Here is a 115,343-nt window from a genome sequence, read left to right as displayed (position 1 = left end):
TCGCAGAGGGTGGGATTATGAAAATTCTCGTGACGGGAGCTTCTGGCTATGTGGGATCTCGGCTTATAGCCAGACTGCTACGTGACGGGCACGAAATTACTGCCGCGTTTCGTCAACCGGATAAAGCTAAAACATTTTCGTGGGCGGAACTCGTTTCGGTGGTAGAAATGGATGCCCAAGATGCATCGAGCGTTCGAGCAGCCGTGGAAGAAACTGAGGTTGCCTACTATCTGCTCCACTCGATGGATGGGGGTAAATTTGCCACAAAGGACCGTGAGCTTGCCAAACAGTTCTCTGAGATTTGCGCCGATTCCAAGGTACGCCGAGTCATCTACCTAGGCGGTTTGGCCCCGGAGAAAGCATCTGACAGCTCCGATCATTTAGGGTCCCGACTCGAGGTGGAAGAAATTTTCACTTCCTCGAAAATTCCCGAAGTCATAACTTTCCGTGCCGGAATTCTCCTGGGCGGAGGTTCAACGTCCTTCGAACTGATTCGACGCCTATCCGAACGGATGCCGGTAATCCCGCTGCCACACTTTATGGAGGCAAAAATACAACCAATATCGGTGCAAAATGCCTTAGAAGCCTTGGCCGCTGCGACAACGATGCCGCGTACCTCATCCACCATCGATTTGGTCGGGCCAGACGTGATGTCGTACAGGGAGCTGGTCCGCCAGTACGTATCGGTCGCACGTCTCAACCGGCAATTCCTCAACGTACCATCTGTACCCTACAAGCTGGTAAGCACCCCTGCCGCGTGGATTACCTCAATGCCTAAATCGACTGTTCATGCCTTGATACCCAGCCTCGGCGAAGACCTTATCGCACGGTCGGGGCAGACACAGTGCGATCTCATGGACTCGGTGTACCCGGATCAGCTTCTGAGCGTCACCCAGTCATTACGCCGATCGATACAAAGCGACGGGCCCAGCGATGAGCATGAGACCTTACGCTCAGATCCGGAGTGGGCTAGCGGAGACGTAGAAATCGTGGGCTCTAGGGCACGTCCAACGGGAACGAAGTGGTGGAATCGGTTGCTTGGAACTCATCGAGATTCAAAAGCTCACTAATGGGGGAAACACCCGGTAGCTTGTTATCGACCCTTTTTCTTGCCCGATACCCGGTAAAAACCGATCCCGAGGTTGGTCAACGAGTCAATCCCCCAATAGGCCGTGACAAGAATGGCAATCCATTGGGTGGCCCAGGGATCGTTCCAGTCTGTAAGTGTCAAAAACGCTACCGCGATCAAGGCTTGGATAGCGCCCCACATAATCTGGCTGCGCGGCCGCCAGGACAGTACATTGAAGAACTTGCGCCAACCGGTGGCGACGCGTGCGTCGGCGCTCATGGAAGTGGCAATGGTGCCGCCCAGTCCACGCGGTTCAACAAGCCGTGCGTCTGCCGGAAGCTCGGCAGCGTCAAGATAGTCGGCAAGCTCCGGAGCGTGACCCAGGATGGTAAGCACGTCGCGCACCTTATCCATGGATCCACTGCCGGAGAAGGCACTCACCAGATCATCAATGATTTCGGGGGCCAGGCCGTACTCGGATAGCTCACCAATGGATTCGGTATCCGGTGCCAGCCACTCACGGGTTAAAAATTCGGTAACGTCCGCGGCCGGTGTGCCGGGAAGCGTGGCAAGTACGGGCTCCGATGCAACAGACCAGCCGTGCCCAAACGCCGGGAAGCCGTGAAGCTTGCGGCCCTGGCTGGCAAACCAAAACACCATTGAATAGCGTGGGCCAATGTGTGAGAGCATGACGGCCGGGAAGACCGATTTGGAAAGCATGATCTCGGGCATATAGCCCTCATGGACGGCCACCGGACCGTGCTCGGTGGACAGATAGTTCCACGCTGTCGACGTGGCACCGGCAAAGAGCGATACTTCCGATTCTTTCAGCGCACCAATGAGTACCGAGCGGCCACCGCTTGGATGCTCGAGTGCCGGATCCTCAATCGGTTCGCCGCTTTCGGCATCAGCGCCATCAAAGTCCGCATATTTGGCTCCGGTGCCACGCTTCAAGGCAATGGCAAAGCCTTCGATTTGTTGCCCAAAGCTCGTGTTTCCGGCTGCATCGGCCATGATGATGTAGCCGTCGGGGTTCACCGCCAGGACCATCTCCACCACCGCATAGGCTCCCCAAGACACCGGGGCGGCAAGCAAGGAGATTGCCGCGCGCGCCTTGAGGGTTTCGCTAATGCGTTGGTGGGCGGTGGCGGCGTCCGCCTGATCAAAGATTAATGCCAAAGAGGCGATCAGCATGCTTGGCTGATCGCCTCCCTGAACATCAGTGGTATTACTTACCAAGGAACTTCTCAAAACCCTTCGGCAGGTTCATATCTGCTGGGTTGAAGTCCTTAGTGCCCGCACCAAATGCTGCACCGGTCGGCGCCGCCTTGGCCTTGGCTGCTTCCTCGGCCGCAAGCTGTGCTGCCTTGGCCGGGTTGCCGAACTTCGCGGGCTTCTTCTTGCCCTTGGCACCCTTCTTGGCTCCGGCGCGGCCGCCGGGCATCCCGGGGATGGCTCCGCCGGAGGCGAGCTTCTTCATCATTTTCTGGGCCTCACCGAAACGCTCAAGCATCGAGTTAACCTCGGAAACGTGAACGCCCGAACCCTTGGCAATACGAGCACGGCGCGAACCGTTAATGATTTTTGGTGCAACACGCTCATGCGGGGTCATGGAGCGCACGATGGCTTCGATGCGGTCCATCTGCGACTCGTCAAACTGCTCGAGCTGCTGACGGGAAATCTGTGATCCTGGCATCATGCCAAGGATCTTCTTCATGGAACCCATCTTGCGGATCTGGGCCATCTGCATCAGGAAGTCATCGAGGGTGAAGTCTTCCTGGTCGGCGAACTTCTTCGCCATCCGCTCGGCTTCGCCCTTATCCCAGTTGGCTTCCGCCTGCTCGATCAGGGTCATCACGTCACCCATGTCAAGGATGCGTGAAGCCATACGGTCCGGGTGGAAGATTTCGAAGTCGTCTAGGTTTTCGCCGGTGGAGGCGAACATGACGGGCTTGCCGGTGACCGAGGCAACGGAGAGCGCTGCGCCACCGCGGGCATCACCATCGAGCTTGGAGAGCACCACACCGGTGAAGTTCACACCGTCGTTGAACGCCTGGGCGGTGTTGACCGCGTCCTGGCCGATCATTGCATCAATGACGAAGAGGACTTCGTCCGGGTTGATGGCGGCACGAATATTCGCTGCCTGCTCCATCATTTCCGCATCCACACCCAGACGGCCGGCGGTATCAACGATGACAATGTCATGCAACTTGGCCTTGGCCTCTGCAACACCGTCACGGGCTACCGCTACCGGATCTCCGGTGGAAGCCTCAAACTCGGAAGAGACGCCCGGGTGCGGCGCGTAAACCGGAACACCGGCACGCTCGCCGTTGACCTGCAGCTGCTTGACGGCGTTAGGGCGCTGAAGGTCACAGGCCACCAGCAAGGGCGTGTGGCCCTGAGCCTTGAGGTGCTTGGCCAATTTACCGGCCAGCGTGGTCTTACCGGCACCCTGTAGACCGGCAAGCATAATGACGGTGGGGGCAACCTTTGCCAGGTTCAGGCGGCGAGTCTCGCCACCCAGAATGTTAACGAGTTCCTCGTTGACGATCTTAACGATCTGCTGCCCGGGGTTCAGGGAGGCGGAAACCTCTTCACCTAGGGCACGTTCCTTGATCTGTGCGGTAAAGGCACGCACCACGGGAACTGCAACGTCAGCGTCTAAAAGGGCACGGCGAATCTCACGTACTGTGCCGTCAATTTGGGCCTCGGTCAGCCTGCCTTTTCCGCGCAGGTTTTTGAAGGTGGATGTCAGGCGATCGGAGAGTGAATTGAACACGTGCCGTGCACTTCTTTCGTTGTGGGCTTTAGGCGCGGTCTAACCCGCTGGACTCAACATCCAAGATTACCAAGAAAGAGAAGCCTCTTTGCGCAACTCGTGGCAGTCTTGAAGGGTGAACCACGAATTTTCGACCCCCACGGGCACACATGTACGCACATTGCTGATTCTTGGAGCCTCCGGTGACCTCACCGGGAGACTACTTTTGCCAGGTCTTACACGGCTCATAGCTGCAGGCAGGGCCCCGGGAATTGCGTTGGCAGGTGCAGGTGCACCGGGCTATTCCCCCGAGCAATGGCTGGCGCGGGTCACCGAGGTTTGTTCAGCTGCCGAGGCAGAGGCAACGGATGCTGGCCGGGCAGAGTTACAGAAGATCCGTGCCACCACCAGCTACAGCGATATCGATGTCACGGTTCCCGGAGAACTTTCCAAACTGGTTGCCACGTTACAAGGCCCGGTAGCCCTGTACTTCGCTCTGCCTCCGGCAGTGAGCCAAAAGGCCTGCGAGGTTCTAGAACCCGGGGAACTGCCCGAAAGTACATTGCTGGTGATGGAAAAGCCCTTTGGTTCCGATGAGCGAAGCGCTCAGGAGTTGAACCGAACGCTGATCCGATTGGTGCCAGAGGAAAATATTCACCGCGTTGACCACTTCCTGGGCAAGGGAACCGTATTCAACATTATGGGCTTGCGCTTTGCTAATCGTTTGCTTGAGCCGCTCTTCACGGCCGAGCACGTGGAAAAGATTGAAATCATTTATGACGAGGAATTAGCCCTCGAGGGTCGTGCCGGATATTACGATCGGGCCGGCGCGTTGCGCGATATGATCCAATCCCATCTGCTCCAGGTGCTGGGCTTGTTGACAATGAATGCTCCGGCAACGCTGAAGGAACGCGATGTGCGCGATCATTTGGGTTCGGTACTGCGTGCCGCGGCGATTGCCGGCACCCCGGCAGAATCGACCCGGCGTGCCCGCTATACAGCCGGCACTTCTAAGGGTCGCCCGGTTCCCGACTACGCCAGTGAGCAGGGAGTGAACAGGGACGCAAATACCGAGACGCTCGCCGAGGTCACGCTGAACATTAACAATTCCCGTTGGGCCGGCGTGCCCTTTGTGTTACGTGCCGGTAAAGCCTTGGGAAGGATGCGTAAGGAAGCAATCATCACCTTCCGCCCGGTCTCACACCTACCCACAGGATTCAAGGGAACTGATGAGCCAACCCGACTACGCATTGGTTTTGGACCCGACACCCTAGAACTAGATCTTGATGTCAATGGTCCCGGGGATCTTTACACCCTAGATCGGGTCACCCTGGCAGCAGAACTGAACTCCCCCGATCTACTGCCCTACGGTGAAGTACTGCTCGGGGTGCTCTCCGGGGATCCAACACTCTCGGTACGTGGCGACACGGCCGAGGAATGTTGGAGGATCGTTGATCCGATTCTGGCCGCCTGGGCCAATAACGAGGTCCCCATTGAGGAATATGCGGCAGGTGGCAATGGTCCACTGGGTTGGGAGACCAACTGCACGCTACCTACAAGTTAAACAGCCGGTGCACGGCGGCGCTGCTGGCATCTCGTGATCCTCAGCGCCATCCCTTGCGCGCTTGGGCTTGCGGTACTTCCTCGTCCGGGCCCCATAATGGGGTCTCGGGCGAGCCTCCACGGCTGACCCACTCCTTGTGCCAACGCGGGGTCAAGGCAACTGGCCACCACCAACGAATACCCAACCCCACAGGGATGAAAACGGCCAAAAGGATGTTCCAGATCTCATCGACGAACGCCAACCGTTCCGCCGACGCATAAACGGCCACGGCCAGACCCAAAATCGCCAGCGCAGCCACACCAAAGTGCAGCGGAGCGTAGTTCCTCTGGGTGAAAATCAGTGGCCCCGGTCCCTGGATGGCCCACGAGCGCCACGCTCCGCTCCAGGCCCGGAAGAATGGTATTGCCAGGGCCGTGGCCGATACGACGATGACCGCTGTGAAGACCAGTAGTTCCGTTCTAGTCATGCTTTGCTTTCCGTTGGCTGGTGCAGGCGGCTGCCCACTACCCCAGGATTCAGGACTCAAGGAAAGCTCGGTTCCAGAGCTTGATCCGGCGCTGCTTGGAGACCACACTGCCCGATTCATTCATTTCAAGTACGGGATAGTTCAACGACACGGATTTAAGTGCATCCGTTGCAAAATTTTGGCCCGCGATTGTCCTGCGAAAATGGGGGTGTAGCCAGATCCACGCTAAGTGTGGCCGGGCTTCCGGTGTCTTGATTTCCATGCTGCCGATGGCGATCCGAGTGGTTTCGCGTTGAAGAAATGGGGCACAGATCAAATACAGATGACTATCTTCTGCCGGGAGACAATCTGGCGCCAAATCAGATGCCGTTTCAATTTTCCAGAACTGACCAAACTTGCGGGCCGCCGCAAAATGGCCGGTGCGTCTTGCCCTATGGATCAGGCCGCTACCAAGTTGATCTTCATCAATTTCAATGCGCATGGGATTGATGGCGGCTTTCTTGATAGCTCGATCAATCAGCCAGTCACCTGATTTGCTCATGGCGCCAGCCTACCCGAGTGCAATTTCTACTTGAAGCCTCACATTTCGCAAACGCACTAACCACACTGATATTCAACGAATAAGCTCCCTATTCCGGTGCTCTACGAACCTTGAATTGCAGATAGTGTCTTCGGTATGACTTTCATGTTTATTACCGGAGCTTTGCTAACTGTGGCGCTGTTAGTTGCTGCGTTGGTATTTCGGCTAGCTCGTCTCAAGAGGACTTTTCAGAACCCGCCACCACCGCTGAATTCTTGTGTGGAATGCGGTAAGAAGATCTCATTCGGGGCAATGGTTTGTTCGTCTTGCTTGGGTAGTTAAATCTGGGCCACTTTGTCTGCCAACCCGAACACGCGCTCCATTCTTCGGAGGGGTCTAAGCGGAGACCGCAGGAAATACAGTGAGCGACCCGTCGTTATCACGTTCAATTTCAATAGCGATGTCGGACTGCTGCGCTGGAAATTCAATGTGATCCCCGAGCGCACGAAGGCGATAAGAAACCCTTAGTAGTTCGTCAACTTCTCCCGGGGTAAACAATATGTTGCGGAATCCACCATTACGTTTGAGTTCAAGTGTCGAGAGTCGCAGCAGCACCGAATTTATGCCGGCTTCAAGTTCATCAATTTTCCTGTCATCTTCTCGCAGTGAACCGATAAAGCTCGTGAAAAGATTAGTCTCATCATCCAATTGAGCATGATCCACGGCCTGAAGCACAAGCACCCGCCGCTTGAGCGCAATAGCAAGCTTCGCTAGTTCCAGATGAGCTCTGAAAACCCCTCCCTCGGCTTCTATTCCCGGGAATGACTTTGTCAGTACGGCAATCTCCACTGGCCCCTCGGGAAGTGCGGCAATCGCGGTCTGCCATTTTCCAAGCCGACGTTTGGTACGTTCTATAGCGGAACTGATGGCGAACGATGAGGAATCCAGGCCCAACGAAAGGCCAATTTTTCCTTGGTCCAAAAGAACTGAGGTAGCTTTCTCGATAGCATCCCGACAACCGTCAAGGAGGCTGCGTTCATCGTCGAGCTTGTCCTCGTGTAGCTGCTCTAAAAGATCAGTGATTCGTTCTATGGCCTGCTGCCGTTGGTGCTCGGCGTGTGCGCTGATACTCACCGCGACGGCCATCAAGACCAAGGGAGCCGCCACAGTCAGGGCACTCGCACCAGCTATGGTGGCACCGGCCGTTACGGCAGTTCCACTAGCTGCACCGGCCGCGGCACTGCCAGTTACCGGTACGAATGTAGCCTTTGCGGCAATACCCGTTGAATTACGAAGTGCACTGTAGATTCCACCAGCTACAGCTTTCGAAGTCATAGGCTTGATCAGCCCTTGGCTCATTTGAGCTGCGACCTTTGCTGGCACTACCATGCGATATAAAACTTCCCCGGAGTTGCCTACATTCATAGTTTGGGGAGTTACTTTGCCCGTTTGCGAAACCAAAAATGTAAGTTGCTTGGCAAGTGGACTTGAAGCATGCAGGAGGATGCCGTTGCTTCGTTCGCTTTTCGTCAAGATGGGGTGAGCTTCAAGTGTCGCAATCGGAGATCCGGCCAGCGTTGCCAAAACAGTCCTTAATTCTGCCAACCGGTCTGCGCTCATGCCTTCGTTATCGAGAACACTTGAAACGGTTGTCACCTCAGTTGAAAGTGCCCAAACCGGCACGATCCCCTTTTCACTAGCGATCACTGTCGGATTCTCCTCTGTTCGGGTCCCACCATCGCTGGCAACGATGCAATTAATCGTATCGCTTTGAATCTGATGAATCATTCGCTTCCAACAAGCCTGTCTGAAACAACGGAATAGGCGACTTGGTACATAATTTTATGCGTTTTTGCCAGTCAGGAGATCAATAAGCCACGGCATTGACGTGGACGAATTCGGCCCTCGCCTGCCCGGTTTGAGTTCAGGGTCAGCTCGGTACGCTACGGCGCAGGCTTGCGGGTAATTTTCTACCGGAAATTTTGTTGACAAATGCTTTCCGTTCTCCAGAATTTTATTCTCAGTCATCATGCGATCCAATTGCTTTGAACCGAAAAAAGCTGTTCTTGAGCTCACATGCCAAAGTAACCAAACCTCAAATTTTAGATTCGAAACAACAATTTCGATGCCATGATTTTCGGCCAGTTTGATGGCTGAATTCAGCGTCGCGTGCTGATCCAAATCGATGAGACAGACCCCCATGTCAAAAGGATTTTTGGCGGTCTCCAATTTATGGACACATTTCTCAACGATTTTTAGAGGGTCTTTTCCTACTCCTACGGTACTAACAGATACCGATTCTCCAGAGGTTCCTAGCGCCTGGATCAGCGATTCAATATATTGTGGTTCAGTTTCGGTGCCTTCGGTACAAATGAGAATTCGCTTCTTCTCTGTCCGCTTCCGTCGTGCCACTAAGAAACACTCCCTTTGGCGCTGATTACCCTAGCTAAAAGGCTTGGCGCAGTACGAGGTACCGCGCCATACCGCCCTGCCAAATAGCGGCGCTCAATATTGGCATCCTTTGGATGCGGAAAATCAGCAAGGGAATACACTTCCGAAGCGCCATCAGCACCCTTGTCTGCAAACCAAACTTGTTCTGCTTCCAGCTCAAATCCCGATTCAGGAGAGAGGAGGTTCGTGTCGTGGCTTGTAAACAACAGCTGTGCTCCGCGACCGTTAATCTCCGGATCCAAAAAAAGTGAAATTACGAGTTCAACCAAATGTGAGTGGAGGCTATTATCAACTTCATCGACTACAAGAAGTCCTCCATAGCGCAAGGTTTCAATCGCAGGCGTAATGAGTGAGAGCCAAACAATGGTCCCCGCACTTTCCTCGTGAATTCCAAATGCACGAGGATCATTCTTCTTGCCTTTATGAACAAATTCTAAGGTACGCATGACAGCGTCGGATTCCAAAGGTTTGATTCTCAGTTGAGGCTTTTCGACTCCCGGTTCCTGAGATTCAGAATCCACAAGTTGTGCAAACAATTTCATTAATCGCAACGCTTCGGGTGGCGCATGATCTTCCTTCACTGCAACCGAGTGGACCCCAATATCCGCCACTTGTAGAAGTGTTGTTAGATCGTCAAAACTCATTTCTTGTTGCAACAGTGACTCGGTGATACTTGCTAGTCGCCGTTCTCGGTTTGTGTCACCAAATGGAGCTAACTCGATACCTTCAATAAGCGATTGGCCGATCTTCGTAAGCTCCGTATGCTCCAGCAGCAGAGCTCTCGATAGGATGAGCTCTCTTCGGGTGACAGCGGTCAGACCATCCTTGCTTTTGAAACGAATTTGGTTTGGCTCGTGCGAAACGGTGTCACGCTCAATAAGGGCTCTCCACCGCGAGCGCGGCAAATCAAATAGCCACTCTTTTTCAATTCCCTGAGGAGAAACCGCGAAGCCGTACTTATAACGAGTTCCGTCAAGTACCCAGTCAAATTCGTATGTACTATTTCCCTGCACTGTGTCATCGTCAAGTGCGAACGGAACATGGATCATGTCGGGTTGTTGTTGCCACGACGTTGACGAGTATTTGATGGCTGATCGCGCATAGTTGATTGCATCAATGATCGTGGACTTTCCGGATGCATTAGGTCCAAAAATTCCTAGTACTGGGTAGACAAGTTCATTCCAACTTTCATCACCAACCGGCTTGAGTCGTCGAAAGCTTGGGCGCGTGAACTCTAATACGCATTCATCACGAAGGCTCTTGTGGTTGGAAACGGTGAAGTTGAGCATCAACATGTTTGCATCTTATCCTAAGCGGTCCAATGTTGATGGAAATCGTATAATTCATACGTCTCGGTATAAAAATCATACTTGGCACCTTCCCTCCCATGTAAAACTTCACCTATCAGACTCTTCCGTTACTCGTTAAAAGCCCTCAAATAACGTCCCCTGCTTCACCGAGCCGTTGACTCTTACCAAGGGATTGCTAGCGTTGGCTCATGTCAGCTACTCCGAGAACCGGTGATGTAACCCGCCAACGCAAGATTCACTGGCTTTCTAGCGTGTCTCTTCTGCTAACTGCGGCTTTGTTTCTGGCTGCTTCGGTGTTGCAACAAGCGGCGTCGTTGCAGCGCTGGGTGACGCTTGTCGAATCGGAACCAGAGAATATAAGCTTTGCCGAAGACCACAGGTACGACTACTTCTTTCCCTCCGGGTCCTGGGTGAACTATGGGTCGGTGACCGAACAGTATTCTCTTGCCAAGTTTCTTCTGACACTTGGCATGATCAGTCTGACGTTTGGGGTATTAGCTCAAACAAAGGGTGCTCCAAGACAACGTATTCTCATCGAATATGTGTTGAGCGCTGTGGTTGTGGCCTGGTTTGGAATCAGTTCACTCCACGTCATTTTATCCGGAGCTATTGGATCTCCCAGCGTCCTGCAGTACTTGGGAATATTGGGAGCAATCGCGTCATTTGCTGGCCTGGCCTTGACCGTTCTTTGGTGGGGCCGGGCACCGGCAGCAGCCATCGGGTGCTTGCTATTGATGGGATCAACAACGGTTGGCTATGTGATTGCTTTTATACTGATCGCACCCATATTCGTCGGTTACACCTCGCACGATACGACACCATGGGCCGAAAGCGTTGTTGCCGCAACAACCGTAGCCGCTGCTCTTACTGCCCTTATTGCCTCGGCCATGGCACTACGCAAGCAGCGCGCTTGACTCAACGTATCTGGGATATAAGATCTCAGCCATGCTGATCACACCCATTTTCGCTGGGATACATCATGACGCTGCCTGGCGGTCGGAGTTAGTCGTTGCTTTAGCCACGCTAGTGATACGAATCTTTGCGATTGTGGGATTCTGGCTATTGAGGCAGTGCAAAGATGAAAACTCGGAATCCGCCTAGAGATTATCTAGCGAGGACTCTTCCTGACGCATTTTCAATGCTGGCCTAAGCGCCCCCGCCTTCCTTCTTATGATCTGCATCCCCCGAAGATCATGAACGCTGTGGCGACAACACATCATTTTCGTGTTGGCTCTTAGGGAAACCCCGCGAGAACTGAAGAGCCTAAAAATACTGTCAAAAAATTCAACGATCTTCTCGTTGACAAGGGATTATCAATAATTCAACGATAATTTCTGAGTGCTTCAATCGTTTCTTTAAATATGCTTTTGAAGGCATCAATGTGAGCTACACCGCCGGGAGGTAATACGGTAAGGGGAGGGATTCCTATCGGTTGACGAGTTTTTGTCTCGAATGATCGTTTCTCAGGGTGCCGGTACCGGCATGAAGCTCCGACACGAAGGCTAGATTTTGAACGGCAACGCAACGTTTAGGCACAATAATGCGGCTCTGATGGCAGTCACAAGCGTGCAAGCCCCCGTAGTGCTCACCTCAGCAGAGTTTGATCAGCGTTTAGCCCCGAGCCTGAAACGACTGAAGCTTTCGCGAAAGCTCCTTGAACGCGTGGCCGGAGTGGTGGAACGCCGATGGTGGAGCCAGGGCACAACCTTTGATGATGCAGCTATTGAAGCCGGTGGCAAGGCATTGGCCGAGGCCGGAATCGACGCCTCCCAAATTGGGTTGCTCATCAATACCTCTGTGACACGCAGAAACCTTGAACCTTCGGTTGCCTCGCGCGTTCACCATGAACTTGGGCTGCCCTCTTCGGCCATGAACTTCGATGTTGCAAATGCCTGCCTCGGGTTCGTCAATGGCATGACCTTGGCTGCAAATATGATCGATTCTGGCCAGATCAAATACGCCTTGGTGGTTGCCGGAGAAGATGCCCAACCGACTCAGGAAACAACATTTGCCAGGCTCAATGCCGAAGATTCAACGCGCGAAGATTACTTACGCGAATTTGCAACACTGACTTTGGGATCGGGTGCGGCCGCGGCGGTCATTGGTCCGGCCGACGCGCACCCCGGTGCACACAAAATTCTTGGCGGTGTCGCACGTGCAGGAACCGAACACCACGAACTGTGTGTTGGTGGCCCGGCAGGCATGTATACCGACACCAAGGGGTTGCTGGATAACGGCTTGGAATTAGTGGTTGATGCTTGGGATGAGGCACACCAAACCGGCTGGGACTGGAAGTCCATGGATAGGTACGTAACCCACCAAGTCTCCAATTCCTATACAAATGCCATTATCAAGGCCGTTGGCTTGGTTCGGGATCGAGTGCCCATTACGTTCCCCAAATGGGGAAACGTAGGCCCCGCTTCTCTACCCATGACGTTGGCTCAGGAAGCCAAGACCCTGAAACCCGGCGATCGTGTGCTCTGCATGGGCGTTGGCTCGGGACTGAACACAGCAATGATGGAGCTCATCTGGTGAGCGAGATTTACCCCGGCGTCAAAACCAACTATTCAAAGAATCTTCAGGTCTCTTCCACGTCCTCGGTGGATGAACCTAACACCAGCCACAACTGGCATTACCTAGATAATGCCGAAGAATTAGCCCAAGCAGGGATCACTGCACAAGGCACCTTGTTGTGCGTACACGGAAACCCCACCTGGTCTTACCTCTGGCGAAGCCTTTTCACGCATGTAGCCGAAAACAAACTCCCCTGGCGCGTGGTTGCGGTGGATCAGCTAGACATGGGTTTCTCCTCCCGCACCGGCAACTTCCGCCGTCTGGCAGACCGAGTCAACGACCTCAACGATTTCACCAACGCCCTGAAACTTTCCGGACCGGTCACCAGCGTGGGACATGACTGGGGCGGACTAATCTCCCTAGGCTGGGCCTTAGACCACCAAGACCAGCTGACAAACGTGGTGCTAACAAATACGGCGGTACATCCCGCCGGTTTTGAACTACCGGCAGCCCTCAAGCTAGCTACTCACCCCGCAGTACATTCTTGGGGCACCCAAGGGACCACAGCATTCCTGCGCACCACCCATGCTCTTGCCCAACCAGCCCTGAAACCAGAAGTCCGCACGGCCTACATGGCTCCCTACACCAGTGCCGGTCAGCGTAGCGGAGTGGCAAACTTTGTTGCGGATATCCCTTTCACCGAAGATCACCCGAGCCGCCCGACCCTAGAAAAGATAGCCGAGGGAATCACCTCCCTCAAGGTCCCAGCGCTCCTGCTCTGGGGACCCAAAGATCCGGTTTTCTCAGATCGGTACCTGCGCGACCTAGCCACCCGACTCCCCCAAGCAGATATTCACCGCTTCGAAGGCGCCAGTCACCTCGTCCAAGAAGATCGGGACGTGGCAACCCCCATCTTTGACTGGCTCACCCAAGACCACAAGAGCACCAAGAATGAGCGTGCCACACCACTTGCCGAGTACCGGCCAATGCTTGCAGAACTCGATGAACGCACCAACGATGACAGCACAGCCGTAGTTGATATCAATCCCCCACGTTCCTTGTCCTGGAAACAGCTAGGCACCCGGGTCAACGATTTAGCCCGAGGCCTCGCCGGAATCGGGGTCAAGTCCGGAGACCGGGTCAACCTATTGGTCCCTCCGGGAATCGAACTCACCTCACTGATCTATGCCTGCCTACGCTTGGGCGCAGTAATAGTCGTAGCAGATGCCGGGCTAGGCACCCAGGGACTGGGACGCGCAATTCGCGGCGCCGGACCCGCCTACCTCATAGGAATCGAACGAGCCCTCGTAGGTGCCAGATTCTTGGGCTGGCCAGGAACCAAAATCTCCGCCGAACCACTCTCCACGACCAAAGCCAAACTACTGGGCGTGGAACACACACTTGAAGGTTTACTCAAGGCCGGTAGCACCCCCAACGCACACGACCACGGATTCACCCCAGCCAACCCGGATGCCGATGCTGCAGTACTGTTCACCTCCGGCTCCACCGGACCGGCCAAGGGCGTTGTCTACACACACCGACAACTCGCAGCCATGCGAGATACCTTACGGGTTACCTACGATCTCAAGGCAGGCTCCGCGCTAGTTGCAGGATTTGCCCCATTCGCACTCTTGGGCCCCGCACTTGGCGCCACCTCCGTGACACCAGACATGGATGTCACGGCACCGCGCACACTTACAGCGGCAGCGCTCGCCGATGCAGCGGCAGCAGTGGAGGCCACTACCATTTTCGCCTCGCCTGCCGCGTTGGCCAATGTCCTCAAAACCCAAAATGCCTTGGACACTGCAAAACGCAAGGCCTTAGGGAACGTCTCACTTGTGCTTTCTGCCGGGGCACCCATTCCCGAACCACTTTTGGCAGAAGTTCAGTCTCTGGTTCCGCAAGCCCGGGTACACACCCCCTATGGAATGACCGAAGCACTTCCCGTCACCGATATTGACCTAGCTGGTATCCGGGCGGCGGGAACCGGCAATGGAGTCTGTGTGGGCAGCGCTGTAGCCGGAGCACAGGTAGCCATCGCGGCACTCGATGGTTCCGGACAGGCGGGATCCACGCCGATCACCACCGCAAATATCACCGGTGAGATCTTGGTGCGGGCCCCGCACGTCAAGGACCGCTACGACAAGCTCTGGATCACCGAAGAGGTCAGCACCTCAATCCCCGGGTGGCACCGCACCGGCGATGTTGGGCACCTCGATGACGCGGGAAGACTATGGGTCGAGGGACGCCTTGGACATGTGCTCAATACTGCATACGGACCCAAAACCCCTGTAGCCGGTGAGCAAGCAGCCGAATCAGTGCCCGGCGCCGGCCGTGCCGCCCTTGTAGGCGTGGGCCCGGCAGGCACCCAAGCTGCGGTAATCATCATGGAGACCATCCCTGCGGCACGCCGCGCGGCACCCGCCCCCACAGCGCTTGCAGCTGGTGTCCGTGAAGCAGTAGCCACAACAGGCATCACAATTGCAGCGGTGTTGGTGGTCCCGGACTTGCCCACAGATATCCGGCATAATTCCAAGATTGACAGGGCCGCCCTGGCCCAATGGGCTACCTTGGTCTTAGCCGGTGGAAAGATCAGCAATCCATGAGCAATCGTTCTCCAGCATTCAATCCACGTCGTGTCTTGGTCACCGGTGCCAGTGGCATGCTCGGCGGGGCAGTTGCTGAACTGCTGCGTGCCAAGGGGCATCAGGTACGTGCCTTTCAGCGCCGTTCAACGAATAACGGTACCGACGAGGTACTTGGCTCGCTAATCGATCCAGAGGCCGTGGCCCGCGCTACCCGCGACATGGATGCCGTCATCCATTTGGCAGCAAAGGTTTCCTTCACCGGGGCCTGGCACGATTTTGTTGCAACAAATATCACCGGTACAAATAATCTGCTGGCGGCGGCACAAGATGCAGGCGTTGCGGACTTCGTCTTTGTTTCTTCCCCTTCTGTTGCGCACCTGGGTGAGCCACTGGTTGGCGCGGGTGCCTGGCCGGCCAACCCACACCAGGCGCGAGGCAACTATGCCCGGTCTAAGGCTGCAGGGGAACTGAATGCGCTCGCCCAAGACTGTGAATCCTTCCGGGTCACCGCGATCCGGCCGCACGTGGTCTGGGGACCGGGTGATACCCAACTTGTTGAGCGTGTTATCGCGCGATCCAAAGCCGGGCGCTTGCCACTACTGGATCATGGCACAGCACTGATAGACACCACGTACATAGACAATGCTGCAGCAGCAATAGTTCGTGGGCTCGAACGCATGGATCAGGCCCATGGCCGAGCGCTGGTTGTCACAAACGCTGAACCACGCCCGGTAGGAGAACTTATCGGTGGGATCTGCCAAGCCGGCGGTGCACCTGTTCCAACACTGAATGTTCCGGGTTGGTTGGCCCGCGGTGCTGGTTCAGTTATTGAGAAAGTATGGCTTGCCGCAGGGGCTAAGAATCTTGTCCACGACGAGCCTCCCATGACCCGTTTCTTGGCCGAACAGCTCTCCACTGCGCATTGGTTTGACCAACGCGAAACCCAAGAGGTGTTGGACTGGGTACCGGAAGTTTCCATTGAAGAGGGACTTAATCGGCTTGCCGCACACTACGGTGGGAGCGGGCCGACTCCGATCAAGTAATCGGCTCCGCACCGTGGCTGGCCGGTACCCAGCTACCGAAACTTGTCACGTTTGTATTCCATTCGGTCTTTGCCCATGTCCCGACCGCAATTTTGCTGGAAGACTCGGGGTATGAGAAGCATTTGGAAACTTGGGATTTCAACGGCGTGTGGCCTGGGGTTGTTTATGGGGCTTGCCGCGTGCACCACGGCACCCGAACCTTTACCTTCGGCAAGCTCATTATCGACCAGCACCGAACAAACTCCGGCTGAAACAGCAAGTACGACGAGCGCTTCCGAAACACCGTCTGACTCCCCTGCCCCCACGGCAAGTGCACCAACTTCGGCAACGAGCCCGACAACGCCGGGTGTTGGCGGTCATGGCACAGCTGCCAATGGCGGCACCATGAAAATTGCAGTTGAGGGGTCGGCTCTTCCTGCGACTGCTCGGTGCGAGGGTTTTGCACAGAATCTAGGAACCGTTGAGTCAGGTGGTGGTGGCCTCAGCGGTGCAACTATCAAGCTGGGGACAATCCCCGTTGCTTCGACCAGCGAGATTCTGATGCTTCCAGGTTCCTACAATGTCCGGGCGCGTTGTTCTTCTGGAGAACTCCAATGGGAGGGAACCAGCAAGTCTGTGTTGGTGAAGCGGGAACAAGATACCGACATCATGATCTCATTAAGGCCCCTAAATTAGCCGTTTCGAGTATTTTCAAACCGCTCTGGCTTTCTAAAAATGTGTGGGCTGCGCTTCGGCACTGAGATGTGTCATTCGCTTAGAGATCGGGGCTGCCTAAGCGATGCGAGCCGCCTAAGAACTCTCGCTGGATGGATGCCAAGCACGATAAAGGTGTAACTTCGAGTTTCGTTCCTTAATCAAATTAGAGATCTGCTCAAAGAATTGGCTGGTAGAGTCGCCACGCCGTAAATCACCAAAATAGAGTTCTCGCGCTTTGACGCGCTCTTCCGCCATCTCATCTTCTTGAATCCACGTCGGTAACAAACTGCTGAGTGATGCTCGGGTTTGCATGTTGATGACGGGACAGGCCGCCGATACCGGAGCATCGAGTAACAACTGTTGTTCATCTTGTCGACGATCGGTCAAGATAAGTGGCTTCTCGGGGCAAAGGTACAAGAAGTCGAGCCCCACGCTAGAAACATCGGTAATGAGCGCATCAAGCGGATCAAACATCGCCAATATGTTCCCTGCTGGCACATACTGATGTTCGAATCCGCGGTCATACGACTTCTCTATCAACGCACAAATCGCTTCGTGAGCCTGCCGAATCTCTAGATTTCTAGAATCAATGACTCGCGGGTGCGGTTTATATATGACGCGCGTATCTTTCATGGTCAGCAACCCGCTAATGATATCGGCACCGTAATAATCTAGTGAGGTGTAGTTGTTGCCTTCGTTCTCACCCTCCCACGTGGGCGCATACATGATGGTCCGTTTGGAGCTGGGCTCAAGCATTGCCTCAAATTCGACATCTAACTGGGGTCTTCCCGTAACGACGAGCTTCTCGACTTCAAAATCAATAAGCCGTGCCTTATGACGCTCAATAGCGGCTGGTCCAGCAACAAACACTCTGTCGTAAGCTTTCGCTTTGTTTGAAACCATTGAGAGCTTGTCACTTTCACCATGGTTCACGTGTACATGAACTGGTCGTGGGTGCTCGAGCGATTGGAAGTTTGTACGACTATTATTTACATAAAGAACTAACTGATATTGATTATCTTCATATAGATCCATGAGACTAGAAAATCTGCGGACAAAGATCCTAGGTAGCTCCGTGTGCTTCCGTATTAGGCGAAATGTTTCCACTTTCCGGAACAGTAATACTACGTTGTGCTGCAAATGTAGCTTTTCAAGAATCGGGAGCCACTGTAATAGCTGATATACCTTGTCGGGTTCGTCGCCAAAATATACAACGACGCTTCCTGGAATCTGAATTCCTTCAATTTCATGATTAAAAGATTTACCATTTTCGATGCCAATCCACCCAAGGGCTTCCTGCAATTTAATGCTACGTCCGAGTGCCCCTGCCAACTGCCGACTTTCCGCCCTAAATGCATCAACACATTGCTGGATTATTCCTGACATGATGTGCGGTACCCCCTGTACGAAGTAATGGATCTTTTAGGGTAGATAATTGGCTAGGCTGTACCCAACAGCACATCGGCCGAATACCTTACTGGAAGTAGACGATAATGATCGACGATACCACTTTGGAGTCAGGGGTATACAGCATTAGTACCTCGGAAGAAGCTGCAACTAGCACCCGACCTGCACTGATGGTTACTTGGGCGATAAAACAGCCGTTTGGAGGCATGACGACCATGTGCCTCAAGCGTGCCAGCATGTTCCACGAACGCGGAATACCCAGTGCTGTCGTTACATTTGATCCGGAACCCGACTATCATTCGATACGCCAGTCTCTCGTTACTTCGGGTCAGCTGCATGCATCGGTTCCCATCGTCAACTTGCACGACTATTACTCGCAGATTCTTCCTGAGCATCCGGCCAGTGCAATCGAACCGACCGACACGCGAACCCATAATTGGATCCCCACTGGGGAAGTACGTCGCCCCAACGATAAGAGCCTCTTCTACAAGGACTACTCGGTATCCGAAAATAAGGAGCTGAAACGCAGGGAGTATTTTCGCGCCGACGGCACCTTGTATCTGGTGGATTGCACCTTACCGGCGACGGCGGATAGTTCGAAGCTCAGGCGCGTTCTACAGCTGTTTAGGAGAGGGCGGACACCCGTTGCCGAGTTCTCCAGCGCCGCCAAACTTTACCGACATTGGCTTTCGGTTATTGTCGGCAGCTCAGACACGGACGTGATAGTCGATAGCAAGTACTCTGCCGCCTTCCTAGGGTCGTGGAATCACCCCGGAGCGACCAAGGTGTTCAACTTCCACAGCACTCATGTGAGGGCCGGTCAGGACTCTCACACGGGAACCCTTTCCCGCGCGCACAAGGAAATCATCGATCAACGCACTTCGTGGGATGCCTTAGTATTCCTCACCGAATCACAGCGTAGCGCTTTCGTCAGGAGATTCGGCGATCAAGGCAACACTTTTGTGATTGGAAATCCGGCGGAAGGTCCGCCGGAACTGCCCAATCGCAATAAACGTGACCTTACGAAGGTTGTCTTTGTCGGTCGATTAACCCTAGGGAAAAATGTCGATCAGGTCATCGAAATTATGGATATTGTCTCTCGAACCGGACAACCAATCACCTTGGATATCATTGGTGATGGTGAACAACGTGGCGCTTTAGAACAGCAGGTCAAGGACCTAGGGCTTGAGAACGAAGTCAATTTCCTCGGCCACGTAGCTTCAGTTGATCAACACTTGTTAGCTGCCAACATTCTGCTTCTGTGCAGCAGTTTTGAGGGTCAGTCCCTTGCAATCTTGGAGGCGCAGGCTCATGGTTGCGTCCCTGTCGCCTATGATGTTGACTTTGGCCCCAGAGACGTTATAGAACATGGTGTCACTGGATATCTAGTGCCATACAAAGATATGTCCGCGGCCGCAGGCATTGTGATCAGGCTGCTGGGAGATGACAACTTAAGTTCAGCCATCTCAAGCAAGGCGTTTGAACGAGCCGAAATTTTTAACGAGGATTCTACGTTCGTTCGCTGGCAACAATCACTGACTACGGTCAGGGAGAACCGTCTCACGCTCGCGGTACTAAGCAGCATTAAACCAGTATTGAAAAGCCTTCATTTCCTCCCCGAGAATGAGCTGTCTATTGAGGTTCACTGGCCTAGCGATGATCTTGAATTCGATGGTATGGAGCTAATGGTCGTCCCGCGCGGGATAACTGCGCCCGGTAAAGTCGCAACTATACCTCCCAGCGAACTCGGCAAAGATCGAGCAACATTTATCATCCCGGACAGCATCCGAAGAGCGACAGATGAAGATGCTCCCTTAGATCTAAATATCCGCCTAATTTCGGGCGTCTCAACAGTCAGCGTCCGGCTTGGCGCACCTAACCGGCAGTCAATGACTCCTTACCTCACTGTTTACGGCAACCTCAGTATCAAGTAGGTTTTCGTCACTACGACAGACGGATGCCGTTTCTAGCCTTCCGTAAGAAGGTAGAAACGGCATCCGTTTTTGAAGGCCCCTGTCACCTAGTGATGAAGGACGGGGGAATCCTCCTTGCTAGGGTGCAGGGACAGGATTTTCTGGGCTTGGAACCATGTTGGTTGCATTGGAGTATGCAACTTCATCGGTGCCTTGGTCATCTGTGTAGCCGATGGCCAAGCGCACGTAGTGGTTCTGTTGTCCGGTAGTAACGGTGAAGCTGGCCATGTTCGATCCATCGCCGGTGGCTCCGGCGATGTCGCTCCAGTTTTCTCCGTCGGTGCTCTGTTGCCAGGTGTAAACGCCACCTGGCTCTTCGAGCACGGATTCGGCACCGTCTGCGTCGCTCATGTGGGTAGTGATGTGCAAGCTGTCGCCGACCTGTGGGGCCTGCGGTGCAATCACCGCCCCGACGGGTGCGTCATTGACATTTGCAACTGCCTCGGTTGGTGCAGAGGCAATCTGTTCGTGAGTCCCCGAACCATCGATGTAGGTGACCTGTACCCGGACCGGTGCGCCAACCTCGGCGTCGGTGAGGGTGAAGGTTCCGCTTTCGTTGGTCTGGGTGGTGACCCAGGCGTTGCTGAACGGATCGGTTCCCGCTTCAACGAAGGACTGCAGCGAGTACGTTAGCTTCGAATCGATTCCATCGGAATCGGTGACTGCCGAAGCGTCCGTGGTGATTTCGCCGTCCTCTGATATCGGTGCGGTGAAGCCAAGGACTACCTCGCCTGCGGCCTGTCCACAATTTGCCGTGGTTCCCAGTGGCAAGCAGACGACCTTATCGTTGAACTGAATACGCTCAATATTCCGTAGCACGTTGGACATTTCCTCACCTTCCAGCGTGTTCACTACCTTGAACACGTTGGCTTCGAGCTCGGTGATGGTGTAGTCCTCGGCGATACCTTCAAACACTGCGGTGTCGATGATGCCCGCTTGATTTTCCAGTTGGAGAACCTCGCGTACAACATGTAGCTCGCTGGGGTTGATGGTTCCGTTGAGCATCCGGGTGTTGAACTTAGCCATTGAATCCTGAGATTCAACTTCTCCACCTTCCGGACGGTACTCGATGCGTACGTTCAGCCATGCGTCCCCGTCGACGAAGTTGCGTCCGTCGCGCGGTTCAAGCAGGTCCGAGCCCTTGCCACCGAGCAGGATGTTGTTGTTGAAGTCCCCGTCAAAAGCGACGGGATCATCTAGTAGGAACGGGCGGGCGTAGGCAGGGATCTTTCCTCCGCCAAGCAAATCGCGTAGTCCATCAACCCTGTCCAGATGGGCTTGGGTCAATGCGTGGCCATAACCGATCTTGCCCCCGGAGGGATCGAAGGTCAGATCAATGCCGCCCTGGGAACCGCGAATGATGTCATTGCCGTCCCAGCCGCTAGTTGCCTCGGTTTGTAGGAACCTATCGCGAATTGCCGTGAGATCCTGTGGCATTCCAACGATGAAGCCCATGTCGGCATTGACGGGTGTGGTGTGACCCTTGTGGGTCACCCAGTCAAAGCCGAGAACACCGGAGTACCTATCGGTGCCCGGCCCGGCAACCATGATGTCGTCCCCACCTTCTGCGTCGAGGTCATTGTTGCCACCGTTGCCGATGAGCACGTCGTGACCGCCGTGGTAGAGGTTTGGATCGTTGAACATGGTATTGCCCATGTCTCCTTGGACCAGGTCGGCACCGCCTAGGCCTTCAAGCCAGTCGTCGCCTTCGTCGCCGTAGAGGATATCCGGTCCGGTAGAACCGATCAGGAAGTCATTACCCAGTCCACCGTGTGCGGTCACCCGATCTTGGCCTCCGAGCATCCAGTCAATTCCGGAACCACCAAAGGTTAGATCAGCGACACCCGGGCCGGGGTTCAGAACGTCGTTGCCGGCCTCACCCTGCAACCTATCCCCATCTCCGGCAATATCGGTGATGATGTCATCACCGTCGCCACCCATGAGGGAGTCGACTCCGTCATCACCTTCGATCCTGTCGTTTCCACCCTTGCCCCAGATCGAATCATCCCCAAGTCCGCCACGGATGGTGCTTGCGGCGTCGGTGTCCTGGATAACAATGTGTTCTGGTCCGGTGAAGCGCCAGCCCTTATCCGCAGATCCGGTAAGCCCTGCGGCGTTGAGTTCGGCTTGGGTGGAGTCCAAGTTGAACGTCAGTTGTGGTGCGGCAAACACATCATGCGGAACGCGGTCCGCCGTGGTATTGCGTAGCACGATCTGGGACAGCGAGTTCGCCTCCAAGGAGGAGAATAGCGTGTTGCCTAGGTTGCGTGTCAGGTAGTAGAAACGGTCACCATTCTGGAGGTCTTCGAGCTGCTGTTCAAAGATGTAGTTGAACGTGGAGCCCAACATTCCCCCGAAGATGTATGCCTTTTCCGCAAGTCCACCCATCCACAGATCGATGTCGTTGACTCCGGTGTCCGCTGCGGGTGCTGCCATGAAGGCTGCGTCCGCTGCAAGCACGGCGCCGGCTGCACGCTTAGCTTCAAGCGTTGTTGCATCCTTTACCGTTGCATGGTTTGCGTAGGCCGCTAGGAAGTTGACGATGGATTCAGGATTCTTCATAGAAAGCCTGAAATCCTCCCAACTGTCATAGGGCTCGAGTTGCGGATCGCCCGATTCTTCGAAGAACACTTCGCGTGCGGTCTGCATTGGTGGAACACCCGCATCCCTGGCACGGGCCAGGTTGATTGCCGGGAGATCCAGTGGCAAGCCCAGGAGCTTGTTCCGTAGCGTATCTGTAACAAACTCATCTATGCCGTTGGCCGTCTGGTTAGCCAAGCCCTTGAGGATTCCACCTGCAGATTCGCTGGCCGTCAACGGTGTACCGTCCGGGGCCGTAGCGAATGCCGTTGGATTCAAGAACGCATCAAGCAACGGAGTTTCAAGCATTGTTCCGTCAACCTCGCGTGGAACAGTCTCACGCAGCATTGAGTGTCCAAACCGGTAGACGGCGTGGGCAAACTCTGCGCTGATCGAGGAGTTCACGTTTGGCTGGTAGGAGTTCTCATTGAGAACTACCGGATCGATTGCCGGCTGGATACGCCGCGCAAATTCCTCGAATACCAGGTGCTGATACTGCATTTCTGTGAAGAAGCGTGCGGCTTGGAAGAGTCGCTCGCCGTAGTTCCAGAAGCCATCGGCCTTGTAACGGGCCAGCAGTTCTGCCGGCATGTTGTTTTCGAGTTCATCCTGGATCTGTTCTTGCATCCGGTTGTGTTCGGAGTGGAACACATGGTGAATCGAGGTCAGGCCAATATTTTCGTTGCCACGTCCATCACCGGTGATGTAGTGAGCCTCCAATGAATCGTTGTCATAACCGGGAATGGTTACCCCGTCAGCGCTAATTGATGGTGCCGCCGGAGTTGCCCCGTGGGCAATGTCATCAAGGAATGAGGCATTGGCGGTGAGCACTCCATCTGTTGACAATGGAGCCTCACGATTACCCGACTTTAATCCATCGGCAAAGGCGAGTTGTGCTTGGCCATTTGCATCAAGGATTAGTGCTCCGTAGGGATCTGTTGCGATCAGCGGGACATCCAATACGTCAAAGTCGTCCATGGCAATGCCAAGAATCGTGCGTGCCTGGTCCTTGACGTTCTTCCAAGTTGGAAGGCCATCCCCGTTTGCTCCATTGAGGATCTTTCCGGTGGGCGTCGGGCTCCCATTCACCAAGACGTATTCACGCATGAATGCCTGGTGGGATGCGTGGGAACCATAGGTCTGGTTCTGGTCCACGAAGGGAGTTGTCCGGTTCACGTGTTCGCGCTGTCCACCGGTGGTATCGATGGTGGCACGTGTCAGGGTCAGGAAGTTTGTCGCCGATCCTTCGACATAGAGCGGATCATCCGGCTTCAAAGGGATAACAACGGTTCCGTTGCCACCCTTGGAAACCAAATCCAAACCGTGATCAAAGAACTGCCCAAAAATTGTAAAGAGGCTGGTGGCCGAGGCCGACAGTCCTTCATCGGTGGCAATATCCGGGATGACGTAGTTGGAGCTTTTAGCCAATGGGTTTACCAAGTTGTCCAAGCTCGTAGCTACGGCGGAATTACCGCCAAGAATCACAATGCTTGCCGGTTGTAGCCGAGTCAGCTCAGCTTCAACGACGGCGGGCAGCGTTCCATTACGTGGAACCAGAAGTATTGGTCCGCCTTTGGTTCCTGCCACCGAGGCAATAGACAACGCGTCTGGGTAATTGGCGTTGGTAGTAAGATAGGCTACCGCGACCGGACGCGTGAAGCTCGCGGCAGAAATCAACGATGCAGTTTCAACAGAATTGGCTCCACCGATTCGTGAGGTGGGCCAGCCTGCTTCGAGTTGGGTCTGAACCGAGGCCGAGACGGCACTGGTACCGCCAAGTATTACCACCTTGGCCGGGGCCAAACGCTGGATCTCCGCAAAGACTGCTGGAGGTATTGCGTTCTTCTGTACTAGCAGGACAGGCGAATTGTCACGGGCTGCAGGTGCTGCAGCGGCCAATGCGTCCTGGAAATTCTGACCTGTTGCCACATAGACAGTATTTACGGGATTATCAGTGACCGGATCTGGATGAGCATACTTGCTGATCTCGATGGCGGTGTTATACGAAGTACTACCCGAAATCCGTGTAACGCCAGCCGTTGCGTATGCCTCAAGCTGCGTCGCAACAGACGCGCTAATTGCACTTGTGCCGCCGGCAATGATTATGTTCTCCGGGCTAAGCCTGGTCAACTCCGCAGCTGAAACCGCTGGAATACTGTTCGGGTTGATCAGCAGTACAGGTGCGCCTGCAGCCTTAGCAACTGCACTTACCGTCAGTGCGTCCGAGTAATGATTTACTCGAGCGATCACTACAGTATTCACATTCGCCGGGAAATTAGCGGCACTAATGGCAGCAGACGTCGCGACTGAGGATGGGCCAAAGAGTCGACTCGCTTCGCCTCCGACTTCCAGTCCGCCCCCCTCAACCCGATCAGCTACCGCGCCAGCCGCGGCATTCGCAGTGGTCTGATCCACGATCAGGTTACTGATAGTGCGCGGCTCCGAGTCATAAACAAACCCTTCGGTTTGCTCGTAGCTCGTTTGTGCGCCCGGTTGATCAGTATTGTTGCCCGGCGCGAACGGCGGAGTAACTTCCGCTTCGTTGTACTTAGCCGGCAACAGACGCGGGAACACTTCTTGTGCCGTACCAAATCCGGCCTGGTCCGGCATCAGGTTATTCCAACGACCGTCCACCGTGCGAAGCCCAAATGGCAAAAGTGGCGACCCCACACAGGGGTCGCCATCCAAGTCAAAGTGCGTCTGCTTTGCGATATCGAACGTTGAAGTTGGCTTGCACAATGGCGATGAGTTCGCGTCTGCAAGAGTATCTTCGGCATGGGCCTCGGAAATCTCGATCTGCTTGATGATGAACTCAAGATCTCCCTGGGAAACGTTGAAATCTTGGCCTGGCGGTGGTGCCGCCGTGGCAGCGGGAACGTAAACCAACGCCCCTGTAACCACCATTGCCGCAGCTGCGGCAAAGGATCCTAGCTTCCTGCCCGGCGAACCGGTCGTGCTTCTTTTACTTCGCACCGTATTCTCCCCAAGAAAATAGCGGTCCGGCGCTTTTCGCCATTGGACCAACAAGGCCCGGACGCATCCCCCCAAATTGCTACGTCGATCCTGAGGTCCCACCCCCGAGTTGGATTAACTATCTGCGTAGATTCCCGATAAGTAAATAGTGGTTGGAGAAAACTTGCATTTATCTTTCATTTTCACCCTACTTTAGGAAACGGCAATTTTTAGATGCGACTCAAAAAGATCGCATGATTCTCAGCAATAGAAACAAGCCCTACGGCAGCAGTCTCGCCGAAGATTTCAACAATTTACCTCCGGGTCCTGATTGACAAGCAATCCAGAGGACGCCATATCCCCCAGTCAATTCAGGAAAATGCGCTATGGTCTACCGAATGCGGCCATACGCATACGAAACGTGAGGTTACTTAATCCACCATAAAGTAATACGCGTTTTAGCCTCCACGAAAACACCATTGGTTGCTCGATTCAACTAAATTTTCATCCATTACTCCTCCGCGCACGCTATCCATGTCCAGCATGGGCTCACGGGCTACACGCCCCGATCAATCGCAGGAAAACCTCAGCCCGAAACTAGTCTTCGGAAATCCGACTGCAATTCCATGGCGTCCGACTCACACCAATCACCGGTATTCCAGCACCACATATTTCCAGCTTCTGGAAACTATTACTTTCAACTCCCACACGCGGCAGAACGAAGCGTGCCTGGCCCGATGAATGCTCTTGCTGGAAGATTCAGTCATTTCCCCGGCAACCACTCGCCCAACACTTCACAGAAGGTCTATAAATCCACCAAATAAGGAACCAATACAATAGGCCCAGTCCCCTATCTTTGCTAAGCAAAATACAGCAGTATTGATTCTAGATTTGAGCTGCGAAGCATGTATTGAGACCAGGGAATTAATCGGATTCAAACCATGGGACCAGATTGCAACTACGCATGCATCAAAGCACTACCTACCCGTTGAAGAAATCAGTTAAGGATTTGAATATGAAATTCAAGAACTGGGCTGGGGACCAAGTTCGAGCCGCAATAAGCTCTACTACAGGTGTCAAAACGCGCAAGTGGCTGGGACTGGGAACCGCTACGGTGGCCAACCACGAGATAGATCACATTCCAGTGGCCGGCGATGTTATTGTCTATTTCAGCGATCTACCCAACAAGGCATACCAGCTTGAGCAATGGCTACCCACCCTGGAAAAACTCAACGAAGTACACCCTGTGGTGTTAGTATTCCGGAAAGTCCCGACGATGCGGTACTTTCGCTCGCGCAGTCACTTGCCGAAAATTTTCGTTCGCCGCTACGACGATCTGGTAACTCTCTACAGGTTCAACGACTTCAAATTATGCCTCTACGTTAATAATGGAGTAGCGAACTTCCAATCGCTCAGTGCGCCTAAACCTTTGCACGTCCATATTAACCACGGAGAGAGCGACAAACTTTCTATGGTTTCCAATCAGGCCAAGGCATATGACAAGGTCTTTGTCGCCGGACCTGCCGCGGTGGAAAGACACAAGTCGGTGCTCTTAGACTTCGATGCGTCACGGTTACTGAGTGTTGGTCGGCCCCAACTGGACTCAACATTTCCTAGACAACTCCCTCCATTCGCTGGGCGAACCATCATGTATGCCCCAACTTGGGAGGGAGAAAATGATGCCAATAATTACACATCGATTGACATATTCGGCGTCCAGATCATCCGAGCCTTGGCGGCCCTCTCCGAGACGCGTATTATTTACAAGCCGCATCCCCGAATCGCGACGTCAACCAATAATGGGGTAGCCCGAGCACATGCGGAAATCATCGAAATACTCCTCGCACTCAACAAAGATGGAGCAAACCACGTGGCCTCCCCGGAGGGCAATATCATTGCTTTCTTCCAGCAAGTGGAGGGGTTGTTGACTGATGTATCCAGCGTCGGGTTAGATTTCCTGTACTTACATCCGGAAAAGCCTTTGCTGCTCACAGATCGCGCCGATGATTTAGCTAGACTCCACCGTGAGGCACCCGTGAGCAGGGTATGCCCAGTCATCAGTCGTTCCAGCATCGAGGGCATCCTTGCGACTTTTGATCAGACCGTTCGAGCGACTTCTGCCAAGGACCGCAGGGAAATGCGCAGATACTACTTCGGAGACCAAGAACCAGGCAGCTCGACTCCCGCGTTCATAACGGCCATCGATTCACTGATCAACGCGCGAACTAGGCAATTAGCTGATCATGAAAATCATGGAAGTGCTATGACTTCTGGAGAAACTGAATAATCCACGCTCTCGGGGATCGGCCTGAAACAGCGCTCATTACATGACATCAGTACAGAGATCCACGTTCTTCAAATACGTGAGCTCGGTCTCACAGATTCCGCCTGCACTTCTAAACCTAATCTACCCTTGCTGACAGTCAGCTATTTGCACCCTCCGAGGACAGCACTAGCTGAGTTTGGAATATTCAATAGAGGTCTCTGCCAATGATTGCATGGCCAGCTCGAAATAGAGCCATATTTTTTCGTCCACATGATGTGGCGTGTACCCCGTGGCCCAGACATCATGGACAAGAGACTGTCCCGTCGATTCATTGGCAATCATGAATCTTCTGGCAGCTGATAAATTCTACGTCGATGCCAAAAGAGTTCGTAATTACCAATATCCAACGACCGCATCTGTACATGAGGTGTCCTAGGAATGACACATACTCTATACAGCTGCCACGCCGCGCTCCCCGGTACGTACCCGGATGGCCTCTTCCACCTGTGTCACCCAAATCTTCCCGTCCCCAGCACTACCGGTATTTGCGGTGGCGATGAGAACGTTGAGGATATCGTCACAGGAAATATCATCTACGAGGATTTCCAGTCGAACTTTGGGGAGTAAATCAACTGTAAATTCAGCTCCCCGATACACCTGAGTATGCCCGCGTTGCCTGCCATAACCGCTAGCTTGGCTTATTGTCATTCCCTGAACGCCATAGGACTCAAGAGCTTCTCGGATGAGGTCCGTCTTCTCTGGCCGGATGATTGCCGTAACGAGTTTCACGCGCTTACCTCTTCTTTGGTCTGGTCTTTTTCATGCTCAGATACGTTTGTTGACGGCTTAATGTGTGATGACGTGGCGGGGTGCGGGACGAAGGTTCCGCCGGTTCCCAGTCCACCAAACTCATAACCAGTCTCCGCATGCTGCATCAGGTCAATTCCCGCAATTTCCTCATCGCTGCTAATGCGGAAACCAAGGGTTTTATGGATCACAAGGCCAATAATCGCGGTCATGATTGCGGTAAATGCCATAACCAAGATGCAGGCGGCAAGCTGTGCCCACAATTGTCTGAAGCCTCCACCGTAGAAAAGTCCGCCGTCTTGCCCCTCGACTGGCAGCGCGATGAAACCAAGCGCAAGGGTGCCGATGATTCCCGAAACTAAGTGAACGCCAACAACGTCAAGAGAATCGTCATAGCCCCAGCGGTATTTCAGACCAACGGCCAATGCCGAAACGGCTCCCGCAACAAGTCCCAGACCAAGTGCTGCAACGGGTGAAATATTGGCGCACGCAGGGGTAATCGCTACCAAACCGGCAACGATTCCCGAAGCAGCACCCAATGAGGTGCTGTGTCCATCGCGGATTCGTTCAACGGCGATCCAGCCCAGCAAAGCGGCCGACGGTGCGGCAAGCGTATTGATCCAAATAAGGCCCGCTTCTTCAACGGTGCTTGCGGCCCCTCCATTGAACCCAAACCAGCCAAACCACAAAAGTGCCGCCCCGAGCATCACCAAGGGGATGTTGTGCGGACGTTGACTTGGATCTTTTCCAAAGCCACGACGTTTTCCGAGGATTAGCGCTAGGACAAGACCTGCAACACCAGCATTGATATGTACTACTGTGCCACCAGCAAAATCAATGGCTTCCCCAACTACTGAACCAATAGCACCCTCGGAACCCAAGATTCCTCCGCCCCAGACCCAATACGCGATGGGAGCATAAACCAACGTCACCCAGATCGGGACGAAAAGTAGCCAGGCACCGAACTTAGCCCGATCGGCAATCGCCCCAGAAATCAACGCCACGGTAATGATCGCAAATGTTGCTCCGTAGCCAGCGGCAATCAAACCGTCTCCGCCAACCAGGCTTCCCATCCCAAACCCGTCTGCGGGGTTTCCAAATAGTCCCCCGATGTTTGCCCCTCCCCCGGCCATTGAGTTTCCCCACAGCACCCAAACCACGGTCACCAAGGAAATGGCCGAGAAACTCATCATCATCATGTTCAGGACACTTTTGGCTCGGGTCATACCGCCGTAGAAGAATGCCAATGCAGGACTCATAAGTAACACCAGTGCCGCACAGACCATCATCCACACATGCGTGGTTGTCAGCTCCATCTCTATAGCCTCCAAAATTCTTTGACGAGTACTTCTCGCCTTGATTCAAGAATCGCTGCGGGGTGTTTCAATCGTCTTGGCCTCCGGTTTCGCGGTAGTTACGAAAAGGCCTTCGACGTAAAGAGCTCGTGTCATATGCGTTGCGTGGATGTTTCCATTTACCTTTTGGGCATTAAAAAGGGCGGTCACAGAAATCAACTGTGACCGCCCTAAAGAACCTACTATTTCCGGAGAACCGGAAGTTCTATTTAGTCAAGAAGCGCGTCAACGAATACTTCTGCATCAAATGGCGCAAGGTCATCCGGGCCTTCACCCAGACCCACGAGTTTCACTGGCACACCGAGCTGACGCTGAATAGCAACAACAATGCCGCCCTTGGCTGTACCGTCCAGTTTGGTCAGCACAATACCGGTGACGTTGACTACCTCGGAGAAGACCTTGGCCTGATTCAGGCCGTTCTGACCGGTCGTTGCATCCAAAACCAGCAGGACTTCATCAACGGTTGCCTTCTTCTCAATGACGCGCTTAATCTTGCCAAGCTCATCCATGAGGCCAACCTTGTTCTGCAGACGCCCGGCTGTGTCGATCATGACAATATCGACTTCCTGATCGATACCGGCGCTCACTGCCTCGAAGGCAACCGATGCCGGGTCGGCCCCGTCAATGTCTGACTTGACCGTAGGAACTCCCACACGGTCCCCCCAAGTTGCAAGTTGCTCCGCGGCCGCTGCACGGAACGTATCTGCGGCACCCAGCAGGACATCCTTGTCTTCTGCAACGAACACGCGTGCCATCTTGCCTATGGTGGTGGTCTTACCGACACCGTTGACGCCAACAACCATGATCACGTTCGGGCGATCAGCATGACGAGTAGGAATGAAGTTACGATCCATTGTTGGATCAACTAGCTTGATAAGTTCTTCACGTAGCATGTCGTGGACGCGCTGCGGATCGCGGCTACCCTCGATCGTGACACGCTCACGCAATGCATCAACGAGTTCAAGTGTTGGTTCGGTGCCAAGGTCCGCGAGAAGAAGGGTTTCTTCAATTTCGTCCCAGACATCTTCATCAATCTTGTCTTGGCTCAAGAGTGCCAGTAGACCCTTACCCAGAGCATTGTTGGACTTGGTCAGTCGGGCACGCAGGCGTGCCAAACGTCCCTGAACAGGTTCTGGTACATCGGTAGGAACTACTACCTTGCCAACCTGCTCATCCTCTACCTCAAGGACTAGCTCTTCGACTACATCGCTCGGAGCGAGAGTTGTAGGAGCCTCCGTAGCAGCTTCCGGTGCAGTAATAGTTGGTGCTGGGTCGTTGGCATCACGCGGACCGGTGAACGTCCCCTTGGGGGCCTTGCGACCGCGAACCAAGAAGAAGGCAGCACCAATACCGATGACTGCAACCACTGCGACTAGGACAATGATTAGATAATTTTGATCTGACACTTCTCTAGCTTCTCACATACTGATTTCATGCCCATCTTCGTTGCTCACTAAACGGGCATCCCACGTCGCTACTCAGCTAAACTGGTGCCACCTATGTCTAAGAACCCTGTGACGCCAGATTCCTCTGATTCAATGCTTGGTGCATCGTCCGAGAAGCTTCCGTCAGTCCCCCGTGAAATCCGCGTATTGGTCGCGGCAGCCTTCGTTATTGCGCTTGGTTTTGGACTAATTGCACCCATTCTGCCGCAATTTGCCACGAGCTTTGACGTTGGAGCTGCCGCGGCAAGTGTCATTGTCAGTGTCTTTGCCTTTACCCGTTTGATTTTTGCTCCGGTCAGCGGAAAGCTCACCGATCGCTTGGGTGAGCCGGCCGTTTATGTCACCGGAGTATTGATAGTTGCGGCTTCCACAATCTTGTGTGGTTTCGCCCAGACGTATACACAGTTACTGATTTTCCGTGGTCTCGGTGGTCTCGGCTCAACGATGTTCACCGTCTCGGCCATGGCACTAATCGCACGAATGTCACCGAAGAAGATCCGGGGCCGGATCGCGGGCCTATATTCCGGAGCGTTCTTGCTGGGCAACGTCGCCGGCCCCGTCATGGGTTCCTTGATGGCTGGCTTAGGGTTCCGGTTGCCGTTCTTTATTTACGGTGGTTCACTCATAATTGCTGCAGCAATTGTCTACTTCTCTCTCTCACATTCAAGTAGAACCCAGCGTGGAGAAATCAAGGAAGCCGCGGTACCTATCGAACGTATCCAACTTTCGGAGGCATGGACGTTTGCCTCATTCCGCGCCGCTCTGGTATCCGGTTTCACCAATGGCTGGATGGCCTTTGGTGTGCGCATGTCATTGATTCCGCTCTTTGCAGTGGCAACCTTCGCCCAATATGGAACCCTCTTGGCTGGATTAGCATTGGCGATCTTTGCAGTTGGCAATGGTGCTGCACTCACCTTTGCCGGAAAGCTGACTGACACTTACGGACGCAAACGTCCGATCATTATTGGTCTTTCAATTGCTTCGCTCGCCACCGCCGTAATTGGGTGGGCGGACAACATCCCGCTCTTTATTGCTCTGTCGGTGATTGCTGGCATTGGCACCGGACTCATGGGTCCCGCTCAACAGGCGGCTATTGCCGACGTGGTTGGTCAGGGACGCAACGGCGGCAAAGTACTTGCCTCATTCCAAATGGCAACCGATTTTGGTTCCATTATTGGGCCAATTTTGGCTGGGCTCGTGGCCGACTACATCGGATACGGATGGGCGTTTAGCATGAGTGGCGTGCTAGGGCTCGTAGGTGTACTTGCCTGGATGTTTGTCAAAGAGAAACTAGTGCCGGAAAAAGAGGATGTCCAGCAACCAACATTTGGGAATCAAAAACCTCTCAAAGAATGACCCCTAGCTTGCACCTAACTGGACTCCCATAATCAACAATGTGTTGTTCTCTGGGTTCGAGATAAGCGTCGAACCCAGAGAACACTAACTAAATGAAGTTACTTCTAGCGGGGACGGACGCTAAGGTACCCGTTAGCCGTGACGTAAGGTTCCCGTCGTCCAGTTCCCTTCAGCATTGAGTCCGGAGACACCTCGAGCCGGCGAAGTTGCCCTTCTACGTCCTCAAGGCAAGCGCCTACCAAAAAGTCCATGATTTTGCCTTCCTGCGAAGACAAATCAAAATTAGCGCTAAAGCGACCGTCGAGCACGGGACACAGCAAGTCAACAAACGTGGTTGCTTGATCTCGTCTTGGGCGAACAACTATTCTCACTGCGCTAACTTTGGAAGCAACAATCAACCCTTCAAGCTCCACAGCTTTGCCGTTATCGACACAAGTATTTACCTGTATTGGCAATGCAAATTCCTCTTCGGTGTCACAAAGCTCAAGTAATTCTGCCTTCTGCTGAGCTCGGATCAGTTCAGTCTTTCGTCGATGAAGGTCATGTAATTCCTCTGTTGCCTGTACTGGTAGAAAGGCTTTCAAAAACAAAGAATGTGCGCTTATCCATTGGTCCTGTTTGGCAACTGCGTATCGTCTAAAGCGCGCCGGCTCGTAGATCTTCAGTCCCTTCCGACGCCACAACATCACGGTCATGTCACGAATCAAGGTTGGATCCGATCCCAACTCTGCAATGATTGTCGCGATTTTGGAAATAGAGTCAGTATAGCTTTGTGGGTCTATAGGCCTGAAGCTGATATTCGAGCCATCGGCGCGTGCCCGCAAGCTATAGTAATCGTAGTCTGCAGCGATTCCGATTCTTTTTGCCAGCAGGTAGCATGCAGCCATGAACATTCCATCTTCGAGCCGAACCGGCTCTTCAGCAAATTGCAGTCTGTTCTTTTCGATTAAAGAGCGCAAGACAAGTTTTTGGGGCGTCATGGTTTTCAAAGCAGTCACAGGAGAAACTGATAGCTGTGTCTTTGCGTAGATACCAGATGTCTGTTTACGACCACCAATACCGATAGTCTTCGGGAGAACAACATCTAGCTGGTTTTTAAGCGCGAATTCACACATGCGCCTAAGGCTCTCAGGAGAAACCAAATCATCGCCGTCGGCAAAGAACACAAAATGTCCTTTCGCCATGGAAAGCCCGACATTCCGTGGTTTCCCCGCCCAACCACTGTTCTCCTGATGAATTACCGTAATGTTTGAGTACTTCTCAGCGAAGCGATCGAGAATATTTCCGCTGTCATCAGTAGAACCATCATTGACGACAATAACCTCAAATCTATCGGACGGTAGATCCTGAGAAACTAGGCTCTCGAGAAAGGCTGGTAAGTACGGCTCCGTATTGAATACTGGAACAATAACGCTGACTAGTAGGCTGTTCTTTGCTGGCCGATAGTCACTACTGAACCTTGTTCGAATTCGACGAACAAGCGAACGAGTTTTCTTGGCAATGTACACGAATTCTCAATTCAAAAACGATAGATGACTTGCATAGTTACGGGTTTACATAGAACCGAATGTTGGCACGAGACACGAGTCTATTCCAAACAAACGTTGTATAGCGACTATGCAATACTTCATGGACGGAGTTTAGGCTTTTGATCCGACCTGCTCGAATTTGATGATCTGCGCGTATTTTCGAACTAGTGGCTGTGTTATTAGGGATTCGCACTTGTATTTAAGTCCCGATTGCGTTCGATACGTTGGCTGATGACCTTTGAGACACCGTCACCTTGCATAGTTACCCCATACAAAGCATCTGCAACTTCCATGGTGCGTTTCTGGTGCGTAATCACAATCAGTTGGCTTGATTCACGCAATTCCTCAAAGATTGTCACCAAGCGTCCAAGGTTACTGTCGTCAAGGGCAGCCTCAACCTCATCCATGACGTAGAAGGGCGAGGGCCGCGCTTTGAAGATGGCCACAAGGAAAGCAACCGCGGTTAGCGAGCGTTCACCACCCGATAGCAGGGAAAGACGCTTAATCTTCTTGCCAGCGGGTCTGGCCTCAACCTCAATTCCGGTAGTGAGCATGTTCTCTGGTTCGGTCAACACGAGTCTGCCCTCCCCACCTGGGAATAATCGAGCAAAAACTCGTTCAAATTGAACAGCAGTTTCCTGATATGCCTCGGTGAATACGCGTTCAACCCGATCATCAACGTCCTTGATGATGTCTTGTAGGTCCTTGCGGCTTTTCTTTAGATCTTCAAGTTGTGTGGCGAGGAATTGATGGCGTTCTTCTAGCGCCGCAAACTCTTCAAGGGCTAAGGGATTGACCCTACCCAGCGCGCTTAGGTCACGTTCGGCCTGTTTTAATCGCTTTTCTTGCTCAACTCTGTCAAAGGCAATTCCCATTGGTACGGGTTTGCCCTCTGCATCGACTTCGAGTTTCAGCTGTGCCCATTTGTCGGCAGATTCATTCTCCTGTGGAACTGGCATATGGGGGCCGAAGCTTTCAACCAGGTGATCGGCGGTCATCCCGAGTTCTTCAATGGACCGGTTTTCCAAAGCTTCGAGGCGTATTCGCTGCTCGGCATGAGCCATCTCTTCTTTGTGAACCACGATTGTCAGGTCCGCAAGTTCAAGATTTGCCTTCTCTGCGGTGATACGAACGGCTGCCACTTGTGTCTCAAGTTCTTCGCGACGTTCTTGAAGTACTTCACGCTCACGGTCAGCCAATTGAATTGAGAGATCCATAAATGAGATAGCTCGTTGCACGTTACTTGCCACAGTGCGTGCGGCCGTTGCTTGTTCTTGGCGAATTTCTGCCTTACGTTGCGCGTCTTCTCGAGCCTTACGTTCGGTCTGTGCCGCACGCAGTAGCGACTCAATGCGGTTGCGCAGGGCATTGGCACGTTCCTCAGCACCGCGCAATGCGAGCCGCGCATCGAGTTCTTTTTGGCGTGCGCTGGCTGCCGCCACCGCCAAGAGTTCATTATCTTGGCCGCGGTCTGGTTCATCCTCGGCGGTTTCGCTGGCAAGCTCGAGCCGTTCGTTGAACACCGCAAGTTTTTCCTGCTCTACTTCGAGTTTCTCTTGGGCCACGGTAATTTGCTGCCCAATGCGGTCCTTTTCCCCTTGGCTTTGGTTCAGCAACTCCCCTAAGTGGGCAAGCCGCTCGCTCACCGATTTCATATGCGCGTTGTGGTCATTGCGCCGTTGAAGAGCCTCGGTTGCTGCGGATTGTGCATCCGCAAGTTTATCGGCAGCTTTGCCCACTAACAAGCGTAAATTCCTAAGCTCAGTCTTGGTTGTAGCCTGGGTGCCTTCGGTTTCGGCGATTGCAGCGTTTTGTTCAATTAGCGATGGTGCTGCGGCGTTTCCGCCGTGTGAATGGCTAATACCCAATACATCACCATTACTAGTTACTGCAGTGGCACGCGGCTCTTGTTCCAGAAGCATGCGGGCCTCGGCAATATCACGAACGATAAACGTGGTTGCCAGTATTTTTTCCAAGGCATTGTGTAAGGCACCGGTGGAGGAAATCGCCGCGATGGCGGGTCTGCCGCAGGGTGCAACTAGAACTTGGTCCAAGGATTCTTGGGAGTCTCGCGAAACTAGGTGAACTCTTCCGCCCTCCTGCCCACCCAATTCCTCAATGATCTTCAAGGCGTTGTCTAGTTTTTCAACTGCCAGGGCTTCTGCTGCTGGCCCCAAGGCAGCCGCTATGGCGACTTCATACCCGGGTTCAACTGAAATGAATTCTGAAACCCTGCCAAGTAATCCCGCTGGCTTACTTTCCAACAGGTCTTCCGTGGCATCCTTGCGCATTGCACTCATCTTGAGTGCTTCGAGCCGTCCTTGTGCGGAGCTCAGCGCAGCAACGAGTTCCTGCTCGCGCTGGCGCAGTGAGCCAACTTCTGTACCTTGCGCTTCATGTTCGGCTAATGCGCGTTGATATTCAGCTTCCACGTCTTTTGCGGAATCCTGCACAGACTCAACTTCGTTTTCAAGCACGGAGTATTCGCGTTCAGTAGCTTCACGCCGGGTAGACCAGCCACCCAGCGATTCGCGCAAACGACCAAGTTCACCTTCAATGCTTTCAACACGGCTCCGAGCGGCTCCAACATTGCCAGCAAGACGGGCTAGACCTTCCCGGCGATCAGCGGCCAGCCGCAGTTGCTTCGTGTGCAGTTCTTGCTCAGCACGGACCGATTCTTCGGCTTCTGAACGAACAAGAAGCGCTTCCTCGAGGAGTTCTCGACGCATCTCAAGATTTTCTTCAAGCTCTTCGAATTCTTCTTGCAGCTTCCTGGCTTGGGCGTCCATGGCCTCCGGATTCCGGTTTTGATCAAATAAAGGAGCTTCCGATCCCAGAAGCCGGGAGCGTTCCCCGGCGATGGCACCCAGAGACCTAAAGCGTTCCCGTGTGGAAGTTAGACCGAACCATATCTCGCGGGCCTTGTTAAGCTGAGGGGTTGCGTGTGCTGCTGCAGTTTCTAGACGAGCGAGTTCGCTACGATTTTCCTCCACACGAATTTTTAGTACTTGCTGGTGTTCTCGCTGAGCAACTTCATCAGCCATTTCTTTTTCGAGCGCTTTTTGAAGCGTTACCAAATCATCAGCCATAAGTCGAGACTTTGCGTCTCGGAGATCGTATTGGACGCTTTGGGCCCTACGGGCGACCTTTGCTTGTTTGCCCAATGGAGTGAGCTGACGTCTGATCTCATTGGTGAGGTCTTCAAGCCGGTTGAGATTACCCTGCATTGCGTCGAGTTTACGCACGGTCTTTTCTTTGCGGCGCCGGTGCTTGAGCACTCCGGCTGCTTCTTCAATGAATCCACGGCGGTCTTCCGGGGTCGCATGGAGAATACGATCCAATTGGCCTTGGCCGACAATGACGTGCATTTCCCGGCCCAGCCCGGAATCAGAGAGAAGTTCTTGAATATCAAGTAAACGACAGGCATTGCCATTAATAGCGTATTCGGATCCACCGGCACGGAAGAGCGTGCGGGAAATGGTGACTTCAGCGTAATCAATTGGCAGTGCGCCATCTGCGTTGTCGATCGTCAGTGAAACATGGGCTCTGCCCAAGGCTCCCCGGCCGGAAGTACCAGCAAAGATCACGTCTTCCATCTTGCCGCCGCGTAGAGTTTTAACACCTTGCTCGCCCATCACCCAGGCTAGAGCGTCAACAACGTTCGATTTGCCCGAACCGTTTGGGCCAACAACAGCTGTCACACCCGGCTCAAATTCAAACGTCGTTGCTGAAGCAAACGACTTGAACCCACGAACTGTGAGTGATTTCAAATGCACGTGGGGGCGTCCTACGTTCTAGATGGCTAAAGTGGACAAGGAAGTCTGCTTCCATAATAGTCGGCGAACCGGCTCTCTTAGGGGAAGCCGTTCCAGTAACCGCTCGTTCCCAGCATTGATTCAAGGAGAACCAATCTAATGCAAAGCCTCAAGACCATCGATTCATGGCCTTCCGAGAACGCCGCCAGTGCGGTAATCGCCAAAGATGGTACGGTGTTGGGCTCTCATGGCGAACTAAACAGAAAATTTTCCTTGGCCTCTGTTACCAAACTTCTGAGCGCCTATGCTTTCCTGCTTGCAATCGAAGAGGAAGCGTTTGATTTGGACACCCCGGCAGGCCCAGAAGGATCAACAATTAAGCATCTTTTGGCTCATACCTCGGGTTATGATTTTGCCGACAAAACCGTCAGGTTTGCCCCCGGTGCCCGCCGTTTGTACTCAAACGTTGGATTTGATGTGCTGGCAGAAGCATTGGAGTCAGCAACCGAGATGAGCTTTTCCGAATACCTGACCGAAGCCGTGCTCGAACCGTTGGGCATGACTTCTACTTCGGTGGATGGCAGTGCTGCTGCAGACGGTATATCAACCGTTGCTGACCTGTTGAAGTTTGCTGCGGAGCTCCAGACGCCGAAGTTACTGGCGCCCGAAACCCACTACCTGGCAACTCATGTGGTGTTTCCTGATCTTACGGGTATTTTGCCAGGCTATGGCCGGCAAAAGAACAATGCGTGGGGTCTTGGCATGGAGATCCGTTCTGAAAAGTCTCCCCACTGGACTGGTTCACAAAACTCACCGGAGACCTTTGGCCATTTTGGCCAAGCCGGGACGTTCCTATGGGTTGATCCTGTCCTTGAAGCTGCCTGCGTAACTCTCACCGATAAGCCCTTTGGCCCTTGGGCGGTTGAAGCGTGGGCTCCGTTTAATGATGCTGTAGTCTCCGAGCTGCAGACGGCTCGCTAGAGGCTCTTCGGTGTGGGCGAAGCTCTAGCGAGGCTTTCGCTGACACCGTGGGCAGCTATAAGATGAGCGCCCCATGAAGGCGTCCCTACGGATCAACGTGACGAATCCTGCCCCGGCACAGCGGTGGCAGGCCTCGCCTTCGCGACCGTAGGCGTTCAACGATCTATCAAAGTAGCCGGAAGCTCCGTTGACGTTGACGTAGAGCGCGTCAAAGCTGGTGCCCCCGGCTTCCAACGCACGACTCATGACATCTACTAGTGCGGCATAAAGTCGCTCTACATCCGGGCGCCTGATTGTTTTGGTTGAGCGCAAGCCATGGAGTTTAGCTTGCCATAGCGCTTCATCCGCATAGATGTTTCCGACACCGGAGATCACTTCTTGATCCAGTAGCGCCCGTTTCAGTTGCGTATTGCGTTTGCGCAGCGCCTGGTAGAGGGAGTCCGCGTTGGAGACTGGGTCAAGAATATCTCGTGCAATATGCGCTGCGGCTTCTGGAATGAACGGTTTCCCGGAGCCTACTCCCCCGGCAAGGCCATCTTTGGTTGGCACCAAAGGCGATAGAAACATCCCGCCGAAGATCCGTTGATCAATAAAGCGCAGTTCGCGTGGTTTACCGGTTACAGGCGAAAGCGAAAATCTGACTTTGAGGTGCTTCTCGTCCGGTTCTACGGATTCTTCAATAAGCAACTGACCGCTCATCCCCAAATGCCCTACCAACGCCGTGGGTGTGGTGAGGTTATCTAGGAGCATCCAAAGGAACTTGCCACGGCGCACGGCGGCGGTGATTTGGGATCCGACCAGCTGATCCCCAAAGTCTTCGATTCCGGCTATATGCCGGCGGATGGATCGCGGATCAAGAATCTGTGTAGCTTCGACGGTGCGCCCAACGACCCAGTCGTCAAGCCCACGCCGAACTACCTCAACTTCAGGTAGTTCAGGCATGGTTACTTATCAGCGGTATTTCCAGCATTGACCATATTCCAAGAAATTGATGCCGACTCTTGTTCGGCTTCCTTTTTGGATGGTCCGGTACCTTGCCCATAGGGTTTTCCACCAATGTGAAGAACCGCTACATAGGTACGTGCATGATCTGGTCCGGAGCCCGTGACTTTGTATTCAATAGTGCCAAGCTTGCGGGCAGCTGCAACTTCTTGGATCGCTGTCTTCCAGTCGGTTCCGGCACCCAAAACTTCAACGTCTTGAAGGAGCGGAGCGACTAGTCGCATTACCAATTGACGGGCAATTTCAATTCCATGGTTAAGGAAGGTTGCACCAATCAATGACTCCATGGTGTCGGCAAGGATTGAAGATTTATCCTTGCCGTTAGTGAGCTTTTCACCCTGGCCTAGCAGGATAAATTCACCAATCCCGATGGAGCGGGCAATACCAGCAAGTGCACGCGTGCTGACCACTGCGGATCGGCGCTTAGCCAAATCGCCTTCGGGCAAATCTGGGTACTGTCGGTAGAGGTGATCCGTGACGGCAAAACCGAGCACCGAGTCACCTAAGAATTCGAGCCGTTCGTTGGTGGGGATACCACCGTGTTCGTAGGCGTAAGAACGATGTGTGAGGGCAAGACGAAGCGTCTCGGAGTCAATATTGACTCCGAGACGCTTCAAAAGCTCTTCTGTTGAAGGCATCAGACAGACTTACGCGTCTGCGACCTTGCGACCCTTGTATTCAAGGAACAGCTCGGTGCCTGCGGAATCCGTTACAACCTTTGCCTGGTGCGGCAGGCTGTAGGTGACGCGGCCATTTTCCATGGTCTTCACCAGGGTAGGCGCGGTTGCCTTCCACTGTGCGCGACGGGCGCGAGTGTTTGAGCGGGACATCTTCCTCTTAGGAACAGCCACGGCTACTTCTCTTCTCTCTCGACTGAATGTGTACTCTGTGTCGCGTCCTCTGCGACGATGTCGGACAGCCCGGCAAGCGCTGCCCAACGAGGATCCAAGACCTCATGGTGATGCTCAGGATCCTCATTCAGGCTTTTTCCACATTCGGAGCAAAGCCCTGCACAGTCTTCCCGGCACACCGGTTGGAATGGCAGCGCGGTCACCACTGCATTCCGCAGTACCGGCTCAAGATCAATACGATCATCGATAACCTGGTACTGGTCGGACTCTTCTTCTTCATCAGGCTCAAGTGAGTCTTCGTAGTAGAAGAGTTCTTGGATGTCGGCTTCGAAGTCATACGCGATGGCCTCCAAGCACCGGCCGCACTCACCGTCAATTTCGACAGTAGCGGTTCCGGAAACTAGAATGCCCTCGTGCACGGCTTCGAATCTCAGATCCAGATCAATTTCTGATCCTTCACGAACTCCAATAAGTGCAACACCCACTTCAGCGGGTGCAACGACCGTTTCTTCAAGGGTCGTCATGTTTCCCGGGCTGCGCCCGAGATCCTTAGTTAGAAAAACTAAGGGCGAACTGCGATCGATGTCGTGTGACGACGAACGATCTGAACGCTTTTCGCTAATGATGACTCCTGTAGAACATAGACCGACATTACATCTTAGCCTGATGCAAGATAAGAACCCAAACGGGACCCACCCCAGACTAGTCGGTAGACTTAAGCATATGTCACTGTCCCAAAGGCTCTCGCCGTTTACCGCTCGACTTGCTCACATTTTGACTGCAAAGCAGACAGTCAAGGCTCTAGCGACGCGGTCAAGTATTGAGAAAGCGCCACTGGCCATCTTCTTCGCGGGTCCAGTCGGTGACATCTATCAAGTTTCACAGTGGACCCCAGTGTTTGAAAAGATCAACACCGAGTTGCCATCCATTCTGCTCGTCAAGGACGCAAGATCTGCCTCCGTACTTGCTAAGCTCACGACTCTGCCAATTCGGCTGGCCGGTCATGCGGATGCTATCGAACCACTCGTTGATCGCCTTGGCATCAAAGCTATGTTCTATGTGAACAACAACTTAGCCAATTTTTCGGTTCTACGCCTGCCTACGGTGACTCATATCCATCTAAGCCATGGTGAGAGCGAAAAGGTCTCAATGGTTTCGAATCAGCTCAAGGCCTATGACTATTGTTTTGTGGCTGGAGAAGCATCCATCAAGAGAATCAGTTCTACTTTGCAACATTTCGATAAGTCTCGGCTGAAACTAGTTGGTCGCCCGCAGCTCGACCAGCTTTTCTCAGCAAAGTCATTCCCTCAGGTCCCGGGACGCAAAACAGTTCTTTACGCGCCGACATGGGAGGGAGACCGCCCTGCCATGGCCTACAGCTCGGTTGATTCAGTCGGGATCAAATGGGTTACGGATATCTTGCAGGAACCATCGCTACGACTGATTTACCGCCCCCATCCCAAGACTGGATCGCGGAGCAAATCAACTTTGGCGGCAAACCAAACTATAAAGAAGCTAATCGCCGAAAAAGTGTCCCAAGATCCTCAAACGGGACATCTTTTTGACATGCAACCCGACTATCACACTGCACTTGTATCGGCAGACGTTGCAATTTTTGACATTTCAGCGATGGCAATGGATTTTAGTGTCCTAGAGCGCGCTTTTCTGGTGACATGCCCGCAAAAACTTGAAGTCTCGATGTCTAGAAGTCTCCTGTGGGATGCGGCCAGAAAAATATACCCGGAGCAAGAAAAAGACATCGTCGCAATTATTCGGGAGATCTTGACCGGTGGCCCGATGCCAGGCGCATCCTCATTCGTCGTCGAACACTTCGGAAAAGTGGGTGCCGGATTCGGCCTCGAACGGTTCGCCGCTGCGATTAAGGCAGAAATTTAAATAGATTCCGTCAAGTTTCCGCGCCCCACCGCCATTCTTCCCGAAACCTTTCAGCTTTAACCCATAGTATTGTTTCTGGTCCTCAGGCATGGGGCCGAAAGGAAACCAATGAACCCCCTCAATGCAGCGAAGACGCTAAGCACTATCGTCGGCAATATCCGCCGGAAACGGAATGCTATCCAAGCAATCAATTCCTCTCCCTTAGCCTTTAGCTACCTTCCCAATGGGGATGATCGCTTTCAAGCTGCCTTGTACTTTGCAGATCAGATGGTCAATGCTTATCAACTTCGCCAATGGTACGAACCAATGCGGATGCTCGCCAAGCAAGCACCGGTCGTTGTGCTGGTCCGAAATCCAGAAACGGCCGTTGCCCTTCGCGATGAGTGTCCGTTACCTATCTTCTTTGCACCTGCTATTGCTGACATCGAGACGATGTTAGAAAGCCAAAGAATTGAAACTGTATTTTACGTCAACCAAAATATCCGCAACTTTCAAATGATGCGGTTCAATGGACCTGCCCATGTTTTCGTCAGTCATGGTGAAAGTGAAAAATCCTACATGTGGTCTAACCAACTCAAGGCCTACGACTATGTGTTTTCAGCAGGTCAAGCTGCTCGAGATCGTTTAGAAAAAAATCTAAGTAGATACAACGCGGCAGAACGCACCAAACTCATCGGCCGGCCCCAAATTGATGTGACGTACCCTGCACCGGTTCAGGTAAATCAAAATTTCAAAACGGTACTCTATGCTCCCACATGGGAAGGCGACCGCCCATCAATGAGCTATGGTTCGGCGCTTAGTCATGGCTTACCCATGCTTAAGGCTCTAGTCGCGGAAGGTAACTGTAATATTATTTTCCGTCCACATCCTCGTAGTGGAATCAATAACCGCGAATATAAGACGGCGTTGCATACCATTCGAGAGCTTTTTGAGAACTCGCAACGTGTCGGCTCCCCATCATATTTCTACGATGAGACAGATTCATGGGGCTGGCAGTGGACCGCAGCCGATGTTTGTGTGACTGATATTTCAGCAGTGGCATACGATTGGCTCGCTACTGGAAAACCAATAATTGTCACCAAGCCATCTAATCCACAGGCTGAAATTGACGAATCACCAGCTCTGATGAAAGTTCCAAACCTCACTGCGGCAGAGGCTAAAAACGCCGGCACAATAATTAGAGGCTTGATGGAAGCAACAAACCATGATTTTTACGAGCTAGTTGACTATTACTTTGGGGACACTGCACCTGGAGCAAGCATGCAACGTTTCATTAACGAATCAATGGCGATTATTTCTGAGCAAAGACAAACAACGTAAATACGCCAGATCACTTTTGGGTTCTTCCAACAGAGGAAGTCTTAAAATTTGTTTGTCAAAGTGCAGAAAAGTACGATTTAAGCATCCAAACAATTTGCGTTTCGCTTAGAAATTTGTTCTTTGCATCGCTCAGGCGCGCAATAGTACTGCGAGCTCGTTCAACTGCAACAGGACTAATCGCATGAGTACCCACCATGCCGCCCCGAGTCGCTACTGTTCATGATGCGAGAGCCACTTTTTGTCGAAGGCTACGCGCATTGAAGCGAAACAATCTGTATGCGGTGCCTTTTACATTCGTTGCTCGATCGTTCTGCTATTTAAACTATACGGGTCTATACCACGACCGGCTTTTAGCCTGATTCAACAAGTAGTCAAGTAGGGCTAGTAAATTTTAGTTTTTTCAAAGCTGCGAGTGAACAAATGGCAGATTCCGATTTTCTCTAATCTGCTTGCTAGTCTTAGAACGTATCTGGTGCAGCTACAAGGGGCTTATTTAGTGAGGTGCGTAGCCCAGCATTGTTCCCGATATTTAGAAACGTAGCCAACACTTTTTATGAATTTGAAGACTTGGCAGTTGCTCTAAGTTGCGCATCGGGTGTTCCAGAGTTCATTAACACAAAGAAGGTACGCTCAAGAATCAACGTAGGTCAGCTGCTTCCAACCAAACTAAACGCAATTAGCCCCTCCGAGCTTGTCAGGTATTGAAAACATCAATGAATAGTCCTCAGTCAACTAAACGAACGCCCAAAACGCAGCTTGTCCGACGAGGGCTGTCCAAGGCAAAGCGAATCGCCTATAACGCCGTCTATGGATTTCCAAATTCACACGTCAGGAATCAGGGGATAATTAGTGTAATCGTTCCTTGCTACAACGTAGAGCCGTACCTCGAAAAATGCTTGAGGTCGATTCTTGATCAAGATTACCCATATATCGAAGTGGTTGTTGTTGATGATGGTTCGCCCGACAATTCATATGAGATAGCCCGAAGGGTGGCAAAAAAGGATCGACGTGTCAAGATTGTTCGCCAACTAAACAAGGGGCTCGGTGGTGCACGCAACACCGGTGTTGCTTCTGCTAGGGGCTCATTCATAACGTTCGTCGACCCAGATGACACCATCTCTAAATCCGGATACTTGAAAATGGTGCAAACCCTGCACCGTACCAATTCGGATTTCGTCGTTGGCACTATGCAGCGGCAACTGGGCAGTAAGCGATGGATCCCCAAATGGGCACAAGCAGTACATGGTCAAACGCGTCTTCGAGCCGTCCTAGCAGATGATCCAAGCATTCTCCAAGATGTATTTGCATGCAACAAGCTATTCCGCAAGAGTTTCTGGGAATCAAATGTAGGGAAATTTCCAGAACGTATTCGTTACGAAGATCAGAAGCCCACAGCGATCGCTTACTCTACTTCCTCTTCATTCGACGTAATCCCAGATGTGGTATATACGTGGGTAATCCGTGAAGACGGCAGCTCCATCACTCAAGGAAAAGCCAATATAGAGGATCTGCAAGATCGCTTGAAGGTGAAGCAAAGTGTCAAGGAAGTTCTTGCTAACAAAGTTCACCCAGATATTTTTAACTATTGGCAAGCAAAAGCAATTGGTTTCGACCTTGAATCCTACTTTGAGCAGATTCCTCGCACCAATGAAACATACTGGCAAGAACTACAGGCTGGCGTTCGGGAACTTGCAACAGGAATGGATCTAAGTTCGTGGTCACAAGTTTCATTCCATAACCGGGCTAAAGCACAGGCAGCAATTCACGGAAATCGTGAAGACATCGCAATTATTCTTTCTGAGCTTCAAGAAAATGGTCGTACATTTGAGATTTCTCGTGTAAATGGGAAAACAATCTGCAGTGCTGACTACCTTGATCGTTTATCTTTCCGTTTAGCGGATGAGTACCGAGAAGCCTCCTCGATTGATCTGCTAGCAAAATTCAGGATTTCCTCAGCTACTTGGACTCCTTCCGGAGATCTCAAACTCTGCGGTTTAGCTTATGTGCCGGGATTCACTTCCTCTGAAGATAGGAGCCTGACTTTAAGTTTGACCTCTGATATCAATAAAGATGCTGCAGATCTCGATAGATTTCCTACGAAGCGCATTGACGTCATAGATGCAGATGTTGTTGTCGGTGATGCATATGCATCGCACATTAGTGACGGATTTGAATGTGTGATCCCTTACGATTGGTTTGTGCAGGCTGTTGGCTCAGGAAACAACAAATGGCAGGCTAAATTACATCTTGAGGCTTTGGGGCTCACGCTATCTGGTAATTTTGACTCCCGATCGAACTTTGGAAACGCATTTAAGTTCAATCATGCACCGCTAATCCAGGGTTCACGCTTAGCAATCACATACAACGCTGTATCAGGCATCGAAATCCGAGCCACCGCCGAGCGCCCAATCATCGCAGCGTTAAGTGTTACTGGCCGGGAAGCAAAAATCGCTCTCGAACCAGAGTACTTTGGCGATTCTGATAAATCAGCGGCAATCCTAGAATTATCGCATCCAGTAGCAAAAACGGTGATCATGGTACGACCCGACACGGAAGGTTCCTTTTCCTTCAGTGTTTCGTTTCCAGAACTAGACCAGCGCTATTTGCATGCAGATGATTGCTATTGGAACTTTAGGGCAGGCGTACGCGGAGGTCCCCTCAACCATTTGCAGATCGGTCAGACGACCGAAGAACTGCATTCGATGAAGAATGATTCGGATTCGCTAGTCCCGGTTCTTTCACCAAATGGCTATCTGAGAATGAGTGAAGTTGTCACTCCTGCTTTTGTCCAAGACCTCCAGATAGAAGAAGGAGGTCTTAAAGTAACAGTTTCAGCGAAACCCTCCGACGAGATAAACGGTGCGCATTGGGTTCTAGTTTCTACAAGCGGTCACCGTATCCAAGCAACAGTCACTCGTATTGATGACGAAACACTGTGCTTAATATTCTCAACCTCAATAGAGGTCAATGAGCAGACGTTATCTCAGCCTTCTGGTGGATACTCGCTCCGCCTTGTTAATGATGAGTTCTCGTATTGGCTGCCAGTCAGTCCTGGCCTGGCCGATTCGTTCCCAATTTATTCGACTTCTTCCCTGCATAACATTCGCGCAACTCGGACACCGAAAGCTGGTGCTCTCTGGATTTCGATTGATGCTCCATTAGGTTGGGAGGAACGCGGACGCTTTGCGAAGCGCAGCCTGATCCGGGAAGTGCGTGCGGCGAACTTGCCGATCGCTAACGCGACTCTTTTCGAAAGCTACGGCGGTAAGAACTGTAGTGATTCTCCTCTTGAAATTTCTAAGAAACTCTTAGAGCAAGGAGAAGGCGGCATACACTACTGGACGGTAAAGGATGGTTCTATTGCGGTACCGAACGGGACAGTCCCTGTAGTACTTGAATCTCGGCTTTATCACGAGGTACTTTCATCCGCTGCGTTTCTTGTGAATAACAATAACTTCCCATATTATTTTGCGAAGCGTCCTGGACAAACGTACATCCAGACTTGGCACGGTACGCCATTGAAGAAGATCGGTAATGACGTACCGGGTGCCAATTTATCGGTGTCTTACCGTGAGCTAATGAAACGTGAGGCCGCAAGCTGGGATCTACTCATCGCGCAGAACGATTTTTCAGCCGAGCAGCTTCCGAAATCCTTCGGATATGAGGGACGCACGATAACCTCTGGATATCCACGAAACGACGTCCTAAACAGTACTCAAAGTGCTGAAATTCGACTGAAAACTCGCTCACAACTAGGAATCCAAGACGACGAACTCGCTGTTCTTTACGCACCAACTTGGCGCGACAATCAGAAGACAGAGAGCAACCAATACAAGCTCGTTTCATATCTAAATGCAACAGAACTCCAAGGCAAGGTTGCTACACCAGTCAAAGTTCTACTCCGTGGGCATAGCAATACCGCTCAAGGCCGCTCCTCGACTGATCCGAACAGCATCATCGATGTTACGGACTACCCCGATGTCAATGATCTCTACCTAGCCTGCGACGTACTCATTACTGACTACTCATCAGTAATGTTCGATTATGTGAACACAGGCAAACCGATCCTGTACCTAGTTCCAGATCTCGAATCTTATGCTGGTGAGGTAAGAGGGTTCTATTTGGATTTCGAAGCAATCGCACCCGGTCCATTAGCACGGAGCACAAGCGAGCTCGCTACTTGGCTCTCGGACCTTCAGGCTCTAAACGCAGAGTTCTCCGAAAAGTATGAAGTATTTGCAAACGAGTTCACACGTCATGACGACGGAAACGCGTCCGAACGCATCTCAGATGAATGGGCTGCCAGTATCAGCGACGCAGAGTCTCAATAGATGAATAAACAGCAAGATTAAAGGTCGGGGGTATCCACATTTTTGTGGATACCCCCGACCTTTAATTGGCTCGGCGATTTTGATGTGCGGAAACCATCTACTTGACTCGCCGAGTCAAATCAATGACTAAACTATCAAACTCACCCTGGCAACCATGACTACATATACCGCTATTGAGACACTATCGGTTTAGCTGAAGTTCTTTAGCTTTGACCAGCGAGTAGCATATTCTTTATATCATGAGCAATGGTTGATCCTGAGACTGTACGCGGCCATGTTCGAACCTTCCAGTGACCGCTAGAAGATTGTTTGTTCGAAGCATCAGTCTTCAATGAATTCGTTAGGAGAGCCTTAGAGTGATCATCTCGTCCTATCATTTTCATTTGGAACCCAGTGTCAGAATTAGTCAAGTCTATACCTATTCTTAAACCGAAATAATTGAGCTCAAACACAAGGCACGAAGGCCTCCAGTACCAAGTCTTGACAACAAATCCTAGCTGATCTGACTCCGTCAAGAATGACGCTTCAATCTGCTGAAGAGTTGTGGAAACGCCAACAGATCTAGTCATCTCAGCAGCCGGAGGAGCTAAGAGTCTCTGAGGCGACGTTGCGTAAGCGTTACCAAGATATCCCTGGAGAATAACATCCACATTGTGGAACTGGTCGTCAAAAGTTGGGGGTGTCGTTCGTGGATACTTCCAGTCAGAATTGATCCCTTTGAAATGTCGATGTGCAATATCGGAAACCTCCAGCAAGTCTGCGCCCCTAATCTCATGGGTGCACCACTGCACAGCATCGGCCATCCTTAGCGGACTTGCTGTCCACTTTCTTGTACAAGGTTGAGATCGCTTATCGAAGTAGCGAAAGTCCTCGAAGCTCGGAATGCTCGAAGTTTGTTCTCGGATGGCTTCAATCCATCGCCCCGTATATGAAAGGGCTGCTGCACCTGAATTTGCTAACTTCTCAAAGACGTTGCCACCGTCATCTAGGACTACAAGTTCGTCAATATCCGCGTTAATGACACCCGCAGCATTGCTCAGGAATCGTCGACGAGCATGATTAATTGCCCCGTGCTGACAGAAATCAGAATCCCAAGGCGCAGGAACCGAACCTTCCCAGGTCCCCCCTTGAGGGCCATATTTATATGGCCAATGAACCACTACAACGACATCTAGATCTGGAATATCCGTCAACGCTTCAACAATATCTTCAGGCCTGTAATCAGTGGAATCATTGTCATAAAAAAGAACCGAGTTAACCCCATGGTTAATTACGTGAAATGACACCCACTCTTTAACCCAATTCAGAGAATTATTTTTTGACAAAGTGACAAGCGTATATTTGTTTTCAAATAGATGTGTATAGCTTTCCCCTACTGGAAAGCTATCGTCTATCAGCATATTCTCAAAACGAACGCTTTGTGCCGTCATATCACATTTGACGTAGGAATCTTGTGTCCGATCAATGTCAGCAAACACGGCATCAGCCACCTGACTTGGCTCAAGAAGAACTTGACCGTCAACCAAGTATTTCCGCAGGTTTAAGAGCGGTGGGCCAACTAGTTCGACACCACGTTCGGAATTAAAAATATCAAAGAATAGTGTTTCATCATCAAACTTTAACTCGTACTCAGGCTGACGTTTCTCTGGGGCACGGGGTGGAATTCTGCGGATTTCTGTTGAACCACCCAAGGTTACCACCGATGGTCTGACAATCATCCGAACTTGCTTATCGGGCATACTGCTCCTGGATCTCAAATATAGTAACGATTGAGTGGAATTTCTACAAGATCATAATGATCCATCTGTACCTGTTGTAACAGACCAGTTAAAGCTATCTACCTCACAAGAATGAGAAGCAGCAATCGATTAACCTATAGAAACTAACTCAGCTCCTTAACGATCTGGCTCAAACTATCAAGGGTGTCTTTGAGCTTGGCTACATGGCGCTCATCGAATGCACTCAACACTCGTTTGAGTTCCGTGGTAGATATTCCGGATGTACGCGGAAGATAAATAACCTCAACTTTGTCACCGAGGTCGTCAAACTTACCTTTCCAGTCCTCACCGATACCAAACACGTCAACATCGTATTTGGCGATGTCCAGACGTTTTTGTTCCCAGTTGTCTTCCGGAATTGCCTCATCGACGTACTGGATCGCCTGAACGATTTCTAGTCGCTGTTCGAACGGAACAATGGGTTTTTTACCCTTGAGCGCATTAAATTCGTCAGTAGACACGCCAACGATTAAGCGGTCGCCCTTTTCTTTTAGCCGCTTGAGAATATTCAAGTGTCCAATGTGAAAGAGGTCAAAGGTCCCATAGGTGAGAACCGTCTTCGCCATGTTCAACTCCATTTGTTGCTTCGGTGCTACCCCTTAGCCGGGGTGCAAAGGTCAAAGGACTTAGATTATTGGTGGCCGACCAGCCAGTAGCATCCGCCAATGTGTCGACCATCTAAGTTTAGGCCTCGGCAACTGGTACCAGGGGCTTTCACGCCAACCCGCGAGCCACCCACTTAGATATTGTTTGATGGCCCCAGGTTCTTTACGCAATCTCAGACATTCGAGCAGTCCCCAGCTTGAAACGTACAACCAGTTAAATGGCCAGCGTAGGTTTCTGCGTGCTAACCAAACTCTATTACGAGCGTTGAGTCGGTAGAATTCAACGTGTCGGCGAGGATCCACTACCGGATGACCAATGCGCATGTCTCCCGCATACCACACATGAAGTCCAGCATCCCAGACTCTCCAGGCAAGCTCGATTCCCTCGTGGGCATACCAGAACCCACCTGCCCATCCCCCAGTCTCTTCAAAAGTGAGGCGGGGCATTACTAGACAGGTCTCGCCGACATGGAAGACCTTGCTCGATTCGAATGCCGTCCGTTTGTTCAATCGTGGGATCCAACGAGTCGGATCATCATCACGATCCGGATCGGTGATTCGTGGTTGAAGCAGGCCCATCTTAGGAAACTTCTTAAAACGATCGATTGCTTGTTGAAGGAAGTCATCATCCAGGAACCATGAGTCGTCATCGAGGAAACACAGATACTCTCCTGTAACCAAGGGGACACCCGCATTTCTGCCGGCAGGTATGCCCAGATTATCCTCTAAGTAGTGTCCACGGACTTCCGGGGGGATCCCTATAGGATCCCATCCGTTCCCAACTACAACGACATCAAGTGTTACGTTCTTTTGGTGGATAAGGGTGTCTAGAGCCCGTGCCAATTCTTCCGGGCGGTTGCCCATAGTGAGAACCACGACACCCACCGAGGGGCAATCCTGCATTTCAGAATTCACTGGCTAAATCACCGCAACCGTGAGGAAGCCATTGAAGCAACAAAGTGACCAATGTTAACCATGAAAACTGCTGGTAGAAGTATCCAAATCATCCATTTTTCAGCGATGCCTGGTATCCCAATGATTTCGGAAACAATCGACATCAGTAGAATAACTAGACTAAGTTCAACGGCATGCAACATCTTGTGGAAGGGCAGGAATCTGGCGGCTAAGCGCAGTTTGCCAATGAGAGTCATGGGAGCAACTGCCCGCGCTTCTGCGGTATCCGGTAGCTTCCCAAGCCCAGCCATGCCGCGTGCAGCATGAACCATAAGGCTTTGCGAACGATTTAGAACCAGTAATACTGCAAGGACGGCGGCCACGAACAAGGTTGGCCACGCTTGGGAGACGTCAGCGCCCTGAGTTTGAAGCTCTCGGAAGACGCGGTAGCCAAGCGCAATCGGAATTAGGGCCTCGGTGGTGTGGTGGCCGACCATGTCTATAAAAATTCCACGCGGTGACTGGGTTCCGCGCCAGCGTGCTACTTCTCCGTCGCTGCAATCGAAGTACAGCTGCACCTGCGATAGAACTACGGCAAGCAGTGGACCCCAGATTCCTGGGATCAGCAATGCTACGGACATGAGCCACCCGGCAAGGATCATCAGGCCGGTTACCCCATTCGCGCTAATGCGCGTGCGCACCAAGACTGCGGTGAGGTAAATGGAAATGTGCCTTAAATAAAGCTCAGCAGTCCAGTGCTCAGCATTTCGACGAGCACGGACTTCCGGTGGTTGACACACTGCGCGAAGCTGATCCAAGGTCGGCTTTTGAGGACGGAAATTTTGGGAGGTCATGAGCGCACACGCCCTTTATCCAATGTTCCCTGTGCTCCTTTGATGCGACCCTTCACAAAGCCAATTGCCCAGGGAAAATGAATGGCAGGCAAGACACCTGCCATGGCAACCTTCTCTTTCAGATTTGTCTTTGAAGATTTGACGGAGGCGTACAGAACCAGCCCAAGATAGGCAACCGGAGCAAGTTTTGAAAGTCTGAAGAGCCTACGTATTAGTCCCCCACGGTGGGCTCCCAGCAACGGGTCCACTATCAAAGCGATACTTCCAATCGCTGTTCCGGCGACCATAAGTGGCGGCAGATCATGTCTGAGAGATTTCCCGTCGGGGTACCGGCGTGCAATTTCTCCACGCCAGACACCCGAAGCATAGGACTGCGCAGACAAAGACTTAAAGTCATCTCGTGGGTAGTAACCGGTGCGAAGTTCTGGATCAAACCAGACTTTATGGCCGGCCTGACGGATTCTCAAACATAGCTCCCAGTCTTGGGCACGCCATAGAGTTTCGTCGTAGAAGCCAACCTCGTCAAAGACTTCACGTCTGAAGATACCAAGATATGCCGACTCTGCTGGTCCCTCAGGAGCTCCACTGTGGTAGGCAGCACCACCTAGTCCAAAGGGTGAATGATACGCAGCGGCAACAGCTCTTTGAAGAGTATTTTTGCCACGTGCATCCATCAAACCACCGACATCATGAGCATTCACCCGGTAGAGGGTTTCGATCCCACGAGCAGTGTATTGGGGTTCTAATTCGCTGTGAGCATCGACTCGAATAATTATCGGGTGTTGAGAGGCCTTTATGGCCAGGTTTAGGCCGATGGGGGTGCGCCCTGCCGGATTGGAAACGATTCGTACTCGGTTATCTTCTTCGGCAATAGCTTGAGCTACTTCGAGAGTACGGTCAATACTGGGGCCCAGCGCTAGGACGATTTCCTTAGGACCTTCATAATTTTGGCCGAGGATACTCTGAACGGCTTCACGCAAGTAGTCTTCCTCGTTGAGCACCGGCATGATATATGAGACTCCGGGCTTGAACTCACCCGTCACGGTTTTGAAGCCTTGTATGCGTCGACGACCGTTTTGGCTTCGCCGTCCATGACCAGAACACCTTTATTGAGCCAGATAACTCGGTTGCAGGTATCTAGGATTGAATTCATTGAGTGCGAAACGTGGAAAATCGTTCCCGCATTCTCTCGAATTTCACGGATCTTGGCTTCACTGCGTTTGCGGAATCGAGCGTCACCGACAGCGAGTGCCTCATCAACGATGAGAATATCGTGTTGCTTGGACGCCGCAATTGCGAATTTCAGTCGAGCCGACATACCAGAGCTGTAGGTACGCATGGGCAGATCAATAAATTCTTCGAGTTCAGCGAACTTGATAATTTCTTCACGTAATTTTTCAACCTCGTCACGTGAATAACCCAATGCGAGTCCGCCCAAGGTGATGTTTTTGTCCCCCGAAAGATCGTTAATGAGCGCAGCGCCAACACCCAAGAGGTTCGGCCGCGATGAAGCATACACCGAACCCTCCGTTGGCGGGGTTAGCCCAGTGATGGCACGCATTAGAGTCGACTTTCCGGAACCGTTAGATCCCACGATACCGATTGACTCATTTTCATACGCCACGAAGGAAACGCCCTTGACTGCGTGTACTTCACGAATACCACGTGTAGAAGTTGCGAGAAGTCTTTTGGCGCCTGCAGCTCCGATCGATTTGCCGCTTGAATACACCTGATACTTGACGTGGAGATTGTCCACTATCACCGCAGGTTTACGCTTCGGGTCGATCTTCAGATCAACGACAGGAATTACACCAGTAGCCGTTGGTTCAAAAACAGGCTCCGGTTCGTATGCTTTGTGAAGTTTTGGATTGATTAGATCGTCGAAGCTAGTTAACTCGACCATATTGCTCCTCAGCCGACCAGAAGAAGAAGATCCCACTCACAAGAAGAACTAATGCCCAGCCAGAGACCACGATCCACGCGGAAGAAGAATAGACGGCCCCATCCATGATCACACCGCGTGCAATTTGCAAGGTTTGATAGATGGGATGGAAAGCGAATAGCGGTTCCGCTGCAGGTATGGCTTTCGTGACGCGTTCAATGCCAAAAAGTACACCCGAGGTGAAAAATAGAACGCGGATAATGATTGGGATGATCTGCGTGAAATCTCGAAGATGAACGGTAAGGCGCGCACAAATAAGTGCGATACCGAAGTTGAAAACTGAATAAATTGCGAGCAAGGGAATGATGAGCAACCAAGAAAGCTTTGGCATCGTGCCAAGAAGCATGCAGAAAACAAACATGACTCCTAAGACTGGCATCAGCGCAAGGAACTGCTGCAAAACTGCAGCGAAAGGCAGAGTAATTCGAGGGAACGCTAATGATTGAACGAGCGATCCATTTCCGGTGATTGCTTTAGCACCTTGGCCGACTGAAGCGCTGAAGAATTCGAAGAGGAAAACTCCGATTACTACATAAACAGGGAAGTCCGCTGGCTTGGAAGTCTGTAGTATGCCAAAAATGAAGCCATACATGACCGCGTTCATTGTTGGTTGAATAACCACCCACAACATACCAAGACGGTTTCGCTCATTGCCTGATTTGAGGCGTGCTCGCGCGAGCTCAAGTGCAAAGTCGCGTCGTTCCCAAGCTTGCTTGAGATAGCTCCCTAAGGCCGGTCGCGCACCTACCCTAGGCAGGTTATGCTGCGCCGCATATTCGGCAGCTGTCATAATGTTCAATACCTCGTAAATTACGGTTTGCGTCTGCGTTTGCCGACGGACCTATTGAAGTCTAATAGATTTGCGCGCAGACCACCGGATCTTCTCAGCAGTACTGTTCAAATGTGAGCTATGCATCACCGCTAATGGCTGAATGTAGTATTCGCTACGTAAGAACTAAAAGTATCTGATCTGAGCGCGGCGCCTATGTCTAGAATCGCTTGCTCATTGCGCAGAATAATCGATTGTCCATCAGGTGATGTTCCAGTACCATCTGTCGGCAACGTGAACATCTCTACGTTTCCGGCACGTAAGCTTTTCATTTGAAGAGCCAATCCGGCAGCACTGGCTGAATCAAAGCCGTTGTCGAAGGACAGGTATGGGGCTACCTTGTCTATGACTTCATAGACGGTAGCCGGATTAGTCAAAGTGTTCTTAGACAACAGTTCACTTATGGCAGCCTTTACGAATGTCTGCTGGTTTCTGACGCGCTGGTAATCGCCATCGATGAAGGGTTTGCGTTCTCTAACGAATCTAAGTGCCTTGTTTCCTTGGAGATTCAGTTCGCCAACGGGGTAATGATATTTCTTCTTATCCGTTGACCAGAATTCGATGTCGTTTTGTACGGTGACTCCACCAAGGGCCGTTGAGAGCTCCTTGAAGCCATCAAAATCAATCATTGCCACGTGATCGATCTTGGTGTCAAACATTCCCTCGATCGTTTGTACGGCAAGCGGAACACCGCCAAAGGCCATCGACGCGTTAATCTTGTGCTTTCCATATCCAGGAATCTCCGTCCAGAGGTCCCTCATGATGGACATGACATAAACACCTTGACGATTGGCCGGGATATGCATCAGCATCATGGAGTCTGAGCGTTGATCTGTGCCACCGCCGCTGAGCATGTCAGAGGCTTGAGTACCATCGGCACCGCTGTCTACACCGAGAAGCAGAAAATTAAGTGATCCGTCTTCGGGATTCTTTACCGGGCGAAGATTCTCGTCAGGAAATGCGGACTCAATGGTTTGAGTTTTCTTGTCAAAAGTATTTGCCAAACTCATGAGGTAACCGCCAGCACTCAGAACGGCAATGAGCACCACTGCAACGGCACTGAAGAGCACGATCATTCCCGTGCTCTTTTTGGGCGGCTGCAAGCGTCTGGGCGTATAGCCGCCGTGAAACTTCTTCTTACGTGTCAATCAACATCTCCATTAGGCAAAACGAAAAGCCCAAGTCGACGTGAGACTACGTCCGATCGGCAATATTCGCACAAACAAAACAAGGCTAACCAGCTCTCCTGTGAGAAAGCTGGATTAGCCCTGTTAGTAAATCACTATTAAAGACCTGCTACAAAGTCCTTGAGCCAAGGCACCAAGGCCGGTGCAATGTCATCGCGCTCGGAAGCGAGCGAAATAACTGCTTGTAGATAGCTGACTTTATCGCCAGTATCGTAGCGGCGCCCACGGAACACTACTGCGTGGACTCCAGCACCATCGCCTTCTGCACGGGCCAAGGTTTCAAGCGCATCGGTGAGCTGGATTTCGTTCCCGCGACCCGGGGCTGTCTCTTCAAGAACCGAGAACACACGCGGGTGAAGTACGTAGCGACCAATGACGGCCAGATTGGAAGGTGCATCCTCGACTGCTGGTTTCTCAACAAGGCCGTTAACTTTGACGAAGCCCTCACCTTCAACGGCAGATACATCAGCACAACCGTATGCACTGATCTGTGCAGGGTCTACCTCCATCAAGGCAATGACGGAGCCACCAGTTTTTTCCTGTACATCAATCATGATGGAGAGCAGTTCATCACGTTCGTCAATGAGGTCATCACCAAGTAGTACTGCAAATGGTTCGTTGCCAACGTGCTGTTTGGCGCAAAGCACTGCATGTCCGAGTCCCTTAGGATCGCCCTGACGAATATAGTGAATCTCCCCAAGTTCGGTGGCCTCTTGAACGCGTTTCAAACGCTCATGATCACCCTTTGCTTCAAGTGCTGCTTCAATTGAAGGAACACGGTCAAAGTGATCTTCAAGAGCGCGCTTATTACGACCAGTGATCATCAGGACATCGGACAGGCCCGCTTTAGAAGCTTCTGCTACAACGTATTGAATTGCTGGTTCATCCACCACAGGAAGCATTTCCTTGGGCATGGCTTTAGTCGCGGGCAAGAAACGCGTTCCAAGACCAGCTGCGGGAATTACTGCTTTTGTAACTCTGTGATTCATATTCATGAATATGAGGTTACTTCATCTCGGGTGGAGACACCCAACTTGCGAGATAGCTAACTCGACGAATTGAGTCGTTTAAGTACAGTTCGTGGCAAATAGTCAGAAACATCACCACCCAGAGCGTTCACTTCCTTCAGCAAGGAGGAAGACAAATGGGTGTATCTATTATCTGCGGCCAAAAATACCGTCTCCACGCCGGTAAGATGACGATTCATCACCGCCATTGGGGTCTCGTACTGATAGTCAACAGTTGAACGGAGCCCTTTAACTATCGCGTCAGCCCCATGCTGCTTGCAGAAATCCGCAAGCAGTCCTTCCCCCATGGGCACAACAGTTACGCCACGTAACCCACCAAGTGTTTCTTGAATCATTTCAAGACGTTCTTCGGAACTAAAACGATACTTCTTGGAATAATTAGTAGAGACAGCCACGATCACCTCATCAAAGAGGCTACTAGCACGGGCGATGATTTCAACATGGCCATTGTGAATGGGGTCAAAGGATCCTGGGCAGACGGCGCGACGCATACTGAGCAATCTACCAAAGTGCGGTGAATGCTGAATGCTCCGGAGTTCTACTGTCTCTTCGTGTCGTATACCGCTGGTGCCCATACTTTGAGAGATACCGGCGATAATGAACTCATGCCTTCTTCTGCTCTTCCGTGGCAGCGTACCGCTGCCGGTGCCAATCTACTCGCTTCAAATGGAGACCTAAGTGTCACCATTTTCGAAGAAATTACCACGCTCGCCGCCAAACACAATGCGATCAATCTCGGGCAAGGGTTCCCAGACACCGACGGTCCCGAGCATTTCAAACAACAGGCGGCTCAAGGCGTCCTAGGTGACAAGAACCAGTACGCACCCGGAAGTGGAATCTTTGCTCTGCGCGAATCAATTGCACGCCACCAAGCACGCTTTTACGGCCTGACTGTCGATCCGGTCCACGAGATTGTAGTTACAACTGGTGCAACTGAAGCTATCGCGGCTTCCATCCTTGCCTTCATCAAACCCGGTGACGAAGTGATCACCTTCGAACCGTTCTATGACTCCTACGGTGCAACTATTGGTTTGGCCGGCGGGATTCATAAGACAGTCATGCTCAATGCTCCAGACTTCCAACCAAACTTGAATGAACTTCGAAAAGCATTTACCGCCCGTACCAAAATGATTGTGCTCAATAATCCGCATAATCCGACGGGAGCTACGTTCGATAAGGATGTGCTAGCGGAGATCGTATCTCTGGCCAGAAAATTTAATTGCTTGATTCTTTCGGATGAAGTCTATGAGCATTTGACGTTTGGTGTGACTCATATCCCTATCGCAACGTTGCCAGGTGCATGGGAACGGACACTGACCTTGTCTTCGGTGGGCAAGACTTTTTCCTTCACTGGATGGAAGGTTGGGTGGGCCACCGGACCTGCACATTTAGTTGCCGCGGTACGAACGGTAAAGCAGTTCCTCAGCTATTCATCGGGTACGGCCTTCCAGCCCGCTATAGCGGAGGCGTTGGACTCCCCTACAGAATTCTTTAACAATTTTGCCCAAGATTTAGCCAAACGAAGCGAAGTATTGGCTTCAGGGTTGGAGGCCGCGGGCATGACCGTCTATAGGCCACAGGGTACCTATTTCATTGTTGCCGATGTTGCACCTCTTGGATTCACCGATGCTGTGGACCTGGCAAGGAAAATGCCAGAGGCAATCGGTGTTGCAGGCATTCCACTCTCCGTCTTTTGCCATGAAGAGGGGGCCAAACAAACCAAGACACTATTGCGTTTTGCTTTTTGTAAGAAACTTGATCTTCTAACTCAGGCGGCCGAACGGCTCGCACTTCTCTCGTCCAAGATCGGAAACTAATCATGGTCAGCAAGGCATCTCGTTGGATGAGTAATCTTGGTGCTCATGCAACGCTCGAGGAAGATATCTTTGTCCCCGGGGCATGGGTGCTTTCTCTTGGCGGGGCGGAGCAATCACATGTAAATATTGGGCAGCCAGAAGAAATATTCTATGAATATCTCCGTCGTCTCGCCAACTTTATTGATGAAATCGACGTACCGAAACAGCCTTTGCGCATATTACACCTAGGAGCCGGAGCACTGACGTTGGCCCGATATGTGGAAGCAGTTAGACCTAAGAGCACTCAGGTTGCGGTCGATCTTGAACGGGAACTATTAGATTTCGTTCTTGATGCGCTACCACTAAAGACCCCTGATCAGCTGACAACACTGATCGGTGATGCACGGGAAGTACTGACTCGCGAGCTGGCGTCCCAAGAATTTGATGTCATTGTCTTGGATATTTTTAGCGGCTTTGGCGCACCCGAACATCTGACGGTACCGGGGTTCTATGCCGAGATGGATGCGCTTTTGGCACCGCAAGGCATGGTTTTGGTCAACGTTGGAGATGATCCACCGTTTGCATTCGCCGACACACAGATCCAGGCCATGTCCGAGGTATTCCCAACTGTCATGGCAAGTGCCCCAACAGAAATATTCAGCCGAAAATATCCGGGGAACATGATCCTTGCCGGAAGCCATGCAAAAATTGATTCACATCTCATCGAAAGGCTTCGAGCTGCAGGGGCACATCCGGGGACAGTACTAGCCGGCAGTGATCTCGACGGGTTCGGCAAACCATAACCGGGTTTCCCCGTATTTCTTCTCGGCGATCAATCTGATCCCTTCGGGCCAGGATGGTTCCGCCGAGCGGGAGGAGCGTTCGACTACCAATGTTGCGTTCTCCTCAAGAATCAAAGAGACCTTGCTCAATGTCTTAGCAAGCTCAGCATCGGTAAGGGGGTATGGGGGATCCATGAAGACTAGATCCCAGCTCTTTCCGGCCGAAATACCACTAACAGGCGCGAATGAATCAAGCACCGAATCTACTGAACCTTTGCGAACCGAAACTATCTCAGTTCGTAGGGCCTTATTGATCAGCCCTGCATTTGTTTGGCACACAGAGGCTGCCTTCGGTGCAAGCTCAACTAAGAGTACCGATCTGGCGCCTCGGCTTGCCGCCTCAATGCCTAAGGTCCCCGCACCAGCATATAGATCAAGAACCCTAGCGCCGGATAGCACGTCATAGCTTTCCAGACGAGAAAATAGGGCTTCTTTAACGCGGTCCGTTGTTGGTCGTGTCGCGTCTCCGGGGACGCTCTTCAGAGGCAGTCCACCTGCGGCCCCGGCAACTATTCGGCTCATAGTGGTTATCCTCTTTCCAAAAATGCTTGCATGTCTTCATCAACCCAGTTTTCAACTGCCGTCCGCAGCAGCGGGTAGTTATCTAATCCCCCGGCAGATTCAACGACTTCTTCCGCTTCTGTGCGTGCACGCTCAATGAGCTTTGAATCCTTGATCACGCGCAGTACTCGCAACGTTGAACGAGATCCAGATTGACTGGCTCCCAGAATATCTCCCTCGCGACGCTCTTGAAGATCCGACTCCGCCAACAAGAACCCATCTGTTGTTGATTCAACCGCCCGGAGTCTAGCTATTGATGGGTGCTCCGCATCCAACCAAGTAGTCATTAAACACGTACCAGGATGTCCACCACGACCAATTCGTCCTCGTAACTGGTGAAGTTGCGAGATGCCAAAGTTTTCGGCATCAATGATCACCATGAGTGTCGCGTTATGGACGTCCACGCCAACCTCGATCACGGTTGTAGAAACCAGGATGGAAAGCCTGCCATGGTCAAAATCAGCCATCGTTGCGGATTTTTCTTCGCTCGGCATCCGCCCATGAAGCTCGCCGATATTTGTATGCGCAAATTCGGGCAAACCCGAGAAAAGTTCCATCATTTTCTCAACAGTCATCGACGGTGGCTTTGGGGCTATTGAGCCCTTCTCGCCTGGTTCTTCTTCGGGGTCGACCAATTGTGGTGCAGCATCATCTTCCAGTGCTTTCTCGCTGATGCGTGGACACACGACATACACTTGATGGCCCTTGGTGACTTCTTCGGCAATGCGAGCAAAAAGCCGTTCTTGCATTTGTGGAATTTGTAGCGGCACTAAGTGAGTCGAAATAGGAGCACGTCCCGGCGGCAATGATTTCATGAGGCTAACCTCGAGATCACCGAAGACGGTCATAGCCACGGTACGTGGAATTGGAGTAGCAGTCATCACGAGCATATGCGGAGGACTTATCGCCTTGGAACGTAAAAGGTCTCTTTGCTCAACACCAAATCTGTGCTGCTCGTCAACGACTACAAGCCCTAGATCCGCGAAACCTACAACATCCGATAACAAAGCATGAGTACCAACCAAAATTCCGGTTTCCCCAGACGCTGCCCCCAACAGCACACGTCGTTTGTCGTTGGTGGCCATTGAGCCCGTGAGAATATCGACTCGAGTAGCTCTTGGATCTGAACCTAATTCTCCAAGATTTCCCCATTCGCCGAGGAGCTTTCTAATTGATTGGTAGTGTTGCTGAGCTAAGACTTCGGTGGGTGCAAGTAGTGCACATTGCCCTCCGGAATCAATAACCTGAAGCATGGCTCGTAAGGCTACTAACGTTTTACCGGATCCAACTTCACCCTGTAAAAGTCTATTCATCGGATGCGCCCGAACGAGATCGTTTGATATTTCTATCCCTGAACGCTGCTGGCCTTCGGTCAGTGTGAAGGGAAGTGTCCTCTCAAATTCTGCTAGCAATCCATCGGTGCGCCCCCCGCGCGCGATTGCTGGTTGCAACCTGCGGTGTGCACGACGCTGAAGCAAAGCCGCCTGAAGTAAGAAAGCTTCTTCAAAGGCAAATCGTTTTCTTGCCGCATACCCGCGCCCCGCGGTGTCTGGTTCGTGAATTTCATGAAATGCCATGGCCTGTGAGGATAGCTTCATCTTCTTCAAGACCTGGGGCGGAAGAAACTCGGGAAATTCTTGATCCGTTACCCGTGGCAAGAGCAACGAGATTGCTTCTCTAATCTTCTTATTAGGAAATTTAGCGGTTGCCGGATAGATGGGGATCGGGCGGGGGTCTGCATCTTCAGCAGACTCAAGTAATGAATATGCGGGATGAGTCAGTTCAAGTCGGTTTTGATACTGACTCACCTTGCCGCTAAACATAGCGGTTACGCCAACTTGTAAATCCCGTTTAGCTTCAAAACCGTTGAAAAAGCTCATCCGCAATGTCGCTTGGGCGGGGCCCATCGCATCACGGACCACGGCTTGAAGCAGAAACCCCGAACGGGTTTGCATGCGCCGCTGAGTCACTGATTCAACCTCAGCAACAATTGTTACTTCTTCGCCCAGTGGAAGCTCAGAAATATTGGTGAGCTCACCAATTTCCATGTAACGCCTTGGAAAATGAGACAAGAGCTCACCAACTGTGAGATAGCCAAAAGCCTGTTCGAGCTTGCGGGCCGAAGCACTTCCTAAAACACTCGAAAGCTGCGCCTGTGAGTATGCCTCAATATCAGCCATCATGAGTACAGAGATTTGTCACTGCAACATTTACCGGTGAACCAACACCTCGGATAACGCCCAAAGCGTCTTCGGCTTCTGGAACGTGCACATGCACCCGCCATCTATAGCCGTCTTTAGTTTGATTTACGGGACTCATGATCACCGAATCCCCCACAGCATCCAGTTGGCCACGCAGTGTTGCCGCGCCTAGTGCGTCAAGGTTAATGGTGCACATGACTTCTACACCAGCGTCCGTCGTGACTGCCCCATGGATATGTGGGTCCTGAATGTCATAGCCATGAAACTGAGAATACTCATCAGGTTCGATGACATAACCCTGCAATGCTCCACGTAATTCATCAAGGATAATGAGCATGCCCACGGCACCAGCATCAACGATTTTTGCCTCGTGGAGTGCCCCAAGTTCTAATTCCGTGGCAACTACAGCGCTCTCGGCAGCAGCACAGACCTCTGTCAAAACTTCAACTAGCGCTGCCTTGCTCGCAGGCTCCAACGTACTGGTGCGGTGTGTTCTACGCGCGGTATCTGCAACAACTTCCATGACTGAGAGCATGGTTCCAGATACCGGATCGCTCAGCGCTGACCAGGCCCTCACCTTGCCTCTTTCAAGCGCTGTGGCAAGGAGAGAGGCGGTCAATCGTTCAGCACCGTATAGTGGCTCGGCAAGTCCCGCCATGAATACGGCAAATAGTGTTCCTGAATTGCCACGGGCCGATTCCATCGCTGCACGTGAGGCTATTGTCAGCAACTCACCAATATTATCTGTCTCAAATTTAGATATGGCATCATGAGCAGCCCGTGCGGTGAGATAAAGGTTGCTACCTGTATCCCCGTCCGCAACAGGAAAAATATTGATGGCGTTGAGTCGATCGCTATGATTGCCCAGACTCTTCACCACACGCTCAAGCCAATTTGCCATGGCTTGGGTGTTCGCATGGATCTTTGTATTCATGGAGTAGGTTTTTTCTCGATTACTAGAGATTGTTTTCCTCTACGAATTGGCCGACCTTATCGGCTTTCAAGGCCTTGGCGAATTCTCCGATGACGGTCATGTCAGGGATAACGATTGATTGTCCGTCTGCTGAGCGTCCTGTTCCCTTATTGGGGAGCGTGAAAAAGTTCAGCTCATTTGGTCGAACCCCGGACATTGAGGCTCCCAATTGGGCAACCTTGAGTGCGTCAAGCGTGTCGTCAACAGCAATGAATGGCGCCAGCTCTTTAACGCTCTCTGAAATCTTGGCCGGGTCGGTAAGAGTTTCCTTGGACATCATGGTGCTCAAGACTGCCTTGATGTAGAGCTGCTGATTTCGAACGCGTTGGTAGTCGCCGTCTTTGAAGGCGTAGCGCTCACGAACGAAGGCAAGCGCTTCTTCACCATTGAGAGTCTGGACTCCCTGAGGGAAGTGAATGTCCTTCTTGGTTCTGGGAGTGAAAGCAATCGGGTTGTTGATTTGAACTCCGCCCAGAGCATCTGTTAGTCCCTTGAAGCCTTCAAAATCGATTGCCGCAACATGATCAATTCTGGTATCGAAGAGACCCTCGAGGGTTTGGACAGCAAGCGAAACTCCACCATATGCAAACGCTGCGTTAATTTTTGCTTTGCCGTGACCCGGAATATCAAGCCATGTATCGCGCATGACCGATGTTACATAAATACCTTTTCGGTCTGCCGGGATATGCACCAACATCATGGTGTCGGACCTACCGCCGTTGGGAAGCGAAGCAAAATTCTCGTCCCCGTTGTCGGTGGCACGCGTGTCATTACCTAGAAGCAAGATATTGACGGCTCCCTTAGACTCTTCAGTCACCTTAGGGCGCAAGCTTTCTGCAGGGAAAACATTCTCTAGTTTTGTCGAATTCTTATCAAAGGTCCGAGCCAAGGAGAATAGGTAGCTACCTGCGACAAGTAGTGCGATCAACACCAAAGAAACGGCACCAATCAGGATCATCAATCCTGTACGCTTTTTCTTCCGTGGTCTCATACCGGTGGTGTCGTCGTAGGACTCGTTAAAATTTGTCATTTATGCCTCTCAAGCAAATACTCCACTACATCTTAGTCATGCAAAACGACAGGTAGGCTGTTTAGGTGTCCAGATTGATAGTTTCAAACGCCATTTCCCTTGATTCACAGGTGTCTTCCAGCCAAATGCCAGCACAATCGAAGTCTCGACCCCGCTGGATCTCAGCAATTGCGATCTCGGTAACCGGGATTGCATTACTTTCCGGGTGTGCACCGATCGCCAATGTTAAGCCCGCAGACGACGCGGGTAATCCTTTATGCGCAGAAATGATGGTGCTGCTTCCCGACGAAATCTCTGATCAGCGCAAGCGGCAAACCAATTCTCAAGCTACCGCAGTTTGGGGTGATCCATCACAGTTGGTGCTGCGTTGTGGAGTGACTCCCCCGCCACCTTCAACAGACCCGTGTGTCTCTGTGAATGGTGTCGATTGGCTTGCCAAGGAAGGTGAAGGATCATGGACGCTAACAACGTATGGCCGGGTGCCAGCAACCGAACTGATTTTTGACCCAAAAGTCATCGCGTCAAGTACCGTATTGGCAAGCCTTGCTGCAGCAGCAGAGAAAATTCCTGCCGAACGCCAATGCACTGATGTTACTAAATCTGAAGATATTCCATAGCATAAGGGCCAAAGAGAAGTTGGGGTGATGCTTTCATCCGCATAACTGAAAGCATCACCCCAACTTATTTTTTAACAACCATTGGCTAGCCCTGCGGCTTAGCGTAGGCCCTTCTTACGGTTGAGCCCCAGGTAGATCAGCTCATCAATAAGCTCGACATACCCAATGCCGGTTTGTGCCCACATATGCGGATACATGCTCGAAGGTGTGAAGCCAGGCATTGTATTAATTTCATTAATAATCCAAGCGCCGCCTTCGGTGTAGAAGAAGTCAACGCGGGAGAGCCCCTCGGCATTGACAGCGTCAAAGGCCTTGGCAGCAAGCTCACGGATCTCTGCCGTGGCTTCACTCGAAAGTACTGCCGGACAGCTTAGCTCGGCGGCTGCCCCGTTAACGTACTTTGCATCAAAGTCGTAAAAGGTGTGACCGTTGTGTTCGACTACGATTTCACCTGGAAGTGAAGAACGTGGGGCCGCGTGACCGCGACCTTCGAGAACACCGCACTCAATCTCTCTACCCGAGATCCCCTGCTCAATGACGATTTTAGGATCATGGATTCTAGCTGCCTCAATGGCCAGCACAAGATCCGCAGGCGTTTCCACCTTTGAGATCCCCACCGAGGAACCAGCTCGCGAAGGCTTCACGAACAGCGGGTATTGCAGATGTGTGAGGGTCTCGAGTGCGGCTTCGCGGTCACGTTCCCATTGCTTATCGGTAATTACCGCATAGGGGCCAACTTCAAATCCTGCCGCTTCGAAAACTACCTTCATGAAATGCTTGTCCATGCCAATGGCACTTGCGGCAATTCCCGAGCCAACATAAGGAACATCTGCCATCTCTAGCATTCCTTGTAAGGAGCCGTCTTCGCCAAAAGGTCCATGGAGCACTGGGAATACCAGATCAATATCCCCTAGGCTGCGCACCTGGTGTGCAGGATCCGATGCCAAAAGCTCGTGGCTTCCCGGTTCCCCGGTAAGTCGTAGTACCTCAGGACCTGCGGTAATCTCTGGCTTGGTACCACTGGTCAAGGACCAGGTTTTAATATCCTGGTCGACTAGCGTCCAGACCCCTTCCCGAGTAATCCCTACCGAAACCACATCATATTTATTACGATCAATGGCTTCAAGGACTCCAGCTGCCGTTACGCAGCTCACCGGGTGTTCAGATGAGCGGCCACCGAACAAAAGAAGAACCCGAGGCTTACGGGAATTTACATCGGTCATTTCAGCTCACCTTCGGATTTGAGCTCACGGCCAAGAAGCCGTGCCCCCATGTTTTCAACGCTTAGTGTTCCTTCAAGAACCATTACCACTGCCTCGGTGATGGGAACCTCCACCTGATGGCGCATAGCAAGATCTAATACCGCACGACCGGATTTAATGCCCTCGGCTGTTTGTGACATGCGGTCATTCACCTCTTCGAGGTACAACCCTTGACCAAGTAATCGGCCTGCGGTGTTATTACGTGAGAGTGACGACGAGCAGGTTGCCACTAGGTCGCCAAGCCCGGCAAGCCCCGAGAGAGTCTCATATTTGCCGCCCAAAGCTAATGCAAGACGAGTTGTCTCGGCAAGACCACGGGTAATAATTGAGGATTTGGTGTTGTCCCCCATACCCATGCCATCACAGATACCCACCGCAAGTGCAATCACGTTTTTTGCAATGCCACCAATTTCAACGCCTATGACGTCGGTGTTGGTATAAGGGCGGAAATAGTCTGTAGAGCATAGTGAAGCGATCCATGTCGCGGTGTCACTGTCTGCGCAGGCTACAACCGAGGCTGTTGGTTGCCTGCGGGCAATCTCCATGGCAAGGTTGGGCCCCGATAGGACTGCAATACGGTCGTCAGTAATACCTGTTTCCGCAAAAATTACTTCGCTCATGCGCTGATCAGTGCCCCGTTCGAGGCCCTTCATCAAGGACATAAGCACTGCGTGAGGTTCTATCGATTCCTTGAAGGAACGCAACTGTTCACGCAGGCTTTGTGCAGGAACCGCCAACACAACTAGATCGGCGCCAGCCAATACCTCTGTTGTTTCCGCCGAAGACCTTAGATTGTTCGGCAGGACGGTTTCACGCAGATAACGAGAGTTTGTGTGTTTGGTATTGATCTCTGTTGCAACTTCTGGGCGACGTGCCCAGACCATTACCTCAATACCTGCTTCAGTGCCGGAATCGGCTAGTACTTTGGCGAAGGTTGTTCCCCAGCTACCGGCTCCCATCACCGCGATTTTACGTGGCTGTGGCCTCATCTATTTATCCTTCGGTTCGGGTGGCTGCCCGCCACTCTCAAAATTTCTGCCCTTAGTACTTTGTCCATGTGCTGATGGATCCCACAGGATTTCCGGTGCAGGAACACCACGTAGCTTTGAGACGTCGTTGGCAATCGCACGCATGATACGTTCGGTGGCTTCATTCAGGATCGTGCGGGTTAGTGGCCCGCCCCGCAAATCGTCCAAATCAACCGGATCCCCGATCAACACTTTTACGTGCTTTCGAGGAAAGAGCCTTATTCCCTTGGCGTAGCGCGGGAATAGCTCTTGTGCGCCCCAATGGGCCATGGGAATCACCGGCGCGCCGGTTTGAAGGGCAAGCCTTGCTGCACCAGTATGCCCCCGCATAGGCCATAATTCTGGATCCCGGGTCAGTGTGCCTTCTGGATAAATAATGATTACACCGTTGGCATCAAGAACTTTGCGCGCTGTCAGTAAGGACTGGGAAGCCCCGGCGCTGGTGCGTGCAACCGGAACTTGTCCGGTCTTCTTCAAGACAAAACCAAGTACCGGAACTTTAAACAAAGATTCCTTGGCCAAGTATCTTGGATAGCGCTTATTGCTATATATGGCGTGGCCCACCACTAGCGGATCAATTTCCGTAACGTGGTTTGGGCATACGATAGCCCCGCCCTCAGGCAACTTATTAAAGTCCTGCCAAGTCCGTCCAATCAGAAGATTCATAATTGGACGGACTATGCCTGCAGTTATAGCGAACACGGTTTTAGTACCGCGTGATTCTTTCATGCAAATTAGCCTATGCGGACTAGGCGATTTCGTTTAGTTCGACTCGCGCACCCAAGCCAATGAGCTTATCCATGAACTTTTCATAGCCACGGTTAATTAGTTCGATACCGGTCACATGGCTGACACCATCTGCGGCTAAGGCAGCAATTAAGTGGGAGAACCCTCCGCGAAGATCCGGAATGTCAATGTCAGCGCCCTTAAGTTCCGCTGGCCCGGAAATAACTGCCGAGTGCTGGAAGTTACGCTGCCCAAAACGGCATGGAGTAGCACCGAGGCATTCGTTATGGACCTGAACCGTGGCGCCCATTTCAACCAGGGCATTGGTGAAACCAAAACGGTTCTCATACACGGTTTCGTGAACTATTGAAACGCCGCGGGCTTGGGTAAGTGCAACAACTAATGGTTGCTGCCAGTCGGTCATAAATCCTGGGTGAACATCCGTCTCGAGCATGAGCGGTTTGAGCTCCCCGCCCGGGTGGAAGAAACGTATGCCATCATCCGTGACTTCAAATTCGCCACCGATTTGGCGGTAGGTGTGAAGGAAGGCCGTGAGATCGCGTTGCGCGGCACCCTCCACGAATATATCACCCTTGGTAACAAGTGCTGCTGAGGCCCAGGAAGCGGATTCATTGCGGTCCGGCAGCGCCTTGTGGTTATAACCAGTGAGCCGTTCAACACCAACAATGCGGATCACCCGATCTCGCTGAACCTTGATGATTGCACCCATTTTTTGGAGCAATGAGATGAGATCCAGAATTTCAGGTTCAATTGCAGCATTTTCAAGTTCGGTGGTGCCCTTGGCACGTACTGCAGTCAGCAATACCTGTTCGGTGGCGCCGACGCTTGGGTACGGCAAAGTGATTTTCGCACCGGTCAACCCATGAGGTGCGCGAATGCTGGTTCCCAGCGGGCCAGCCTTGTCAATCTCGGCACCAAAGTCACGCAGGACATCAAGGTGGAAATCGATAGGGCGATCACCGATCTTGCATCCGCCAAGATTAGGGATCAGGGTCTCGCCTAGGCTATGAAGCAAAGGACCACAGAAAAGAATCGGAATACGTGAATCCCCAGCGTGAGCATCGATCTCGTTGCTGGTTGCAGTCTTGGTACCCGACGGATCCATGGTTAGATCTCCGGTCACCTCATCTTTAATGACACTGACGCCATGGATTTTCAATAAGCTCGTGACAACGGCAACGTCCTTAATCTCGGGTACATTGCGTAGAACCGAGGGGGAATCTGCCAAGAGAGCTGCGACCATGGCCTTGGGAACCAAGTTCTTAGCGCCGCGAACGGTCACCTTGCCCTTGAGCGGCACACCACCATGAATCGTTAGGACTTTCCCCATGAATATAAGAACCTCACCGAAATTGTTTGGCCTTCGAAAACGAAGGTAAGACTAAGCAAGCATACAGCCCTCGGCAATGCCGAGGGCCGTATGCTCACTGTGGTGCTCGTCGTGTTGGCCCTTTCACACACCGATACTTATCAATGATTCCGGGCTTTTTGGCCCAAGAGTGACAAGTCAGTCCGTAAACGGTTACGCGATCAGCTAAGTACCGCTAGGAGTACTTTGCAGGAAGAGTTGTTGGCTTAAATGATGGGCGTTGACCTTCAAAGTCCGTAATATCCTGTTCGTGCTGCAGGGTAAGGCCAATATCGTCAAGGCCCTCCATGAGACGCCAGCGTGTGTAGTCATCAATTTCAAACGGGGCAACGATCGATCCGCAGATTACCGTGCGTGAATCAAGGTCAACAGCGATCTCTGTTCCTGGATGGTTTTCAATCTCTTTCCAGATTAATTCGATATCACTTTGGGCAACTTCTGCCGCAATCAAACCTTGCTTTCCCGAGTTACCTCGGAAGATATCTGCGAATCTTGAGGAAAGTACTGCCTTGAAACCATAATCTTTCAAAGCCCAAACAGCATGTTCACGTGATGAACCGGTACCAAAATCTGGCCCTGCCACCAAAACCGAACCAGTTGAATACGGTTCCTGATTCAGGATAAAAGTTGAGTCTTTACGCCAACCAGCGAAAAGCGCATCCTCAAAGCCGGTACGGGTAATCCGCTTCAGATACACCGCCGGAATGATCTGGTCTGTATCGACGTTGCTCTGACGCAGCGGGACGCCAATACCTGTGTGAGTAGTAATTTTTTCCATTGTGTATTCCTTAGACGGCGTCTGATACTACGGATACGAGATCCGAAGGGGACGAGAGCGTGCCACGGATTGCTGTTGCAGCGGCAACTACTGGCGAAACAAGGTGGGTGCGTCCGCCCTTACCCTGACGACCCTCAAAGTTGCGGTTTGAGGTTGAGGCGCAACGCTCACCCTCGGCAAGCTGGTCCGGGTTCATGCCCAAGCACATGGAGCAACCAGCAAAACGCCATTCGGCACCGAACTCCTTGAAGATCTTGTCCAATCCTGCTGCTTCAGCTTCAAGACGTACGCGCGCAGAGCCTGGAACCACAATCATGCGGATATCTGGATCTTTTTCACGGCCCTGAATAATTTCTGCAGCTGCACGCAGATCTTCCATACGGCTATTGGTGCAGGAACCGAGGAATACCGTGTCAACACGAATTTCCTTCATGGGAGTACCGGCTGTTAGGTCCATGTATTCAAGTGCACGTTCACATGCTGCGCGAGCGTTCTCGTCTTCAAAGTCTTCGGGTGCCGGAACCCGCGCCGAAAGCGAAACACCCTGGCCTGGGTTGGTTCCCCAAGTGACAAATGGCTCAAGCTCATTTGCGTCAAGGAAAACTTCCGCGTCAAAGCTCGCGCCCTCATCGGTTGCGAGAGTTTCCCACTCGGCTACCGCGGCACCCCAGTCATCGCCCTGTGGTGCGTGTGGACGTCCCTTGATGTATTCGTAGGTAATTGCATCCGGCGCCACCATTCCAGCGCGAGCGCCGGCTTCGATGGACATATTACAGATGGTCATACGAGCGTCCATCGAAAGCGAACGAATAGCCGAACCACGGTATTCAAGAACGTAGCCTTGCCCGCCGCCGGTACCAATCTTGGCAATAACTGCCAAGATAATATCTTTGGCGGTAACACCAGGCTTCAAGGTTCCCTCAACATTGATAGCCATGGTCTTAAATGGCTTCAAGGACAGGGCCTGGGTTGCCATCACGTGTTCAACCTCGGAGGTACCAATACCGAAGGCCAGTGCCCCAAAGGCACCGTGAGTGGAAGTGTGTGAATCGCCACAAACCACCGTCATGCCGGGTTGAGTCAGACCCAGCTGCGGACCCACTACGTGAACAATTCCCTGTTCCTTATCGCCCAGCGAATGCAGTCGCACGCCGAACTCGGCACAGTTCTTGCGCAGAGTCTCGATCTGCGTGCGGCTAGTTAAATCCGCAATAGGCTTATCAATATCTATGGTTGGGGTGTTGTGGTCTTCGGTGGCGATCGTCAAATCTGGCCGGCGTAGCTTTCGTCCAGCAAGGCGCAGACCTTCAAAAGCCTGCGGTGAGGTCACCTCATGCACTAGGTGCAGGTCGATAAAGATCAGGTCGGGCTGGCGCGCAGCACCAGTTCCTTCACCCTTACGCACAACGTGTGCGTTCCATACTTTTTCTGCCAGCGTCTGTGCTGCCTGGTGTGCGGCCATAACCGACTCCCTCACTTGATCAAAATCTTATGAGACAACTCTTTCACCGGACACCATGTAATATCCACTACTCGGACTTGCATCTCAAATAGTGAGACGTCAATATCATAGTATGGACACTTCAAGTGGCGTTGGCGTCATCGATAAGGCAGCACTCATTCTCAATGCCCTTGAGGCGGGACCTACATCCTTGGCACAGTTAGTAACTGTCACCAAAATTTCCCGTCCCACGGTGCACCGACTGGCCCAAGCCTTGGTTCATCACCGTTTAGTGGGCAAAGATATCCACGGCCGATTTGTACTTGGCGGTCGGCTTGTCGAACTGGCTTCAGCCGCCGGCGAGGACAGGCTCATTGCTGCGGCAGGCCCTCTACTACTGCAATTACGCGACAGCACCGGTGAAAGCACTCAGGTCTTCCGCCGCCAGGGCGACTACCGTGTGTGCGTTGCTTCTGCCGAACGTCCCGTAGGTCTGCGCGATACAATTCCGGTTGGCACCCAGCTTTCCATGAAGGCAGGATCCGCTGCTCAAGTTTTGCTCGCTTGGGAAGATCACGAACGACTCCTCGATGGGCTGCAAGGAGCCCGGTTCACTCCAACTATCTTGGCGGGAGTGCGCCGTCGCGGGTGGGCTCAGAGCCTGGGCGAACGTGAACCAGGTGTTGCTTCTGTGTCGGCGCCCGTACGTGGCCCCTCCGGTCGCGTCATTGCTGCCGTTTCCATGTCTGGCCCAATTGAACGGCTTTCACGCCAGCCCGGTCGAGCACATCAGGAAGTCGTAGTTCAGACAGCAAACGCACTCAGTGAGGCACTGCGCAAGACCGGGGACTAAAACCAGCGGGTTGGCTGCTGACTGGAGATATTCCGCAGCCAACCCTCGAAACTACGGAGCGTAAACTACACTTCGAAATGATCAAACCCGGCCGAAACGTTCAAGCTATCGCCGTCGAGGCTAACCCGATTCTTCGTTTCGCTTGTTGCCGCGGCATGCACGGTACCAACTTTTCTAAATCCCTCCGGTAATTCGGTGCGAGGCGGGAAAGTGGCAAGAAGACCGTGGTCTTCTCCCCCGCTAATCACCCAAGCCAACGGCTCAGTCTCAAGCGTCTGGGCAATAGGAAGCAGACGTTCAAGATCTTTGATCAAAGATTCTTGGTTTATGTCTATTTCAACATCGCTTGCAAGAGCTAGCCGGTGGGCGTCTTTGAACAACCCATCTGAAATATCCATCATGGCGCTCGCACCGGATTTTGCGGCAAGAGGGCCAGCATCCAATGGTGGCTTCGGACGACGCTGCCCCAAGACTATTTCTTGCTGCTCCACCGTCCAATTTTCGGTTTGGATGCTTGAATCCAACAACGCTAATCCCGCCGCAGCAACGCCAAGTACTCCATGAACAGCGAGAATGTCGCCGGGTTGAGCTCCGGAGCGTAGCACTGGTGATTCGGTCACCAATGCTCCGGTCAAGGCAGCGGTAATTGACAGTTCGCTCCCCCGACCCAGATCCCCTCCGGCAATTGCGCAATGGGAAGCGCCTAGTTCACGCATGGCTGCGCTAAAACCTTCGGCAAGGTCTTCAACCCAATGCACCGGAGTTTCAGGTGGCAGCGTCAGCGAGATTACAGCGGCTGTTGCGCATGCGCCCATGGCGTTAACGTCAGAAAGGTTTTGAGCCGCCGACTTCCAGCCGACATCAAATCCGCTGCTCTCAAAACCACTGGGCCAGCGGAGTCGAAAATCTTGGTTTTCAACCAACGTATCAACAGTAAAAACAAACGCTCCGCCCGGAGCCGCAATCAGGGCCGCGTCGTCACCGGGCCCCACCAGTGCAGCGGCTCCTTGCAGCCTAGGAAGAATCCGCGCTAGCAGCCCGCTTTCCCCAAGGTTGCCTACGGTCAGGCTTCTAGTTTCTGGCACGTGCTAGGGCTCCAATGAATTGATTGTGTCGGTTGACTTCTTCACTCACGGGTTGAATCACAGAGGCGTCGACCACATCGTGTACGGCACCCAATAATACCTTCCTTGCCTTCCGTGCTCGGCCAGCGCCGCCTGCCCGGGCTGCAAAACTGGTGAGGATACCCAAGATAATTCCTAGCAATATACCTATGACAAGCATCAGCGTTGGAACGGGAATTCCTTCAACTTGAGGTGCTGGAGGAAGAGAAAACTGAAGGTACTGGACAACTGCCAAAGCTCCTAGCCACAGGGCACCGGTAAGCGCAGTAACCAGTGAAACCCATTGGATCACCGAAATTATTGGCCACCACCACGATCCTTTGGTCGCACCTACGTCAGCATTCGCGATTGCCTGATCTAATTTGTCAGGCAAAGCTGCCGCGTCTTGGCGCGCGGATCGGCGAATTGCAGCCTTCCAAGCATCAGTTGCTCCGGTGCTTGATTGGTCGGCAAACTCTCGAACAGCAGAATCGGCTTGTGCCTTTTCCGCTGCCCCAGCGACTGGTAGCGACGTTCGGTTCATCTGCGGATTGATATCTGTGCTTTTCAGATTAAGCCTGCGTAATGGATCGGGCCTGATTTTTGAGAGCCATCGAGTCAGTGGCCAGCCTGCTTTCTTGGTGGCATCCAACATGTAGGTCTTTCGCACTGCGTCAACAACTGTTTCGATTCCGGCGGCCTGCGCTAGCTTCCGGGTGACTTGGTTAGTTGCGCCCTGGGTTGGCATGTTCAAGGCAGTATTTGTTTGGCCCTGGCCTAGGTTTTCTGCCACGGTCACGACATCGGCGGCCAGTCGGCGTGTAGTTGCCCCGCGTTCGGTGACAATTTTTGCGATTCGGCCCCGTAGATCATCTATGCCTTCACCGGTAGTCGCCGAAACGCCCACGAGTTGAGGGTCTGTGAGCCCATCACGTTCAAGAATGGAACGCAAAGACGTTAGTACCGGCTCTCGCTGCGCTTCACGCAATGTGTCTATTTGGTTCAGAACCACCAAGGTCACGGCGCCATGAGCGGATAGCGGAGTAATGAAATCGTGGTGGACCGCTGCATCGGCATATTTTTGCGGATCCATTACCCAAATCAAGACATCCACCTGCCCGGAAAGACGTACAGCAACCTCCCTATTTTCAAGAGTTGTTGAGTCAAAGTCGGGTAGGTCTAAGAGGATCAGCCCATTAGCTTCCTTTTCCGAACCAAAGATCCCTTTCTTTGCTAGTCGCAGAGGAGTCGTCAACACATGGCGATCATGCACTTCGAGCCAATCTAAAAGCGACGTTGCTCCTTGGGTATTCCAGATTGCGGCAAGCGGCTTACTAGTTGTAGGTCTTGTTGCAGCGGTACGCGCGAGATTTTCGCCGACAACTGCATTGAACAGAGATGATTTTCCGCTACCCGTGGCACCAAAAAATCCGACTACAGTGTGCTCGGATGAGAGCGTGCGTCTGGTTGATGCTCGTTCCAGAAGTGCCCAGGCTTCCTCACTGGCCTGTGAACTGAGTCTTCCATCGCCTAACTCGGTAGCCTCCTTAAGCGCTTCCAGTCGTTTTTCGAGCGGGCTTATCGTTGCCTCTGAGCGCCGTCGACTCATGCGTCCTGCTCTCGGGCCAGACGACGAACTGCCGCCGCATACTCCTCAAGCTTTGTACTTTGCGCTTCGGTCGGCACTTCGGAAAGGATGAGCTCAAAACGCTTCTTTTCACCGTCCAGCAACTCGTTACAGCGAATTTCAAGTCCTTGCATTGCTTTCTTTGCTAAGCGTCTCACTGCGTCCTCTCCAAAGATTGCTTCGAGTAGCTTTTGCCCCACAACTGCAGAACCACCCGCAATACCAACTTCAAGACCGGTTAATCCCGCCGTTGATGCAAAAACCACAACCATCAAGGCAACCGCAACACCATTGATCCCAAATGAGACCATCCGGGCAGTCATGCGCTTACTTGCGCCCTCGCTACGGATAATATCCATAAGGTCCAACTGCCAGGCCCTGATCTGCTTGGCCACTTCAGCTGAAAAACCTGGGCTCACCTCACCTAGGTTTTTTCCCCCGAGCAACGCTATTCCGGCAGGATCCGCCCGCCAACGACTTTCTGCTGTTTCACATGCAGTTGCACCTTGGTCAACGACCACTGCATGAAGTCCACTCTCAATGGCTTTCTCTACATGATCGACAGGTTGTGGCTTGCCAGTAAAGAAAGCCCCGATCCTGTCACGAAGTCGACCGATGCCAGATTCTAGGGATCTGAAAAATTCGCCAGTTCCGACAAAGTCCTGCCAGCGTGCCAGTACTTCACCCCGTAGCAGTGTTCCATCCTTGGTCGCCTGAAGAATTCCTGTTTTTGCTTCTTCAAAAGCCTCATCAACATAAGAAGTCAACCGCCGAGCGCTTTCATCTTGGGTCTTGACTGCCGCTGCCATTGTTTCGGTGCGATCTCCCAATTGCTTGAGGACACCGGCAAGAGTCTGCCGAGCAATTGCCGCCCGAGATTCACTATTCACGGCTATCTGTTCTAACCAGCTTTTCAGCTCGGTTACGGCGGCCGCCGGCAGCATATCCAGTGCGTTAAGTTCCTGCTCTTCAATGACAAATACCCTGGCGGAACTTAATCCCTCCCGTTCAAGCATCCTGTGTAGATCGGCACTGATCTCTTCAGTAACACCTGCGGGCACACGGTCAAGAACAATTGAAACGGTAATGTTTCGGGTTGCAGCTTCGGAGAGAAGTTTCCACGGCACAGCATCTGCGTACCTATTTGCTGTAGTAACAAATATCCAAAGATCGGCAGCCGCCAAAAGCTGGCTTGCTAGGCGCCTATTTTCATCGGAAACAGAATCAATATCTGGTGCATCAAGCAATGCTAGACCGCGGGGAACTGCTCGGTCCTCCAAAAGGACAATCGAATCAATCAGTGCCGGGTCTGGATCCATACCAACTTTATCTGCGGACAGCACGGATGTGCCTGCCACCGGAGTACCAGTAATGCGTTTAAGGCCCGGAAGAATTCGATCGCTATCCAACCATTTCTTGTCCTCTTTATGGTGTAAGAGAATTGGTTGCCGGGTCGTGGGGCGGATTGCTCCGGCTCTTGTTACCGGATGACCTACCAACGCATTAACAAGAGTGGATTTCCCGGCTCCTGTGGAACCACCTACTACCGCTAGGAGCGGCGCATCTAAACTACGGTATCTAGGAAGAATATAGTCTTCGAGTTGCGCGACAGTTTCCCTAGCAGCTGTTCTAGAGTCGGCAGCGCCAGAAAGCTCCAAGGGAAATAGGTCTTGGCCAAGTTGGCCTCTGAGCGCCGTGAGTAAATCGATGGCCTCGGCATCGGCGGGCACTGCTAAAGAGGCAGATTCGCTGGCCGGTTCGGAGGCATTATTGGTGGTCACAACTACATCATGCCAAAGTGTTGGCGAATTTTCGGCAAGCCAGCCCAAATACTTGCTAATTAGATGCCCATATTTAGCTTAAAAACAATTGGTTCCAAACAAGTGTTTGGAACCAATTGAGCTGGTGACCCCAGCGGGATTCGAACCCGCGTTACCGCCGTGAGAGGGCAGCGTACTAGGCCGCTATACGATGGGGCCGCATAGCTGTAACGTTTATGGACTGTTACCGTCCGATTCTACTGAATCGTGACCCCAGCGGGATTCGAACCCGCGTTACCGCCGTGAGAGGGCAGCGTACTAGGCCGCTATACGATGGGGCCGTAGTGTTGCGTGAAAGATTTTCATCTTTCACGCAAACCGGTCCTCGCAAATGCGAAGACCGAAGCGCTGGGGTACCAGGACTCGAACCTAGAATGTTGGTACCAGAAACCAGTGTGTTGCCAATTACACCATACCCCACTGCATTGAGTCGCTTTCAAACTTTCTCTTGGAAAGCTTTTCTGCGCTTCAGCACGAGAAATAACTATACATAGGATTTGATGCTTGCACAAATCGAGAAACAGATGGCTCCCACTAACCGAAAAACCCTAAGTTTTCACTAATTATCGAGTTCAGAGAAGTATGACTTCCAAGTAATTCCGAAGAACTTGGCATGTGATTCGGGGCACGGTTAATTAGGACTGCTTGCAGTCCAGCGCTCTTCGCACCTTGCACGTCATTGATGGGGTTATCCCCCACGTATAGCGTTTCCCTTATTTTGGTTCCAAGTAATCTGCAACCTTCATGGAATGGGCGTGGATCCGGCTTGGGCGCACCTGCGGTGTCAGACCCAACCACTATTGCTATGCGCTCAAGTCCCGAAAGTACTAGCTTGTCACGCTGGTAGCTTTCGATGTTATTACTGACGGCGCCATAGGGAATACCCATGACGTCCAATGAATCAAGGCATGCGTGAACATCGGGGTACGGCTCCCACATGCTTCTGACGGTTCGCTCGTATTCAGCACTCCAAATGCCCAGCGCTTCGGCCTCGGGTGCTTGCAATTTTGCAAGTCCGTAGGCCCGCCTAATTCGTTCGGCGCGTTGGCCCAAAAATGTCAGCTCACCCGACATGTATCTTTCATACGCGCCGGCACCATCATCCGCATAGTCTTTGGCAATATGTTCGCGATCCTCGGGCGCTAAATCACCGAAATCTTGCTCCGTCATCCGATGAAAGCCGCGGATGGAAGCAGAGTTAAGGTCCACGAGGGTGTCATCAATATCGAAAAGAACGCCCCTAATCCGGGCAACAGCATTACTTCTGCTGCCCGGATTAGGGACGCTTGTGACGTTATTCAAGGGCAAACTTTTCTTTTCTACTGTGTTGCCCGGAATGCTCGAATTCGAGCCAAGGAGGAATCCTTGCCCAGAATGACCATAGATTCAAAAAGTGGCGGGGAAATACGCTTGCCAGAAACGGCCGTGCGGATTGGACCGAAGGCATGACGCGGCTTAATACCCATGTCTTCAACCAGCGCCGATTTCAATCCTTCCTGGATTGCCTCGGCATTCCACTCCGGCGCATTCTCTAACGCGAGAATGCCTGCATCCAAGATTTCTGCGGTGTTTTCCGGCATTCCCTTGAGGGCATCGGCTGCAGGGTCGATCTCAGAATCTTCGCGGAAGAGGAACTCAAGCATTTCCGGAGCTTCGCCCAGCAGCGTAATGCGCTCCTGAACCAGTGGTGCGGCTTCGGCAAGGATTTCGTTCTGGCGTTCGGTTAGCTGCTCCCCTACTAGACCTGCTGCCTGAAGGTACGGAATCAACCGGTTACGGAAATCCTCGGCTTCAAGCAGACGTACGTGAGTGCCGTTGATGGCCTCTGCCTTTTTCAAGTCAAAGCGTGCGGGATTTGAGAGCACATCATGGACGTCAAAGGCTTCGATGAGCTGCTCGCGCGTGAAAATATCTTCGTCTCCGCTGAGCGACCAACCCAGCAAGGACAGATAGTTCAACAGTCCTTCGGGGATGAAACCACGATCGCGGTGCAGGAAGAGGCTGGATTCCGGATCACGCTTGGAAAGCTTCTTATTACCCTGGCCCATCACATACGGTAGATGCCCGAAGAGCGGCATGTACTGCGCAACGTTTACGTCAATCAGTGCATGGTATAAAGCAATTTGGCGAGGGGTTGAGGAGAGGAGGTCTTCACCGCGCAATACGTGAGTGATACCCATGAGTGCATCATCAACCGGGTTGACCAGAGTGTAAAGCGGCTGACCGTTTGCACGCACAACCACAAAGTCCGGAACGCTTCCAGCCTTGAATGTTACTTCTCCACGCACTAGGTCGTTGAAGCTAATGTCTTCATCGGGCATGCGGACACGCAGCACGGGTTCGCGACCTTCTGCGCGGAATACAGCAATTTGTTCTGCTGACAGGTCACGGTCAAATCCGTCATAACCCAACTTGGGGTCGCGTCCTGCAGCCTTGTGACGCTCTTCAACTTCTTCCGGAGTTGAGAACGACTCGTAGAGGTGGCCCGCTTCGCGTAGCTTGGCAATCACGTCCTGGTAGATATCGCCACGCTGAGACTGGCGGTATGGCTCGTGTGGTCCACCAACGTTGACTCCTTCATCCCAGGTGATGCCGAGCCAATCCAGTGCGTCAAGCAACTGGTTGTAGCTTTCTTCGGAGTCGCGCTTGGCATCGGTGTCTTCAATGCGGAAGATCATCTTGCCACCGGTGTGGCGCGCGTAGGCCCAGTTAAACAGGGCGGTGCGGATCAGGCCAACGTGCGGGGTGCCGGTCGGAGACGGGCAGAAGCGTACGCGGACGGGAGTTTCATCGGTCACAGTGGGAATGAGGGCTACATCAGTCATGATGTATTCATTCTATGCCGGGAATGTTGATTGCTTGGCGGAGCCCCAACGCATCGGCCGTTCCGTGCAGTCATTAAGACGAGTTGGACCCGGAAAATCCGGGCCCAACTCTGTATGGTGTCGGTTTCGATGGCAAGAAAGAAACCAACCTAGATAGCTTAATAGTTCATTTAGCTCGGAACCAAATTGTTTGCAGCCGGGCTTCCTAAAGAAAGCTTATCTAGCGTCGAAACGGATTGCTTAGCGTACCAATTCCTTCAATTTCAATTTCAACGCGCTGCCCCTCACGGACGAGACCCACTCCCGCTGGTGTACCGGTGAGAATCACGTCTCCGGGCAGGAGGGTGAAAGCCTGTGACGCGTAGGCTACGAGGTCGTTGACACCCCACACCATTTGCGAGGTGTTTCCGTCTTGTACGACCTTGTCATCTAGACGTGTGGTCAGCTGTGTATCTTCATGATCCAGTTCTGTTTGGATCCATGGCCCTAGGGGGCAGGAACCGTCCCAGCCCTTAGCCCGCGCCCATTGCCCGTCGGTGCGCTGAGCATCGCGAGCAGTGAGGTCATTGGCAATGGTGTACCCGAAGATGACGTCCTGAGCCTTTTCTGCGGGGACATCTTTGCAAATACGTCCGATGACCACGGCGAGTTCACCTTCATAGGAAATCTCATCCGAGAAACTAGGCAGGGTAATAGGATCTCCGGAACCAACAACCGCAGTATTTGGTTTCAAGAACATCAGGGGTTCTGCAGGAACCTCATTACCCAACTCAGCCGCGTGCTCGGCATAAGTTCGCCCGAAACAGACGACCTTGGATCGCGGAATGATGGGAGCCAGTAAGCGGACGTCCTCGAGCTTGTGCTTAACTCCGGTGGGTTTGATGCCTTGGAAGAAGGGGTCACCGGCAATGACAAGGACGTCTTCCCCGTCAACCACACCGTACATTGGGTCATTGTCTACTACGAAACGAGCAATACGCATGAGTTATACCTTAGTGGTTTCGTCGGACTCGGGTTCCTCGTTCTCGTTTGCCGGTGGTGTCTCGAGATCTTCAACGAGTGGAAGGTCGACAGGCACCAGTGGGTCTTCATCCGGGTAGCCGGTCGGGTTGGTCGATTGCCAGCGCCACATGTCTTCAACCATTTGTTCGAGACCGCGTTCTGCTTTCCAGCCAATTTCTTCACGGGCTAGTGCAGGATCTGCATAGCTGGCGGCTACATCGCCTGGACGACGGTCCACGATGTCATAGGGAATCTCTCGCTCAGAGGTACGAGAGAACGCCTGGATTACCTCGAGTACGGACGATCCATGTCCTGTCCCAAGATTCCATGCGTGGAGACCGCCGTGTTCTTCCAAGTACTCGAGTGCAGCCAAGTGACCAGCGCCTAGGTCCAGCACGTGGATGTAGTCGCGCACCCCGGTACCATCCGGAGTCGGGTAGTCACCACCGAAGACATTCACTTTTTCCCGGATACCTACGGCAACTTGGGCAACGAATGGCATCAGATTATTTGGAATTCCCTGTGGGTCTTCACCAATGCGTCCCGATTCGTGGGACCCGACCGGGTTGAAATAGCGTAGTTTGGCGATAGACCAACGCGGATCCGAACGAGCTAAATCATCAAGCATGTACTCAATATGCAGCTTGGTTCGGCCGTAGGGATTGGTTGCCGAAAGCATTGTTGCTTCGGTGATCGGCAGTTCCAGTGTCTCACCATAAACGGTTGCCGAAGAGCTGAAGACAAACGTGAAGACACCGTGTGATTGCATTGTTTCCAGCAGGTTCAGGGTGCCAGTTACGTTGTTGCGGTAATAAGTAAGTGGTTTAGCTACTGATTCCCCCACGGCTTTGAGACCAGCAAAGTGAATGACGGCTTCTGGCTTGGTAGAAGCAAACACTTCTTCAAGGCGCACCTGATCAAGAAGGTCACCAATATGCAGTTCGGCATTCTTGCCGGTTAGTTCTGCAACGCGCCGGAGAGACTCCGGCGATGAGTTGCTGAGATTGTCAAAGACGTGGACTTCATGTCCTTCTTCAAGAAGAAGGAGGACAGTATGTGAGCCGATGTACCCGGCTCCCCCGGTAACCAATATGCGCATGGAATCCATTCTATGGATAATTCATGCAGAAACTGGCTTTTAACGCAGTGTGGGGAATAACCATTCAGGTTATTCCCCACACAAGTTACCTAAGCCTAAGCCAGCTGCTCCAACCAACCGTGGCGGTCAGCCACGGCACCGGTTTGAATTCCAAGCAGTTCGGTACGCAATGACATAGTAATTTCTCCGGCTGGAGCGTCCGGATCACCGATCAGCTCTTCACCGTTCTTGAGAACGCCAATTGGGGTGACGACTGCTGCGGTACCGCAAGCAAAGACTTCCTGGATGTCACCGTTAGCGATTCCTTCGCGCCATTCACCCAGAGTGATAGTGCGTTCTTCAACTTCTATGCCACGATCTCGTGCAAGCTGAATGATCGAGGAACGTGTGATTCCTTCAAGAATGGTTCCGGTCAGACGCGGAGTCACCAGCTTGCCATTCTTCATCACGAAGAAGACGTTCATGCCGCCAAGTTCTTCTACGGCCTCATCATTGAACGGGTCTAGGAATAGAACCTGCTTGCAACCGTTCTGTTCGGCTTCAAGTTGTGCAATGAGGGACGCGGCATAGTTACCTCCGCACTTTGCTGCACCGGTTCCACCACGGCCTGCACGTGCATAGTTATGGGACACCCAAATTCCAACGGGCTTGAGCTCCCCACCAAAGTAGTTACCGGCAGGAGAAGCAATGACACGGTAGGAAACCTCGCGTGCAGCTCGAACTCCCAAGAAAGCCTCGGTAGCAATCATGAACGGACGCAGGTAAAGGGCTTCCCCATCTCCGCTAGGTACCCACTCAACATCAGCCTTGACCAAACGACGCAACGATTCAACAAAGGCTTCTTCGTCGAGCTGAGGTAGAGCCAAACGTTCGGCAGAGCGATTCAGCCGTGCCGCATTGGCGTGAGGGCGGAATGTCCACACGGTACCGTCTGCATGACGGTACGCCTTGAGACCTTCAAAGATTTCTTGCCCATAGTGCAGGACCGAAGCTGCAGGATCCATTGCAATCGGACCGTAAGGTTCAATGCGGGCGTTCTTCCAGATTCCGGAACCACCCTCAGCATCCGCGCTCCAGTCAATGACCGCCGTGTGATCAGTGAAGAAGTCGCCAAACCCGGGATTCGCTAAGACTTCGGCGCGTTCCTTGTCACTTTTACGTTGCTGTGAGAGTTCTTCAATGAATTCCATGATGCCGTCAGGCTTCCTCTTCGAAAGGGTGTTGCGGTGGCAAGCATGTTACAGCTTGCCACCCTAAGATTTGGTTCCCAAGGAACCTAGAATCAAGACTATGCCAGAGCCGCTACGATTGCATCGCCGATTTCGGTTGTTGTGCGTGGATCTGTCATCTCGTCTCGGGATTCAATGTCGCTTTCCACCGCAGCTTCGACACGTCGAGCAGCTTCCGGCTGGCCCAGGTGGTCCAGAAGGAGCGCAACGGACAGGATCGCAGCTGTTGGATCTGCTTTCTGTTGGCCGGCAATATCTGGGGCAGAACCATGAACCGGTTCAAACATTGAAGGAGCTGTACGATCCATATTGATATTTCCGCTGGCCGCCAAACCAATGCCGCCGGTGACGGCTCCCGCCTGATCGGTGAGAATATCTCCAAAAAGATTGTCAGTGACAATCACGTCAAAGCGTGACGGGTTTGAAGTCATGAAGATCGTTGCTGCATCAATGTGCAGGTAATCGTGGGTGACATTCGGGAATTCGGCAGCGACAGCCTCAACGGTACGGCGCCATAGGTGACCCGCGTAGACCAGCACATTGTGCTTGTGGACGAGGGTTACGTGTTTGCGTTCGCGTTCTGAAGCGCGGCGGAAGGCATCACGGACCACACGCTCAACGCCATGCGCAGTATTAACCGAAACTTCGGTTGCGATTTCGTGTGGAGTGCCAACGCGTAGAGCTCCACCGTTGCCAACGTAGGGACCTTCCGTTCCCTCACGCACCACAATGAAATCAATTTCTCCTGGATCAGCCAATGGGCTTGGAACACCTGGGTAAAGCTTTGCCGGGCGCAGGTTTACATAATGATCAAGGGAAAAACGGAGCTTCAGTAGAAGTTCACGTTCAATAAGGCCAGAAGGGATCCGAGTATCCCCCGGCGCTGCGCCGACGGCACCAAAAAGAATTGCATCATGGCGCTTCAGCGCGTCCAAGGTCTCCTCGGGAAGGGTTTCCCCCGTTTCCAACCAATGCTCGGCGCCGAGCTTGTAGTCGGTCAAATCCAACGTGACGTCGGTCTGACCGATGACCTTTTTCAAGACCTTCACTGCTTCGGCGATTACTTCTGGACCAATACCGTCACCCGGAATGACGGCAATATTCAAGGATTCACTCATAAGAATAATCCTAACGATTTGTATCACTATGTGAGCAACCCGTCTCACATAGTGAGCTAGACGTTTCATCCCGGACTCCACCCGTGGCATGAGGTAAATGCAATGAAAGGAACATAGAGTTATTCATAAGATTCAGAACCCCTTTTAGATAACGCAGGACTTCATGACGCCCCACCGCACCATTGATCGCTGGATTCGAGAGAATCCATACAGAGTAGATCTAATTCTCGGCCTTGGTATGTGGTTGCTCTTCGGGCTCGGGAGCGCATTCCTGATGGGTTATGGAGGCAATGGCTTCACGCTTGTGGTGGTCGCTTCGGCACAAACCCTCCCCCTCATCTGGCGCCGGAAACACCCAGGCCTCGCGGCAGCTATTATCGTTGCAGCACACCTAATCCAGCTAGTTACGTATACAGACTTTTTGCCATCGCAGATTTCTGTGCCAATAGTTGTCTATACATTGGCCGCCTATGCCAAACGATGGCAGTCGATTGCTGGGATGATTTCAGGTTTTGTGGGAGCATTCCTGATGAGCAGTAAATTGCTCTTACTAGGCGGTAGCTGGTCGCTCGAAGGCTGGCTCATTTCATTCATGGGACTTGCCCTGACTGTCATGGTGTCTTGGACTTTTGGCGATCTGGCGCGTACACGTCGAATTGCCACACAAACACTCGAAGATCGCGCACGGCGCTTGGAAATTGAGCGCCAACAAGAACGAGATCTTGCCGCCGCGGATGAACGTAGCCACATTGCCCGAGAAATGCATGACATAGTTGCGCATTCACTGTCGGTAATCATCACTCAAGCGGACGGCGCAAGGTACGCAAGTGAGCACGATCCAGAAATAGCCAGAGAAACTTTAGCAACAATTTCAAATACCGGCCGTGGATCTCTAAGAGAGATGAGGCGTCTCTTAGGAGTGCTCCGCAATGATGAGGAAGCCTCCACGCGCCCCCTGCCAACACTTACTGATGTAGAAGACCTACTAGAATCGACGCGTAAAACAGGACTGGACATTGAGTACAACGCAAGTGGCCAACCTCGTCGCGAACTCCCTGCGGGTGCCGAACTAACCGCGTATCGCTCAGTTCAGGAAGCCCTAACGAATGTCGTCAAACACGCTGGCCCGTCCGCTAAAGCAGTTGTCAGTCTCTCTTGGGACAATCGTGGCCTAAAGATTGTTATTGCCGACAACGGTCGTGGTGCTGGCGCACTAGGCACTGCTGACTCCGGGCAAGGGCTGCGCGGTATGCATGAAAGGGTTTCTCTCTATGATGGCCAGGTAGAAGCTACACCTCAGCAAAGCGGTGGCTTTAGGGTTGCCGTATTCATTCCATACACAGAGGACTAGAAACCTTGCCTAAGGACAACCCCATCCGGGTAGCACTCGTTGATGACCAACTATTGGTGCGCAGCGGATTCAGAATGCTCATTAATTCACAGAAGGATTTAGAGGTAATTGCCGAGGCTTCCAATGGCAGGGAAGCTATTGCTTCTCCAACACTGAGCACCGCAGATGTGATCCTTATGGATGTGCGCATGCCGGAAATGAACGGTATTCAAACAACCGAGCACTTGCTTAGCAACAGGCCAAAGGGAATACCCGCACCAAAAGTCATCGTTCTAACAACCTTCGATCTCGATGAGTATGCGCTTTCCGCAATACAGGCAGGTGCTAGCGGCTTCCTCCTGAAGGATGCCCCTCCCGAGGAACTTCTGGACTCGATCCGCACCGTACATCGAGGAGACGCAGTTATCGCTCCTTCAACAACCCGGCGCCTACTGGACCACGTGGCACCAATACTGCGACGCTCAAGTATGCCCGATAGCGAACACGTCAAAGCTGTGGCATCCTTGACTCCACGTGAGCGAGAAGTATTTGAGCTCATCGCTAATGGCCAGTCGAACCCGGAGATTGCTTCGGGGCTTTTCCTCTCGGAAGCTACGGTAAAGACTCACGTTGGGCATATATTGTCCAAGCTCAACGCAAGGGATCGGGTTCAGGCAGTTGTTATCGCCTACGAAACCGGAATTGTCTCGCCTTAAATTGGTCACTAATGACCTTGGTCGATGGACTAAAATTATTTCCCTGTTTTCTCCACCGATGGTAGTATCTCACAGTACTTAAGCCAGATATTTAATTTGCTGATCTCATGATTCTGCATAAATTCGTATGACGGACGGAAAAACTGTGAGTGGTTGGAGAGGGCGCGTCGCGTCACACCTACCTTCTCCAGTATGGAAAATCGCACATTCAGCCTTCACGGTCGTAGACCAGCTACGAACCAAGGGGGCTAGAAAGAATCTACCGCCACTTGACAAATCCCTCACAATCGAAGGTATTCGACTAGAGACCCTAGCCCATATTGAATCAATCCTGGACAGCGCTGGTTTCAAGTACACAAGAGAAGCCCACCTTGGCCGCACTCAACTTCAGCTGGCCGACGCAACGCTACCTTCTGTTGCACCGCTATTTGTATCTACTGGACTATTCAGCAACACACACCCGTTAGCGAGTGGCAGACTTCGGCTATCTCCATTTGCGCATTCGCTTCGCAAAAATATTACCCGCGCGATTTGCACTCAAATCATGGACCACGCCAACACTCTTGCCGAGGCCCAGAACTATGCGCTCAATGAGCCCATAGACGTCGTGTACACCTGGGTAGACAGTGAAGACCCTCAATGGAAAAGAGAATACGCGGCCGCGCTCGAGCAATACGGCTCAGCTAGCCCTCGAACAGCTTCTGACATTGTCCGCTTTCAGGACAGAGAAGAGCTCAAGTATTCACTACGATCCTTAGAGATGTTCGCCCCTTGGGTAAATCACATTTACATAGTCACTAACGGACAAGTTCCGGGATGGCTGGACACCAGCAACACTCGAGTGACCGTAGTCACACATAAGCAAATATTCGAGAATCCCGAAGATCTACCAACATTCAATTCCCATGCGATAGAAGCAAACTTGCATCGGATCCCTGGCTTGAAAGAACATTTCCTCTACTTCAATGACGATGTATTTCTTGCAGATTGGTGCACCCCAAAGACTTTTTTCACCAATGAAGGCTTGAGCAAGTTTTTCGAGAGCGAAAATAAAGTCCCGGACGATCCTTCGGTTACTGATCTGCCAAGCAATTGGGCCGCCTACAACATCAAAAGAATGTTGCAGGACCGGTTTAATTATAAAGTTACCCATAAGTTTAAACACACGGCACACGCACAGCGATTGAGCACCCTCAAGCGTGCGGCTAAAGATTTCCGCACCAGCCTTAGCGAAACAAGTCGCCAAAAGTTCAGGCAGCGGACAGATGTTGCTTTACCCTCAAATCTTGCACACCACTTCGGCGCAATAGTAGGCACGGCCACGTCGGCTCAAATCAATTATCGGTACATCGACATCAGCTCACCCAGAGCTGAGATTGAATTATCAAGGCTACTACTGTGGGATCAGCCAACAATCTTCTGCCTCAACCAAGTGGCATCAAAAAAATCGCCAGCCGCAGATGATGAACTTATGATCAAGAATTTCTTGGAGAGGTACTTCCCCTGGAAATCGTCAGCCGAACTTTAATCATTTGAGACTTGCTTTTTGAAATATTGCAATTATTCAATAACAATAAATTGACGCAGAACAAGCCTTCGTAAAATGGTATCTTTACTGAAAGCCCAAGCAGCACTCAATCGTCACAAAAAGCATACTTCTGACTTCAGATCACTGCATTGAATACACTTTGGGAAAATCTATTCACGGAATGAAGATTGGCAAATAAAGAGCTTTTCGAACAGGTAATTTTGATTGCCTGGGGAACTGCAGCACCCAATTGAACCTTATGGCCGATCCCAAAGGTAACGTATTGAGTTAGTATCCGCCATTCTCTTTGTGCTTCACGATTAGGGCCAAATAGCCTCCGGAGGTCGTTCTGTTCCGACCTGCTGGTAGTGTCGTTCTGACTACGTGGTAATCTCCAGAGCTCTTCCTGACCACCCTGATCGGATCGCCACACAAGCTGGCCCGGCGATCAGTCCAGAGAAGGAACGCATTTGTGAATTCCCAGCCAACTTGCCGTTCGTGTTCAAGGCGGACCTACACGGAAGCCACGACGTCCGCATGGAGCTCGCCTCGCGATGCCGAAGGCCGCAACACGGTCCATCGCCGTCAGCATCACTGCCGACTGCTTTGTTTCGATGACGACTGAGGTTTTTTGAGCGGTTGTGCCCGGCAGACAGGCTTAATACCGAGACCGTGAAAGCTCGCATTTGGTCTAGGCTCCAGAGGAGATGATGCATATACGATTTCTCGCGTCACGACCGAGCGGATTCAGAGTTCAATGCACTAACACTTCCCCGGAATTCGATTACCACCTATACGGATGACTTACTACCGGGTCGCAAGAACACCACTACCGCCAGACGCTATTTGGCATAAGACACTCCCCTCTTACGAACCCATGGATGCACCTTTTTGACCGCATGATATCGTCATTCGACGGTCGAGTCCTCAGAGATGCAACGGGAGCTAGCAACGTTCTACTCTCCGTAGCCGATTGTCGGATCAGCTACCTCGCCTCATCGGGAAACTCTCGATAGGCGAGGTAGCTTCTCTCCGCATAGACACGGGAAATATGAATGCCCGCCAAGGCCAAAAACTTGCCAAATACACCGAAAATGCCAAAAAAGTTTAAGATGGTAGTCAAGGAGCTCCGTGCAAGGACTTGCAAATGCTTTTACCGGCTCTCGGACTTTGGGCGTGGTGTCATCAAATAAGTAAGGCTCGCAGCTCTACGGAAATATGGATGTTCTCTAAACAACATATTTCCAAGGACTACGAGCCATGTATAAGGATACTGGCGCAGTTGATGCTGCGTCGATTCTGTTGAATCTTGATGACTATGCGGTGCTCAGCAGTGAGCGGGTGGGGCCCTCGCGTTCGGTGCTGGTGGAACCAATCAACCGCGAAGCTGCCTGCCCTACCTGTGGGGTGTTTTCACGGCGGGTCCAGGCTCGCCCGGTGCACCGAGTCAAGGACATCGACACCGGCGGCAAAGACTTGGTCCTATGGGTGAAGAAACGTCGGCTGGTGTGCCTCGAAGAAACGTGCGCGAAGAAAACCTTCGTTCAAGTCACCGAGCAAATCCCCCTGACGCTCACGCCTGACTACCCGTTTGGTAGGCAAAATTGTTGAGGACTGTGTGACCGAGATCCGCACCATCACCGGGATTGCCCAAGCCAACCAGGTCGCTTGGCCCACCGTGCTGCGCAAGGCTTTTGCCACCGAACACATCTTGTTGGATGTTGATCAGTGCCTGGTGCGCCGGCTCGGGATCGATGAACACCGGTTCAGGAGGATCCGCTACGTGCTGGGAGCTTCGGGAAAAGCTATCCGGTTGGAGCCGTGGTCGATTGTTTTTACGGATCTGGAAACCGGCAGGATCCTTGATGTCATTGACGGACGCCACGGTGCAGCCGTGACTACTTGGATGGCTCAACGCCCCGAAGTATGGAAGCGAAACATTGGCCATGTTTCGTTTCCATTTGTCCGCCGAGTTCCGCAAGGCCATCCATGAGTCTTTGCCGGAGGCGAAGATTTCGGTGGATTGTTTTCATATCGTCCAACGTGCTCATCAGATGCTTACCGCGGTGCGGCAACGCCGCGCCCACGACTTGCATGGACGTCGTGGAAGGAACATCGATCCGGCCTACAAATACCGCAAACTCTTGACCTATAACCTGGAGAACCTCTTTCGTGAAGCAGACCGGGCGCCTGAAGGAAATCCTTGAATCAGATACCGAACTCGTGGTGGTCTATGCCATCAAGGAACACGTGCGGGACCTGCTGAAAAGCAATACACCCGAAGCCTTCGCCGCTGGCTGGGAAAAACTCTCAGCCTCGGTGAAAGCCTCCGGCCTGGACGAGGCCAAGTCGTTGCTGCGCACCTTCACCGCATGGAAGAAAGAACTCGAAACCTACTGCCTCACCTTAGCTGGCCAATGCCCGAAGTGAAGCGGCGAACTTGACGGCTAAGAACTTCAAACGGATGGGACGCGGATACATCAACCACGAGAACTACCGACTACGGATATTATTGTTTTCGGCACGCGACCTCAGACCGTGCTGAACATCCGGTCACCACGCCCAAAGCCGAAGAGCCCCTTTACCGAAGACCGCCTAACGCGTTAAATTAACATTGACCATGTAGGAAATCGATGGTTCACACGCCGCGCGCCGCATCCGCGACCAAGACTTCTTAGGCCGTGGATGCCTACCAAGCCTACGCGAATGCCGTATAAAGATATCATTTTGGTTAGTCATCATCCCCACGAATTGCAGGTGGGGATCCAAATTCCAGACGCAACCTATCTGATACATCGGAGAACCAGTCGCCTCAGAATTTCCCTGTAGGGATCTGAAATTGGCGACTCTTCCAAAGGCCAGACCAAGACAGATCATGCGGCAAAGCGATCCAAACCACGACTATTACTACATCGCAAGATTTAGAGTCGCTCGATCATTTCCGCAACACGTTTTGAGTTTTCGGTATCTTGGAATGCAAATGCGGCGGTCGTCCTTCTACGGTATTCCTCTAGGTATTCAGCACTATTAGAATCTAAAGACTCTTCCAGCGCAGCAATTGCATCTGCGGCTGTTGCGCACACTGGGCCAAAACCATCTGATGAATAGTCGAAATATCCACGCCTAAAGTTATGGCCACCACCGAACATCTGTTCCGGATCAAACTGGAAATAAACAACCGGAATACCGAGGTTTGCTGTATCGAACGCGACCGAAGAATAGTCGGTTATAAAAACTGCCGCGCGAGCTAATAGGTTCTGAAAACCGTGGACTTCAGGCTCGAGAACTTCGACATACGAAGGAACATCCAGGTACTCGATCATGCTAGCAAAAGCGGGATGAGCGATAAAACCAATTTTGAGTCCAGAGCGCTGAGCAATTTGGCTCAGCTCGGGAGCTCGCAGGAACTGCAGCCAATTTTCACCGAATTCAGAGTTCGAAAAGATATCTCGGGCTTCCTCCTCATTCGAAGCGCTCGCAATTTCGTCGCGAAGGTACTGCCGCCATGTCGGCATAATGAGGAGTAGATCCGGATCGTTTTCCAGAGACTGCTGCGCGCGGTGGAGTCCATCAAAGCGTGGGAACCCAGAAAGTAGTGCCTGATGTTTCCGAATTGTATAGGGAGAGTTTATCCCTACAAATGAATCATATTCAGCTTGGGTTGCGCAGATAACACCATCGAGCTTCTTCGGATTTAGCCAACGAGACAAGTCATCCTTAGTCACTCCATGCTGCAAGAAGATGAACTTTGATTTCGACAAATCATAGTATCTGCGGGAAATCGGGTACATTACCTCGGCAACTGCGTCGGAAGACATTCTAAATTTTGCATTCAGCAGTAGCGATACCGCTTCGTCTGAGGCATAATCGACGAGTCGGAAGCCCTCAGATTTAAGCCTCGACCAATCGGATGAGTTCTTACTCAGCAAGAAAAACGCATTTACATCCTCCCGCTCGGTCAGCAAATAACGATAAAGATGTTCACCGTTATCATCCGCACGCATTGGACGGTCCATGACAACCCAGGCATCCCTATAGCGTTCTCTGATCTCACTCTTTGCAGCAATTTTCTTGAGTTGTGTAGCGTGTTCTTGTTCCTTCAGCTCTCGGACTTTTGCTGCTCGTTTGTTAGCAACAGTCACGCCAGCGTTTCCAAGAACTTTAGCAACCGGCAGAGAAAGCGCTAGACTTTCGACTTCTAGACGTGTAGTCACGTATCTAAGCTTTGAGGATGCTTTTTTAGAGATGCCCTCAAATTTTTCAATTCTTCCAGTACCAATGACCCGCCCAGAAATCTTCGCCAGCACCGATTTCTGCCCTTGCGCATGAATTGGCGCGAGCCTGTACCGTGCGTTGGCCGGTTTTGGCGCCGGCGTGGAAGTTCCTGCTCTTTCAATTTGAGCTTTATTCCCATCAATCAAGATTCTGACGCTGCCGGGGTGACCAATAGTGATATTTCGCTCGACCATCATGGGAATACCAAAATAGGAGTGCGTCGTGTAATCGTCTTTGGTTGGTTGGATTTCAAGGCCATCGACAAAGATCTGAAGTTCGGGTTCGATACCGCTGTAAAGAATGCAGTACTGGTTTGATCCCGTTTGGGTATTGCTACCCCATTGAACAGTTCGCGCACTGTTCAAATAGTCGGCCTTGAAATAAGACAGTATCGTCTGGCGAAGGGACCACCAGATCGGATTTACGGAGAAATTTTCAATCGTTTCTTTATCAATATAAGAAAAAATCTCGTATAGGCTGTTGATGAAATTATCTCGCAACTCGCCCGAGATCCATGCAGTTCTCGAATGCTGTTGAGTGTCTTCCTTAAAATACCAAGCAATGTCATATAGAACGATTGTTTGTGCCCAAACCGGCGTCTCACCAAGCTTGTTGGTAACTTGACGCAGCATGTCTAGGTAACCTAGTTCTAATACAGTGCTGTAGCGGTCTTCAGTACTCCAGCTGCTCTGAACGAGAGAGGACTGGTCGAAGCGTTTCCGATAGTAATATTTCGCATCGGCAACAACACCAACAACTGGCTCTGCCGTAGTGGCCAGATAGCGTCCTAGCAAATGTGCGTCTTCGAATGTAGGCTCAATTCTTGGGTCGTATGTGAGGCCGGAGTCCCTCAATCGAGCAACTCTTAATACTGCTGTCGCACCGAGCTGAATGCAGCTAGGTTCATCCTTTAGGGAGACTAATCTGCTGCCGTTCTTGAAACGGTAGGCCAGTGGGTGCGTATCTTGTACGCGGCCCGTTGTACCGTTTAGTACAAGAATCCTCGTAATCAACATATCTGCAACGTTGGATTCGTCCCGTTTAATGAAACGGGCTATTGCAGAAAAATAATCACGGTCGAGAATGTCATCGGGGTCTACCACCGTGACCCAATCGCCTGTAACCAGCTCTAGCGCGGCTTTACGAGCCGCACCTGCACCTTGGTTCTCTTGCGATATAACTGTGACGTTTGACTTATCCTTCGCCCAACGAGTGACTTTCTCCAGGCTCATATCCGTTGAACCATCATTCACGATAATGAATTCAAGATTCTTCGATTCATATGTCTGCCTGTCCAACGAAGTCAACGTCGCTTCTACGTACTCTTCAACATCGTATACAGCAAGAATTACACTAATCAGGGGATCATTCATCAAACTACCTTTATTTGTCGTTTCAGTCCGTTCGCTAACCGATCAAGAGCAGGAAATGACCCATAGAAAGTGTCTTCATCGTCTGCGAAGTGTCAGGACTCGCGAATTCATTCTATACTTGGATGAAACCAAAGCCAGAGCAGGGAACACCTAGATACATGCCAATGAATGCTGTTGATCGCAATGAGCACCACCTAGTTACAGAAGCACGTTCGAGCACTCGGCGTCTTGGCGTCACATCGGATGAGGCTCTGCGCGCATGGCTTATTGCGGCAGATGCTTTGGTCCAGGATGGGCAGTACCAGGAAGCCATGGACCGCTTAGATAGCCTCTCACGGTCTATTGATCTTGGCTCAACACCGTATTTATTGACACTAAATTTGAAGCTACTTCGACTCACGAACCGTCTTGGTCAATACGGCGAAGTTGAAAAGTACCTTCATTGGTGTAAAGAATTCGCAAAACAAGCAGATTATACCACTGACATTGATGGTGAAGAATTACTCACGTTGGCTATATATTCGGGCACGCAATCGTGGTTAACGGAGCCATCGCATTTAGCTAATGAAACGGCGCCCGAGGCGTCAAATCAATCTGACTCAAGCAATCTCTTCGTAGCATCAAAAATTTCTGACCTTATTGAAGGCAAGCACTACCATTCAGAGCTCCTACGGGTAATTTCGTCTTGGCGTGGACATTCCTCCTCAACGCAGCTGTTTGAGGAGGCAATGACTTTGGCAGAAAACATGAGCCTTGTTTCTGACAAAGTTCTCCTAGCGCACATTCTAGCTTTAGAATTGGTTAGCTTTCCAAGTGGTGCTGAGTCCCTTGTCGCTGAAGACATACGGCAGCTAATCAATTTTTGGTCAATAGCTACCGCTGACATTATCGATCCCAGACTTTTCGCTGAACACGAGAACTTTGAAGACTTGGTTGCGGCACTCAGTAACTTTTACCAGAAGCTTCCGACTGCCGTCGCTAGTTCGCCCATTTGGACACCATTGCGGGCAATCACCTTTCTCCAGGGACTCTCGACGTGGTCCGTCGCAAACATTATGAAGTTTGCAAAATCCCAATTCGCAACTACGGATCCGCTCAGAATCGATGATGAGCTTCACAAATCTGTTTCGTTGTCGCTACATACTCTTCAAGAGATCTACAAGCCTGACGAGCACGGCAAAGAATCGGCCTTGAGTCATGACACATGCCACACCACCGTTGAACAGCACTTGAACTCAATGATCAGGCGAGGTTTGTATGAGGGAAGAATGGGCTTGGTGAAGTCAAGTCTCGAGTTACTTGCGGACCATCTTACTTCTCAAGATCTTTCCGACAAGCGAAGCTCGGAAATGCAGGTTCTGACAAATTGGTACCATCGCTTCAACCTCAGCAGGGACGTGAACAGCGAAGAGCTTCCGACGTCTCTTACCTCAGAGGAACGGTACGTAGTCTTCTCGGATTTGGTTCTCGCGCAGAGTAGTTTGATTCTCGGCCAGGCCAGCAAGATGTTAAGTTCCACCAACATTTCAGATTCCAACCCTGAATCAATGAAACTCTGGGTGCTCGATGTCGAACGGAAATACACAGCGGCGAGCTTTGAGTATGTAGCAGCAAACTACACTCTTTGTAGACTATTGGAAATCGTCGATCCCAAGACAGCAGTCAAGCGCCTGCGAAAGCAGCGTAATGTTTTGGTAAATGCCGGATTCTCGAATAACGAGCTCCTTGCGGACCTCACGTTGCGAGAAATCGATGCACTATATACTCTTGGGCGCGATCGCGAATGTGTGGAGTCCGCCGAATCTTTGTTAGTGAAACACTCTCCAGTTTCAGCAGAAACTGAATGCAGGCTGCGAATCGCTCAGCTTCGTTCCACCGCTAACATGCGCCAGAAGAACGATAGCGCGATGGAGCTCATTACAAGTGCAGAAAAGACTCTGCTTCTATCACGGCCGTCGATCAGCAAAAAGCTCGAAAAGTCATTGCGCATAGAACTGATGCGCAACACAGAGATTTTTAGTGAATATTCCCGTGCTCTCGAGTTTGCACTTCCGCTTTACGATTTCCAATCGACTTCTGAGTTGAAGCATGCAGACGTTTATCTTCTGACATCTATCGCACGTCTTGCTGCCCTTACGTCTAACAAAGAAATCGAAGAAGCTGCCTGGGTCGAACTATCGATTGTGGAGACACCGATGAGCCAATTCTACAAAATACGCTCAAAATCCACTGAAATGAATCAGCTTGCCTAACTTCTGAAACATCCCTTACAAGTGGAATAGCTAGACTTCACCAGCTAATTGGAATCTGGAGCTACACACAACAAACGTGTCCAGTCTTCCACCACAGGGTAGGTAAAATGAACTGTTCGGCACGAAATCCATGCCGGGACAAACATGCATATCCGTATTGCTGATACTCAGAATGTTTGCATTATAGAAACCGAAAGATGTGGAATAGATACGTGAACGAGAAAATATTTACGTCTAATGGCATTCCGATCACATATAAATTCCGTAAAGCAAAACAAGATCGAAAACATTTGACTGTTATCTTTTCGGGTTTCCGTAAGAAGCAAACATATGATTTTGATGGAGCTGCGATCCAAGGACTTCGCGGGGCCATCCTTTGGATTCAAGACTATTTTAACGATGACTTCTCGTACTATCTATACTCGAAGAATCAAGATTTAACCGACACAGTTTACTCTTTGATCGCTTCCAAAATGGAGTCCATGGGGTTGGAGAAAATTCACGTTACACTGGCTGGATTTTCCAAGGGTGGCAGTGCCGCACTGTATTACGGTGCGAAATACGGATTCAACAACATACTTTCGACCGTTCCGCAGTTCAAGATCGGCTCGTATCTTTCACAGAACATGCCGGCTGTCCTTGACAGCATGCTTGAAGCGCACTCAGAACGAATCTCGCAATTAGATGAGCTTCTTCCCTCGACCTTAGAATCTGATCGACAGCTCTCAAAGAATATCTACCTGTTCACTTCACCTGCGGATGATCAGTTTAAGACTGAGGTGCTGCCGCACCTACACCTGTTCGAAAAATATCACAACTTCAATTACATTGAAACTGACAGCCCCTTAGTCCGGCAACATGATCGGGTAACTTGGTACAACGTTCCCCTCATACTCTCGATATTCTATGCTTTAGCAGAAGGTGCTGCTCCACGTTTTGGCTCTGTGCGCAATGGTGTCAACAATTTCGGCTCAAGTAAGATCCAACCAAATTTAGAATCGGTAAGAATTCGTAAAGAACATGTTTTTGCAACCAAAACACCAAGAATGGTTCGGGACCGATTCCACATTGAAGGCCATTCCTTCGCGAAGGGTTTCCCTGCGCATAAACATGGTGAAGTCACTAGCAGATTAATGCTAAACGGAACAAGCGAAACTATTTCGGCCAAGCTTGGAACTGCTAAGGACGCAAGTCTTTCTGATTCGTATTTCGAAAACGAACCATGCGATTACAACTTTGCAAGCTTCACCACACTTGGCAACGAAGGCATCGATCTATCAGATATAGCGTACGGTACTTACGATATTCTTGTTCATTCCAAACATTCAGGACAAGAATTCGAAGCTGCAGTTAAAGCGCATCGTTCTACCTACCAAAGAACGATCTGTGGTACATCCGTTTATGAGATAAGCGTTAACGAAGCTGGCGCCCAGCTATCCAAACGAAGTCTGCTCAATAGGGCAGATTACGGCTCTTACCTTTCCCTCGAGAAATGTTGGGCGAAGGATTCTATGCTGCACGTCCAGGGTTACTTCATTATCCCGGGTCAGCCGACACCGGGATGGCGGGATATTTCCTATCATCTCATATTAAATAGTTCGACTCAGCTTGAGTCCCCAATAATAATTCCCTTGCCGAATGCAAATAGATCCAATGCCGGGAGTATTATTAATGATCAATGGAATGATTATTCCAAATCATACTTCGCAACCTCCAAATACGAAGGAATAGACCTTGATGGGCTGCGCCGTGGGAATTATAAGCTCTCCATTAGTGCTGTCACAAAAAATTTAGTCGTTACTAAAGACCTCAACTTAGAAATTGAAGTCCAGGAATCTTTCACAACCGACAAGAATCAGCTCACAGTTGGTGTTATTGGGTCGTGTGTGACGAGGGACTTGTTCAACAGCAAGCTTTCGCCCGGCTGGAAATCTAGGTATGCCTTCCACGGTGGACAATATCAAATGTCACTGGTCTCTCTCTTGGCTGAACCTGTCTCGAGGGCCCAAGTAGACCTTGGTGGAATGGATGAGCATAGCAGAATTGCTACCGAGCGAGACTTCGATAAATCCTATCTCTCGGAACTCCGTGCAGAACAGCCGGATGTGATCATGCTTGATTTCTATTCCGATGCCAGGTTCGGTTGCATTCAGATGGGAAACTCCTACATCACCGACAACGCCTGGAAACTTGGCACGTCGAATCATTATCCATCTTTAGCCAAGAATTCGAGATACTCCCGGCAATCTGCGCCCGAAGCATTTCTGTCGCTATTCAGACAAGCGACAATTAATTTCAAAATTTTTGCAGAGAAATATCTACCAAATACTACTATTATCGTGAATTCTGCGCGTGGCGTGAAGGGCTACTATGATCAATACGAATTCAAAAAGTTTTCAAATCAGATATCTTTTAATCAATTTTGGGAAACTTTGGATAAGATATTTTTAGAAATTTTTTCATGCTCTAACTTAAAAATTGATCAAACAAACATTCTGAGTGCGAAGGATCATCCATGGGGCCCTGCAAATGTGCATTATGAACCCTCATACTATTCACGAACACATAGTGAGCTGATTGCCCTCCTGCCGCATACAACACTGATAAAATTTACCGAATTGAAATGATATGATTACAATTAATCGGTTTACGACCTTACCGTTCATGGTTATCAAGATTTCTGAGAACTAAATAAACGCTCTTTTGAGTTCAGGGAACATCCATGGGGCTGTGGCCTTACTTATTTGATGACACCACGCTCAAAGCCTGAGAGCCCCATAGCTGACGCTGTGTAGGGCGATAGGTTGCGAGTTCCTTTCACCGTGAAGAGCACGTGCGTAGCTTGAATCTGGCATCGTCTATTCCGGAGGCTTTCACCGAACTTTGAATCTTGTCTCAGCTGGTGGGGAAGGATTCACTGCTGGTGGTTCTCAGCAGATTTCGCACGTGTTACTCCTGACTCGTGCCAAGTGCCTTAGTAACCACTTTTCAGGGTTTGCAATGTGGGTTTGAAGCCTTCCGGGATCTCAGCAGGGATGAGGACCTCTTCGCCGTTGATCAGGATTTTGGCGGACTTGATGGCCTTGAGCGTAGTGATGAGCTTCTTGAGGCTCATCCCGGAAAGCTCTTGCAGGTGCCGACCGATCACCAAGGATGCAAAAACGACGGTGAGGTGCGCATTGATGGCATCTTCTTGTCGGTGCCAAATAGGTCGAGCCTGAAGGTCATGTTTGGTCATGCGGAAGGACGCTTCCACCTGTCACAGATCATGATAAGAACCAATGATTTCGTTCCCTGACATGGCATCTTGAGAAATATTGGTGACGTACCCTTTCAGACCGGCGAGCTGTCGGGCTCGTTCGAGGGTACTTTTAGCGACCGAGGTTTTCGACCCGGTCACGCTCAGGAAGCGTGCCTTGCGGACCGGGATCTTGCCTTCGGCGATATCCATCGCTCGGCGTTCCATATGGTTGATGTTTTGGTTATCGCGTCGGAACCGTTTAAACGACCAGTGATAAACGACCCGACGTTCACGAGCGTTCTTTCCGGTGCCCGTGACCCTTGCGGATTCAAGGATCTGTCCGTTACTGAACTTGTTGCCCTTGGTATCAAAATGTTCCTGCAGATCGTACGGGGCCTTCGAGAGCCTGGATCCAACAATGAACTTAAAACCGGCATCTTCGATGGCTTGCAGGTTGCCAGCCGAGAGCATCCCGGCATCGGCAACTACGACCATGTCGGTAATCCCGTGCCGTTCTTGGAATGCAGTAAGGACTGGAAGGATCGTGGTCGTTTCGGCCTTGTTCCCTTCGAAACATATGCAGTTCTAGTGGGAATCCGGCTGGATCTACCAAGAGCCCGACCTGGATTTGTGGATCCACCCGGTGCTCTTTGGCTCTCCCCGACCCGACGGATCTTGTCTTCTTCCTTGGACTGGAAGTGAAGGGTGGGCTCGTCTCATGATCATCGCGGCCAACCCAGTGGTTTTGGTGCGATATCCGACCATGGCCTTGGCCAATAGGTCTCGATAATCGTGTTCCTGGCTGCGTTTCAGACTCCGAAACAATGTCCGCAAGGCAGGATGAGGCGCCGCGATATCATCCAAGACCCGGATACTTTCGGCCTTGGACGTGGGCTCAATCAACCGGGCCAAGACCATCGCTCGAAAACCCTCATCGTCCAGGACATCAAAGCCAAGACGGGAATACGCACCGACCAACACATCCCACAACTCTGCCGCGGGAGAAGCTAAGACCTTACCTTCGGCGGAAACGCTACGTGCCGGTCGGCCAATAATCTTGGTTTTCTCAGGAATAGGAATCACATGCTGCTCAGTCCAATCGGCAACATCAGCGAGTGAAACCGGGACCCGCTCCACAAACCCCAAGTCAAACGTTCCTTGCCCAGGCATCAATCGCTCCTGAGCGGCAGCCAACAACAATGCTAAATCGGTATCCGAGTGAGCGGAACCCACGTGTTCAACGGCAACGACCTGCCGTCCTGATTTCTCAACGATCTGCACCGCAACCGCGCCAGAAGCGGTGCGAACCTTGCGCACGAATCGTGAACCCATGCCAACAGCATACCCAGCAATGAATTGTTAGTAACCACAAACGCACCGACCAAAACCAAAAAGCTCGAGTCAACCGATCATTGAAAAACCTCAACTCAAACAGTGGCACGAGTCAGGTGTTACTTGCCGGAAATTGACGATCAGCTGTAGACCCGATTCAAGGATTTCTTTGAGGCGTCTTGTACACTTCGCGTAGTTCTTGCGCAGCACATTTGGGCAGGCGATCAAGTTGGCTTTGGCGATGCCGGTGATGGTGCTAGTCACACTGATACAGTCTTCAAAGATTGTGCTCACCAAACGTGTGGTTAGTCGTAAACGGGGTGGTATCTGCCCTGCAATTTGAATGGAGGTTTTCTTCACACCCGATTCTTCAAGACACATCAGCGGCATTCTTTTTCACTTCTCGCAGACCACAGACCACAGACCACAGATAAATTTTGTCAAAAGAGCATCCCTAGTTCCGTAATACTGGGTACCAAAATTAATTTAAAAGGCACCAAGCACAATCATAGAGCTAGTTCGTTGTGAGAAGAATTAATCGATAACTAATAAATCTTCAATTTTCCACGTAAACACTCCGCCTACTGTCCTGCGAGTGATGAACATTTCATATGAACCTTTACCGATACCTTGAAGCGGTATGCCTAAGTACTTAGGTGTCGTGTAATAACTTTTCGAATAATCCGCGTATTTATCCGAAACGAGATTATTGATCTCTGGTTTATGATCCTTGGCAAGCAATCCCGTAAACCGGATATTCTTAGAGCCAGCTTTTCTAAGTACTAAGAAGTACTGTATATCGGACCACTCTGGTGTCGGCTGTCCAGCTATGGCATAGATTCCTTCCACATGAATTCGGCCTTCAGTCGACCACGTACTTACCAGCGAAAAAAGTGGGTCATGAATTGTTTCAGAGATCAAAGGACGCTTCACCAAAATTGTGGACGTTACAGTCTTCTTCACCTCAACGATAGAATCGCCTGAAATTCCATACGACTCTTGTCCAATCAATTCCACGGACATTTGAGTCAAACTTTGGCCCGCGTGTTTTAAGGCGACACCGATTTCGTATACGTCATCTGGAATTTCTGCCAAATCGATCCCTGCTTGCCGCATTGAGGCAAATCGGGCCTTAGAATAGTCGCAGAATTCATTTTCAAAATACTTGCTGGATAAGCCTCGATCGTTTAGGCTTCCAAGCGCAAATCGTTTCGTATTCTCTTTAGATCTCAATATAAGCCAGCGCTGGATGCTCCCGTAAGTTAGTGCCTGATTACCTTTAATAAAGGCAACGCCGTTGGGATAGAGTTTTCCATTCGCAATGGAGGCTGAATCAAGTGAAAAAATACTTTCATTTCTCAAAGCGACCTTATCGATACTCGGCGCTCCAAGGCCTTCCTGGGCTCGGGCGAAATCGCCACTTTCAATACGACCAAATCTCAGCTTGGCGCGTTCAGCCAACGCAGTCAAGATCGAAAGTACCATCGGAACGCTGTACCGACTAACGTCAATGTGATCGGTAACAAAGGGGCTGTTTAGCTGTACGTAGTTAAAATTGCCATATTGTTCATAAGTAGATATATATGGTTCAATTTCTGTCGCATATTGATAGTCAGATTGCGAGCTAAATAAATAAATATTTATGCTTGAGGAAGATTTTTCCTCTAGTAAATTCGGTAAGATCCGATCCAGTCTCTCTACTTCTTCATCTGTACCCAGCGACGTTATGTTTTCAAATACATCTAAGTTTCGCTGCCGATTCGCTGAAGCAAAATTCATTCTTGGTGCAACGGCAATTACGTTTCCATATTCATATGCAAGCGCTTGATACAGAGCTCCCGTTCCACCCTTGGAGAATCCAAGCATCGTACACTCGTTCTTTTCAAGTTGAGCTTTACGACGGGTTTCTTCGATAAGTGCGTTTACGGCTTCGGCAACTTCCAGATCGCCACCAGTCGTTATGTAGTATGCGTGGTTCTTTTCAAACCAGTCTTCAATCCACAAGATGTCACATTTGATGTTTCGAGATGACTCTCCGTGTAAATCAAAAGTACCTCGAGGTCGAAACCCAGAGAAAACCACAATCAAATGCCGGCGATCCGAAGTGCCCTTCCGGTGTTCATAGTGGATTGTTTGGTCTTTAAAGGTGAACGTGTCCATGATTAACTCGTCTGGTTACTAAAAGTGCTAAAGAGATTCCGAAAGGTCCACAAACTTCGGGAAAATTGGAGACGGTGCCGGCAACGTTGCACCTTCTACAAGTGGAATTTCGAACGAACCGAATTGGCGTCCTGCCCCCTCATCCTGACCGAGGACTTCAAGAAGTGAAGCCGCGGCCATCGGCATTACGGGCTGTACCAGCAGCGCGACTCTCCGCAGCACCTCGAGCGTCACGTACAATACCGTTTCCATTCGAGCGATATCCGTTTTGCGCAACACCCACGGAGCTTGGTCAGCAAAGTACGCGTTGGTGTCTCCTAAGACGGTCCAGATTGCTTCCAGAGCCTTACTGAACTCCTGACGCGAGAAGGCGTCACGGCAGATTTTGAGCAGATTGCCGGCCTCATCCAAGATCTGCTGATCCGCCTCGGTGAACTCGCCAGAAGTCGGTACTACTCCCCCGCAGTTCTTTGCAACCATTGACAGTGAACGCTGTGCCAAGTTACCTAAGTTGTTGGCAAGATCTGAATTCATGCGGCTCACGATGGTGTCATGGCTGTAACTTCCATCAGCACCAAACGGAACTTCGCGCAGGAAGAAGTAGCGGACCTGATCGATTCCGTACTGCTCAACGAAATCGGCAGGTGCTACTACGTTTCCAAGGGACTTGGACATCTTCACACCGTTGTTGTGAAGGAAGCCATGGATCATGATGCGCTTAGGTAGCGGCAACTTTGCAGACATTAGGAACGCAGGCCAGTAAATGGCGTGGAAACGCGAGATATCCTTGCCAATCACATGGACATTTGCTGGCCAATACTTCTTGAAAGTTTCAGATTCGGTATCAGGGAAACCCGCACCGGTTAGGTAGTTTGTCAGGGCGTCAACCCAGACATACATGACGTGGTCCTTGTTGCCCGGTACTGGTACTCCCCAGTCAAAAGTGGTGCGGGAAACCGATAAGTCTTCAAGACCGCGCTCTACAAAGCGAATTACTTCATTGAAGCGAGTTTGCGGTGCACCGAAGTCTGGCTGTGACTTGTAGAGCTCAAGCAGCTTGTCCTGGTAGTTCGAGAGACGGAAGAAGTAGGATTCCTCTTCTGTCCAGACAACTTCTGTATCGGTTTCTTTGGAGTAACGGACGCCATCTTCACGGACTTCAGTGTCTTCCTCAGCGTGGAAGGCTTCATCACGCACAGAGTACCAGCCGGCGTACTTATCCAGGTAGATGTCACCGTTATCTTCCATGCGCTTCCAGATGGCCTGGGCGGCTGCATAGTGATCTGCATCTGTGGTGCGGATGAAGCGATCGTAGCTGATCCCAAGCTCATCATTCATTGCTTGGAAGGCATCAGAGTTCTTCTGTGCCAGCTCGCGCGGGGTGATCCCCTGCTTTTCTGCCGTCTGCAGCATCTTTTGACCGTGCTCATCTGTACCGGTCATGAAGAATACGTCGTATCCATCGAGGCGTTTAAAGCGCGCCATGGCGTCGGTAGCTATTACCTCATAGGCATGCCCAATGTGGGGAACGCCGTTCGGGTAGGAGATGGCCGTGGTGATATAAAAGGGAGTCTGCTCAGAAGTCACCCTAAAAATCTACCGTATGTCGATACCAAACCCGCCATTTACGCCATTATGTGAGCTGATCGATCTGTTCCCAAAAGGCCACACGCAGTGCCCTACGCACATCCTTGATATCTGTCTTCCACTCACCAATGCGCTGAGCGCAATCTTTGAGGAGCACTCGATCAATTTCGGCCGGTAAGAGCGGCCTATCGGCGAGCAACACTTTGAGCTCCGTTTGGGTGGTACTTGCATGCCAGTTCTTGGCAACGGAAGAACCCACCTCGGATGCGGTTTCAATCGCAGCAAGATCATTTGAAGGCTCCCCAGAGAATCCCGAGTTCTGTTGCGTTGAGCTGTAAATGAGTTGGTAGTCATTAACAACTAATTGAGGAACAACCGTGGGTTTAGGTTTTGCCGACATCATTGCGGGAGTAGGAATCGCCGGGATGGTGCTTGGCTTAGGTGCAGGATCTGCTTGTTCTGCTGTTTCGGCGCCGATCTGCTGCGTAGGCTGCACACCCGCTCCAGCAATAGCTGCAGCGTGGGCAGCGTGCTCGGCATCCCAAGTAACGGCCTTGACGAAGGAAGAAGCCACAAGCTCTTCAGGGAGCGCAATAATGCTATCTACACGTAATGCTAGGTGTTCGGCAACCGAAGCAACTCCAAGGCGGTGATCTGGCTTCTCAATGCCAATAAGCACCACCTTCATGCCAAGGTCTTGGGCCTCTTCAACGGCCTCTGCCAAATCGTCATCACCAGACATCAAAAATGCGACTGATGCTGCCCTATTACGAGCTACGCCCACAAGATCGAGAGCAAGCTTTAGATCTACACCTTTTTGCTCACCGTTATACGAAATTCGGCCCAGACGCACCTTTACACCGGGGAGTAACCCAATGCGCTTGTGCTGATCGGTAAAGATTGCATCCTTGGCAGCGTCATACCAATACATCCGCAGATTCTCTAACCCACAGTTTTCTTTGGCCGTGTCAAGAATTCCTTGAATCAAGGACTCATAGTTGACAGTAATTGCAGACCGTAGAGTTGTGCCTGCCGCACGGTGTCCACCAATTGCCAGCAGGAAACTTGCATCTACAAAAATTGCACTCTGAGCCATCATTCTTTGATCTTATGCGCTTGACACAAGTGAAACTGCCGACTCGCGGAAGAATCCTAACTTGTCTAGGAGATTCCCAGCTTTTGAGATGGAACTTTGCACCGCTTAAAAAGTAGCGTGCCCCGCGAACCACTACCACCAAATCGAAACCAGAAGGTTCATGTGGTGTAGCGGCGCACGAGGCACGTTTACTTCAAATAATCAGGGTTTAGCCTTCGAGATTGATCTCTCGCGCCACGGTCGCACCAATTGCTGCGCCCACGATGTCAAGAACACCGGCCGGCAGGGCCGAGTCTACGGCGAGCACTGCAAGTGCTTCGCCGCGCTCTTCCTTGCGCGCTACCTGCATACCTGCAATGTTGACGCCCTGCTCACCGAATACGTTGCCCAAGGTACCAATGACGCCCGGGCGATCAGCATAACGGAGCACGATCATGTGATCGGTGACCGGGATTTCGATTTCGTAGCCGTTAATACCAACGAGCTTTTCGATCTGCTTCGGGCCGGTCAGCGTACCAGCGACAGCCAGCTGTGTGCCTTCCGTGGAAGCGCCCTTGACCGTCAGCAAATTGCGGTATTCAGGCGAATCGGGGGTAGTTACCAGACGTGTTGCAACGCCACGCTGTTCGGCTAGAACCGGAGCGTTGACGTAGGAGACCTGGTCGGAAACCACGTCCATGAACACACCCTTAAGAGCGGAAAGTTCGAGGGCCTTGACATCAAGGTTGGCAATTTCTCCGGCTACAACTACATCAATGTTCGTTAACGAACCAACGGTCAAAGCGTTGAAAATACGGCCAAGCTTCTCAATCAGTGGGATACCCGGACGAACATTTTCGTCAATGACGCCGCCAGCAACGTTCACCGCGTCGGGGACCAGCTCGCCGGCCAAAGCCAAACGAACAGACTTGGCAACCGAAACGCCGGCCTTTTCTTGTGCTTCGTCGGTTGAGGCACCAAGGTGCGGAGTAACTGTTACATTTTCAAATTCAAAGAACGGAAGATCAGTGCTCGGTTCCTTGACGAAAACGTCAATACCGGCACCAGCGATTTCCTCATTCTTCAATGCGGTGTAAAGCGCATCTTCGTCAACCAGACCACCGCGGGCAACGTTAATGACATAAGCGGAATTCTTCATCTTGGCAAAGGCTTCTTTGCCCAGCATGCCAAGGGTCTCAGGGGTCTTGGGCATGTGGATGGTGATGAAGTCGGACTGGGCCAAAAGTTCATCAAGAGTCACCAGGGTGACGCCTAACTGCTGTGCACGTGCCGGGGTGACGTATGGATCGTAGGCAAGGATGTCCATGCCAAAGCCTTGCAGGCGGGCTGCTACGAGGGCGCCAATGCGGCCAAGGCCGATAATGCCGGCCTTCTTCTCAAAGAGCTCAATACCGGTGTAGGAGCTACGCTTCCAGGCTCCAGCTTTGAGGGATGCATTCGCTGCCGGGATGCGGCGGGCCAATGACACGATGTGGCCAACGGTAAGTTCGGCTGCAGAAATGATATTGGAAGTCGGTGCATTTACAACCATCACACCGGCCTGAGTTGCAGCCTTAATGTCTACGTTATCTAGGCCAACACCGGCACGGGCAATGACCTTGAGGTTTTTGGCTGCAGCAATTGCTTCTGCATCAACCTGGGTGGCCGAACGAACGAGGATTGCATCAACGTCGGCGATAGCGGCCAACAGCTGGGTGCGGTCCGCACCGTCGGTTTGGCGAATTTCGAAGTCAGGACCCAACGCCGCAATTGTTGCGGGCGAGAGTTCTTCGGCCAAAAGGACGACTGGCTTGTTTACAGACACGGGGTGGCACCTTTGCTATTTCAGTGGGCTGGATGCTTGGCCCGGGAACGACCGGACCAGATGCCAGAATATCGCTCGACACGTCATAATCGACGCTCCACTGCGTGATGTTACGGGCTCAAATGCCGCTTTTGTGAAAAGTTTCACAGGAATTTGCCATTGGCAGATCCCTATGAAACTCGCCAGCAACTTCCATCCCTGCTGAATTCACAAGTGCTTATCCTCTGAACGTGTTGCTTAGCCAGTAGGCAGCATCCATACGTGGAGCAGATGTGATTCCCCGAGGATCCGATCTTTCGCTGCCGTCGATAAGTTACGCTCCGCGCACCGCGATCTCGCCCTGCCCTGCGCCTTCGGCACCAAACACCAAATAGCGCGTCGCAATTTTCTCGGTAAAGAACCTGTCATGGCTAACCACTACTACTGCACCCGGGAAGTGCATGAGTGCTCGTTCCATCACCTGAGTGCTCGACATGTCCAAATGGTTAGTTGGTTCGTCAAGAATCAGAACCGAAGCGCCCGAGAGTAAGCACATGGCCATGGCAACTCGTGAGCGTTGGCCGCCCGAGAGATTTCCAATCCTGTTCTTCAGATCAGCCTCCGAGAATTGGAACATTGATAGAAACCTATTCACCGACTTCTTCGTCGCAGTGAACGCCAAAGAATTTGGCATGGCATTAACAGCATGAGTGACTGTATCTTCGGGATCCAGCTCCTCAAGAATCTGGTTGTAGGAAACTACCCCCGCGCCCTTGGTCCAGGTGATGAATCCGGAATCCTGTTTTTCAACCTCGGTGAGCACCCGAAGCAGTGTGGATTTGCCACTACCGTTTGATCCAAGGATCACAATTCGATTTCCACGGCGAATCTCAAAGCCAAGCTCGGTAAACAAAGTCTTCTCGCCATAGGCTTTGGAAAGGCCCTCCACCCGGCACAGGGTGTCTTTGATATGTAGTCCACCGTAGATTTCGGTGATGATCTTATCTACCGGTCGTGGAGCTCGAGATTTCTTGATTTTAGAAAGTTTGTTATCCAGTCCCTTGCTTGCAGCCTTGGCCGCCTCACGGCGATCGGAAATACCCTCGGCTTCAAAAGCAAGAAGCTCGGCTTCGTGAACGAATTGGGACTCAAGTGTCTTGAGTTTGAATTGCTTGGCAACGACGTACTCGGCAAAGTTCCCCGGATACTCGTGTAGGTGGAAGTTTTCCACCTCAACAATCCGGTTGACTACCGCATCAAGGAATTTTCTATCGTGAGAAACGATAATCGCGGCACCCTTGAATGTCTTGAACCAATTTTCAAGCCATTCGACACCGGCAACGTCAAGGAAGTTTGTAGGTTCATCCAAAAGCAGCACATCGGGATCCTCGAGCAGGATCTTCGCCAGGGCAGCACGGTTTCGCCAACCACCCGATAGCGAATCAATCGAACAGATTCTATGCGCCTGATCAAAACCGAGGGTGGTGAGCACCGTGTCAATGGATCGTGGATAATCCCAGCCATCTAACCTATCCATGCTTTCAAAGAGCTCGGACTGGCGGTGTATGAGCCGATCCATTTCATCGGGCTGAGGATCGGCTGCGATGGCTAGGTCGATTGCTGCCAATTCAGTCTCGATTTCTTTAACTTCGCTAAAAAGTTCGTCGAGAACGTCAGTAATGGTCGAGGCACCATTTAGTTCAGAAAATTGGGAGAAGTATCCAATCTTGATTCCCAGTTCTACTGCCACGGTTCCGGTATCCGGTTCGACCTGGTCCAGGACTAGTTTCAACAACGTGGACTTTCCGCTACCGTTCTTGCCAATAAGACCAACACGGTCTCCGGATTCGAGCTTGAAAAATGCCTCGCGCAAGATCTGGTTGTTTTCGAATCGTACGCTGACATCATTAAGACGAATGAGGCTCATGAAATGAGAGTCCTTTGGGAGTGGCTACCGGAATGGTCATGTTGGTCAATCAAAGCAAGCCAACACCGCCATCAATTCTACTTCGAGCCCAAGCCCACTCCCCCACCGCTCGATCGTTCTTCGCATGGTGGCCTGTTTCGGTTTCAAATGCCACACTGGTTATGAGGGAGGCGCACCGTGGCTACTAACGATTTCACAGGCTCTTCCAACGGTTCTGCCCACGATCAATTGGTATGGGAATACGTTGAGTCCCTCTCCACACGTGAAATCGATAAGATCATTACCCGCGCCGAACGTCGCGTGGAAAACATGGCACATGGCATGCTCATGGCCGGCAGACCTCTATCTCTGAAGATCCGTAAACGTCTGGTGCAAAGCGCCATTTTACGAGAACTCAATATTCGTGCTGGTTAACGTGTTTTGCCCTCGGATTCAATGGCCGAGGGCAAAACACGTTTATTGGCGCAACAAGCTTCTTGGCTATCTCAGCGGTCCGCCGGTGGCTTGGTCACCAAGTGTTTCAGCATGAATGTGATCAAGGTGCTTGGTGGTGTCATTCCAGCTACCGGCAAATTGATTTCCGTATTTACCTGAGGTCGAATATTCTTGCCACCCCAGAGAATTGCCCAACCAAATCTTGTCCTGCCAAATAAGGTAGCTGATGCCGAGCTCCCTTTGATTTCGAATCAGGAATGCTGCAATTTCGTCGCCCTTGCGAATACTCGTGGGATTCTTGTAATCCTTGATCATCATGTCGGTAGCCTTTCCGGAACTATGCCCGGTTGAGCCTGCCCGTACCCCTCCGAAGGAAGATATGTAGGCACCGTAGCGTGCCTTCACCGCGTCAATGACAGCAAGGGTGTCCGGTTGCATCTGTCCTACGGCGCTCTTGGAGAGATAGTCTTCGCTAACCCAGCCTTGGCCAACACTTGACTTGACACGTGCCCAGCCGGCTTTCGATTCAAAGTAGGTTATTTTCTCGCCCATGGGCACGACTCCAACAATGCCAAATGATGTGGAGTTTCCGGAACGAAGGTTTAGGTTTCCGGTGGTCCAGCGGTATTGGGTGCCTGCGGGTTTGTATTCGGTCTCAGGGTCTTCCACTTCCACCGGAGCAGAAGATAGGTAAGCGGTACTCATCCATCCGGTGCCTCGGCTCGTCTCTACTTGGGCCCAGCCATTGACTGTGGTGGCCATCATGACCTTCTCGCCGATCGGGACCACACCCAAGGATGCTGCGCTTGGAGTTCCTGCCTGACGAAGGTTGAGATTTGCGGTAGTCCAACGTGCAGTCTCGAACTTTGGTTTTTGTGGTACAGCGGGCTTGATAACGGCGTTAGATAGATTTGTGCTTTGTATCCAGCCAATCCCAGCGCTGGTTTTCACCTGCTGCCAGGCCCCGGAAGTACGCAACCATTCAATCCTGGTGTTTTGTTGCAGCGTTGCAATAGCCTTCGCCGAGGTACTGGTGCTCGCAAATACCCGCTGATTGCCCTTGATCCAGCGGTAGACAAGTGCCGGGTTACTCTTGCTCAATGATGAGCTTGGAACGTAACCAGTTTTGCCTGAAACCACGATCTTGGTCCATGCTCCGCTAGTCCCAAGTACCTCAACTGAAGTACGGCGGTGCGCTGAGACTAATGTAGCGGCCGAAGCCGAAGCAGTGGATTTTACGTCCACAAAGGCCGTGGTGTAGTTGTAAACCTTTGGCTTGATGAGCGTATTAGATAGGTTTGTGCTCTGTATCCAGCCATTCCCAGCGCTGGTTTTCACCTGCTGCCAGGCACCGGAAGTACGCAACCATTCAATCTTGGTGTTTTGCGGGAACGTTGCAATAGCTTTTGCCGAGGTACTCGTGCTCGCAAATACTCGCTGGTTGCCTTTGATCCAGCGATTGATTGTCGCCGGACTGCTGGTTTGCAGCGTGCTTACCGGCACAAATCCGGTCTTACCTGCAACAGCAATCTTCACCCACGCACCACTCTTGCCCAGAACCTCTACCTTGGACTGGCGGTGAATTGAAAGCACGGTCTTCGAGGAAGCCGCTGCCGTGGTTTTCACATCCACATAGGACTTCGCGAAGTTATAAACCTTGGGAGCCGGCTTAATCTCCTTGGTGGCAAGATTCTTCGATGGCACCCAGCCAATACCCGCGCTGGAACGCACCTGCTGCCACGCACCGGAAGTACGCAGCCACTGAATCTTGGTGTTGTGCTTTACAGTAATAATCGACTGGCTATTAGTAGAGGTCGATTTATAGACCTTCTGATTCCCGTTGGACCAGCGATAAACCGGGGCAGGATTACTGGTTTGCAGCGTGCTTGCCGGCACAAATCCGGTCTTACCCGAAACAGCAATCTTCACCCACGCACCACTCTTGCCCAGAACCTCTACCTTGGACTGGCGGTGAATTGAAAGCACGGTCTTCGAGGAAGCCGCTGCCGTGGTTTTCACATCCACATAGGACTTCGCGAAGTTATAAACCTTGGGAGCCGGCTTAATCTCCTTGGTGGCAAGATTCTTCGACGGCACCCAGCCAATACCCGCACTGGAACGCACCTGCTGCCACGCACCGGAAGTACGCAGCCACTCAACCCTTGTGTTGTTCGAAAGTGTGGTTAGAACCTTTGAAGTGGTCTGGTTGCTTGCATGAACCTTTTGTTTACCGTTGATCCACCGGTAAGTCGCCGCGGGATTCGATTTGTCCAAAGCTGATGCCGGAACAAATCCAGCCTTCCCCGAGGCTACGATCTTGACCCACGAGTCGCTCTTGCCGGTTACTTCGACCTTGGTCCGTCGCTGGAGGTCCAGGATAGTTTTTGAACCAGCCGAGGCTGATGCTTTTAGCGGGACGAACGACTTGGTATAGTTATAGGTTTTCCCGGCAGCAGGCTTGGCCACCGCGTTGGTGAGATAGTCATTGGAAACCCAACCAGTTTTTGACTTGAAGCTTACCTGGCTCCATTTGCCACTGACCTTAATTATTGTCAGCGTGGTGTTCTTGGGGATTACAAGCAATGAGGCTGACTGCGTGGTGGCACTCTTACGCAGGTTGAGGTTCGCCGTCGTTTTCTTGGATATTTTTGCCGGAGCCAACCCCACATTCACATGTTGTGTATTGACCGGGGCTATGGGTGCAGCTGTTGCAATTGATGCAGTTCCACCGATCAGTGAAACGGCAAGGGCAAGTACAAGTCCGAGGGGTCTACGCTGCAAAGTGGGGCTCCTGGAAAGGCAAGTATGAAACAAGTCTTAACAGTACCTAACATCTTCAAATTGAGAACCCCACATGAGATGCTCGAGGATTTTTCGGCCGATACTCCCGTTACCAGCGCTATCGCTCGTCGTGGTGAACGGGAACAACAAGTGTGGGCAGCGAATTTTGTGCCAGCACATGCGCAGCGGTGGAACCATTGAATAGCTCGGAAACTTTAGCTCCGAATCCCTTATGCCGTGTGCCCACCACAAGGTAGCGTGCATGCAACTCGTTACCGAGCCGAGCAACGGCCTTGCCAGGTTCGCCAGCAAGGATCTTCAAGGACCAGGTAATTTGGCTTCCAGCCATGCAGCTTTCAAGCACCTTCAACACTTCAGAAGCTTCCGCTTCCATGTCTTCATCAATGTCTTGGGGGTTCAATGACTTGCTTCGAATATCCGATTTTAGCTCCCACTCCACGAGGTAACTATTTGGCTGGACGTAAGCGAAAACAATCGGGCTACCCAGCGCTTCGGCAAGACGCCTTGCTTCAAGAACTACACGTCTTGGTTGCTTAGGCAATACACCTACAACGATTGGGCCGACTCCCCCAACGTTGGGAACTTCCTTAGCCATGATTTACTCCCTGTGAAACGTGAGCCAACAGTTCGTCACACCTATTATCTTCCGCCACATGGTGCTCCAACGGAAGTAAAATCGAGTTCGCACCCATCACACACAAATAATCAGTGCCCAAGAGCATTTTCTGCAGAATCAGCTGCCTTCAACATAGACGACATACTGCTCGCATGAGACGCCAGATTCCTCCACTTAAGACAGTTTGCCCCGATCAACCTTTGTCGGTTGATCGGGGAAAACTGGAAACTAGCTACCTACGGGTAGTTGCTTGCTCAAGCTTGCGCTTTAGCGAGCTACCGAACCTTCGGTGTAGTCATCGGTGGTCTTCCAGGAGAAGAGTCCACGCAGTTCGCGGCCGGTGGCCTCGATCGGGTGAGCTTCACCCTTGGCGCGCAGCGACAGGAACTCCGGTGCACCGGCATCCTGGTCTTCGATGAAACGCTTGGCGAAGTTGCCGTTCTGGACATCTGCCAGAACTGCCTTCATGTTTTCCTTGACCTCCGGGGTGATCACACGCGGGCCCGAGACGTAGTCGCCGTATTCGGCGGTGTCGGAAACGCTCCAGCGCTGCTTGGCAATGCCACCTTCCCACATCAGGTCAACAATGAGCTTGAGCTCGTGAAGGACCTCGAAGTAAGCGATTTCCGGCTTGTAGCCAGCTTCGGTCAGGGTCTCGAAGCCGTACTGGATCAGCTGCGAAGCGCCGCCACAGAGAACAGCCTGCTCGCCGAAGAGGTCGGTTTCAGTCTCTTCGGTGAAGGTGGTCTCAATGACACCTGCACGGGTACCGCCGATTGCCTTAGCGTAGGACAGAGCCAGGGCCTTGGAGGCACCGGTGAAGTCCTGCTCGATGGCGATCAAGTCCGGGATACCACGGCCGGCTTCGAATTCGCGGCGTACGGTGTGACCCGGTGCCTTCGGCGCAACCAGGGCTACGTCAACGTTTGCCGGCGGGGTGATGTAGCCGTAGCGGATGTTGAAGCCGTGGCCGAAGAACAGGGCGTCGCCCGGCTGCAGGTTGGCTTCGATGTCATCCTTGTATACGTGACGCTGAACCTGGTCCGGGGTCAGGATCATGATCAGGTCGGCTTCGGCTACTGCCTCGGCTACCGGAAGAACGCGGAAGCCTTCGGCTTCGGCCTTGGCGATCGACTTGGAACCGGCCTTCAGGCCAATGCGTACGTCAACACCCGAGTCGCGCAGGTTCAGTGCGTGGGCGTGGCCCTGGGAACCGTAGCCAATAACGGCAACGGTGCGTCCCTGGATGATTGAGAGGTCTGCGTCGTCGTCGTAGTACATGTCAGTCACTGGAATTTCTCCTTGTTATCAGTGTAAAGATTTGAAAGTTTTATGCCGAGACGGAACGCAATGCGCGGTCCGACATCGATTTGGAGCCACGGCCCACCGCTAGGGTGCCGGCCTGGACGATTTCGCGGATGCCGAAGGGTTCAAGCACCGCGAGCAGTGCATTGATCTTCTCGGCGTTGCCGGTGGCTTCGATGATGACCGAGTCGGTTGACACGTCCACCACCGAGGCACGGAAGAGGTCTGCAGCCTGGGTGACCTGCAGGCGGGTTGCCGCATCGGCGCGCACCTTGACCAGGATATGGTCACGCTGCACCGAAGCCTCGGGCATCAGCTCAACGATTTTGATGACGTTGATGAGTTTATTTAGCTGCTTGGTG

General features: G+C 51.8%; 84 protein-coding genes, 3 tRNA genes and 1 pseudogene (1 of these 88 cut by a window edge). 25 read left to right on the top strand and 63 right to left on the bottom strand.

The genetic code is table 11. The features are described 5' to 3' along the window. The first annotated feature begins 17 nt into the window (after positions 1-17). On the top strand, positions 18-1,070 hold the full coding sequence (locus CQ018_RS12380) for an NAD(P)H-binding protein (RefSeq protein WP_105550310.1): 1,053 nt from the start codon (positions 18-20) through the stop codon (positions 1,068-1,070). A 23-nt stretch (positions 1,071-1,093) separates the two neighbouring features. Here CQ018_RS12380 and CQ018_RS12375 read toward each other — a convergent pair whose 3' ends face one another. Together CQ018_RS12375 and ffh are read right to left on the bottom strand one after the other, a co-directional pair. Then, positions 1,094-2,263: a hypothetical protein gene (locus CQ018_RS12375; RefSeq protein WP_105550309.1), complete on the bottom strand. Its 1,170-nt coding sequence runs from the start codon at positions 2,261-2,263 to the stop codon at positions 1,094-1,096. Positions 2,264-2,297: 34 nt separating this feature from the next. Next, the gene (gene ffh, locus CQ018_RS12370) at positions 2,298-3,848 is read right to left on the bottom strand and encodes a signal recognition particle protein (protein WP_105550308.1); all 1,551 of its coding nucleotides are present in this window, start codon (positions 3,846-3,848) and stop codon (positions 2,298-2,300) included. A gap of 115 nt (positions 3,849-3,963) precedes the next feature. Here ffh and CQ018_RS12365 point away from each other — a divergent pair, with 115 nt between their 5' ends. Then, a complete protein-coding gene (locus tag CQ018_RS12365) occupies positions 3,964-5,391 on the top strand; it encodes a glucose-6-phosphate dehydrogenase (RefSeq protein ID WP_105550307.1) in 1,428 nt (475 codons plus the stop codon). A 40-nt stretch (positions 5,392-5,431) separates the two neighbouring features. On the opposite strand, the gene CQ018_RS12360 is transcribed toward CQ018_RS12365, so the two are convergent. From CQ018_RS12360 to CQ018_RS12340, 5 genes are all read right to left on the bottom strand, one after another. Next, positions 5,432-5,857, bottom strand: a complete 426-nt coding sequence (locus CQ018_RS12360; protein ID WP_105550306.1) for a hypothetical protein — start codon at positions 5,855-5,857, stop codon at positions 5,432-5,434. Between the two features lie 49 nt (positions 5,858-5,906). Further along, the gene (locus CQ018_RS12355; protein WP_105550305.1) at positions 5,907-6,398 is read right to left on the bottom strand and encodes a hypothetical protein; all 492 of its coding nucleotides are present in this window, start codon (positions 6,396-6,398) and stop codon (positions 5,907-5,909) included. A 375-nt stretch (positions 6,399-6,773) separates the two neighbouring features. Continuing rightward, positions 6,774-8,084: a hypothetical protein gene (locus CQ018_RS12350; protein WP_105550406.1), complete on the bottom strand. Its 1,311-nt coding sequence runs from the start codon at positions 8,082-8,084 to the stop codon at positions 6,774-6,776. Between the two features lie 135 nt (positions 8,085-8,219). Continuing rightward, positions 8,220-8,789, bottom strand: coding sequence for an RloB family protein (locus tag CQ018_RS12345; protein ID WP_105550304.1), 570 nt, complete (start codon positions 8,787-8,789; stop codon positions 8,220-8,222). Continuing rightward, complete coding sequence (locus CQ018_RS12340) at positions 8,789-10,123, bottom strand: ATP/GTP-binding protein (protein WP_105550303.1); 1,335 nt, start codon at positions 10,121-10,123, stop codon at positions 8,789-8,791. The genes CQ018_RS12345 and CQ018_RS12340 overlap by 1 nt, the downstream gene beginning before the upstream one ends. 203 nt (positions 10,124-10,326) lie before the next feature. Between CQ018_RS12340 and CQ018_RS12335 the strand changes: the two genes are divergently transcribed. From CQ018_RS12335 to CQ018_RS12315, 5 genes are all read left to right on the top strand, one after another. After that, complete coding sequence (locus tag CQ018_RS12335; protein ID WP_105550302.1) at positions 10,327-11,052, top strand: hypothetical protein; 726 nt, start codon at positions 10,327-10,329, stop codon at positions 11,050-11,052. A gap of 595 nt (positions 11,053-11,647) precedes the next feature. Continuing rightward, entirely contained in the window at positions 11,648-12,673 is a 1,026-nt protein-coding gene (locus tag CQ018_RS12330) for a 3-oxoacyl-ACP synthase III (protein ID WP_105550301.1), read from the top strand. Next, positions 12,670-15,258, top strand: coding sequence for an alpha/beta fold hydrolase (locus CQ018_RS12325; protein WP_105550300.1), 2,589 nt, complete (start codon positions 12,670-12,672; stop codon positions 15,256-15,258). The genes CQ018_RS12330 and CQ018_RS12325 overlap by 4 nt, the downstream gene beginning before the upstream one ends. Beyond that, on the top strand, positions 15,255-16,283 hold the full coding sequence (locus CQ018_RS12320; protein ID WP_105550299.1) for an NAD(P)-dependent oxidoreductase: 1,029 nt from the start codon (positions 15,255-15,257) through the stop codon (positions 16,281-16,283). The genes CQ018_RS12325 and CQ018_RS12320 overlap by 4 nt, the downstream gene beginning before the upstream one ends. 111 nt (positions 16,284-16,394) lie before the next feature. Next, entirely contained in the window at positions 16,395-16,958 is a 564-nt protein-coding gene (locus CQ018_RS12315; protein WP_146111893.1) for a hypothetical protein, read from the top strand. A gap of 114 nt (positions 16,959-17,072) precedes the next feature. Here CQ018_RS12315 and CQ018_RS12310 read toward each other — a convergent pair whose 3' ends face one another. Next, entirely contained in the window at positions 17,073-18,365 is a 1,293-nt protein-coding gene (locus tag CQ018_RS12310; RefSeq protein WP_105550297.1) for a CDP-glycerol glycerophosphotransferase family protein, read from the bottom strand. 107 nt (positions 18,366-18,472) lie between these two features. On the opposite strand from CQ018_RS12310, the gene CQ018_RS12305 reads away from it, so the two are divergent. Then, complete coding sequence (locus CQ018_RS12305; RefSeq protein ID WP_105550296.1) at positions 18,473-20,320, top strand: glycosyltransferase; 1,848 nt, start codon at positions 18,473-18,475, stop codon at positions 20,318-20,320. A gap of 117 nt (positions 20,321-20,437) precedes the next feature. Here the strand turns inward: CQ018_RS12305 and CQ018_RS12300 are convergent, their stop codons facing one another. Further along, positions 20,438-25,912, bottom strand: coding sequence for a peroxidase family protein (locus CQ018_RS12300; RefSeq protein ID WP_146111892.1), 5,475 nt, complete (start codon positions 25,910-25,912; stop codon positions 20,438-20,440). A gap of 994 nt (positions 25,913-26,906) precedes the next feature. Here CQ018_RS12300 and CQ018_RS12295 point away from each other — a divergent pair. Then, positions 26,907-28,178 (top strand): CDP-glycerol glycerophosphotransferase family protein, encoded by a 1,272-nt coding sequence (locus tag CQ018_RS12295; RefSeq protein ID WP_105550294.1) that lies wholly within the window; start codon positions 26,907-26,909, stop codon positions 28,176-28,178. Positions 28,179-28,607: 429 nt separating this feature from the next. Here CQ018_RS12295 and CQ018_RS12290 read toward each other — a convergent pair whose 3' ends face one another. The 3 genes from CQ018_RS12290 to ftsY all read right to left on the bottom strand — a co-directional run bounded on the left by CQ018_RS12290 (position 28,608) and on the right by ftsY (position 31,725). Then, entirely contained in the window at positions 28,608-28,946 is a 339-nt protein-coding gene (locus CQ018_RS12290; RefSeq protein WP_105550293.1) for a P-II family nitrogen regulator, read from the bottom strand. Then, entirely contained in the window at positions 28,943-30,280 is a 1,338-nt protein-coding gene (locus CQ018_RS12285) for an ammonium transporter (protein WP_105550292.1), read from the bottom strand. The genes CQ018_RS12290 and CQ018_RS12285 overlap by 4 nt, the downstream gene beginning before the upstream one ends. A gap of 248 nt (positions 30,281-30,528) precedes the next feature. After that, positions 30,529-31,725, bottom strand: a complete 1,197-nt coding sequence (gene ftsY, locus CQ018_RS12280; protein ID WP_105550291.1) for a signal recognition particle-docking protein FtsY — start codon at positions 31,723-31,725, stop codon at positions 30,529-30,531. A 93-nt stretch (positions 31,726-31,818) separates the two neighbouring features. On the opposite strand from ftsY, the gene CQ018_RS12275 reads away from it, so the two are divergent. Then, a complete protein-coding gene (locus CQ018_RS12275) occupies positions 31,819-33,120 on the top strand; it encodes an MFS transporter (RefSeq protein WP_105550290.1) in 1,302 nt (433 codons plus the stop codon). A gap of 104 nt (positions 33,121-33,224) precedes the next feature. Here CQ018_RS12275 and CQ018_RS12270 read toward each other — a convergent pair whose 3' ends face one another. Continuing rightward, a complete protein-coding gene (locus CQ018_RS12270; protein ID WP_105550289.1) occupies positions 33,225-34,628 on the bottom strand; it encodes a glycosyltransferase in 1,404 nt (467 codons plus the stop codon). Between the two features lie 200 nt (positions 34,629-34,828). After that, a complete protein-coding gene (gene smc / locus CQ018_RS12265; protein WP_105550288.1) occupies positions 34,829-38,425 on the bottom strand; it encodes a chromosome segregation protein SMC in 3,597 nt (1,198 codons plus the stop codon). Between the two features lie 138 nt (positions 38,426-38,563). Between smc and CQ018_RS12260 the strand changes: the two genes are divergently transcribed. Beyond that, positions 38,564-39,385, top strand: a complete 822-nt coding sequence (locus CQ018_RS12260) for a serine hydrolase (RefSeq protein ID WP_105550287.1) — start codon at positions 38,564-38,566, stop codon at positions 39,383-39,385. 24 nt (positions 39,386-39,409) lie between these two features. Here the strand turns inward: CQ018_RS12260 and mutM are convergent, their stop codons facing one another. Genes mutM through CQ018_RS12240 form a run of 4 tightly spaced genes read right to left on the bottom strand, consistent with a single transcriptional unit; the run spans position 39,410 to position 41,762 of the window. Continuing rightward, positions 39,410-40,327, bottom strand: a complete 918-nt coding sequence (gene mutM / locus CQ018_RS12255; RefSeq protein ID WP_105550286.1) for a bifunctional DNA-formamidopyrimidine glycosylase/DNA-(apurinic or apyrimidinic site) lyase — start codon at positions 40,325-40,327, stop codon at positions 39,410-39,412. A gap of 2 nt (positions 40,328-40,329) precedes the next feature. Beyond that, positions 40,330-41,025 (bottom strand): ribonuclease III, encoded by a 696-nt coding sequence (gene rnc, locus CQ018_RS12250; protein ID WP_105550285.1) that lies wholly within the window; start codon positions 41,023-41,025, stop codon positions 40,330-40,332. 9 nt (positions 41,026-41,034) lie between these two features. After that, entirely contained in the window at positions 41,035-41,238 is a 204-nt protein-coding gene (rpmF, locus tag CQ018_RS12245) for a 50S ribosomal protein L32 (RefSeq protein WP_007273166.1), read from the bottom strand. Between the two features lie 2 nt (positions 41,239-41,240). After that, positions 41,241-41,762 (bottom strand): DUF177 domain-containing protein, encoded by a 522-nt coding sequence (locus tag CQ018_RS12240; RefSeq protein ID WP_105550284.1) that lies wholly within the window; start codon positions 41,760-41,762, stop codon positions 41,241-41,243. Positions 41,763-41,961: 199 nt separating this feature from the next. Here CQ018_RS12240 and CQ018_RS12235 point away from each other — a divergent pair, with 199 nt between their 5' ends. From CQ018_RS12235 to CQ018_RS12225, 3 genes are all read left to right on the top strand, one after another. Further along, on the top strand, positions 41,962-43,134 hold the full coding sequence (locus CQ018_RS12235; RefSeq protein WP_181149866.1) for a CDP-glycerol glycerophosphotransferase family protein: 1,173 nt from the start codon (positions 41,962-41,964) through the stop codon (positions 43,132-43,134). A gap of 108 nt (positions 43,135-43,242) precedes the next feature. Further along, a complete protein-coding gene (locus CQ018_RS12230) occupies positions 43,243-44,454 on the top strand; it encodes a CDP-glycerol glycerophosphotransferase family protein (protein WP_105550282.1) in 1,212 nt (403 codons plus the stop codon). A gap of 713 nt (positions 44,455-45,167) precedes the next feature. Then, positions 45,168-48,785 (top strand): CDP-glycerol glycerophosphotransferase family protein, encoded by a 3,618-nt coding sequence (locus tag CQ018_RS12225; RefSeq protein WP_105550281.1) that lies wholly within the window; start codon positions 45,168-45,170, stop codon positions 48,783-48,785. Positions 48,786-48,988: 203 nt separating this feature from the next. Here CQ018_RS12225 and CQ018_RS12220 read toward each other — a convergent pair whose 3' ends face one another. The 10 genes from CQ018_RS12220 to coaD form a co-directional block, all read right to left on the bottom strand. Next, the gene (locus CQ018_RS12220) at positions 48,989-50,524 is read right to left on the bottom strand and encodes a hypothetical protein (RefSeq protein ID WP_105550280.1); all 1,536 of its coding nucleotides are present in this window, start codon (positions 50,522-50,524) and stop codon (positions 48,989-48,991) included. Between the two features lie 143 nt (positions 50,525-50,667). Continuing rightward, positions 50,668-51,129, bottom strand: coding sequence for an adenylyltransferase/cytidyltransferase family protein (locus CQ018_RS12215; RefSeq protein WP_105550279.1), 462 nt, complete (start codon positions 51,127-51,129; stop codon positions 50,668-50,670). A 60-nt stretch (positions 51,130-51,189) separates the two neighbouring features. Beyond that, positions 51,190-52,032, bottom strand: a complete 843-nt coding sequence (locus CQ018_RS12210; RefSeq protein ID WP_374954202.1) for a glycosyltransferase family 2 protein — start codon at positions 52,030-52,032, stop codon at positions 51,190-51,192. Between the two features lie 59 nt (positions 52,033-52,091). After that, positions 52,092-52,916 (bottom strand): CDP-alcohol phosphatidyltransferase family protein, encoded by an 825-nt coding sequence (locus tag CQ018_RS12205; RefSeq protein WP_105550277.1) that lies wholly within the window; start codon positions 52,914-52,916, stop codon positions 52,092-52,094. Next, positions 52,913-53,959 carry a glycosyltransferase family 2 protein gene (locus tag CQ018_RS12200; protein ID WP_258142586.1) on the bottom strand — a complete coding sequence of 349 codons (1,047 nt, stop codon included), beginning with the start codon at positions 53,957-53,959 and terminating at the stop codon, positions 52,913-52,915. Before CQ018_RS12200 ends, CQ018_RS12205 begins: the two co-directional genes overlap by 4 nt. Beyond that, positions 53,956-54,819, bottom strand: a complete 864-nt coding sequence (locus tag CQ018_RS12195; protein WP_105550276.1) for an ABC transporter ATP-binding protein — start codon at positions 54,817-54,819, stop codon at positions 53,956-53,958. Before CQ018_RS12195 ends, CQ018_RS12200 begins: the two co-directional genes overlap by 4 nt. Further along, complete coding sequence (locus tag CQ018_RS12190; RefSeq protein WP_105550275.1) at positions 54,803-55,648, bottom strand: ABC transporter permease; 846 nt, start codon at positions 55,646-55,648, stop codon at positions 54,803-54,805. The genes CQ018_RS12195 and CQ018_RS12190 overlap by 17 nt, the downstream gene beginning before the upstream one ends. 131 nt (positions 55,649-55,779) lie before the next feature. After that, the gene (locus CQ018_RS12185; protein WP_105550274.1) at positions 55,780-56,835 is read right to left on the bottom strand and encodes an LCP family protein; all 1,056 of its coding nucleotides are present in this window, start codon (positions 56,833-56,835) and stop codon (positions 55,780-55,782) included. A gap of 137 nt (positions 56,836-56,972) precedes the next feature. After that, complete coding sequence (galU, locus tag CQ018_RS12180) at positions 56,973-57,869, bottom strand: UTP--glucose-1-phosphate uridylyltransferase GalU (protein ID WP_105550273.1); 897 nt, start codon at positions 57,867-57,869, stop codon at positions 56,973-56,975. A gap of 50 nt (positions 57,870-57,919) precedes the next feature. Then, the gene (gene coaD / locus CQ018_RS12175) at positions 57,920-58,393 is read right to left on the bottom strand and encodes a pantetheine-phosphate adenylyltransferase (RefSeq protein WP_105550272.1); all 474 of its coding nucleotides are present in this window, start codon (positions 58,391-58,393) and stop codon (positions 57,920-57,922) included. Between the two features lie 114 nt (positions 58,394-58,507). On the opposite strand from coaD, the gene CQ018_RS12170 reads away from it, so the two are divergent. Together CQ018_RS12170 and CQ018_RS12165 are read left to right on the top strand one after the other, a co-directional pair. Further along, positions 58,508-59,719, top strand: a complete 1,212-nt coding sequence (locus tag CQ018_RS12170; RefSeq protein ID WP_105550271.1) for an aminotransferase class I/II-fold pyridoxal phosphate-dependent enzyme — start codon at positions 58,508-58,510, stop codon at positions 59,717-59,719. A 26-nt stretch (positions 59,720-59,745) separates the two neighbouring features. Beyond that, a complete protein-coding gene (locus CQ018_RS12165) occupies positions 59,746-60,501 on the top strand; it encodes a spermidine synthase (RefSeq protein ID WP_258142585.1) in 756 nt (251 codons plus the stop codon). Here the strand turns inward: CQ018_RS12165 and rsmD are convergent. Genes rsmD through CQ018_RS12145 form a run of 4 tightly spaced genes read right to left on the bottom strand, consistent with a single transcriptional unit; the run spans position 60,463 to position 65,305 of the window. Further along, positions 60,463-61,062 carry a 16S rRNA (guanine(966)-N(2))-methyltransferase RsmD gene (rsmD, locus tag CQ018_RS12160; RefSeq protein ID WP_105550269.1) on the bottom strand — a complete coding sequence of 200 codons (600 nt, stop codon included), beginning with the start codon at positions 61,060-61,062 and terminating at the stop codon, positions 60,463-60,465. The genes CQ018_RS12165 and rsmD overlap by 39 nt on opposite strands. A gap of 5 nt (positions 61,063-61,067) precedes the next feature. After that, positions 61,068-63,281, bottom strand: coding sequence for an ATP-dependent DNA helicase RecG (locus CQ018_RS12155; protein WP_105550268.1), 2,214 nt, complete (start codon positions 63,279-63,281; stop codon positions 61,068-61,070). Further along, positions 63,274-64,236 carry a DAK2 domain-containing protein gene (locus CQ018_RS12150; RefSeq protein ID WP_105550267.1) on the bottom strand — a complete coding sequence of 321 codons (963 nt, stop codon included), beginning with the start codon at positions 64,234-64,236 and terminating at the stop codon, positions 63,274-63,276. Before CQ018_RS12150 ends, CQ018_RS12155 begins: the two co-directional genes overlap by 8 nt. A 22-nt stretch (positions 64,237-64,258) precedes the next feature. Beyond that, positions 64,259-65,305 (bottom strand): LCP family protein, encoded by a 1,047-nt coding sequence (locus CQ018_RS12145; RefSeq protein ID WP_105550266.1) that lies wholly within the window; start codon positions 65,303-65,305, stop codon positions 64,259-64,261. A gap of 125 nt (positions 65,306-65,430) precedes the next feature. Between CQ018_RS12145 and CQ018_RS12140 the strand changes: the two genes are divergently transcribed. Next, entirely contained in the window at positions 65,431-65,922 is a 492-nt protein-coding gene (locus CQ018_RS12140) for a DUF3515 domain-containing protein (protein ID WP_105550265.1), read from the top strand. A gap of 98 nt (positions 65,923-66,020) precedes the next feature. Here CQ018_RS12140 and CQ018_RS12135 read toward each other — a convergent pair whose 3' ends face one another. The 6 genes from CQ018_RS12135 to leuC all read right to left on the bottom strand — a co-directional run bounded on the left by CQ018_RS12135 (position 66,021) and on the right by leuC (position 72,568). After that, entirely contained in the window at positions 66,021-67,145 is a 1,125-nt protein-coding gene (locus CQ018_RS12135) for a D-alanine--D-alanine ligase family protein (RefSeq protein ID WP_105550264.1), read from the bottom strand. Beyond that, a complete protein-coding gene (locus tag CQ018_RS12130; RefSeq protein WP_105550263.1) occupies positions 67,142-68,173 on the bottom strand; it encodes an NAD(P)H-dependent glycerol-3-phosphate dehydrogenase in 1,032 nt (343 codons plus the stop codon). The genes CQ018_RS12135 and CQ018_RS12130 overlap by 4 nt, the downstream gene beginning before the upstream one ends. Next, a complete protein-coding gene (locus tag CQ018_RS12125) occupies positions 68,174-68,941 on the bottom strand; it encodes a 1-acyl-sn-glycerol-3-phosphate acyltransferase (RefSeq protein WP_105550262.1) in 768 nt (255 codons plus the stop codon). It lies immediately after the preceding gene. A 19-nt stretch (positions 68,942-68,960) separates the two neighbouring features. Further along, a complete protein-coding gene (murA, locus tag CQ018_RS12120; RefSeq protein ID WP_105550261.1) occupies positions 68,961-70,289 on the bottom strand; it encodes a UDP-N-acetylglucosamine 1-carboxyvinyltransferase in 1,329 nt (442 codons plus the stop codon). Positions 70,290-70,503: 214 nt separating this feature from the next. Continuing rightward, on the bottom strand, positions 70,504-71,106 hold the full coding sequence (leuD, locus tag CQ018_RS12115; RefSeq protein WP_105550260.1) for a 3-isopropylmalate dehydratase small subunit: 603 nt from the start codon (positions 71,104-71,106) through the stop codon (positions 70,504-70,506). Between the two features lie 10 nt (positions 71,107-71,116). Continuing rightward, positions 71,117-72,568 (bottom strand): 3-isopropylmalate dehydratase large subunit, encoded by a 1,452-nt coding sequence (gene leuC, locus CQ018_RS12110; protein ID WP_105550259.1) that lies wholly within the window; start codon positions 72,566-72,568, stop codon positions 71,117-71,119. A 112-nt stretch (positions 72,569-72,680) separates the two neighbouring features. Here leuC and CQ018_RS12105 point away from each other — a divergent pair, with 112 nt between their 5' ends. Beyond that, entirely contained in the window at positions 72,681-73,400 is a 720-nt protein-coding gene (locus CQ018_RS12105) for an IclR family transcriptional regulator (RefSeq protein WP_105550258.1), read from the top strand. Between the two features lie 65 nt (positions 73,401-73,465). On the opposite strand, the gene thiL is transcribed toward CQ018_RS12105, so the two are convergent. The 12 genes from thiL to CQ018_RS12045 form a co-directional block, all read right to left on the bottom strand. After that, complete coding sequence (gene thiL / locus CQ018_RS12100; RefSeq protein WP_105550257.1) at positions 73,466-74,485, bottom strand: thiamine-phosphate kinase; 1,020 nt, start codon at positions 74,483-74,485, stop codon at positions 73,466-73,468. Further along, positions 74,472-76,112 (bottom strand): GTPase, encoded by a 1,641-nt coding sequence (locus CQ018_RS12095; RefSeq protein ID WP_105550256.1) that lies wholly within the window; start codon positions 76,110-76,112, stop codon positions 74,472-74,474. The genes thiL and CQ018_RS12095 overlap by 14 nt, the downstream gene beginning before the upstream one ends. Next, positions 76,109-77,911, bottom strand: a complete 1,803-nt coding sequence (locus tag CQ018_RS12090) for a dynamin family protein (protein WP_258142584.1) — start codon at positions 77,909-77,911, stop codon at positions 76,109-76,111. Before CQ018_RS12090 ends, CQ018_RS12095 begins: the two co-directional genes overlap by 4 nt. A 122-nt stretch (positions 77,912-78,033) precedes the next feature. Next, positions 78,034-78,109 (bottom strand) — tRNA-Glu (locus CQ018_RS12085). A 49-nt stretch (positions 78,110-78,158) separates the two neighbouring features. Continuing rightward, positions 78,159-78,231, bottom strand: a tRNA-Glu gene (locus CQ018_RS12080). Positions 78,232-78,298: 67 nt separating this feature from the next. Next, positions 78,299-78,370, bottom strand: a tRNA-Gln gene (locus CQ018_RS12075). Positions 78,371-78,484: 114 nt separating this feature from the next. Next, positions 78,485-79,252, bottom strand: a complete 768-nt coding sequence (locus tag CQ018_RS12070; RefSeq protein ID WP_181149865.1) for an HAD family hydrolase — start codon at positions 79,250-79,252, stop codon at positions 78,485-78,487. Positions 79,253-79,269: 17 nt separating this feature from the next. Beyond that, complete coding sequence (gltX, locus tag CQ018_RS12065; protein ID WP_105550254.1) at positions 79,270-80,775, bottom strand: glutamate--tRNA ligase; 1,506 nt, start codon at positions 80,773-80,775, stop codon at positions 79,270-79,272. A 220-nt stretch (positions 80,776-80,995) separates the two neighbouring features. After that, the gene (locus CQ018_RS12060) at positions 80,996-81,757 is read right to left on the bottom strand and encodes a fumarylacetoacetate hydrolase family protein (RefSeq protein WP_105550253.1); all 762 of its coding nucleotides are present in this window, start codon (positions 81,755-81,757) and stop codon (positions 80,996-80,998) included. A 3-nt stretch (positions 81,758-81,760) separates the two neighbouring features. Beyond that, a complete protein-coding gene (gene galE / locus CQ018_RS12055) occupies positions 81,761-82,876 on the bottom strand; it encodes a UDP-glucose 4-epimerase GalE (protein ID WP_105550403.1) in 1,116 nt (371 codons plus the stop codon). Between the two features lie 95 nt (positions 82,877-82,971). Next, a complete protein-coding gene (locus CQ018_RS12050) occupies positions 82,972-84,066 on the bottom strand; it encodes a branched-chain amino acid aminotransferase (RefSeq protein ID WP_105550252.1) in 1,095 nt (364 codons plus the stop codon). Between the two features lie 98 nt (positions 84,067-84,164). After that, positions 84,165-85,223 (bottom strand): 3-isopropylmalate dehydrogenase, encoded by a 1,059-nt coding sequence (locus CQ018_RS12045; protein ID WP_105550251.1) that lies wholly within the window; start codon positions 85,221-85,223, stop codon positions 84,165-84,167. A gap of 163 nt (positions 85,224-85,386) precedes the next feature. On the opposite strand from CQ018_RS12045, the gene CQ018_RS12040 reads away from it, so the two are divergent. The 4 genes and pseudogenes from CQ018_RS12040 to CQ018_RS12025 all read left to right on the top strand — a co-directional run bounded on the left by CQ018_RS12040 (position 85,387) and on the right by CQ018_RS12025 (position 91,342). After that, entirely contained in the window at positions 85,387-86,574 is a 1,188-nt protein-coding gene (locus tag CQ018_RS12040) for a sensor histidine kinase (protein ID WP_105550250.1), read from the top strand. A gap of 5 nt (positions 86,575-86,579) precedes the next feature. Continuing rightward, complete coding sequence (locus CQ018_RS12035; protein ID WP_105550249.1) at positions 86,580-87,269, top strand: response regulator transcription factor; 690 nt, start codon at positions 86,580-86,582, stop codon at positions 87,267-87,269. Between the two features lie 544 nt (positions 87,270-87,813). Beyond that, entirely contained in the window at positions 87,814-88,797 is a 984-nt protein-coding gene (locus tag CQ018_RS12030) for a stealth conserved region 3 domain-containing protein (RefSeq protein WP_181149864.1), read from the top strand. A 1,260-nt stretch (positions 88,798-90,057) separates the two neighbouring features. Continuing rightward, positions 90,058-91,342 (top strand): annotated as a pseudogene (locus CQ018_RS12025) (ISL3 family transposase). Positions 91,343-91,718: 376 nt separating this feature from the next. Here CQ018_RS12025 and CQ018_RS12020 read toward each other — a convergent pair. After that, positions 91,719-94,445 (bottom strand): CDP-glycerol glycerophosphotransferase family protein, encoded by a 2,727-nt coding sequence (locus CQ018_RS12020; protein ID WP_105550247.1) that lies wholly within the window; start codon positions 94,443-94,445, stop codon positions 91,719-91,721. Positions 94,446-94,603: 158 nt separating this feature from the next. Here CQ018_RS12020 and CQ018_RS12015 point away from each other — a divergent pair, with 158 nt between their 5' ends. Both CQ018_RS12015 and CQ018_RS12010 read left to right on the top strand, forming a co-directional pair. Beyond that, a complete protein-coding gene (locus CQ018_RS12015; protein ID WP_105550246.1) occupies positions 94,604-96,697 on the top strand; it encodes a hypothetical protein in 2,094 nt (697 codons plus the stop codon). Between the two features lie 212 nt (positions 96,698-96,909). Then, on the top strand, positions 96,910-99,324 hold the full coding sequence (locus CQ018_RS12010) for an accessory Sec system protein Asp2 (RefSeq protein ID WP_181149863.1): 2,415 nt from the start codon (positions 96,910-96,912) through the stop codon (positions 99,322-99,324). A 347-nt stretch (positions 99,325-99,671) separates the two neighbouring features. Here CQ018_RS12010 and CQ018_RS12005 read toward each other — a convergent pair whose 3' ends face one another. The 8 genes from CQ018_RS12005 to CQ018_RS11965 form a co-directional block, all read right to left on the bottom strand. Then, positions 99,672-99,935 (bottom strand): hypothetical protein, encoded by a 264-nt coding sequence (locus CQ018_RS12005; RefSeq protein WP_105550244.1) that lies wholly within the window; start codon positions 99,933-99,935, stop codon positions 99,672-99,674. Between the two features lie 21 nt (positions 99,936-99,956). After that, positions 99,957-100,517 (bottom strand): transposase, encoded by a 561-nt coding sequence (locus tag CQ018_RS12000; RefSeq protein WP_105550402.1) that lies wholly within the window; start codon positions 100,515-100,517, stop codon positions 99,957-99,959. Between the two features lie 27 nt (positions 100,518-100,544). Then, positions 100,545-101,270: a hypothetical protein gene (locus CQ018_RS11995; protein WP_105550243.1), complete on the bottom strand. Its 726-nt coding sequence runs from the start codon at positions 101,268-101,270 to the stop codon at positions 100,545-100,547. Positions 101,271-101,804: 534 nt separating this feature from the next. After that, positions 101,805-103,430 (bottom strand): hypothetical protein, encoded by a 1,626-nt coding sequence (locus tag CQ018_RS11985; RefSeq protein WP_105550241.1) that lies wholly within the window; start codon positions 103,428-103,430, stop codon positions 101,805-101,807. A gap of 27 nt (positions 103,431-103,457) precedes the next feature. Next, positions 103,458-105,017: a methionine--tRNA ligase gene (metG, locus tag CQ018_RS11980; protein WP_105550240.1), complete on the bottom strand. Its 1,560-nt coding sequence runs from the start codon at positions 105,015-105,017 to the stop codon at positions 103,458-103,460. 46 nt (positions 105,018-105,063) lie between these two features. Then, positions 105,064-106,116: an NYN domain-containing protein gene (locus tag CQ018_RS11975; RefSeq protein WP_105550239.1), complete on the bottom strand. Its 1,053-nt coding sequence runs from the start codon at positions 106,114-106,116 to the stop codon at positions 105,064-105,066. A gap of 205 nt (positions 106,117-106,321) precedes the next feature. Further along, positions 106,322-107,917, bottom strand: a complete 1,596-nt coding sequence (gene serA, locus CQ018_RS11970; protein ID WP_105550238.1) for a phosphoglycerate dehydrogenase — start codon at positions 107,915-107,917, stop codon at positions 106,322-106,324. Positions 107,918-108,230: 313 nt separating this feature from the next. Next, positions 108,231-109,823: an ABC-F family ATP-binding cassette domain-containing protein gene (locus CQ018_RS11965; protein ID WP_105550237.1), complete on the bottom strand. Its 1,593-nt coding sequence runs from the start codon at positions 109,821-109,823 to the stop codon at positions 108,231-108,233. Positions 109,824-110,000: 177 nt separating this feature from the next. Between CQ018_RS11965 and CQ018_RS11960 the strand changes: the two genes are divergently transcribed. Next, positions 110,001-110,237, top strand: coding sequence for a hypothetical protein (locus tag CQ018_RS11960; protein ID WP_105550236.1), 237 nt, complete (start codon positions 110,001-110,003; stop codon positions 110,235-110,237). Between the two features lie 66 nt (positions 110,238-110,303). Here CQ018_RS11960 and CQ018_RS11955 read toward each other — a convergent pair whose 3' ends face one another. The 4 genes from CQ018_RS11955 to ilvN form a co-directional block, all read right to left on the bottom strand. Continuing rightward, entirely contained in the window at positions 110,304-113,039 is a 2,736-nt protein-coding gene (locus CQ018_RS11955) for an SH3 domain-containing protein (RefSeq protein WP_181149862.1), read from the bottom strand. Positions 113,040-113,157: 118 nt separating this feature from the next. Next, a complete protein-coding gene (locus CQ018_RS11950; RefSeq protein ID WP_105550234.1) occupies positions 113,158-113,655 on the bottom strand; it encodes a universal stress protein in 498 nt (165 codons plus the stop codon). Positions 113,656-113,943: 288 nt separating this feature from the next. Beyond that, the gene (ilvC, locus tag CQ018_RS11945) at positions 113,944-114,966 is read right to left on the bottom strand and encodes a ketol-acid reductoisomerase (RefSeq protein WP_181149861.1); all 1,023 of its coding nucleotides are present in this window, start codon (positions 114,964-114,966) and stop codon (positions 113,944-113,946) included. Between the two features lie 40 nt (positions 114,967-115,006). Continuing rightward, on the bottom strand, positions 115,007-115,343 hold the 3' portion of the coding sequence (ilvN, locus tag CQ018_RS11940) for an acetolactate synthase small subunit (RefSeq protein WP_105550232.1). It continues 182 nt past the right edge of the window; the window shows 337 of its 519 coding nt (coding positions 183-519); its start codon lies beyond the right edge, outside the window — the gene reads right to left on this strand; its stop codon occupies positions 115,007-115,009.

The organism is Arthrobacter sp. MYb227 (genome assembly GCF_002975435.1).
In the GTDB taxonomy this organism is placed as follows: domain Bacteria; phylum Actinomycetota; class Actinomycetes; order Actinomycetales; family Micrococcaceae; genus Paeniglutamicibacter.
Note: the sequence above shows the minus strand (reverse complement) of the source record. Positions and strands in the feature narration are given on the sequence as shown.

What these genes read in the sequence shown, in the direction of transcription:
- CQ018_RS12380 (WP_105550310.1), top strand. Translation starts at nt 18, where the DNA reads ATGAAAATTCTCGTGACGGGAGCTTCTGGCTATGTGGGATCTCGGCTT.
- CQ018_RS12375 (WP_105550309.1), bottom strand. Translation starts at nt 2,263, where the DNA reads ATGCTGATCGCCTCTTTGGCATTAATCTTTGATCAGGCGGACGCCGCC.
- CQ018_RS12360 (WP_105550306.1), bottom strand. Translation starts at nt 5,857, where the DNA reads ATGACTAGAACGGAACTACTGGTCTTCACAGCGGTCATCGTCGTATCG.
- CQ018_RS12355 (WP_105550305.1), bottom strand. Translation starts at nt 6,398, where the DNA reads ATGAGCAAATCAGGTGACTGGCTGATTGATCGAGCTATCAAGAAAGCC.
- CQ018_RS12340 (WP_105550303.1), bottom strand. Translation starts at nt 10,123, where the DNA reads ATGTTGATGCTCAACTTCACCGTTTCCAACCACAAGAGCCTTCGTGAT.
- CQ018_RS12335 (WP_105550302.1), top strand. Translation starts at nt 10,327, where the DNA reads ATGTCAGCTACTCCGAGAACCGGTGATGTAACCCGCCAACGCAAGATT.
- CQ018_RS12320 (WP_105550299.1), top strand. Translation starts at nt 15,255, where the DNA reads ATGAGCAATCGTTCTCCAGCATTCAATCCACGTCGTGTCTTGGTCACC.
- CQ018_RS12315 (WP_146111893.1), top strand. Translation starts at nt 16,395, where the DNA reads ATGAGAAGCATTTGGAAACTTGGGATTTCAACGGCGTGTGGCCTGGGG.
- CQ018_RS12310 (WP_105550297.1), bottom strand. Translation starts at nt 18,365, where the DNA reads ATGTCAGGAATAATCCAGCAATGTGTTGATGCATTTAGGGCGGAAAGT.
- CQ018_RS12305 (WP_105550296.1), top strand. Translation starts at nt 18,473, where the DNA reads ATGATCGACGATACCACTTTGGAGTCAGGGGTATACAGCATTAGTACC.
- CQ018_RS12295 (WP_105550294.1), top strand. Translation starts at nt 26,907, where the DNA reads ATGAAATTCAAGAACTGGGCTGGGGACCAAGTTCGAGCCGCAATAAGC.
- CQ018_RS12285 (WP_105550292.1), bottom strand. Translation starts at nt 30,280, where the DNA reads ATGGAGCTGACAACCACGCATGTGTGGATGATGGTCTGTGCGGCACTG.
- CQ018_RS12275 (WP_105550290.1), top strand. Translation starts at nt 31,819, where the DNA reads ATGTCTAAGAACCCTGTGACGCCAGATTCCTCTGATTCAATGCTTGGT.
- CQ018_RS12260 (WP_105550287.1), top strand. Translation starts at nt 38,564, where the DNA reads ATGCAAAGCCTCAAGACCATCGATTCATGGCCTTCCGAGAACGCCGCC.
- mutM (WP_105550286.1), bottom strand. Translation starts at nt 40,327, where the DNA reads ATGCCTGAACTACCTGAAGTTGAGGTAGTTCGGCGTGGGCTTGACGAC.
- rnc (WP_105550285.1), bottom strand. Translation starts at nt 41,025, where the DNA reads ATGCCTTCAACAGAAGAGCTTTTGAAGCGTCTCGGAGTCAATATTGAC.
- CQ018_RS12240 (WP_105550284.1), bottom strand. Translation starts at nt 41,762, where the DNA reads ATGACGACCCTTGAAGAAACGGTCGTTGCACCCGCTGAAGTGGGTGTT.
- CQ018_RS12235 (WP_181149866.1), top strand. Translation starts at nt 41,962, where the DNA reads ATGTCACTGTCCCAAAGGCTCTCGCCGTTTACCGCTCGACTTGCTCAC.
- CQ018_RS12230 (WP_105550282.1), top strand. Translation starts at nt 43,243, where the DNA reads ATGAACCCCCTCAATGCAGCGAAGACGCTAAGCACTATCGTCGGCAAT.
- CQ018_RS12225 (WP_105550281.1), top strand. Translation starts at nt 45,168, where the DNA reads ATGAATAGTCCTCAGTCAACTAAACGAACGCCCAAAACGCAGCTTGTC.
- CQ018_RS12220 (WP_105550280.1), bottom strand. Translation starts at nt 50,524, where the DNA reads ATGCCCGATAAGCAAGTTCGGATGATTGTCAGACCATCGGTGGTAACC.
- CQ018_RS12215 (WP_105550279.1), bottom strand. Translation starts at nt 51,129, where the DNA reads ATGGCGAAGACGGTTCTCACCTATGGGACCTTTGACCTCTTTCACATT.
- CQ018_RS12210 (WP_374954202.1), bottom strand. Translation starts at nt 52,032, where the DNA reads ATGGGCAACCGCCCGGAAGAATTGGCACGGGCTCTAGACACCCTTATC.
- CQ018_RS12205 (WP_105550277.1), bottom strand. Translation starts at nt 52,916, where the DNA reads ATGACCTCCCAAAATTTCCGTCCTCAAAAGCCGACCTTGGATCAGCTT.
- CQ018_RS12195 (WP_105550276.1), bottom strand. Translation starts at nt 54,819, where the DNA reads ATGGTCGAGTTAACTAGCTTCGACGATCTAATCAATCCAAAACTTCAC.
- CQ018_RS12190 (WP_105550275.1), bottom strand. Translation starts at nt 55,648, where the DNA reads ATGACAGCTGCCGAATATGCGGCGCAGCATAACCTGCCTAGGGTAGGT.
- galU (WP_105550273.1), bottom strand. Translation starts at nt 57,869, where the DNA reads ATGAATATGAATCACAGAGTTACAAAAGCAGTAATTCCCGCAGCTGGT.
- coaD (WP_105550272.1), bottom strand. Translation starts at nt 58,393, where the DNA reads ATGCGTCGCGCCGTCTGCCCAGGATCCTTTGACCCCATTCACAATGGC.
- CQ018_RS12170 (WP_105550271.1), top strand. Translation starts at nt 58,508, where the DNA reads ATGCCTTCTTCTGCTCTTCCGTGGCAGCGTACCGCTGCCGGTGCCAAT.
- CQ018_RS12165 (WP_258142585.1), top strand. Translation starts at nt 59,746, where the DNA reads ATGAGTAATCTTGGTGCTCATGCAACGCTCGAGGAAGATATCTTTGTC.
- rsmD (WP_105550269.1), bottom strand. Translation starts at nt 61,062, where the DNA reads ATGAGCCGAATAGTTGCCGGGGCCGCAGGTGGACTGCCTCTGAAGAGC.
- CQ018_RS12155 (WP_105550268.1), bottom strand. Translation starts at nt 63,281, where the DNA reads ATGGCTGATATTGAGGCATACTCACAGGCGCAGCTTTCGAGTGTTTTA.
- CQ018_RS12150 (WP_105550267.1), bottom strand. Translation starts at nt 64,236, where the DNA reads ATGAATACAAAGATCCATGCGAACACCCAAGCCATGGCAAATTGGCTT.
- CQ018_RS12145 (WP_105550266.1), bottom strand. Translation starts at nt 65,305, where the DNA reads ATGACAAATTTTAACGAGTCCTACGACGACACCACCGGTATGAGACCA.
- CQ018_RS12140 (WP_105550265.1), top strand. Translation starts at nt 65,431, where the DNA reads ATGCCAGCACAATCGAAGTCTCGACCCCGCTGGATCTCAGCAATTGCG.
- CQ018_RS12135 (WP_105550264.1), bottom strand. Translation starts at nt 67,145, where the DNA reads ATGACCGATGTAAATTCCCGTAAGCCTCGGGTTCTTCTTTTGTTCGGT.
- CQ018_RS12130 (WP_105550263.1), bottom strand. Translation starts at nt 68,173, where the DNA reads ATGAGGCCACAGCCACGTAAAATCGCGGTGATGGGAGCCGGTAGCTGG.
- CQ018_RS12125 (WP_105550262.1), bottom strand. Translation starts at nt 68,941, where the DNA reads ATGAAAGAATCACGCGGTACTAAAACCGTGTTCGCTATAACTGCAGGC.
- murA (WP_105550261.1), bottom strand. Translation starts at nt 70,289, where the DNA reads ATGGGGAAAGTCCTAACGATTCATGGTGGTGTGCCGCTCAAGGGCAAG.
- leuD (WP_105550260.1), bottom strand. Translation starts at nt 71,106, where the DNA reads ATGGAAAAAATTACTACTCACACAGGTATTGGCGTCCCGCTGCGTCAG.
- leuC (WP_105550259.1), bottom strand. Translation starts at nt 72,568, where the DNA reads ATGGCCGCACACCAGGCAGCACAGACGCTGGCAGAAAAAGTATGGAAC.
- CQ018_RS12105 (WP_105550258.1), top strand. Translation starts at nt 72,681, where the DNA reads ATGGACACTTCAAGTGGCGTTGGCGTCATCGATAAGGCAGCACTCATT.
- CQ018_RS12095 (WP_105550256.1), bottom strand. Translation starts at nt 76,112, where the DNA reads ATGAGTCGACGGCGCTCAGAGGCAACGATAAGCCCGCTCGAAAAACGA.
- gltX (WP_105550254.1), bottom strand. Translation starts at nt 80,775, where the DNA reads ATGACTGATGTAGCCCTCATTCCCACTGTGACCGATGAAACTCCCGTC.
- CQ018_RS12060 (WP_105550253.1), bottom strand. Translation starts at nt 81,757, where the DNA reads ATGCGTATTGCTCGTTTCGTAGTAGACAATGACCCAATGTACGGTGTG.
- galE (WP_105550403.1), bottom strand. Translation starts at nt 82,876, where the DNA reads ATGCGCATATTGGTTACCGGGGGAGCCGGGTACATCGGCTCACATACT.
- CQ018_RS12050 (WP_105550252.1), bottom strand. Translation starts at nt 84,066, where the DNA reads ATGGAATTCATTGAAGAACTCTCACAGCAACGTAAAAGTGACAAGGAA.
- CQ018_RS12045 (WP_105550251.1), bottom strand. Translation starts at nt 85,223, where the DNA reads ATGAGTGAATCCTTGAATATTGCCGTCATTCCGGGTGACGGTATTGGT.
- CQ018_RS12040 (WP_105550250.1), top strand. Translation starts at nt 85,387, where the DNA reads ATGACGCCCCACCGCACCATTGATCGCTGGATTCGAGAGAATCCATAC.
- CQ018_RS12030 (WP_181149864.1), top strand. Translation starts at nt 87,814, where the DNA reads ATGGACCACGCCAACACTCTTGCCGAGGCCCAGAACTATGCGCTCAAT.
- CQ018_RS12020 (WP_105550247.1), bottom strand. Translation starts at nt 94,445, where the DNA reads ATGAATGATCCCCTGATTAGTGTAATTCTTGCTGTATACGATGTTGAA.
- CQ018_RS12015 (WP_105550246.1), top strand. Translation starts at nt 94,604, where the DNA reads ATGCCAATGAATGCTGTTGATCGCAATGAGCACCACCTAGTTACAGAA.
- CQ018_RS12005 (WP_105550244.1), bottom strand. Translation starts at nt 99,935, where the DNA reads ATGACCAAACATGACCTTCAGGCTCGACCTATTTGGCACCGACAAGAA.
- CQ018_RS11995 (WP_105550243.1), bottom strand. Translation starts at nt 101,270, where the DNA reads ATGGGTTCACGATTCGTGCGCAAGGTTCGCACCGCTTCTGGCGCGGTT.
- CQ018_RS11985 (WP_105550241.1), bottom strand. Translation starts at nt 103,430, where the DNA reads ATGGACACGTTCACCTTTAAAGACCAAACAATCCACTATGAACACCGG.
- CQ018_RS11975 (WP_105550239.1), bottom strand. Translation starts at nt 106,116, where the DNA reads ATGATGGCTCAGAGTGCAATTTTTGTAGATGCAAGTTTCCTGCTGGCA.
- CQ018_RS11965 (WP_105550237.1), bottom strand. Translation starts at nt 109,823, where the DNA reads ATGAGCCTCATTCGTCTTAATGATGTCAGCGTACGATTCGAAAACAAC.
- CQ018_RS11950 (WP_105550234.1), bottom strand. Translation starts at nt 113,655, where the DNA reads ATGGCTAAGGAAGTTCCCAACGTTGGGGGAGTCGGCCCAATCGTTGTA.